This window comes from Janthinobacterium sp. 17J80-10 (assembly GCF_004114795.1).
Lineage (GTDB): Bacteria > Pseudomonadota > Gammaproteobacteria > Burkholderiales > Burkholderiaceae_D > Paucimonas.
Map to the genome: position 1 here is coordinate 1652458 of NZ_CP035311.1, position 113733 is coordinate 1766190.

Sequence of the window (113733 nt, forward strand, 5' to 3'; positions counted from 1 at the left end):
GGCGTTGCTCCCACCATTGTAGAACCAGCATGCCGGACAAGTGTCGAAGTTCGAACGAGGACGTGTTTTGTCAGGAGACGAGTCGGGGCATTAAGCAGTTTTCCTTCCGCCGTTTCTTCAATGAAATTTTCCGGGTGGCGCCACATGATGAGTTTATTTTCCGACCGTCTGCAAGCGGGGCAACAACTGTCGGGTAGTCTTAAGGAGTATGCCGGCCGGCATGACATTATCGTGCTGGCCTTGCCGCGTGGCGGCGTGCCAGTCGCGTATTCCATCGCCAAAACGCTGCACGCCGCCCTGGATGTTTTTTTGGTCGGCAAGCTGGGAGTGCCTGGCCATGAAGACCTCGCTCTTGGCGCAATCAGTAGCAGGGGCGTATGTGTGCTTCGGCCAGAGACCATCGCTTTGATGGACATTCCCGTGGATGCCATTGATGCCATCGCGCATAAGGAACTGCGAGAAATTAAGCGTCGTGAACGTGCCTATCACGGGATCCGGCCATCGCTTGATATCGAGGGTCGAGTTGTCATTGTGGTGGATGACGGACTTGTGACCGGAGCGACCATGCTGGCTGCGGTACGGGCGCTGCGCCACGAGCATCCGGGCCAAATCATTGTTGCCGTGCCTGTGGCAACGGCAGAGTCCATTGCCGAACTTGAGGCGGAAGTGGATGCCTTATTCTGTCTTCAGGTGCCGGAGTGGATTGCTTCAGTCGGGCAATGCTATGACGAGCCTGGGTCGCCCGACGATGCCCAAGTCATCCAGTACCTCCAGAACGCTTCCGATTGGCTCAGCGAAGGCGAACAGGAGGTGGCAAGCGGCAGACTGCCTTATGCACCCGTGAATGCCCCGGCGGTTGGCCCTTCGCCCGGCGTGTGAACAGCATGTTGCGCAAAAAGAGTTCGCTACAGTTTTTTTCAGGAGGGATTCGTCATGAAATCATGTAGCACAGTGCTGGTTGCGCTGGGCATGCTTTCCTCAACGGCCTTGGCGCAAACGACCCGGCCAGAGCCACTGCCACTGCCAGAATCGTCTCGCATGCCCATGCCTGGCATGCGAAGTGACACGGTGCCTGCGACGCGCGTCACGCCGGCGACATCCTTTCCGCAGCAGCCTGCTGAAATGTCTTCAGGAAGTTCTGCCAATGAAGCCGGGGCTTCCCAAAGCACCGGGCAACTGATTACTCCTGCGATTGTCCAGTCTCGGCCAAATGCTGCCGGTGACGTTGGCATCAAGCCACAGACAAAAAATGGTGTGAGATATCTGTGCGGGGGCGTCAGTGAAGATGAGTCAGCGTACATGAAAAAAATTGCTGCCAAGGACTACGACTTGATGATGACATTTGCCGAGAAGAGCGGTAATTATGTCGCAGATGTCGCGGTGGCAATCAAGGATGCGCGTGGCAAAACCTTGCTGGAGGCGACTTGCGATGGGCCAATCATGCTTGTGGATTTGCCCGCAGCAGGCGGCTACCGCATCCATGCTGAAACCGCCGGAAAAGCGATCGATCGCACTGTTCTGGTAAAGGGTGACAAAGGCCATTTACGACAACTTACCTTCGCATGGCCGAGCACTGGTGAGCGTTCCGCTACGGCAGAAAAGCGTTATGACGCTGGCCGGCGAAGTGCCGGCGGTGATGCAGACACCGGAAAGTAAGGGGGAGGGTAACGCGTGCCCTCTGAATAGACGAATAGACGCGCCTTGAAGATTGCAGCATGCCATGCTGCTCATGGCATGCCAGTACTATTTTTTCACGTCGTCACTACCTTTTTGGATGGTTTCGCCACCGCGTTCAACGTCTTTGCCAAAGCCCTTGACAGTGTTGCAGGCGCTCAGACTCGTCAGGATTACCATAGTGCTCAAGAACAGCATTAGCGTTTTTTTCATTTTATCCTCGTGGCAAGTGGGGTGCTGGCTTCAGACTGCGGGCCAGCCTATCAAGTTACATAAAGTACTGCGTCATCGTATGCGGCGCTGTGCAATTGCGCGGGCCAGCATGGCGGCAATGCCAATGGCGGATCGGATCGCCTGATGGTTGCGCGAAAATGCCAGCGCCGCGCCGCTGCCCCTGTGTACCAGGGAACGGGCAGCCTGGCGCGGCCCGGGGCGCGTCGCCAGCACTGCACCCGTCAGCCCTAGAAGTGTCAGGTAAGGGTGGTCCCGAATCCATCGCATGGTTTTACTCCTCGGGAAGACATTATTTGTTGCGAGAGTCTCTGCAAGCGGCAATTCTTTTTCATCCTGGCCCAGCAGCATGCGTTGATAGGCAGTGCGACTCGCCTGCATCCGCTCCAGCAACGCTTGTTTTTCATCGGTCAGGGAATGGTGGGAACTCACAAGCTCTCCTTGAGGACGTTGTAATCGCGCTGCAATTCACTTTTAAGCGTTGTGAGAGCAGATTCAGCATGATAGTGACGAACAAAGTACAGGGATGCCGCGGCCAGTAAAAAGTACAGCGCAACCACCAGCCAGGCTGCCTCACTGCGGTAGGGTGTATCCCACGCGGTGACGATGACTGCTACGCCGATGAAGGTGATGGCAAGCAAAGCCAGAAGGCCGGTCAAAACATAGGCGGCAACCTGTACGCCGACGCCTCGTCCCTGCAATTGCATTTCAATGCGCAACAGTTCCTTGTAATCATGCAGCCGATGCAACGCGATCGCATACAGCTTCCTGGATTTGCGCAGGGTGCTCAACATGGCCATTCCCGGCATTAGCGACGATGGAGCAGCATGCCAAGCACCATTCCCACTCCCGTTGCCACGGCGACCGACTGCAACGGCTTTTCACGCACATAGCCGGAGGTCGCGTCCATGCCGCGGTTGAGCTGCTGGCCGGCCTGGGTTGCCACGCCCTTGGCGGCGGCGCGCAACGAACTGAATTTGGACATCAGGCGCGAATATTCCTGGCGCAACTCGGCATCGGACAGGTTGGTGGCACGACCCAGCAAGGTGTCCAGGTCGCTTTTGAGGTTGCCCAGCTCGGTTCGCAGCGAGGCGCCGGCGCGTTTGATGCCGCTTTTTCCGGAGACGCTTTCATCGTAATCCGGCTGGGACAAGTCGTCCGCGTTACTGCCGAAATAGGGCGAATTCAAATCTGACGAAGTCGTCGAGGAAGAAGGGTACTCTGGATTCATGGAGATGCTCCTTGAGTCTGTCTGGTGGAAAAAATCGGCGAACGATTAAAACTGGCAGGTGATTTTCTGGCGCAACAGCTACCGTGCTCACACACATCATTACAACTGGTTTTCCCGGCGTTGCCTTGCGCTCGATCAGGGTGGGGTGGATTGCGCATTGCCTGGCTGTGGCGCCGGACCGCCGGTCTGTGCGTCGGCGTAAGGCAGCGGCTTGCCATCCAGTGCATCCTGCAGTGTGGCTTCGGCTTGCGCGGTCAGCGAAGTGCGCAACAAGGTGCCGCCAAACTGCGACAGCTCGTGTATCACCTTGTCAGGCGTATAGCGGCGCGCGAGGATGAACAGGGCCGAGCTGTCCGGACGCAACTCTGCTGCCAGATTCTTCATGAATTCATCATTGATCCCATAGTCTGCAATGGCACCTGTCAGGGCACCGCTGCCGGCGCCGATGGCAGCGCCGAGCAGAGGATTCAGGAAAATCATGCCGATCAGGGCGCCCCAGAAAGTACCGGAGACTGCCCCAATCACCGGAATATTGACGGACTGGTGCAGGCGGATCCTGCCTTCTCGATCCTTGGTGACATAGGCGGCATCTTCCAGGTCGATCAGATATTCGTTTTGCAGGCGCTGCATGGCATTGAGTACCTCGGCTGCCTTGCAGGCATCTCGATAGGCGACAGAAATGAGCTCGGACATGCGCAGGACTCCTCTGGAAATCATCTTGGGCGGCACGGCCTTCGGGCCGGGCAATGCAGAACATGCCTTTATTTTGCGGCATTTATTTTGCTTTTATACGACCTGACGCAAGCAATAGAGCTATTGGGCCGAACAATCCGGCAACACGTCGGTCGATTATGACGAAACGATGACAAGCTGCGCCGTTGTGTATGCACGGCACGAAGATCGTCATCTCCTACGTGCTGGCGATTAAGGGAAATAATTGCCAATTCCCCTGTTGATCTGTTCCGCTCGTTTTTGGAAAAGCCTTTAAGGAGGGACAAACTTAATGGCGCAAATTGACGTGCAATTTCGCAATGAAGTGTTGCGGAACTCGCAGAATTCAGCGCTGGTTCCTGTGCGCCGCAGCCGGTACGCCATGCGAACGATTCAGAACCATTTTTTTACGATCACTGCGCTCGCCGCGTCCTTGCTGATTGCAATTGCTTTTTTTCTTCAGGGGTTCCTGTCGTATCTATACCGGCTTAACCACGGCGAGGAAATCATTCATGTTATTAACAAAGTGGACCAGGTCGGCTTTTTGCTGCTCCTGGGCCTGGTCCTGCTCATGGTGGTCAGCGCGCTGGGATTTCACCGGCTTGAGCGTAGCAAGTCATTGCTTACGTTTTTTCTGCTTGCCTTCATCCTGACTGTGGTGGCGAAAGGAAAATTCGATAACATGGGTTCCGATTCGATGGCGGAAATCATGCATGCCAATTCCCAGGAGGGGGGCGATTTCATCGAATCCTACCTTTCGTTCGTAAAGCTTTCGGTCAAGGAATGCATTGTCCTGTTTGGGCCCCTGTTATTGATTCCCGTATATGCTCTGTTAGTGCGGAAAAGTGGCGGCACGGCAGGATTGCGAGACATCCGATTGGCCCTCAAGATCATTGCCCTCGTATATCTCCTGACAATTGCCCATTTTTTTTATCAGATGGCAGTAAATTATCATTCAATCGATTACTTCCGCGAACGCCTGGAGTCATCAACTGCCCGCGCCGTCGGAGCACTGGGCCGCACGCGAGAAGCGCCCAATGTGGTCGTCTACATTGGCGAATCGACGTCGCGCGAGAATTTCCCCCTTTACATGCCTGCTTATGCGCAAGCTGATCCACTTCAGGAAATTCGCGACGAGCTGATCGTTTTCTCGGATGTGGTGACATCCTTTTCGCATACGTTTCCATCCCTGTATCGCGCGTTCACCATGAGTAAGGATCCTTACCTCGATCAATTCTTGCTGATCAAGGATTTGCGCCGCCCCAACACACTGGCTGTCCTGGAGAAAGGGGGGATGGAGACGCACTGGATTTCCAATCAAAATCTGGTCGGGCGCTGGGACTGGAATTCCGAATTGTTCGGCCGACACAGCCAGCATCTGAAAGTGCTCAATGGGGCCGAACGGATGTACTTCAATGGCGTAAGAAAAACCGACCGTGCCCTGGTCGCGGCGTATCTGGAGGAGGCATCGCACCTGGAGCGTTCGCGACAAATGATGTTTTTGCATTCCTATGCCGGCCATGCCGATTACTGTAAGAATATTCCGCGCGAAGAACACACAGTTTCAGGGAGATTTCTGCCAACCCTGTCGCAACATGCCCTGTTTGGCGACATGTATGTTGGCGACCTGAACGAGCGCATGGAATCGATCGACTGTTATGGCTCGGTGATGTCCTTCGTTTCCAAAAACCTGCGCGCAGTGATTGATGATATTGCGCAGCGCACGTTGCCCGTAGTCTTTTTGTATTTTGCCGACCATGGTGAGGAAATCTACGAAGGCACCGGCCATGACTCCCGGCGAAACAGTTATCGCCATATTGAAATCCCTTTTTTCATTTACTTTAATTCGGCGGCCAGGGAGGCCTATCCAGACCTGTATCGCGCCGCACAGGAAAATCGCACCAAGCCCTACAGCATTGAGTGGCTGAGCGATACCCTCATTGACCTCGCCGGCATCGATTACAAGGAGCGGCAATTATTATCGGTATTCAGGCCGGACATGCAGGCGCCAAAGCGTTACGCCTTGCGTCGAACAGATATTCGCGGCAACCAGTTCATCCTTGCCGTGGACGATGAAGATGCTTCGCAGCGCCATGACTTGCTTAACCACGGGCATGACTACTTTCGCAAGCGGCGCCTCTACAATGCCTTTCCCGGGCCGGAAAAAAACAAGCTTTGCTCGTCTCGCACCAACAGCCTGTTGAAATTTCGCGAAGCCGCGAGCATATTCCAATGCGTTGAGATCGATATCACCATCGATGCCGAAGCCGACAAGCTGTATGTGTATCGACCGCCGCAGGCCAACAATCATTTGCAACTGAAGGATTTGATTGCCTTCGGCCCACCTCTGGAAGGGCACATGTTGCTGGCGATTCGCAATCCGGACAGCCGCAATCTGGCCGTATTGCAGGCACAACTCGACCGCCTGTTTTTGCCCGACCAGCGTCACCGGATAGTGATTGAAATCCCGCATTTTGACGGGGTGGACAGGCAGGGATTGCAGCGCCTGGCCAAGGCTGGCTATGAATTGTTTTACGCGCTGCCAGCGGATCTGGGCGCCGGATGCGCGCGCGATACCCTGCAGGCGGTTTGCCAGCGTTTCGCACGCGAGATCCTGCCTGTCATCGAGCAGGCGGGCGTGCAGGGGATTGCTTTTGACATCGAGGCCGTTCCCTTTGTAAGAAGCTTGCATGCGGCAACCCGGCTGCAGTACAGCATCAAGGACATGTCTGCGGGTGGCGGGAAGGATATCGATCGCGCCATTCTTGCGCGCAGCAATACCTACAGCATTCCCTATCGGAGCGCGTTTGATTATTGATGCATTGGGATTGACGCTTGGAGGACTATGGGGGAGGCTGGTGCCCATGGGCAGGATTGAACTGCCGACCTCTCCCTTACCAAGGGAGTGCTCTGCCACTGAGCTACATGGGCCAAACTTCAGAAAACAAAAAGCCCATCAATGAAGATGGGCTGTTTGCTCGAATTCTGTGGGGCGACCGACGGGGCTCGAACCCGCGACAACAGGAATCACAATCCTGGACTCTACCAACTGAGCTACAGCCGCCACTGAAAAAGCAGTGCCGCGATAACTAGTATCCCGGCAGCCCATCATTATACAAAATTTGTCGGCTGCTGGCAAATTGTCTGTGCGATTTCCTCGGTCGGCACGCGCAACCCCAAATTTACGGGGTTCAGACACCTTCCGGAGACTGGATTGCCAGTACTTCCGGACGCAGGTGCAGAAGCGTTTCGAATGCCTGGGCCAGCGTGGTCTGGCTACCGGTGGTATAGGCGTGCAATGTTCCCGTAGCCGCATCCTGGCGCCGCAGGCCATGCTGGTTCAGCAGCCGGCCCAGTTGGCGTGCCACCGCCGCGCCGGTGTCGATGATCTCGACCGGCCCCGGCGAGACTTGCTTTATCAGGCTTTCGATGGCGGGACGGACGAAGGGGTAGTGGGTGCAACCAAGTACCAGGGTGTCGGCGCCTTGCTGCAGCAGCGGCGTGACATACTGGTTCAGCAGGGCCATCGTCGCTGGGGAATGCAACTCGCCTTTTTCGACCTGGTCGGCCAGGCCCTTGCAAGCCTGGGACAGGAATTGCACATCGGTGGCGGCGCTGGTGTATTCACGCAATTGGCGGAATTTTTCACTGGCCAGCGTGCGCTCGGTTGCCAATACGCCAATCTTTCGACTCTTGCTGATGGCAGCGGCAGGTTTCAATCCCGGCTCGACGCCTACGACCGCCAGCGTGGGATAGCGCTCGCGCAGCGCCTTGATCGAGGCGGCCGTGGCGGTATTGCAGGCTACCACCAGCGCCTTGGCGCCTTGTTCCAGCAGGAAGGCGGCGATGCCCAGAGAACGCGCCACAATCACTTCTTCCGGCTTGCCACCATAGGGAGCAAAGCCGGAGTCGGCGAAATACAGCAGGTTTTCTTCGGGCAGATGCGCGCAGATATGGCGCAACACCGACAGGCCGCCGATGCCGGAATCGAAAACGCCGATTGGGGCAAGCATAGGGGTTTCGGGCTGCATGCAGCCTGCCTATGCGGCGGTACGGGCTTGCAAGCCCGTACTCCTGTCTTTATCCATCGGCGCTGGCAGGCTCATGTCGGCTCGTGCGGTGGGAATGGCTTAGGCCGGGATCACGGGGATGTCGATGAGCTTGGCGGAGGCTATGCGCTCCTGCCATTCCTTCGGCCCGGTGTTGTGCACCGAGATGCCGTTGGAGTCGACGGCAACCGTCACCGGCATGTCCTTGACCTCGAACTCGTAGATCGCTTCCATGCCCAGGTCCGCAAAGCCGACGACCTTGGCGCTCTTAATGGCCTTGGAGACCAGGTAGGCCGAGCCGCCGACTGCCATCAGGTAGGCTGACTTGTGGTTCTTGATCGATTCGATGGCGACCGGGCCGCGCTCGGCCTTGCCGATCATCGAGATCAGGCCGGTTTTTTCCAGCATCATGTCGGTGAACTTGTCCATGCGGGTGGCCGTGGTCGGACCCGCCGGGCCCACCACTTCGTCGCGCACCGGATCGACCGGGCCGACGTAGTAGATCACGCGGTTGGTGAAGTCCACCGGCAGGGATTCGCCCTTGGCCAGCATGTCGGCAATGCGCTTGTGGGCGGCGTCGCGGCCGGTCAGCATCTTGCCGTTCAAGAGCAGGGTCTGGCCGGGCTTCCACGAAGCGACTTCTTCGCGGGTCAGGGTGTCGAGGTCGATGCGCTTGGACTTTTCGGTGTCCGGCAGCCATTGCACATCCGGCCAGTCGGACAGCGACGGCGGATCGATATAGGCGGGGCCGGAGCCATCGAGCACGAAGTGGGCGTGGCGGGTCGCCGCGCAGTTCGGAATCATGGCGACCGGCTTGGACGCCGCATGGGTCGGGTACATGTTGATCTTGATGTCCAGCACGGTGGTCAGGCCACCCAGGCCCTGAGCGCCAATACCCAGTGCATTGACCTTTTCATACAGCTCGATGCGCAATTCCTCGAGCTTGTTTTGCGGGCCGCGCTGCAGCAGCTCATACATGTCGATGTGGTCCATCAGCGATTCCTTGGCCATCAGCATGGCCTTTTCGGCGGTGCCGCCGATGCCGATGCCCAGCATGCCGGGCGGGCACCAGCCGGCGCCCATGGTTGGCACGGTCTTCAGGACCCAGTCGACCACGGAGTCGGAGGGGTTCAGCATGACGAACTTGGATTTGTTTTCCGAACCGCCGCCCTTGGCGGCAACTTGCACGTCGACGGTGTTGCCCGGCACGACTTCCATGTGGATCACGGCCGGCGTGTTGTCCTTGGTATTTTTGCGGTCGAACAGGGGGTCGGCCACGACGGAAGCGCGCAGCACATTGTCCGAGTTGGCATAGCCGCGGCGCACGCCTTCATTGACGGCATCGGTGATCGAGCCCTTGAAGCCTTCGAAACGCACTTCCATGCCGATCTTCAGGAAGACATTGACGATGCCGGTATCCTGGCAAATTGGTCGGTGGCCTTCGGCGCACATTTTCGAGTTGGTGAGAATTTGTGCGATCGCATCCTTTGCGGCAGGGCTTTGCTCGCTCTGGTAGGCGCGTGCCAGATGCTGGATGTAGTCGGCAGGGTGGTAGTAGCTGATGTACTGCAGGGCAGCGGCAACCGATTCGATGAGGTCTTCTTGCTTGATGATAGTCATGAGCGTGCTTTCAAAGAATTAATGTTCAGAATTCGGTGCGTGGGTGCCCGAGATCAGGCGGTCGCAATAGGCAATCGCCAGCGCAGATACCAGGAATGTCAGGTGGATGCCGGTTTGCGCCAGCAGCACCTTGTCGCTATAGGCGCCGGCGTTGATGAAGGTTTTCAGCAAGTGGATCGAGGAAATGCCGATGATGGCGGTGGCCAGCTTGACCTTCAGCACCGAGGCATTCACGTGCGAGAGCCACTCCGGCTGGTCCGGATGGCTTTCCAGGTGCATGCGCGAGACAAAAGTTTCATAGCCGCCGACGATCACCATGATCAGCAGGTTGGAAATCATGACCACGTCGATCAGGCCCAGCACGACCAGCATGATGGTGCTTTCGGTCAGCTTGGTGCCTCGGGGCGTGCCGTCGACCGAAACCGCAGTAAGAATGTGTTCAAGCGAAGTGGCATTGCCGAACACGGCACCGATCAGGTCGGTCAGCTCGACCCAGAAATGGAATACATACACGACTTGCGCAAGGATCAAGCCAAGATAGAGCGGCAGCTGCAGCCAGCGGCTCATGAAAATCAGGTTGGCCAAGGGGCGGATCGGACGGCTGGCCCGAATTTCGGGATCTTCCTTCAATGACATGCTTTCTTTCCGAAATGATGCTAGGAGACAAAAAATGAATCCCGACATTTTACACGGCGCTGGCCTGGCCTTGCACGCAGTTATGCCGGGATAGGCCGTCGAATGGCCGAATAGAATTATTGAAGAACAATACTCCTTCGGATAGCCGCGCAAATCAAATGACAAGAGATACAATAATAGGAAATAAATAATGTAATTTTGTCCACAACAACAGCTTGCAGGAGATGACGATGGCCGAGATTGAAAATGCCAAACAGGAAAGCCGGGTGTTCAACCCGCCGGCGGCGCTGGTAAAAGATGCCGCGATATCCGGCATGGACGCGTACCGCGCCCTGTGCGCCGAGGCCGAGCAGGACTATGCCGGTTTCTGGGGCCGGCTCGCCCGCGAAAACCTCGACTGGCACAAGCCTTTCACGCAAACCCTGGATGAATCGGCTGCGCCGTTCTACAAGTGGTTCGGCGATGGCGAACTCAACGTTTCGTACAATTGCCTCGACCGCAACCTGGCCAATGGCAATGCCGACAAGACCGCGGTGATCTTCGAAGCCGATGGCGGCGACGTCACCCGGGTGACGTACCGCGAATTGCACCAGCGCGTCTGCAAGCTTGCCAATGGCTTGAAATCGCTGGGCATCCGGAAGGGCGACCGCGTCGTCATCTACATGCCCATGTCGGTCGAAGGCATTGCCGCCATGCAGGCGTGCGCGCGCATCGGCGCCACCCACTCGGTGGTGTTCGGCGGCTTTTCCGCCAAGTCCCTGCAGGAACGCATCATCGATGCCGGCGCGGTGGCCGTGATCACCGCCGACGAGCAGCTGCGCGGCGGCAAGCAACTGCCGCTGAAAGCCATCGTCGATGAAGCGCTGGGCCTGGGCGGTTGCGACTCCATCAAAAATGTCATCGTCTATCGCCGCACCGGCGGCAATATTGCCGTCAACGCTGGGCGCGACCTGTGGCTGCACGAGCTGGTGGCCGACCAGGCCGAGGCGTGCGAGCCGGAATGGGTCGATGCCGAGCATCCGCTGTTCATCCTCTATACGTCCGGCTCCACCGGCAAGCCCAAGGGCGTGCAGCATTCTTCCGGCGGCTACCTGCTGTGGGCCGCCTTGTCGATGAAATGGACCTTCGACATCAAGCCGGCCGACATCTTCTGGTGCACCGCCGACATCGGCTGGGTCACCGGCCACACCTACATCACCTATGGGCCCCTGGCCGTGGGCGCCACGCAAGTGGTCTTCGAAGGCGTGCCGACCTTCCCGAACGCCGGGCGTTTCTGGGACATGATCGCGCGCCACAAGGTGAGCATTTTCTATACCGCGCCCACGGCCATCCGCTCGCTGATCAAGGCGGCCGATGCCGACGCCGCTATCCATCCGTCGAAGTACGACTTGTCTTCCCTGCGCATCCTGGGCTCGGTGGGCGAGCCCATCAACCCGGAAGCATGGATGTGGTACTACAAGCACATCGGCCGCGAGCAATGCCCGATCGTCGACACGTTCTGGCAAACCGAGACTGGCGGCCACATGATTTCGCCGCTGCCGGGAGCCACGCCCATGGTGCCGGGGTCGTGCACGCTGCCCTTGCCGGGGATCATGGCGGCCATCGTCGACGAGACCGGCAATGAGTTGCCCAATGGCCAGGGCGGCATCCTGGTGGTCAAGCGGCCCTGGCCCTCGATGATCCGCACGATCTGGAATGACCCGGAGCGCTTCAAGAAGAGTTATTTCCCGGAAGAGTTTGCCGGCAAGCTGTACCTGGCAGGCGACGGGGCGATCCGCAACAAGGACACGGGGTATTTCACCATCACCGGGCGCATCGACGATGTGCTGAATGTCTCGGGTCACCGCATGGGGACCATGGAAATCGAATCGGCCCTGGTGGCGCATCCGCTGGTGGCCGAAGCCGCCGTGGTGGGCAAGCCGGATGAAACCACGGGCGAGGCGATCTGCGCCTTCGTGGTGCTGAAGCGCAGTCGCCCGACCGGTGAAGAGGCCAGGCAGATTGCCAAGGAATTGCGCGACTGGGTGGGCAAGGAAATCGGCCCGATCGCCAAGCCCAAGGAACTGCGTTTTGGCGACAACCTGCCCAAGACGCGCTCGGGCAAGATCATGCGGCGGCTGTTGCGCGTCCTGGCCAAGGGCGAGGATATCACCCAGGATATCTCGACCCTGGAGAACCCGGCCATCCTCGATCAATTGAAGCAGGCCCAGTAAATTTTTGGCAGTCAGCCAGGCCGGCGCGGCACATGCCGCGCCGGCCTTTTTCATGTGTTGCTGTCAATTTTCTCAAGCACCAGGCGTCAGCCTGGCGTGCTGCGGGCCCAGCGTACGATGTCAGCCACGCCCATGGCGCCGGGTTGACGGCGGATTTCCCGGCCCTGATGAAAGATGGCCAGGGTCGGGATGCTACGGATGGCATAGCGCGCCGCAAGCGCCTGTTCTTCCTCGGTGTTGACCTTGAGCAGTCGAAAATGCGGCTCCAACTGGGTTGCGGCCTGTTCGAACGCTGGCGCCATCATGCGGCAAGGGCCGCACCAGGGAGCCCAGAAATCCACCAGCAGGGGCAGGTCACTCTTTTGCAGTTGCCTGTCGAACTCAGCAGTCGCCAGCGATAGTGGCTGTCCGGAAAACAAAGGTCGATGGCAGCGGCCGCAATCCGGCGCTTCGGACAGGCGCTCCTGTGGCACGCGATTAACAGCCTGGCAGGCAGGGCAAACGAGGTGCAGTGACATGGCAAGCCTTGTATTGGTTTGGCGGTGCCGGCCTTGCCCGGCATCCTGTGACTGAACATGATGGCATGGAATGTAAATTCAAGATGTCGCTCATCACGCTTGATGCAGATGAATGCCCGCCAGCGCCTGCGGCGTCATCATGCTCAGTATCCCACCACATTGCCGAATCAAGGAGCCAGCATGTCCATGCGCCCGGGTTTTCCTGCAAGCTGCGCGGCAGCGGCCATGGCGATGGCGCTCCTTGGATGTTCTCCGGAACCCACGCCCGCACCACCCCCCGTGTCCGAGCCCGCCGGCAAGGCAGCGCCGATCGTCGTGCCTGCACCTGGCCTGGCCTTGCCAAATTTTGTCGAGCTGGTCAAACGGGAGGGGCCGGCAGTCGTCAACATCAGTACTTTGCGCGGCGGCAATGGAGCTGTAGCCGGCTTGCGCGAGGGCGACCCCTTTTATGAGTTTTTCCGGCGTTTTGGCGGCTTGCCGCAAATGGGCGAAGCTCCCCAGGTAGGCCTGGGTTCGGGCTTCATTATCAGCCAGGATGGTTATGTGCTGACCAATGCCCATGTGATCGCCGATACCGATGAGGTCATGGTCAAGCTGACCGACAAGCGCGAATTCCAGGCCAAGGTCATCGGCTATGACCGCTATACGGATGTCGCCCTGATCAAGATTGATGCAACCAGTTTGCCCGTAGTAACCATGGGGGATCCGAATCGCCTCGAAGCCGGCGAATGGGTAGCGGCCATTGGCGCCCCCTTCGGCTTTGAAAACAGCGTGACGGTGGGTGTCGTCAGCGCCAAGGGAAGGCTGTTGCCCAACGGCAGCTATGTCCCATTTATTCAGACCGACGTGGCCGTCAATCCCGGCAATTCCGGTGGGCCGCTATTCAGTACCCGTGGAGATGTCATTGGCATCAATTCGCAGATATACAGCCAGACGGGCGGTTACATGGGCATCTCGTTTGCCATTCCGATCGACATTGCACTGGATATTTCCCGTCAATTACGCGAGACCGGCAAGGTGACGCGCGGGCGAATCGGCGTGCAGTCGCAGGAATTGACGCAGGATATCGCTGCCGCCTTGGGCCTGAAGCAGCCTCAGGGTGTGTTGGTGGCGGCTGTACAGCGAGGCGGTCCAGCCGACCGTGCCGGCATCGTGCCGGGTGACGTGGTGTTACGCTACGATGGCAAGGAAGTGCGCAATCCTGCCGACCTGGCCCGGCTGGTGGGCGCAAGCCGGCCGGGGACGACGGTGGGTGCCGAGGTGTGGCGCAAGGATAAAACCATCCCTTTGAAAATCAAGGTGGACGAATTGCAAGGCTAAGTGGTGGGGCACCTGCCTCCGCCTTACGGCTGCAATACGTATTTTCCAGGTGCGTTATAGAGAATCTTGTCAAAGGGCGGCGGGGAAATCCGCCTGGACGAGTGCCGGCGCAGCCAGCGCTCCCACTCTGGCCACCAGGATCCTTCATGGCGTGGAGTGCGGGATTGCCAGATATCCGGGTCGATATAGGGATCCTGATGGTGACTGGTCGCCACCTGGTAGCTGCGGCGCGGTTGTCCCGGTGGCGAGACTACGCCGGCGTTGTGGCCGCCTGTGGTCAGCAGGAAGGTGACTTCGGTATCTGCCAATAAATGGATCTTGAAGGCTGAGCGCCATGGTGCGACGTGATCGGTCAGTGTGCCGACGGAAAAGATCGGCGCACGGATATCGGTCAGCGCAATTGGCTGGTCATCCACGCAATAGCTGCCTTCGGCCAGTTCATTGTCGAGGAAGAGCTTGCGAAGGTATTCCGAATGCATGCGGAACGGCATGCGGGTGGCATCGCCATTCCACGCCATCAAGTCGTTCTCCGGTTCCGAGCGACCCAGCAGATACTGGTTCAGCCTGCGCGACCAGATCAGGTCGTTCGAGCGCATCAGCTGAAAGGCACCCGCCATCTGCTTGGTGTCCAGGTAACCCTGGTCCCACATGATCGCTTCCAGCAGGGTGATCTGGCTTTCATCAATGAACAGCGACAGTTCGCCAGGTTCCTTGAAATCCACTTGCGAGGCAAACAGCGTAATGCTGGCGAGGCGGCGGTCATGGTGGCGTGCCATTGCCGCAGCGGCAATCGATAAAAGTGTGCCGCCCAGGCAATAGCCGACGGCGTTGATGTGCGGCGCACCAGTCTGTTCAAGCGCCGCTTCCAGCGCATCCATCACGCCCAACTTGCGGTAATCCTCCAGCGACATGTCGCGATCCGAAGCCAGAGGATTTTTCCAGGAAATCATGAAGACCGTGTAGCCCTGGTCCAGCAGGTACTTGACCAGGGAATTTTTGGGCGACAGATCGAGAATGTAGTATTTCATGATCCACGCCGGCACGAACAGGATGGGCGTTTCATGCACTGTCTCGGTGGTCGGTTCGTAGCGGATCAGCTCGATCAAACGGTTGCGGAACACGACCTTGCCCGGCGTGACGGCAAGGTTCTGACCTACCTTGAAGCTTGACCTGGCTTGCGGATGCGTATCGTTGACGGTGTGTTCGATATCCTTCAGTGCATTCTGCAATCCCGCTACCAGGTTGCGTCCACCAGTATGCAAGGTTTCCTGCAGCACGACAGGATTGGTGAGAAGGAAGTTCGAAGGCGAATACATATCGAGAATCTGCCGCACCACGAAGTTGACGACTTCTTCGTGGTGCAGCGATACGCCTGAAACATCGGTGGTTGCGCGATGCCACCATTGCTGCGTCAGCAGAAATCCCTGAGAAATGACATTGAAGGGCCAGCGCCGCCATGCGGGATCCGCAAATCGCTTGTCTTGGGGCAGGGGCACGACCGAGGTTTGCGCGGCATGGGGATCGTCTTGCACAATTTCCAGTTCATATTCATTCCAGCGCCAGATTTTTCGGGCTGCTTCCGTCAGCAATTCCTGTTGCTTGGACGGTGAATACTGGACATGCATCAGCCAGTCGACATACGCCATCCAGATCGACATCGGCGAGATATTGGCCGTCAGCTTGCCGATTCCCGCCTTCAGAATGCGGTCAAGATTGGCAGACGGTGCCTGGTTGTACGGCTCATGGTAAAAGGGAAAGTCGCGGTGCAGGGTCCCCAGCCACTGGCTGGCCATGCGCTCGACCCCTTCTGGAACGGTTGCGTGCTGGTCCATGGCGGTCGGTCTTTCCAAAAGTGATTGATTACACCTTAGTCAAGACTCAAATGGCCGTGTTTGAGCTTTGTCATCCATCCGCACAGGCGCTGCCTGCTTGCCGGATTTTGCGGATTATTGCATGAGGGAAATAAAGATCAATCCGGATCGTTCCAGGCTTCGCGGGGGGCCTGGGCGATATATGCCTGATCATGACAATAGACATTATCGAGATCTTTATTTGTTACGCCATTCTCGGAGGCCGACCAGACGAGATAGAAGCTGGCCAGGGCAAGCATCAGGATGACCATGACTGTCACGACAAAAAGCATTTGTTTTCCATCGTTATTGCGATAGGCGATTGTAGATCGAAATTTATTCTCAGTGGAATGATTTTTTAAAAGAAGCTTTCCTTACTGCAATTTAATGGAACCAAGGTTTATTTTCATTGGATCGATCGCTTCATGAGGGGCATCAACCCGCTTGTCACCATCCTGCTCCTAAGATGAATTTTTGTGCATGCGCTGCCTTGCGTGCCAGTTTTGCGCAAGGCAACGTGCTCCTCTTGCCCATGTCTTCCTTTCGTCATCCTGTGTCGTTGATGAAATCGGGATGGCGGTTTGCCTGTCGAATGCTGCTGGCTGCCGTCTTTTTCGCTTTGTTGCCTGGATTGCCAGGCTGCGGCGGGGGGGCGTCAACTGCCCCGGTGCCACTTGCCGCACTGGATGGCACGGCGGCGGCGAATCCAGTTGCCACGACGACCACGGCCGCGACGACCACGACCACGATCACTACAACGGCCACGACCACGACGCTGCCCGTCGCATTCGGCGAAGGGACACGGCAAACCTGGGAAAGCGCCTGGGTTTTCTTCCCTGGCATGGCGACGCGCATCCGCCTGCGCGATATACCGAACGGCCAGACTTACCCGGTGCTGATCTTCATGCATGGGTGCGCAGGCATGGCATCGCAGGAACATACAAACTGGGGCAGCCTGTTGGCCTCACTGGGCATGGTGGTCGTGATGCCAGACAGCTTTGCCAGGTCCGGACGCCCGGTCAACTGCGACGATTTGACGGAAGGCGGCGGTCCTTATCCGCAGGTGCATGAGATGCGTCTTGAGGAAATCGCCTATGCCAGTCAACAGATCCGGATGCAAACCTGGTATGACGGCAAACATCTCCTGCTGATGGGCTATAGCGAGGGTGCCATCGCAGCGGTGCGCACCCCTCTGGCCGGATTTCGCGGGGTCATTGCAACCTCCTGGACTTGTACGCACTGGAACGTGCCCGCGTTGCATGGCATTTACCTGCCGCTCGACACGCCCATACTGACACTTCGCCATGAGGACGACTCCTGGTTTCCCAGCGCTGCCCTTGATGGCAATTGTGCAGATCACATGGCCGGCCGGCCGGATGCAACCAGCCTTGTCGTGCCTGGTTTGGGGCATGGCACGTTCCATGATGCCTCGGCGCGGGAGGCCGTTATCGCCTTCGTGCAGCACTTGCTGGATATTCCTTGAGCATTCTTTCGCGGCGCTTGCCAGTACCGGGAGTAATCATTGATCAGCCGCAACGATGGATTAGCGCTCGCTTTTATTCTTTCCCTGTGTAGTTCGATGTAAAACTCGGGAGGATAGCGATGCTGAACGATCATGTAAGCAATGAACTTGGCCTTGAAGGCGTGGCGTTTACGGTTGCAGAAGGTTTTTCCCGGCGCAAGTGCATCGTTCTTCGGCAGGCGTTGTATCTATTGTCTGAAGATGCCGATCCTCAGGACCTGGCGGCAATTTACAGGCGCCACGAGTATCGCATCCAGCAGGTCGCCCGACGCTTGCTCAACTCTGGCCAGGCCGACAAGCCGCTGGTCATCGGTCCCTGGTCGTTCCGGCCGCACGCCGCGTGATTCCACAGCAAAAGCGTATTGCAATTTTGCCAGCAAGGCGTTGATCCTTTACACTGTGCTCCGGATCTGGGGGTGCTTTCGTGCCCCTTGCTTGCAATGCCAGGGAGCTTCGACGCAATATGCCTGCCGTACAATTTATTACCCGCAAGCGGCTCTTTTGGGCTTGCGTCATGCTTCTGACCTTGCTGGTGCTGGCATTGGCGGTAGTCCTAAATCACCTGGAAGTTGCCCCGCGCAGCCTGGGGCCCTATCTGGAGCGGCGTTCGCTTGGCCACAATCCCCTTATTGAGGATTTCGGCAGTTGGAGCAAGCGCGCACTGGTGTCGCTTGATCGCGGCGAGCAGCTCCCATTCGCGCTGCCACCGCTCAAACTTGGCGCGCAAGCTGTGCCAGCGCAAACCGGTAACGCCCGTTTGCCGCGGGATGGTGCAGCAGGCCAGGTAGTATTCGTCGATTCGGCCGTCGCCGCGCGCAATGCCATTCAGGCAGCAAGTCCCGGTGATGTCATTACCTTCCTGCCCGGCAGATATTTTTTCAATGGCCGTTCCGTTGACGCGACCCGGCCCGGCAACGCTACCGGCGCAATTACAGTCCGCGCGCAGCAGCCCGGCACTGTCACCCTGCTGTTCGACCTTACCGAAGGGTTCCGGGTATCGGCGCCATACTGGATATTTGAGAATCTGGCGATCAAGGGCGTTTGCCCTGAGCATACCAATTGCGAACATGCTTTCCATGTCACGACACAGGCGGCATATTTCATGGCGCGCAACAATGTCATCACCGATTTCAATGCGCATTTCAAGGTCAATGGCGATGGCACGCATTATCCCGACCACGGCATTATTGAAGCCAACACCCTGAGCAATACCAGCGTGCGTCAGACCGCCAATCCAGTGACACCGATCGATATTGTTGGCGCCAATGACTGGATCATCCGCGGGAATCTGATTAGCGACTTCGTCAAGGGAGATGGCAATCGCGTCAGCTACGGCGCCTTTGCCAAGGGAGCCGGCCGCGGCAATCGCTTCGAGCGCAATATCGTCTTGTGCGAACGGGCGCTGCGCGGCGCTCCAGGGCAGCGCGTCGGCTTGTCGCTCGGCGGCGGCGGCACCGGCAGCATGTACTGCCGCGACCGCAAGTGCCTGACCGAGCAGGACGGTGGCAGCATCGAGGCCAACCTGATTGCTTTCTGTTCGGACGATGGCATTTATCTCAACCGCGCTGCGGCCAGCCGGGTGGCACACAATACGCTGATCGATACTGCAGGCATTACCGTAGGGTTTGCCGTCAGTAGCGCCGATATCGAGGGAAACCTGCTTGATAGCATTATCCGCAGCCGCGATGATGGGGTCATACGCGCTACCGACAATGTAACATCCGCATTGTTGCGCAACTATGCCGGTTGGCACGCAGTACGCGACCTTTTCGTGCAGCCTGCAATGTTCGACTTTGCTTGGCGCGCAGCGCCACCCCTGCGAAAAGCGGGCAGTGTTCCGCCACTTGGCTTATGCGGGGATTTGCGGAATACGCCATCAGTGTACGGCGCATTCGACGATTTTTCCGCGTGTCTGGCAATTCCTGGCCCTGCCGGCAGCCATCCGGTTGCGGTGGCAGGGCCGCGCTGACTTGTGCACACAAACAGTGAACAAGTCTGTGGATAAGCGGGTAGAAAATTTCTTAAGTGAATGATTCTAAAGGTTTATTTCCCGCTGGTAAAAAACAGGGCGAGCTTAACGTAGTCTCTGGAGCAAGACCTGCGTTTGCAGTTCGCTGATGGCAAAACAGGCCTGTTGCCAGGAAAGGCGCAATTCCTGCAATGAATCGGCCATCATTTCGAATGCCTGGATGGCGGCCTGTTGAGGCGTGGCACGAGAACGCGCTGCCTCAATGCGGCCAAGGAGCCTTTCCAGGCTGTTGCGCCTTTCCGGCGGTGCCGCGTCGACGGCGTTTTGTAACAAGCGGGTACGCAGGGCTTCGAAGGCCTCCGGGTCGTCCTGATGCAACTTCAGCAACATGTCGAAGTCCGGGATAGGAAAGGAAAATGGCATGGCGCTTCCTGATCGGCGTTGTGAGTCCTTTGACAATAAAGCCTCGACCGGTGTGCCACTTGTAATTTATCAACGGAATTGCATGCCCTCGCAGGGGTTCCGCAAACAAATTGTTTGAGTGCTTTCCTTTTCAGATTTTCGGTTGCTTGCAAGCCCTTGTGCAAATGAAATTTAACATTGGCAACCAAAAATCAAGCGGCGCTCCCTGGCACGCTCGTTGTCTTCAAACATTGCTTCCCTGCATTCCGTGCTGCAATACGTGCGGTGGGATTGCAGCGGCTTATTGCAATACCAGCAATGCGATTTTGCTGTGTTTTCACTCTTGCCTGCCTGGGTAAACACGTAACGTTCAGAACCGCTAGGAGTGGATGAGCTAACGACATGCATTTTTGTCTCCTTAATTTTAATCAGTACACAACTTGTAATTGGTTGATCAAGATTAATTCTCCGGCGACAGAAGACTGTGAGAAAAATCAAAGGAACAAAGGGCAGATTATTGCTGAAGAGTTATTTTTTGGCGGAAACAGGACTAAATTCAAGAAAGGGCAGAAACAATGGTGCAAACATGCGAAAAGATGTTGCAATTAAACATTAGTTTGCTAAATATTAATGTTTTTAGTCTGGTTACGACCTACAATAAATCTACAAACTTAATTGCTGGAGGCAGCATGGATACAATTCAACAGGCGGATGAGCCGCGCTGGCGCAAGCTGGAGGCTGCAAAAAGCCATACCCGAAAAGTGGCATTTACGATAATGGGACTTGCCTTGACGTCTCTGTTCGTTGCAATTACGGCGTCGGCTGCCTGAGCCAACCTGGAATACGCAATCGGGTGAGAGTGCTGGAGAGGGGATTGGTTACGGCTTTTCTGCTTCTTTTGCAGACGGACGGCTGTTCAGCTCAGCACGGATGAGTTGTGCTTCCTTGCCGGCTTTTTCAAGCTGTTCGATCAATTGCGGGATATCGTCAGGATGGACCGTAATGATCGCGACTTCCTGATTGTAATTTTCCTGCTTCATGCGAACGTGTCCCAGGCGTCCGGTAGAAACGTCGACAGAATCTCTTAATTCAAAAATGGTGTTGCTCATGATACGTATCGGGCGGCAATGGTGATTACACCTATTCTACTGTAAATTCCGACAGTAAATCGTTGTAATCGGGATGTTGCGAATTTCCACAAAATATGAACCATCCCGGCTGTTTGTGCAAGCCGGAGCTGCACTGCCTGATTTTTCATCGCCGCCTAAATATCCTTTTAAAACAAAAGCTTAACGCCTGTCTCCGGTACTTGTCCACAGTATTGTCCACGCTTAGTGTGGGTAATCCACAGGCCGGAACCAGCTGACTTGCCTCTTTATACGGCCACCGGGGCCTTGATCCCCGGATGCGACTGGTACCCGACAATGTCAAAATCCTCGAAACGGTAGTCAAAGATCGATTCTGGCTTGCGTGCAATGCGCAATGTTGGCAGCGGGAAGCTCGTTCGCGAAAGCTGTTCAGCCACCTGGTCCATGTGGTTGGAATACAAGTGGCAGTCGCCGCCGGTCCAGATGAAGTCGCCTACCTCCAGGCCAGCCTGCTGCGCCATCATGTGGGTCAAGAGGGCGTAGGAGGCGATGTTGAAAGGCACGCCCAGGAAGATGTCGGCACTACGCTGGTACAGCTGGCATGACAGCTTGCCGTCGGCGACATAGAACTGGAAGAAGGCATGGCAGGGCGGCAGTTTCATCTGTGGGATGTCGGCCACGTTCCAGGCCGAGACAATCATGCGGCGCGAATCCGGGTTGTTCTTGATCTGTTCAAGCACCTGGGCGATCTGGTCGATGTGCTGGCCGTTCGGCGCCGGCCAGGAGCGCCACTGGTAGCCGTAGATCGGCCCGAGGTTGCCTTCGGCATCGGCCCACTCATCCCAGATCGAGACGCCATTATCCTTCAGGTACCTGGTGTTGGTGGAGCCGGCGAGGAACCAGATCAGCTCGTGGATGATCGACTTCAGGTGCAGCTTCTTGGTCGTCACCAGCGGGAAGCCTTCCTGCAAATTGAAACGCATCTGGTAACCGAACACCGAACGGGTCCCGGTGCCGGTGCGGTCGGTTTTTACGGTGCCATGTTGCTGCACATGGCGCATGAAGTCGAGGTATTGGCGCATGGATGAATCTCGGTTGGCATTTTAGCTGGCGGACTTGGCCCGCTATATTGCCTGCCATTGTAGCGTAACTGCGATGACGCCCGCCGTTCAGGCCTGGCCGAACTGCAGCGCCGCCAGGCTGGCGTACAGGCCACCTTGCGCCACCAGTTGCGCATGCGTGCCGGTTTCGACAATCCTGCCGTGTTCCATGACGACGATCCGGTCGGCGCGCTGCACCGTCGCCAGGCGGTGGGCAATGACAAGCGTGGTACGGCCTTCCATCGCCGCCTCCAGCGCGCCCTGGACCAGGCGTTCGGACTCCGCATCCAGCGCGCTGGTGGCTTCGTCGAGCAACAGCAATGGCGGGTTTTTCAGGAGCGCGCGGGCAATGGCAATGCGCTGGCGCTGGCCGCCGGAGAGACGCACGCCGCGTTCGCCGAGGAAGGTGCGATAGCCTTCCGGCAGCCGCTCGATGAATTCGTGCGCCGCCGCCATTTTTGCGGCGGCGGCCACTTCCTCGTCACTGGCGCCGGGACGGCCGTAGCGGATGTTTTCCATCGCATCGGCAGAAAAAATCACGGTATCCTGCGGCACGATGCCGATAGCGCCGCGCAATGCCTGCAGGTCGAGCCGACGTATATCCATGCCATCGAGCGCGATCTGTCCCTGCTGCGGATCGTAAAAGCGCAGCAGCAACTGGAACAGCGTGGTTTTTCCCGCGCCGGAGGGACCGACGATGGCCACCGTCTCGCCCGGTGCGATGGATAGCGTGAGGTGCGACAGGGCCAGTGTTTGCGGGCGTGAAGGATAGCTGAAGCCGACATCGGACAACGTCAGCGCGGCGCCGCTTTGGGCCAGTTGCGGCAGGGCGTGCGGATGCGCCGGGGTTTGCACCGGCGAGCTGAGCGCCAGCAGTTCCAGCAGGCGCTCGGTGGCGCCGGCGGCACGCTGCGCTTCGCCCAATACTTCCGAAAGCGCGCCGATGGCACCGGCAACGATGACGGCGTAGAGGATGAACTGCCCCAGTTCGCCTGCTGTCATGCTGCCGTCGAGCACGGCTTTCGCGCCCAGCCAGAGCACGAATACGATAGCGCCGAACACCAGCAGGATCGCCAGCGCCGTCAGTTGCGAACGGGCGCGGATACGGGCGGTGGCCGTCATGAAAGCGCGTTCGACCGTGACGCCGAAGCGTTGCGACTCGCGTCCTTCCTGCGTGTAGGCCTGCACCGTCGGCATGGCGTTAAGGATTTCACCGGCCAGCGCCGAGGCATCGGCGATGCGGTCTTGCGAATCGCGCGAGAGCTTGCGCACGCGCCGGCCGAACAGGATGATGGGCACGACCACCAGTGCCAGCAATACGACAATCAGGGCAGACAATTTGACGCTGGTGAAGAACAGCATGGCCATGCCGCCGACGAAGAGGAGGGCATTGCGCAAGGCCATCGAGATGCTGGTGCCCACCAGCGCCTGGATCAGGGTGGTATCCGTGGTCAGGCGAGAGAGCACCTCGCCGGTCTTTGCGGTTTCGAAAAATTGCGGACTCTGGTTGACGACATGCTGGTAGACGGCGCTGCGCAAGTCGGCGGTGACGCGCTCGCCCAGCCACGACACCATGTAAAAACGTGCCGCCGTGGCCAGCGCGAGGATGCCGGCGACGCCGAACAGCGCGAGGAAATAACGATCGATATGGGCAGTGCTGGCAATGCCCGCGCCGCTGGCGGCGCCAAAACCGAGGTCGACCATTTGCCGGAACGCGTAAGGTATGGCAAGGGTAGCGCCGGCCGCAACCAGCAAGGCGATGCCGGCCAGGATGAAACGGCGCAGGTAGGGACGCAGGAAGGGCAGCAGTGCAGCCAGCGTGGCAAGGCTGCCTTTGGCACGGGGATCGGGTGATGTCATAATTTCAGTGGCTTTACATAGCCGGTCAGTTCGAGGTAACCGCGGCCGGCAGGCTTGCCGTCGCGGCGCAGGGTAACGGCGCCTTCCCAGTAGACTGCGCCGGTGGACTGGCGCGAATCGAGTTCCTGGTCATTTTGCAGGGGCGAGATTTCCCACGCGAGGGGGCCAGCCGCGAGGGTTTGCGCCACCGGGTAGCGGGCATCGGTGCGCGGCGAACGCCAGTGGCGCACCGCATTGAAACTAACCTGGTCGGGCGCGTATTGCGTGACGCGTCCGCCGGCATCGCGCAGAGCAGCATGCGCCCACAATTTCTTGCCATCCTTGCCGCGAATCTGGAAAGCCATCAGGGCACTGCCGTCGTCGAGGTTGGCGCCCAGCCAGTCCCATCCGGCGGCATTTTCATCGAGCACGCTGGTGGACCACTCATGGTCGAGCCACGCCGTGCCGCTGACGGATTGCGCCTGGCCGCCTCGCATCACGCTGCCGCTGACCTGCAACTGCGGCTGGCTGTAATAATAACTGGCCTGTTCCGGGCGCGGCCCCTTGCGCGAAAAGCCGCCTTCGCCTTGAAGCATCGGCGGCTGGCTGGGCGAAAGTTCAAGCGTGAGGGAAAAGTCGCGCGCGGCGATGTCGGCATGGTAGCGCCCGTCGGCGGCGCGGCGCAGCCGCCAGCTGTCGAGCTTGACGTCGGTGTCGTCCTGCTTGGCGTAAGCCAGGCCAAAGCCTTCGCGGGCGCTCTTCTGGTCATGCAGGAGCTTGTCCTGTCCGGGGTCGGACAGGGCAGCATGGGCAATGATCAGTTGCTGCGGCGCGAAGCGGCTGGGGTTGGCGCGGTCATGGTCGGTAGCGGAACGGAAGAACGTGATCTGGAAGCCGAGGGGCTTCCCCTGCGGCGTCTGCAGCCAGCCCGTGACGTACCACCACTCGGTGCGAAACCCGGGATGGGCGCCGTGGTCGCGCGGGAAGGCAAAGGGTTTGCCCGGCACGACGCTGGCCGGCACAGGTCGTGCGGCAAATGCCGCGCCGGTGCTGACGGCCAGCGCCAGCCAGGCCAGGATGCCGATGATCTTTTTCATTACCAGTCCTCCCGTACTGCACGCACCGCATTGCCCGATACCGCGTGGCGCCCGGCCACTACTGCCGTCAGCGTGGCCGAAACGAGCAGGACCAAAGCGACGCTGGCCAGCAATCCCCAAGGCAGATGCAGCTGCATGCTCCAGTGGAACGATTGCGGATTGACGACGTAGACCAGGATGAGGCTGATGGCAAAGCCCAGCGCAAATCCGGCGGCGATGCCGATGGACGTCAACAGCAAGCCTTCGATGGCGAGGATGCGCAAAACCTGGCTGCGGGTGACGCCGATGTGGCGCAGCATGCCGAATTCGCGCGCGCGCGCGATGGTCTGGGCGGAAAAGGTGGTAGCCACGCCGAACAGGCCGATCAGTACGGCGACGGCTTCCAGGAGATAGGTCACGGCGAAGCTGCGGTCGAAGATTTTCAGGCTGGCGGCGCGGATTTCACCGGGTTGGGAAAATTCCAGCGCTGGGCCGAAGGGCAGGCGTTGCAATGCCGTGATCGTTTGCTCGGGTGTATTGCCGGGGGCAAGCCACAGGCCGGCATTTTCAGCCTGCATGTCGCCGCTCAGGCGCCGGTAGTCTTGCGCGCGCATCTGGATGGCGCCGAACTGGCGCACGTAGTCGCGCCAGATCCCGGCGACGATGACTTCCTGTAGTCGGCCACCGAGCGGCAATTGCAGGCGGCTGCCAGGACGGTAGCCGTACAGGTCGACCATCGCTTCCGACACCCACACGGGAACGGCACCCCGGGGAATGGCTTGCAGCGGCGCGGGATCGTCCATGAGGGCGAGTGACTTGCCCGGATCCTGCAGGTCGATATTGCGCGCGATCAAGGCTACGTCCGGGCGGGTCGGGTCGAGCGTCAGTTGCGTCATGCGCAGGAAGTCGGTGCGGGCGACGCCGGGTACCGTGGCGATAGCGGCCTGTTCAGTCAGGTCGAAGCCGGCGGTATCACCGCTGCCGGCGGCCTGCACGTACAGGTCGGCGGGCAATACCCGCGCCAGCCAGTCGTCCACCGAGATCCGAAAACTTGCCACCATGATTCCCATCGCCACCATCAGGCTGAAGCTCGACAGCACGCCGCCCAGGGCGATTGATGCGTGGCCGGGGGCGTTGGCCAGGCGCGCCAGGCCCAGCGTGGCCGCTGCGCCCGCGCCGAGCTTCGTTGCCCGACGCGCCAGCCAGCCGAAGGCCACAGCTGCCAGACGCGGCATGAGGGCGATGCCGCCGACCAGCAGGAGCGCCACTGCAAGATAGCCGAATACCGGCAAGCCCGCCAGTGGCGGCAAGCGGGCAAAGAGAATGCCGATAACCAGGCAAGCCAGCGCCGGCCACGGCGTTGCCAGGCGCGACAGGGCGCCTTCCTCGCTGCCGGCCTTCAGTGCCGGCGCCGGCTTCGCGCGCGCCGCTTCCCAGGCAGGGACAGCGCTGCCGAGTATCGCAATGCCGGTGCCAAGCAGGAAAAACAGCAGGGCGGCGCCCGGGGCGAAGGCGACGCTGGGTTGCACGCCGGGAAAGTAGCCGCCGCCCAGGTCGGCGCCGAAGTAGCGCAGGGCCGCAGCTGCAGCGGCAAAGCCGCCGAGCAGGCCCAGCTGGGAACCTGCCGTCCCCAGCAAGGCGCCCTCGGCCAGCAGTTGCAGCAGCAACTGGCGCCGTGTCAGGCCGAGCACGCGCAGCAGCGCCAGCTGGCTGCGGCGGCGGATCACCGCCTGTGCCTGGCTGGAAAACACCAGGAATGCACCCGTGAACAAGGCCACTAGTGCCAGTACATTCAGATTGACGCGATAGGCACGCGACATGCTGGCGGTGCGTGTCTGCTGTTCCTGCGGCAGGCTGACGAGTGCCTGTCCGGCCCACTGCTGCTGCAATTGCCGCTGCACGGCGGCACGGTCGGCGCCTGCCTGCAATTTGAGGTCGATGCGCGAGAGTTGCCCGAGGCGATGCAGTCTCCACTGCAGCGCGCCAATATCCATGACGGCGAGGCGCTGGCCGGGGCGCGCGCCGGTGAGCGTGCCAGCCACGAGCAGGGTGAGCGTGCCGGTGCCGGCACGCACCTGGATTGGCTGGCCCGGCTGCACCTGCAGCCATTGCAGCGCCGCGGGCGACAGGAAGATGGAGTCGTCGGCGAGCGTGTCGTTGCGGTTGCCTGCGAGGACGGTGCCGATCAGTTCTGGCGTCACCGCTGCGGCACGGAAGACGTCGACACCGATGATCTTCAGCGGCCTGTTCTGGCCGGGAAGGGCCGCGTCGAGTTCCAGGACCGGGCTTGCTGCCGCAACGCCAGGGTGCTGCGCGAGGGCTGGATAGAGCGCTTCGTCGAACCACTCCTGCCTGCCGCGGACCTGCAAGTCGGCCTGGCCGGACAGCGTTTGCACTGCGGCGGAAAATTCATGCAGGGCGGCGCTGTTGATGAGGTGGATGGCAAAGCCGAGCGCCACGCCGACGGCGATGGCGAAAATGGCGACTGCGCTGCGCAGCGGATGGGCGCGCCATTCGCCGGCGAGCAGCCAGCCCATCAGGCGCCGAAGGGAGTTGCTGCGGGAACGGGGGCGCATGTCAGGCCGGGCGCAAGCCATCCCGGCCCAGCACCAGCACGCGGTCCGCGCTGGCCGCTGCTGCTGGCGAATGGGTCACCAGGATGGCGGTGGCGCCGCTGGCCTTAATTTCTTCGCGCAGCAATTGCTGGACGCCATGCGCGGTTTCGGGGTCGAGATTGCCGGTTGGCTCGTCGGCCAGCAGCAGGCGGGGGCGGTGGACCAGCGCGCGGGCAATCGCCACGCGCTGCAACTCACCGCCGGACAGCTGTCGCGGAAAATCCGTGCCGCGTCCATCCAGCCCGACTGCCGCCAGCATTTGTCCCGCGCGCTCCTGCGGCAAGCTGTTGAGCAGCAGCGGCAAGCCGATGTTTTGCAACAGGTTCAGGTGGGGCAGGATATGGAATGCCTGGAAGATGAAACCGAACTTTTCGCCACGCAGGCGCGTCGCGGCATCATCATCGAGCGCGGAAATCGTCACGCCGTCGACGACTACTTCGCCGGAATCAGGCGTATCCAGGCCGGCGATGATGTTGAGAAGGGTCGATTTGCCAACGCCCGATTCACCCATGATGGCGACATATTCGCCTGGTGCAAATTGCCACGACAGGTTCGACAATACCTGGCGCCCGTTGGTATAGGCCTTGCAGAGATGGCGCAATTCCAGCATGGTGCTCCTAGCGGGTCATGCCGCGACGCAGGGCGAAGCTTGCGGCATCGACTGCGGCCACCAGCAGCAGCATGGCAACGATGACACTGGCGGCTTGCTGCATCTGAAACAGCGAAAGATGGTATTTGAGCATCTGGCCGAGTCCGCCGGCACCCACTACGCCCAGCACGGCGGCAGCGCGGATATTGTTTTCCCAGCGGTACAGCGTGTAAGACATGATCTGCGGCATGGCCTGTGGCAGGGTGGCGTACAGGAAGGCGGCCGCTGGCCTGGCGCCATTGATGCGCAAGGTTTCTTCTGGTTGCGGCGGCAGGTTTTCCATGGCGTCGGCAAACAGCCGCCCCAACACGCCAGCGGTATGGGCTGCCAGGGCGACGGTGCCGGCGAAGGGTCCCAGTCCGGCCGCAATCAGCAGGATCGACGCCCATACCAGTTCCGGCACGGAGCGCAAGACATTGAGCAGCATGCGCGTGGCCGCGCGCGGCCACGCGCCGAAACGCCCGGCCGCAGGCAGCGCCAGCGCCAGCCCCGCGATCGCCGCCAGCAGGGTGCCCAACGCCGACATGGCCAGCGTTTCGAAGGTGGCGCCGGCGACCTTGCGCAGGAATGCAGGCGCCAATTCCGGCGGGGCGAAGCCGTGCAGGAATTCTGCGGTGGTTTGCAGCGCACTGGTACTGAACAGGTCGCGCCATTTCAGGGGCAGGGTGAAGAAGCTGGCGACAGTCAGCAAGAGAATTGCCGCCAGCAAAAGCAGCGTCTGCCAGTCGCGCGGGGGCGGCGCCGGCGGCACCAGTTTCAGCGGCTCGCTGCTCATCCCAGCCTCCGCCGCAGCAGCTTGCTGACGCCATCGGCGCACGCCACCAGCAGGATAAATACCAGCAGCATGGTCGACACTTCGCCGCCGGCCAGCATTTTCGTGGATTCATCCATCCTTTGGCCGAGTCCGCCTGCGCCGACGAAGCCCATGATGATCGAGCCGCGCACGGCGCACTCCCAGCGATAAACAGTGTAGGACACGAGCTCCGAGGCCGCTTGCGGCAGCGTGCCGTACAGTAGCGCCGACACGCGGGAACTGCCGCCTTTCAGGAGGGCTTGCGTGGCATGGGCATCCGTGGATTCGAGGATTTCGGCATACACCTTGCCGAGCATGCCGCAATAGGTCAGGGCGATTGCCAGAACGCCGGCGGTCGGGCCGAGACCGACGATGCGCACGAACAGCAGCGCCCATACCAGTTCGGGAACGCTTCGCAGTCCGACCAGCAGCCAGCGCACGGCTTGCCGCAACAGCCATGCCGGCAGCCTCATGCGGCCGCCGCCGATGCGTGAAATGGAAAGCTGTTCATTGACGACGAACGTGAGCGGAATGGCGCCGGCGATCGCCAGCGCCAGGCCGGCAGTCGCCATGGCGACCGTCTCCCAGGTCGCGGTGGCGACCATGGCAAGGAATTCAGCCGAGTGCGCCGGCGGGAAGAAATCGGACAGAAACCGTCCGGTCGCCCTGAGGCTTTGCGTGTCGAGCAGGATCCAGGGCTTGAATTCGCTGGCGACCAGCATTGGCCACAGCAGCAGGATGCCGATGGCGACAATGGCCAGCCGCCAGCGCCAGGCTGGATCGGCGTATGGCGCAGAGGTGTATTGCGAAGTTGCTGCGGAAGACATCAGAAGCAGCGGGTGATGGTGGGGGCTTGCTGCAGCTGGCTGTCGCTGTCGTCGTCGGCTGCGTGCAGGGGGGTGCTGGCGTGGCGATACAGCGCGGCAATCATGGCATCGGTGACGTCGTCGCGGGCGGCATCGAAAACGATGCGGCCGTCGCGCAGGCCGATGATGCGGGGGAAGTGCCGGCGCGCCAATTCGACCTGATGCAGGCTACAAATCATTGCAGCCTTGCGCGATTGCGCTTCCTGCTGCAGCACTGTGAGCGTCTGCAGCGCCAGCGTCGGATCGAGTGCCGACAGCGGCTCGTCGACGAGCAGCGCCTCGGCGCCCGAAACCAGCAGGCGCGCCATGCCGCAGCGCTGGCGCTCGCCGCCGGACAGGCGGTCGACGCGGGAATACAGCTTGTCCTGCAGGTGAAAGTGGGCCAGCGCCTCATAAGCCAATTGCGGCTCGGCCGGCTTGAACAGCGAGCTGACGGCCCGGGCCAGGCTCCAGTGCGGCAGCCGGCCGGCCAGCACGGCGGTGACTACGCGCTGGCGCGGTGGCAGCGGCGGCGTCTGCGGCGCCAAAAATAGCCGCCGGCGCAGAGCGTGCCGCTGCGCATTGGAAAGCGCCCAGGGCGATGTGCCGAATACTTCCAGCGTGCCGGCATCGGGCCGGTGGGCGCAGGCAAGGGTATGCAGCAAGGTTGTCTTGCCGGCACCGGAAGGGCCGATCAGGGCGATCTGCTCGCCGGGTGCGACGGACAGGTTCAATTCGTGCAGGGCATGCGCAGCACCGGCGCCATGATGGCGCACCGACAGGTTGTTCAGAGAGAAAACAGTCATGCTGGCGTCAAGCCCTGTGCGAATGGCGTGCTTACTTCAGGAGGCCGGCGTTTTTTGCTGCATCTTCGATGGCCTTGTAGTTCTCGGCTTTGGTCGGGATGAAGCGGGTGGCGCGTTGCAGTTCGAGGATTTCCTTACCCTGTGCGGTGTCCTTGGTCAGCGCGAGGAAGGCGTCGGTGAGCTTCTTGCGCAGTGCCGGGTCCATGTCGGCACGCACGGTCCAGTTGTAGTCGTAATAGCCTGGCGTGGTGTAGAACACCCGTACTTCCTTCGGGTCCACCTTGTTTTGCGCGACCAGCTTTTCCCAGACCGAGATATTCAGCGCACCGGCATCGACCTTGCCGCCCGAGACGGCCGCGACGGTGGCGTCATGCGCGCCAGAAAAGGCGATGCGCTTCAAGTCGGTATCCGGGTTGATCTTTGCGCCCAGAAGGAAGGAGCGGGGCATCAGGTGGCCGGAGGTCGAGGATTCGGAGCCGAAGGAAAAAGTCTTGCCCTTGAGGTCTTCCAGCTTGTTGATATCCTTGTGCGTGGTGATGAATACGGATTTGAATCGCTCGTCTTCCTCGCGCTGCACGATCGGTACTACCTGCCCCTTGCTGCGCACGTTCGCTTGCACGAAAGTGAAACCGCCGAACCAGACCATGTCCAGTTTTTTATTCAGCAAACCCTCGACCGAGGCGGCATAGTCGGTAACGGGTGTAAACTCGACCTTCATGCCGGTTTTCTGTTCAAGATACTCCCCCAGCGGCTTGAACTTGCGCTGCAACTCGGTCGGCGCCTCATCGGGGATGGCCGATACGCGCAAGACTTGTTGTGCGTGTGCAAGGTTGCCGGCAGATGCACCAATGGCCAGGGCAAGAGTCAGCATCATTTTTTTGCAGGGGGAAGCGAGAAGCTTGAGCATGAATGGCTTTCTTGTCAGGTTAATGTGAAAGGAGTGGCTGAGGCAGGGCCAGGCTTTTGTGTCGTCTCAACCGGTAGAAATGAATAAACCGCTATGATAGCCAAAAGTACCACCTATTGCTGAGTTTGCACGTTAATTGCTCCCGCAGTGTCAACCGGATCGAACGCCATGCCGAGACCCGCTGAAAATTTGCTGACCGGATTCATCCAGGCATTTCACAGGGATGATGCTGCCATTCGTGCCGAACTGGTTGCCGGCTTGCTCGCCGAGCATGCGGCCGTACACCCCAAGTTTCTCTATGATCCGCTGGGTTCGAAACTGTTCGAGGCCATTTGCGAATTGCCGGAATATTACCCAACGCGCATGGAAGCAGCGATATTTGCCCGGCACTTGCCTGCCCTCGCCGACGTGGTCGGGGCGGGCATTACCCTGATCGACCTGGGGGCAGGCAATTGCGCCAAGGCAGCCCGGCTGTTCGATGCCCTGATGCCCCGCCAGTATGTGCCGGTGGATATTTCTGTCGAGTTCCTGCGCGAGGCGGTGGCGCAGATCAGGCAGCGCCATCCGGAACTTCCCGTGACCGGCGTAGGGCTGGATTTTTCACAATCGCTGGAGTTGCCCGATGCGGTCGGGCGCACGCGGCGGCTGTTTTTCTACCCGGGTTCGTCGATCGGCAACTTCACGCCCGGGCAGGCACTGGCGTTCCTGCGCCGCATGTGCGCCGCCTGCCATGACGAGGGAGGCGAGGGTGGCGGTCTGTTGATCGGCGTTGACCTGGTCAAGGAAAAGCGCGTGCTGGATGCCGCCTACGACGATGCCCTGGGGGTGACCGCTGCCTTCAACCTGAACCTGTTGCAGCACCTGAATACCTTGCTTGGCGCGGATTTCGATTTGCGCGACTGGCGCCACCGGGGCTTTTTCAATGCTGCCGAAAGCTGCGTTGAAATGCACCTGGAAGCCCGGCGCGATGTCGAAGTCGCCTGGCTCGACGGCCGCCGCCGCTTTGCCGAGGGCGAGCGCATCCATACCGAAAGCAGCTACAAGTACACGCGCGATGGCTTCCTGCGGATGCTGGAAGAAGCCGGTTTCGTTGCACCGCGGACCTGGACCGACGAGCGCGGCTGGTTCATGGTGTGTCACGCGCGTGCGTCGCATTGACAGAGCAGGGTGCATACACCATGAACATGCAAGCCGAGGCGCATTTCTTTCATGGTGCCGAAGCGCTGGCCCAGCATTACCTCAGCGTGCGCGCACGTTCGATGATGCTGTGCGAGCCGCTATCGAACGAGGATTGCTGTGCGCAGTCGATGCCGGATGCCAGCCCCGTCAAGTGGCACCTGGCGCATACCACCTGGTTCTTCGAGACCTTCATCCTGGAGCGCTTCGAACCCGGCTTCCGCCCGTTCCATCCGCAGTTCCGGCTGCTGTTCAACTCCTATTACAACGATGTCGGACCCCGGCATCCGCGTCCGCAGCGCGGCTTGCTGACGCGGCCATCCCTGTCCGAGGTTATGGATTACCGCCGTCACGTCGATGCCCGCATGCTGACCTTGCTGTCCGAGGAGACTGCCGCGCAGATGGTGTCGCAGCTGGCTGAACTGGGATTGCACCACGAGCAGCAGCACCAGGAACTGATGCTGACGGACCTCAAGCACCTTTTGGCGCAGAACCCGTTGATGCCGGCTTACGCATCCCGGCTCGTTGTCGAGCCGCCGCAATCCGTGCCGCTGGCATGGCGCACCTGCGAGGCCGGCATTGTCGAGATCGGCCATGCTGGCGGCGGTTTTTGTTTTGACAATGAGTTGCCGCGGCACCGGCAGTTCGTCGAACCTTTCCAGTTCGCGTCGCGCCTGGTAAGTAATGGCGAATACCTCGCCTTCGTGACTGGCGGAGGCTATGCCAATCCGGCCCTGTGGCTCTCGGAAGGCTGGGACTGGCTCCAGGCCAGCCGCATCGCGCATCCCCTGTACTGGCATGCGCCGCAAACGAGCGCAGCAGGGGAGGCACGAGAACATTCCGGGTACTCCGGCTGGCAGGAATTCACCCTGCATGGCTTGCACCCCCTGGACTTGCATGCCCCGGTCAGCCACCTGTCCTATTTCGAGGCAGATGCCTATGCGCGCTGGGCCGGAGCGCGGCTGCCCACAGAAGCCGAGTGGGAAGTCGCCGCCGGCGGCGGCCTCGCGCTGGCGGCAGACGCCCTGCACCCGCAGGCGGCGCGCCAGGAGGGTTTGTCGCAACTGTTCGGCGCCTGCTGGCAGTGGACCTCCAGCAGCTATGCGCCCTATCCGGGTTATGCGCCTGCTGCCGGCGCCCTGGGCGAATACAATGGCAAGTTCATGGTGAACCAGTATGTGCTGCGTGGCTCTTCCTGCGCCACGCCGGCCGGGCATGCCCGCACAACTTACCGCAACTTTTTCCCCGCGAGTGCGCGCTGGCAGTTTTCCGGCATCCGCCTGGCCCGTTCCTGAGACCGCGCGCCAGCATCGCGGCCCGCGTTTTGGTAATTTTTCACATTACTGCGGTGCAATATCTTACAGAGAGTTTTTTTGTCAAACTGTAATATTTCCCCTAGTTAAAAAATTAACTTGCCAGGGGAAAAAAATGGATCAAGCATTTGCCGATGTCAGCTTTGTGGTGGAGCGCAGCTCGGAAGACCGTCGCGTTGCGCAGCACATGGCGCCGCCCTATCTGACAGATGAAGGCTTCATTCTGTATGACCGCCGCGAAGGCGGTGAGCGCCGGGGCTGCAGCCAGCCGGCCGATGCCGCCGAATCGAGGCCGTCAGCATCGCCGGACCTGGTGAGCCAGCGCATGGAACACCTGGCTGCGCTATATGGCTATGCATCCGCCCAGGCGCAGGCGCAAGCCGAAGTGGCCAGGCAAGTCGGCAGCGACTGGTATCGCCCCCTTACCAGGAAGTCGGCAAACGGCGTTTGATGACGATGCGCTTGCGGGAAATATCGAGGTAGGCGCCGGCCGCAAGGTCCTTCATGATCTTGCTGACCATCTCGCGCGAGCAGCCGATCCGATTGGCGATTTCCTGCTGGGTCAGAGGTGCGGCAATCACTTGTTCGCCGTCGACGCTTTCGGCCAGGTCGTTAAGCAGTTGCACTAGCCGCCCATAGACGTCCAGCAGCGCCATGCTCTTGAGGTTGCGGTTCAGGGCGCGCGTGCGACGGATCAATTTGCCCAGCAGGGAAAAGATGAAATCCGGATGCGAGCGCAGGAATGCGCGAAAATCGTCCAGGGACACAATCGCCAGGCGTACCGGCTCCATCGCCATGACGGATGCACTGCGTGAGCCGGGTTCCAGCGCCATTTCCCCAAAATATTCGCCCATGCCCATGTTGGCGATCACGACTTCATTGCCCTCGTCATCCGAGAGGAAGACCTTGACCGAGCCCGACGCGATGAAATAGACACCGTTGGTATCGTCGCCTTCATTGATGATGATGGCATGCCGCGGAAATGCCCGCATGACGGCGTGTTCCAGCAAATCCTTGACATCCTCCGGCGGCAGGTCCGGGACGGCGAGAGTCGATTTCACGAGGTTTCCTTGTATCGATGGCAGCGCTGGCCGCGCGGCGTAAGGCAAGGCCACAGACTACCTGAAAAATTGCTGATGATAAATATCGACGCAAGTAATTGATGCCGATACCACGGTCTTCGCGGCGATTGGCGATAATGGCTCAATCGGTTTGCGGGAGAGGGCGATGACTTACGAACTGTATTATTGGCCGGACATCCAGGGGCGCGGCGAATTCGTGCGCCTGGCGCTGGAAGCGGCCGGCGCCGATTACCTTGATATGGCGCGCCTGCCGGCGAAGCAAGGTGGTGGGGTGGCGGCCATGATGCGCCTGCTGGAGCCTGGCGTGACCGGGCGATTTTCCTTTGCGCCGCCATTTCTGAAGACGGGCGAACTGATCATCGGCCAAACCGCCAATATATTGCTGTATCTGGGCGGCGCGCTCGGACTGGCTCCAAAGGCGGAAGCCGGTCGCCTGTGGACGCACCAGTTGCAACTGACGGTCGCCGACCTCGTCACTGAAGTGCACGATACCCACCATCCTTTGTCGGTCAATCTTTACTACGAAGAGCAGAAAAAAGAGGCGAAACGGCGCGCGGCGGACTTTACGCAAAGCCGCCTGCCGAAATTCCTCGGCTATTTCGAGCAGGTCCTGGCAAGCAACCCGCGCCGCAGCGGTTATCTTGTCGGCGCCAGGCTAACCTATGCCGACCTGTCGATGTTCCAGATCGTCGAGGGCTTGCGCTATGCGTTCCCGCGCGCGATGGCAAGCGTGGAGTCGGCCTGCCCGCTGCTGATCGAACTGCATGACCGCGTAGCGCAGCGTCCGAAAATCCGGGCCTACCTGGCTTCGGAGCGGCGCCTGCCATTTTCCGAAGCAGGCATTTTCAGGCGTTATCCTGAACTGGAGCGCTAGACTGGCGGCCCGGAGCGGGGCGTGGCAAATACCAGGTTCCCATTCAAATCGCAGACCCATACATGCAGCGGGCAGTGCAGGGAAGTACATTCCGATGCAGCGTGGTGGGGGCCTTCGCAAGGCGCGAATCCAGCCGGGATATCGCCACGGGAACTTCCCTTCACACCATTTGCAGTATCCACAACGCGTCCTTTCGATGAATTGATGCGAAATGAGTAGTGCAATAAGCATGCCGGCAATGGACCCTGCACTGCGCGCCTTGCTGGTGCTTGGCCATGAATCTGTCAGCGTCACATTGAATTTCCATGCAATCTGGCTCCGATTTGGTGCGTCGCCTCTCCAATGCCCTTGTTTCTGGTGCAATTGCATACAAGATTGAAACTCTCCTCTGCCACGTCTGCGGTGCGCCTGGCGCGCCTGAAAAAAAGCAATTCATCAAACAAGCCAGTTAAAACAGCAGGTTAAAAAAAACAATCCGCTTTTTATTGTTCGCTGGCACGCTCCATGCAATGTGAACCGTGTTTTACTCACATGGAGAATTACATGCAACCCCTTAGCAAGAAGTTGACTGGCTGTCTGATTGCACTGCCGTTTGCATTCAGTTTGCATACAAGTTTGCACGCCGAGACTGTGGCCCGTTACGGCATATCCATGGCGGACATTCCATTGACGACCGGGCAACCGGACCGCGGCGCCGGCGCATATCAGTTTACAGGTCACACGCTTTACGATCCGCTGATCGCCTGGGAAGCGAATATCGGCAATCGCCCTGGCAAGCTGGTGCCGGGCCTGGCGACGGCGTGGAAAGCCGATCCCAAGGATGCAAAAAAATGGCTTTTCACCCTGCGCAAGGGCGTGAAGTTCCATGACGGTTCCGATTTGAGCGCGGATGCCGTGGTCTGGAACCTTAACAAGGTATTGAATGACAAGGCGCCCCAGTTCGATGCCAAGCAAAGCGCCCAGGTGCGTCCGCGCATCCCGTCGATTGCCACTTACCGCAAGGTCGATGAGAGCACGGTGGAGATCGTTACCAAGGATGTCGATGCGCTGTTTCCCTATCAATTGCCATGGTTCCTGATTTCCAGCCCGGCGCAATGGGAAAAGCTTGGCCGCGACTGGAACAAGTTCGCATCCCAGCCCTCGGGCACAGGACCCTTCAAGCTGGACAAGCTGGTGCCGCGCGAGCGCGCCGACCTGGTCAAGTACACCGGCTACTGGGACAAGACGCGCATGGCTAAGACCGACCGCATCGTGCTGGTGCCGATTCCCGATGCGTTGACGCGCGCGAATGCCCTGATGAACGGCCAGGTCGATATCATCGAGACGCCGCCGCCAGATGTCCTGCCGCAGTTGCAGCGTTCCGGGTACAAGCTGGTCAAGAATGTCACGCCGCACGTCTGGCCTTACCACTTCAGCACCCAGCCCGGTTCGCCATGGACCGATATCCGGGTGCGCAAGGCAGCCAATCTGGCCATCGACCGCGATGCCATTGTCAAGCTGTTGAATGGCCTGGCGACACCGGCCAAGGGCCAGCTTGACCCCACCAGTCCATGGTTCGGCAAGCCCGGCTTCCAGATCAAATACGATCTGCCGGCAGCCAGGGCGCTGATGGCCCAGGCAGGCTACAGCGCGAGCAAACCGCTCAAGGCCAAGATCATCATTGCCCAGGGCGGCACTGGGCAGATGCTGTCACTGCCGATGAATGAATTCATCCAGCAGAGCCTGGCGGAAGTCGGCATCCAGCTTGAATTCGAAGTGGTCGAACTGGAAAACCTCTATCTGCACTGGAGGAGCGGCGCCAAGGCTGACATGAACGCCGGCAAGGGCATCACCGGCATCAACCTGGGCTATGTGACCGCCGACCCGTTCTATGCGCTTACCCGCTTTGCCTATGGCCGATACCAGGCGCCGAATGGCGTGAACTGGGGCGGCTACGTCAATCCGAAGGTCGATGCCGACATTGACAAGATCCGGGTGAGCTTCGATACCAAGGTCCAGGACGGCTTGCTGGCCAGCGTGCACCAGGCCATGGTCGACGATGCGCTGATGCTGTGGGTGGTGCATGACGTCAACCCGCATGCGATTTCGCCGAAGGTCAAGGAATTCGTGCAGGCCCAGCACTGGTTCCAGGATCTCACCACGATCCGCATGTAATGTGAAGCGCGACGGTCGGGGCTCGTCCCGACTCCCGACCGTACTTCTGAAAGACGACGATGCTGTTTTATATCCTGAAGCGTTTTATCTACGCAATCCCGATCGCGCTGGGGGTGACCCTGGTGTCGTTCATGCTGGTGTACCTGGCGCCCGGCGACCCCTTGAATGCCATCGCGCCGGCTGATGCGCCGGCCGAGGTTATCGACGCGCTCAAGAGCGCGTATGGCCTCGATCGTCCCGTACCGGTGCAATATGGCGTCTGGCTGTGGCGCGCCGTGCAGGGCGACCTCGGCACCTCGATTGCGTCCGGGCGCGCGGTCGGCGCCGAGGTCATGAGCGCGGTCAGCAATACCCTGCTGCTTGCCGGCATGGCTGGCCTGGCAGGCGTTTTGGCCGGTTGCGTGCTTGGCGCGCTGGCCGGCTACAAGAGCGGCAGCTGGATTGACCGCATCGCCACGCTGCTGTCGGTTGTTGGCGTCAGCATTCCCCACTACTGGCTGGGCCTTGTGCTGACCATCGTTTTTTCCATTACGCTGGACTGGTTCCCGGCCATGGGCGCCGGACCTGGCGGCTCTTCCGAATGGCAGTGGGACCTGGAACACATGCGCCACCTGGTGCTGCCCGCGCTGACGCTGTCGGTCATCCCGATGGGTATCATCACCCGCACGGTGCGTGCGCTGGTGGCCGACATGCTGCAGCAGGAATTCGTCACTTCCCTGCGGGCGCGCGGCCTCAGCGGCATCCAGGTATTTCGCCACGTCGCCAAGAACACCGCGCCGACCGTGCTGGCGGTAGCCGGCTTGCAGATCGGCTACCTGATGGGCGGCTCGATCCTGGTGGAAACCGTCTTTGCCTGGCCGGGTACTGGATTTTTGCTCAACACGGCGATCTTCCAGCGCGACATCCCGTTGCTGCAGGGGACGATCCTGGTGCTTTGCATGTTTTTTGTCGCGCTCAACCTGATCGTCGATATTTTGCAACCGCTGCTCGACCCGCGCATGGGCCGCAGCTGAAAGGAAACATCCATGTCTGCAACCATCGATATCGCATTGCCGCTCAAGGCGCCGGCCGCTGCGCCGGCCAGCCGCAGTTACTGGACCGTGGTGGCGCGGCAATTCTGCCGCGAGCGGGTGGCGCTGGCCAGCGCCGTGGTGCTCCTGCTGATTTTCGCCGCCGCCGTTTTTGCGCCGTGGCTGGCACCGGCCGATCCCTACAAGGCCAGCATGCTGAACCGCCTGCTGCCGGTCGGCAGCGAAGGCTATCTGCTCGGCACCGACGAGCTCGGCCGCGACCTGGTGTCGCGCCTGATGTACGGTGGCCGCCTGTCGCTGCTGATGGGCGTGGTACCGGTGCTGGCCGCTTTCGCCATCGGCACCTCCCTGGGCGTGATGGCCGGCTACGTCGGCGGCCGCCTGAACATGATCGTCATGCGCGTGCTTGACATTTTCTATGCGTTTCCCTCGGTGCTGCTGGCCGTGGCCATCTCCGGCGCGCTCGGGCCGGGCATGAGCAACAGCCTGATTGCCCTCACCCTGGTATTCGTGCCCCAGGTCGTGCGCATCGCCGAGAGCGTCACCACCCAGGTGCGCCGGCTCGACTACATCGAAGCGGCGCGCATGAGCGGCGCCAGCGCGTTTTCCATCATTCGCGTGCATGTGCTGGGCAACGTGCTGGGGCCGGTATTCGTGTATGCCACGGGCCTGCTCAGCGTGAGCATGATCCTCGGTTCCGGGCTGTCCTTTCTCGGCCTGGGCGTCAAGCCGCCGGAACCGGAGTGGGGCCTGATGCTCAACACCCTGCGCTCGGCCATCTACAGCAACCCGGTGGTCGCCGCCATACCCGGCATGCTGATCTTTGTCACTTCCATTGCCTTCAACCTGCTGGCCGACGGACTCCGCTCTGCCATGGACATTCGCAAATGAACATCATGAAACAGCCAAACCTGACCCATGAAGACCGCGGCGGCCCGGCCCAGCCGCTGCTGGTGGTGCGTGACCTGAAAAAACGTTTCGCCGTGCGCGGCAGCGTCTTCGAGCGCGAGCGCAAGTACGTGCATGCCGTCGATGGCGTGAGCTTTTCGGTGGCGAAGGGAAAAACCCTCGGCATCGTCGGCGAATCCGGCTGCGGCAAATCGACCACGGCGCGCCTGATCGCGCGTCTGATGGCGCCCGACAGCGGCACCATGATTTTTGACGGCGATGGGGTCAACGAATACGGCGGCATGGAACTCAAGGAATTCCGCCGCAACCTGCAGATGGTGTTCCAGGATTCCTTTGCGTCACTTAATCCGCGCCTGACCATTGGTGAAACCATCGCCTATGGTCCCAGGGTGCATGGCGTTCCCGCTGACGAGGCCAGTGCACGGGCGCGCGGCTTGCTGGCGCGGGTCGGGCTGGAACCCGACCAGTTCGCCTCGCGCTATCCGCATGAACTGTCAGGCGGCCAGCGGCAACGGGTCAACATCGCCCGCGCGCTGGCGTTCGGTCCGCGCCTGGTCGTGCTGGACGAGGCCGTCGCGGCCCTGGACAAGTCGGTGCAGGCGCAGGTGCTCAACCTGCTGCAGGAACTCAAGGCGGAACGTTCGCTGACTTACCTCTTCATCTCCCACGACCTGCACGTGGTGCACTACATCAGCGACGAAGTGATGGTGATGTACCTGGGTCAGGTGGTGGAAAAAGGGCCGGTGGACCTGATCTACGGCAGTGCCGCGCACCCCTATACGCGCGCGCTGCTGTCGGCCGTGCCGTCGATGGACCCGGCCCGTCGCACCGAGCGCTCGCCCCTGAGCGGCGATCCGCCGAATCCGATCAATCCCCCGAGCGGCTGCCGATTCCGCGACCGCTGCCAGTTTGCCCAGGGCGCATGCGCCGAACGCATGCCGGCGCTGGCGGAAACGGCGCCCGGCAACGGCCACTGGGTGGCTTGCCACATGAACGACCCGCAGTCCGGGTATGACACGGCCAAGATGGAGATGACAGCATGAGCGCCCCCCTGGTATCCGTACGCGATCTGAACGTGAATTTCCATGGCGCGCGCAAGGCGAGCGCGCTCAACCAGGTCAGTTTCGAACTCGAGGCCGGCCAGGTACTGGGCCTGCTCGGCGAGTCCGGCTCGGGCAAGAGCGTGACGCTGCGCACCATGCTGCGCCTGCACCCGGCCGCCACCACCCGGGTCGACGGCAGCATCCTGGTGGATGGCCAGGATGTCCTGGCCTTGCAGGGCAGGGCGCTGGACCACTACCGTGGCGGCACCGTCTCGATGGTATTCCAGGAGCCGGGCCTGGCGTTCGACCCGGTCTACACGATCGGCCAGCAGATCGCCGAATGCATCCGCGCGCACGCCGCCGTCGATCGCGCCGCCGCCAATGCCGAAGCCCTGCGCATGCTCGAACGCGTGCAGATACCGCAGGCGCGCCGCCGCCTGGATGCCTATCCCCATGAGCTTTCCGGCGGCATGCGCCAGCGCGCCATGATCGCCCTGGCGCTGGCCTGCAAGCCGAAGCTGCTGCTGGCGGACGAGCCGACCACGGCGCTGGATGCCACGGTGCAGATCCAGATCCTGCTGCTGCTGCGGGAGTTGCAGAAAGAGACAGGCATGTCGGTGATCTTCGTGACACATGATATTGGCGCGGCGGTGGAAGTCGCCGACAGGATTGCGGTCATGTATGCCGGCCGCATCGTCGAAGAAGGCGCCGTGCAGGATATCGTCCAGACGCCCCGCCACCCCTACACCGCCGGATTGCTGGCGGCCACCGTCAGCGCGGAGAACCGCGGCAAGCCGCTGGCGGCGGTGCCTGGTTCGCCGCCGGACCTGGCAAACCTTCCCGGCGGCTGCAGTTTCGCGCCGCGCTGCGGCAATGCGGACGCCCGCTGCCGTGCACAAGCTCCGGCCATGTGCAATGACGCCGGCACGCGCCTGGCATGCTGGCATCCGGTTGACATGATGACGGAGGCCGCATGAGCGATATCGTCGAGATCGATACTGTACGCGTCCGCTCGCGCGGTGGGCTGGCCGATGAAGTGTGCCGCAAGATCGCCGACGAGATCGTGCTTGGCCACTTCCGGCCGAATGCGCGCCTCGATGAAACCACGCTGGCGGAAAAGTTCGGCGTCTCCCGCACGCCCGTGCGCGAGGCGCTCAAGCAGCTGGCCATCATGGGGCTGGTGGAGTACCGGCCGAACCGCGGCATGATCGTCGCCGAAATGACGGCGGAGCAACTGGACCAGATGTTCGAGGCGATCGGCGAACTGGAAGCGGCCTGCGCGCGCCATGCCGCGCTGCGCATGACTGAAGCGGACCGCGCCCGCTTGTGCGAACTGCATGCGCGCGGGCGCGAGGCAATGCGTGCGGGCGACATGGATAGTTACGATGCGCTCAACCGCGAATTGCATGCGGCCATCATCAGCGGTGCCCGCAACCCGGTGCTCAGCGACATGGCGGCGCGCCTGCGGCACCGCGCCGCGCCGTTTCGCCGCAGCCAGTTCCACAATATCGAGCGCATCGGCGCATCGTTTGAAGAGCATACGCACATCGTCGAGGCGATTCTCGCGCATGACGCCGCAATGGCTTACCGGCAGATGCGCGCGCACCTGCTGTCGGCGCGCAGCGCCACCTCGCGACTGTCGCCGGCATGGGCCAGCCCGGCAGATGCCGCGCCGTCGGCCGATCCGGGCGCCGCAGCCGCAAAACCTGTTTCCAGTCAATGACACTTCCAAGATGATCACCCGACCCCGCTTCCTGCCAGACAATTACGTCCTCGCCCTGGCTGGCATGGTTGTTCTCGCCAGTTTCCTGCCTGTCCGCGGCCAGCTAGCCCAAGCCTTCGACGGCGTCACCGCGGTCGCCGTCGGCCTGCTGTTTTTCCTGCATGGCGCGAAGCTGTCGCGGGAATCGATTGTCGCCGGCATCACGCACTGGCGCCTGCACCTGGCCGTGCTGGCCTCGACCTTCCTGCTGATCCCGTTGCTCGGCATTGCCTTGGGGCCGCTGTTGACCCGCCTGGTGGGGCCGGACCTGTATCTGGGTATCCTGTTCCTGTGCGTGCTGCCCTCGACCGTGCAATCGTCGATCGCCCTGACGTCTGTTGCGCGCGGCAATGTGCCGGCGGCGGTCTGCAGCGCATCGGCATCCAACTTCCTCGGCATTTTCCTCACGCCCGTGCTGGCCGGCCTGGTGCTCTCGCTGCATGGCGAGGGCCAGTCGTCGCTCGACTCGGTTTTCAAGATCGTGGTGCAGCTCCTGCTGCCGTTTGTCGCCGGCCATCTGGCGCGTCGCTGGATCGGCGCCTGGGTCGCGCGCCGCAAGTCCTTGCTGAAGTATGTCGACCAGGGATCGATCCTGCTGGTGGTGTACACCGCCTTCAGCGAAGCAGTGGTGCAGGGGCTGTGGCAGCAATTGCCGGCAGGCGCGCTGGCCGGCTTGCTGGTCGCTAACGCCCTCTTGCTGGGCCTGGCCATCGGCATCACCACCTGGGTCAGCCGGCGCCTGGGTTTCAGCCGAGAGGATGAAGTCGTCATGGTGTTTTGCGGTTCCAAGAAGAGCCTTGCCAGCGGCGTGCCGATTGCCAAGGTGCTGTTTGCAGGCAATGTGGTGGGCGTGATGGTGTTGCCGCTCATGCTGTTCCACCAGATGCAACTGATGCTGTGCGCGGTGCTGGCCAACCGTTACGCACGCCGCGCAGCAGCTGCAGAAGCAAAAGCGCAGATCGCCGCCGATCCGGCGCTGCCCGCCAAGTAAAAATTCAACTCCTGGAGCAAGCATGAATCAGCACATCAATCCCTCGCGCGGCACGCGCGGCATGGCTGTCGCGCCGCATTCCCTGGCGTCGCAGAGCGCGCTGGCAGTCCTGCGCGAGGGCGGCAATGCAGTCGAGGCGATGATCGCGGCCGCTTCAACCATCGCGGTGGTCTATCCCCACATGAACAGCATCGGCGGCGACGGCTTCTGGCTGATTTCGCGCCCCGGCCACGCGCCGATGGGACTGGAAGCCTGCGGCGCCGCTGCCGGCGCGGCGAGTATCGACATGTACCGTGCCCGGGGCCTCGCGGCCATTCCTTTTCGCGGCGGCATGGCGGCCAATACCGTCGCGGGCACGGTGTCCGGCTGGGACGCCGCCCATACCTGGTCGCGCGAAGCGCTCGGCGGCAGGCTGCCGCTTTCGCGCCTGCTGGGCGACGCCTTCCACTATGCGAAAGACGGCATTCCCGTCACGCGCAGCCAGTCGGCATGCATCGCCGCCAAGCGCGACGAACTGCAGAACATTGCCGGCTTTGCCAGCACCTTCCTGGTGGACGGTGCAGCGCCGGCAGCCGGCGCGCGCTTCACCCAGCCGCGCCTGGCGACGACGCTGGAGCAGCTGGCGCAGAATGGCCTCGACGATTTCTATCGCGGCGACCTGGCGCGCAGCATGGCCCGCGACCTGGCCGAAGCCGGCAGCCCGCTGACCCTGGCCGACCTCGAATCACATCGCGCCGCATGGAAGACGCCGCTGGCGCTGCAGCATTCCCTGGGCACGGTCTACAACATGCCGCCGCCGACGCAAGGCCTGGTTTCGCTGCTGATCCTTGGGCAGCTCGACCACATGCTCAAGGCCGGCATGGAGCCGCTGGGGGCGGATTATGTGCATGCCTGCGTGGAAGCGACCAAGCGCGCCTTCGCTATCCGCGACCGCCACATCACCGATCCGCGCTTCATGGACGTCGAGGCGCACGAGTTGCTCGATCCGGCCCGCATTGCCGACATGGCAGGCGGGATTTCAATGGAACGCGCCGCGCCCTGGGGCCGGGGGCTCGGGCCGGCGGACACGGTCTGGATGGGCGTAGTGGACGGCGACGGCGTTGCCGTCAGCTTCATCCAGAGCATCTACCACGAGTTCGGCAGCGGCATCGTGCTGGATCACAGTGGCGTGAACTGGCAGAATCGCGGCTGCAGCTTTTCGCTGGATGCTGCCGCGCGCAACCCGCTTATGCCCGGGCGCAAGCCTTTCCATACGCTGAACCCGCCGCTGGCGCGCTTCAGTGACGGCCGCATCCTCGTGTACGGCAACATGGGCGGCGATGGCCAGCCGCAAAGCCAGTCGGCGGTATTCACGCGCATTGCCAACTTCAACATGAATCCGCAGGCGGCGATCGACGCGCCGCGCTGGCTGCTGGGCCGCACTTGGGGGCAATCGAGCGATTCGCTCAAGCTGGAAGCGCGCTTTGCCGATGCGGTCAGCGCGCGTTTGCGCGACATGGGCCACGAGGTGGAAATCATGGCAGCGTATGATGAAACCATGGGGCATGCGGGCGCGATCGTGCGCCATGCCAACGGCTTGTACGAAGGCGGCACCGATCCGCGCAGCGACGGTGGCGTCAGCGCCTGGTGAGGCGAAGGCTTATGCCTGTTCCCGCAGCTTGCGCCACAGCGTGGTGCGGCTGATGCCCAGGTATCTGGCTGCCGCTTCGCGGTTGCCGCCGAAGCGTGCCAGCACTTCGGCAAGGCTTTCCTGACTGGCGACGGCGCCGGGCAGGGCGCCTGGCTGGAGGGCAGCCTGCGCCGCCCCCGGCTGGCGCGCCAGTTCAGGCGCTACGCCCGCCACGAAGGTGGGCGTCAGGGCCTGCAGCGGCTGTGCCGCCAGGAACAGTGCCAGCCGTTCCATCAGGTTGCGCAGTTCGCGCACATTGCCAGGCCAGGCGTAGCTGGCCAGCAGCGGCGCGCAAGCCAGCACCTCGGCATGCAGGTTGGCGTGCGGGCGCACGTTCATCGCCGCCAGGGCATTCTTCAGGCACCATTCGGCCAGCACCACCAGGTCGTCGGGCCGTTCGCGCAGCGGCGGCAGCGTCACGCGCAAGACGCCTAGCCGGTAGAACAGGTCGGCGCGAAAGCGCCCGTCATGGATGCGGGCATCGAGGTCGCAATGGGTGGCCGAGACGATGCGCACATCCACGGGAACAGGTCGCGTGCCGCCGACCCGGACCACTTCGCGCTCTTCCAGCACGCGTAACAGGCGCGTCTGCAGTTGCGGCGGCATTTCGCCGATCTCGTCGAGGAACAGCGTGCCCCGGTTCGCCGCTTCGAAGAGGCCGGCGTGGCCACCGCGGCGCGAGCCGGTAAACGCGCCTTCTTCGTAGCCGAACAGTTCGGACTCCAGCAGCGATTCCGCCACCGCGCCGCAATTGATGGCGACGAAGGGATGGCGCGCGCGCGGGCTTTCGCGGTGGATGGCTTGCGCCACCAGTTCCTTGCCGGTGCCGGTCTCGCCCTGGATCAGGACTGTGGCGGGCGAGCGCGCAAACAGCGCAATCGACTGGCGCACGCCCTGCATGGCGGCGGAGTCGCCGCGCAAGTCGTTCAAGCCATGGCGCGCTTTCAGCGATTCCGCCTGGGGATGCAGGCGGCCGCGCGAGGACTCCAGCTGCGTGAAACGGGCGATTTCCAGCGCATCCTCGAAGGCCTGGCGGATGGTGGCGGCGGAATACAGGAACACCCCGGTCAGGCCGGCTTCCTCGGCCAGGTCGGTAATCAAGCCGGGGCCGACCACCGCCTTGATGCCGGCGGCCTTCAATTCATTGATCTGGGTACGGGCGTCTTCTTCGGTTGCATAGGTGCGCTGGCTCAGGCGCAGGCCGAAGGTGTCGACGAAATCGGCCAGCGCCGGCATGGTTTCCTGGTAGGTGACCAGGCCGATTTCGGTCGTCAGCTTGCGGGCGCGCGCCAGCGCCTGCATGGCATCGAAGCCGCTGGCCTTGGCGATCACGACAGGCACCGCCGAGATGCGGCTTTTCAGATAGGCGGCGTTGGAGCCGGCGGCGATGATGGCGTCGCAGCGTTCGGTCGCCATGCGCTCGCGGATGTGCTGCACGGCGTCTTCAAAGCCGAGGTGGATGGGTTCAATGTCTGCCCGGTCATCGAACTCGACCATGATGTCGCGAAACAGGTCGAATAAGCGCGAAATCGACACGGTCCAGATGACGGGTTTGTCGGTGCCTTCGCGTAGCGGAAAATTGGAACGTGACATGTTTCAATGAATGTTTCAGATGTTTCAAGTGTAACATTAAATGAAACATTGCGGCAATCAGCCAACGCGTTGCCAGGGTTGGCCTTTTTTTCCAAGTTGTTGATTTTTCGATGAAATGCTGCGGACGAGCTGGCCCCATCCGGGGTCGGGCAGCTGGTTGGCACAGGCATTGCAAACAGGCAGGCCATCGCAACATTCCCTTCACCACGAAAAGGTGCATACATGACCCAGTTCTCAGCAGGCGCCGCCTTCCGCAAGGCGGTACAGGAAGAATCTCCCTTGCAAGTCGTCGGCGCCATCAACGCCAATCATGCGCTGCTGGCCAAGCGCGCCGGCTTCAAGGCCATCTACCTGTCCGGTGGCGGCGTCGCAGCCGGCTCGCTCGGCCTGCCGGACCTGGGCATTTCCAACCTCGACGACGTGCTGACCGATGTGCGCCGCATCACCGATGTCTGCGACCTGCCGCTGCTGGTGGACGTGGATACCGGCTTCGGCTCCTCCGCCTTCAATGTCGCGCGCACCGTCAAGTCGATGATCAAGTTTGGCGCTGCCGCCATCCATATCGAAGACCAGGTCGGCGCCAAGCGCTGCGGCCACCGTCCCAACAAAGAAATCGTCACCAAGCAGGAAATGGTCGACCGCATCAAGGCCGCCGTCGACGCCCGCACCGATGAAAACTTCGTCATCATGGCGCGCACCGATGCGCTGGCCGTCGAAGGCCTCGAAGCCGCGCTCGACCGCGCCCTGGCTTGCGTCGAAGCCGGCGCCGACATGGTGTTCCCGGAAGCGATCACCGAACTGTCCATGTACAAGACCTTTGCCGACGCCCTGAAAGTGCCGGTGCTGGCCAACATCACCGAATTCGGCGCCACGCCGCTGTACACCGTCGAGGAACTGAAGTCGGTGGACGTGGGCCTGGTGCTGTACCCGCTGTCGGCCTTCCGCGCCATGAACAAGGCGGCCGAGAACGTCTATACGGCGATCCGCCGCGATGGCAGCCAAAAGAATGTGGTCGATACCATGCAGACCCGCATGGAGCTGTACGAACGCATCAACTACCACGATTTCGAGCAAAAGCTGGACGCACTGTTCGCCCAGCAAAAAGCCAAGTAAGTCACGATTAGCCAAAACATACACTCGATAGACCTGAATCAGGAGAAGACAATGAGCGAGCAACAAGCAGCCGGTTTCCAGCCGAAAAAATCCGTGGCCCTGTCTGGCGTTACCGCCGGCAATACCGCACTTTGCACCGTCGGCAAGACCGGCAATGACTTGCACTATCGCGGTTACGACATCCTGGATGTGGCCGATGCCTGCGAATTCGAGGAAATCGCCCACCTGCTGGTGCATGGCAAGCTGCCGACCGCTGCCGAACTGACGGGCTACAAGGCCAAGCTGAAAGCCCTGCGCGGCTTGCCCGCCGGCGTCAAGGCCGTGCTGGAGGCGCTGCCGGCATCGAGCCACCCGATGGATGTGATGCGCAGCGGCGTCTCCGCCCTGGGTTGCGTGCTGCCGGAAAAGGATGACCACAATACACCAGGCGCGCGCGACATCGCCGACCGCCTGATGGCGTCGCTCGGTTCCATGCTGCTGTACTGGTACCACTACAGCAACAACGGCCGCCGCATCGAAGTGGAAACCGACGACGAATCGATCGGCGGCCACTTCCTGCACCTGCTGCATGGCCAAAAGCCTTCCGCACAGTGGGAAAAAGCCATGCACACCTCGCTGATCCTGTACGCAGAACATGAATTCAATGCCTCGACCTTCACCGGCCGCGTCATCGCCGGCACGGGTTCGGACATGCACTCGGCCATTACCGGCGCCATCGGCGCCTTGCGCGGCCCCAAGCATGGCGGCGCCAATGAAGTCGCCTTCGAAATCCAGAAGCGCTACGACAACCCGGACGAAGCCGAAGCCGATATCAAGAAGCGCGTCGAGAACAAGGAAGTCGTGATCGGTTTCGGCCATCCGGTCTATACCATTTCCGACCCACGCAACAATGTCATCAAGGAAGTCGCGCGCAACCTGTCGGCTGAAGCCGGATCGATGAAGATGTTCGACATCGCCGAGCGCCTGGAAACCGTCATGTGGGACATCAAGAAAATGTTCCCCAACCTCGACTGGTTTTCGGCAGTGTCGTACCACATGATGGGCGTGCCGACCGCGATGTTCACGCCGCTGTTCGTGATCGCGCGCACGTCCGGCTGGGCTGCCCACATCATCGAGCAGCGCATCGACAACAAGATCATCCGCCCGAGCGCGAACTATGTGGGTCCGGAAGATCTGAAATTTGTCCCCATTAAAGACCGCAAGTAATTAGTCCGGCCGCGAGCTGCCCTGTTTTCAGGGCAGCTCGCTTCTCTGTCTACCGTTTTTTCAGGGCTGATTCATGAACACTTCCTACCGCAAGAACCTTCCCGGCACCAAACTTGACTACTTCGATGCGCGCGCCGCCGTCGAGGCGATCCAGCCCGGCGCCTGGGAAAAGCTGCCGTACACCTCGCGCGTGCATGCCGAAAACCTGGTGCGCAAATGCGACCCCGCCATTCTCACCGAATGCCTGAAGCAAATCATCGAAGTCAAGCGCGAGCGCGACTTCCCGTGGTTTCCGGCGCGCGTGGTTTGCCACGACATCCTGGGCCAGACCGCGCTGGTCGACTTGGCCGGCCTGCGTGACGCCATAGCCGACCAGGGCGGAGACCCGGCCAAAGTCAACCCGGTTGTGCCGGTGCAGCTGATCGTCGACCATTCGCTCGCAGTCGAGTGCGGCGGCTTCGATCCGGATGCATTCGCCAAGAACCGTGCGATCGAAGATCGCCGCAACGAAGACCGTTTTCACTTCATCGAGTGGACCAAGGAAGCGTTCAAGAACGTCGACGTGATCCCGGCCGGTAACGGCATCATGCACCAGATCAATCTGGAAAAGATGTCGCCAGTGATCCACGCGATTGATGGCGTGGCTTTTCCCGATACTTGCGTCGGTACCGACAGCCACACTCCGCACGTGGATGCACTGGGCGTGATTGCCGTTGGCGTCGGCGGCCTCGAGGCCGAGAACGTCATGCTGGGCCGCGCTTCCTGGATGCGCCTGCCGGAAATCGTCGGAGTCGAGCTCTCGGGCAAGCGCCAGCCGGGCATTACCGCCACCGACATCGTGCTGGCGCTGACCGAATTCCTGCGCAAGTCGAAAGTGGTCGGTTCCTACCTCGAGTTCTACGGCGAAGGCGCAAGCTCGCTGACGCTGGGCGACCGCGCAACCATTTCCAACATGGCGCCGGAATACGGCGCGACTGCCGCGATGTTTTCCATCGACCAGCAGACGCTCGAATACCTGAAGCTGACCGGCCGCACCGAAGAACAGGTGAAGCTGGTCGAGACCTATGCCAGGGAAGCAGGCCTGTGGTCCGATTCTCTCAAGAATGCGCAGTACGAGCGCGTGCTGAAGTTCGACCTGTCGAGCGTGGTACGCAACATGGCAGGCCCTTCCAACCCGCACGCGCGCGTGGCAACCGCCGACCTGGCCGCCAAGGGCATCGCCGGCAAGTGGGAAGAAACCCCGGGCCAGATGCCGGACGGCGCCGTGATCATTGCCGCGATCACCAGCTGCACCAACACCTCCAATCCGCGTAACGTGATTGCCGCCGCGCTCCTGGCGCGCAATGCCAACAAGCTCGGCCTGACCCGCAAGCCATGGGTGAAATCGTCGCTCGCGCCCGGCTCGAAGGCAGTCGAGCTGTACCTGGATGAAGCCGGCCTGACGGAAGACCTGGAAAAGCTCGGCTTCGGTATCGTCGCGTTTGCCTGCACTACCTGTAACGGCATGTCCGGCGCGCTGGACCCGAAGATCCAGCAAGAGATCATCGACCGCGACCTGTACGCTACCGCCGTGTTGTCGGGCAACCGCAACTTCGACGGCCGCATCCACCCGTACGCGAAACAGGCATTCCTGGCTTCGCCGCCGCTGGTCGTGGCTTACGCGCTGGCCGGCACCATCCGTTTCGATATCGAGCGCGATTCCTTCGGCACCGATGCCGCTGGCCGCCCGATCCTGCTGAAGGATTTGTGGCCCACCGATGAAGAGATCGACGCCATCGTCAAGGCCAGCGTGAAGCCGGAGCAGTTCAACAAGGTCTACATCCCGATGTTCGAGCAGCGCGCTGCTTCCGGCGAGAAGATTACGCCCTTGTACAACTGGCGCCCGCAGTCGACCTACATCCGCCGTCCGCCGTACTGGGAAGGCGCGCTGGCAGGTGAGCGCACCTTGAAGGGCATGCGCCCGCTGGCAGTGCTGCCGGATAACATCACCACCGATCACCTGTCGCCATCCAACGCGATTTTGCTCGACAGCGCGGCCGGTGAGTATCTGCACAAGATGGGCTTGCCGGAGGAGGATTTCAATTCCTACGCCACCCATCGCGGCGACCATTTGACGGCGCAGCGAGCCACTTTCGCCAACCCGCAGCTGGTCAACGAGATGGCTGTGGTCGACGGCAAGGTCAAGAAGGGTTCGCTGGCCCGCGTCGAGCCGGAAGGCAAGGTCATGCGCATGTGGGAAGCAATCGAGACCTACATGGAGCGCAAGCAGCCGCTGATCATCGTCGCCGGCGCCGACTATGGTCAGGGTTCGTCGCGCGACTGGGCTGCCAAGGGCGTGCGCCTCGCCGGGGTGGAAGTCATCGCGGCCGAAGGCTTCGAGCGTATCCACCGCACCAACCTGATCGGCATGGGCGTCTTGCCGCTGGAGTTCAAGTCGGGCACCACCCGCCTGACGCTGAACATCGACGGCACCGAGACCTATGACGTGACCGGCCAGCTCAAGCCGCGCGCGGACCTGACGCTTGTGATCACCCGCAAGAACGGCGAACGCGTGGAAGTGCCGATGACTTGCCGTCTCGATACCGCCGAAGAAGTCTCTGTGTATGAAGCTGGCGGCGTGCTGCAGCGCTTCGCCCAGGATTTCCTGGCATCGTCAAAAGCGGCATAAACGGCAATAACGAGGGCGGTGCGCGCAACGTACCGCCCGGTTTTTATCAGGACTCAGTTCATGGCTCACGTACCCCAAATCAAGATTCCCGCCACCTATATCCGCGGCGGCACCAGCAAGGGCGTGTTTTTCCGCCTGCAGGATTTGCCCGCCGCCGCGCAGGTGCCGGGTGCTGCGCGTGATGCGCTGCTGCTGCGCGTGATCGGCAGCCCCGACCCTTACGGCAAGCAGATCGACGGCATGGGCGGGGCGACTTCGAGCACCAGCAAGACGGTCATCCTCTCCAAGAGCGGCAAGGCCGACCACGACGTTGATTACCTCTTCGGCCAGGTTTCCATCGACAAGCCCTTTGTCGACTGGAGCGGCAACTGCGGCAATCTTTCCGCCGCAGTCGGCTCGTTTGCCATCAGCAGCGGGCTGGTCGATGCCGGCAAGATCCCGCAGGCTGGCGTGGCGACCGTGCGCATCTGGCAAGCCAATATCGGCAAGACTATCATCGCCCACGTGCCGATCACCAATGGCCAGGTGCAGGAAACCGGCGACTTCGAGCTCGATGGCGTAACGTTTCCTGCCGCCGAAGTGCAGCTGGAGTTCCTTGATCCGGCTGATGAAGGCGAAGGCGAGGGCGGTGGCGCGATGTTCCCGACCGGTAACCTGGTCGATGACCTGGAAGTGCCGGGCGTTGGCACGCTGAAGGCCACCATGATCAATGCCGGGATTCCGACCATTTTCATCAACGCGGAAGCGATCGGATACAGCGGCACGGAATTGCAGGAAGCAATCAACAGCGATGCCAAGGCACTCGCGAAATTCGAGACCATCCGCGCCCATGGCGCAGTACGCATGGGCCTGATCAAGCATGTCGATGAAGCCGCCACGCGCCAGCACACGCCGAAGGTGGCATTTGTCGCGAAGCCGGCCGGTTACGTTTCCTCCAGCGGCAAGCAGGTCGCAGGCGGCGACATCGACCTGCTGGTGCGCGCGCTGTCCATGGGCAAGCTCCATCACGCCATGATGGGCACGGCCGCCGTTGCCATCGGCACGGCAGCCGCCATTCCCGGCACGCTGGTCAACCTGGCCGCCGGCGGCGGTGCGCGCACGGCGGTGCGCTTCGGCCATCCCTCGGGCACCCTGCGGGTGGGGGCGGAAGCCGTCCAGGCCGATGGCGAATGGCGCGTGAGCAAGGCCATCATGAGCCGCAGTGCGCGCATCCTGATGGAAGGATGGGTGCGCGTGCCCGGTGATGCCTTCTGATTAGCGGGGCACCAGGACAAGCAAGGCAATATCAAGACGCAACGATCCCAACATCGTTGCGTTTTTTTTGGGACGAATACAGGACCATGTCCTGGCAATACACGGAGACAAAATGAACTACGATCAATTCCATCGACAATCCATCGCCGAGCCGGAGGCATTCTGGAAGGAAGAGGCAAAGCGCATCGACTGGCAGCAGCCGTTCAGCCAGGTGCTGGACCATTCCAGGCCGCCGTTTGCGAAATGGTTCGTCGGCGGCCAGACCAACCTGTGCCATAACGCGCTCGACCGCTGGCTCGACCGGCAAGGCGATGCGGCGGCGCTGATCGCCATCTCTACCGAAACGGAGACGGAAAAAACTTATTCCTTCCGCGAACTGCATGCCGAAGTCAACCGGATGGCGGCCATCATGCTGTCGCTCGGCGTGACCCGGGGAGACCGGGTGCTGATCTACATGCCGATGATCGCTGAAGCCCTGTTCGCCATGCTGGCATGCGCACGCATCGGCGCGATCCATTCGGTGGTGTTCGGCGGCTTTGCTTCGAGCAGCCTGGCCACCCGCATCGATGACGCCGCACCGAAACTGATCGTTTCAGCCGATGCCGGCTCACGCGGCGGCCGGGCTATCGCCTACAAGCCGCTGCTTGACGAAGCCATCGAGCTTGCCGGCCACAAGCCGCAGCGCGTGCTGCTGGTCGATCGCAAGCTCGTGCCGATGAGCCTGGTTGCCGGGCGTGACGCCGACTATGCGAGCGAACGCGAACGGCACATCAACGCGCAGGTGCCGGTCGCCTGGCTGGAATCAAACGAGCCCGCTTATATCCTGTATACCTCCGGCACGACCGGCAAGCCCAAGGGCGTGCAGCGCGATGTCGGCGGTTATGCCGTGGCGCTGGCCGCATCGATGCAGCACATCTATTGTGGCAAGCCCGGTGAAACCTATTTCTGCACGTCCGACATCGGCTGGGTGGTCGGCCATTCTTATATCGTCTATGGGCCGCTGATTGCCGGCATGGCCACGATCATGTATGAAGGCCTGCCGACGCGCCCCGACGGCGGCGTCTGGTGGAGCATCGTCGAAAAATACAAGGTGACCCGGATGTTTTCATCGCCGACAGCCATTCGTGTGCTCAAGAAGCAGCCGCCGGAACTCATGCAAAAACATGACCTGTCGTCGCTGCAGGCGCTGTATCTGGCAGGCGAGCCGCTCGACGAACCGACTTCGGCCTGGATTTCCAACGCGCTGGGCGTGCCGATCATCGACAATTACTGGCAAACCGAGACTGGCTGGCCGATCCTGTCGATCGCCCGCGGCCTCGACCAGCGCGCCACCCGCCTGGGCAGCCCGGGCGTGCCTATGTATGGCTACAACGTCAAGATCATCGACGAAGCCAGCGGCGAAGAGTGCGGGCCGAACCAGAAAGGCGTGGTCGCGATCCAGGGACCGCTGCCGCCCGGTTGCATGCAAACCGTGTATGGCGATGACGCCCGTTTCGTCCAGACCTACTGGAGCAACTTCCCGCTGGGGCAGGCGTATTCGACCTTTGACTGGGGCATTCGCGATGCAGACGGTTACTATTTCATCCTCGGCCGCACGGATGACGTCATCAATGTTGCCGGCCATCGGCTCGGCACGCGCGAAATCGAGGAAAGCATCGCCAGCCATCCCAATGTCGCCGAGGTCGCGGTCGTCGGCATTGCGGATCAGTTGAAAGGGCAGGTCGCGGTGGCTTTTGCGATCCTGAAAAACGCCGATGCAGCCGCTACGGCGGAAGGTCGCAAGGCGCAGGAAACCGAACTGATGGCAACCGTCGATCACCAGCTGGGCGCGGTGGCGCGGCCGGCGCGGGTGTATTTTGTCGGGCAATTGCCCAAGACGCGCTCCGGCAAGCTGCTGCGGCGCTCGATCCAGGCCTTGTGCGAAGGGCGCGATGCGGGCGACCTGACTACCATCGAGGATCCGTTGTCGCTGCAGCAGATACGCGAGGCGCTTGCCGGGTAAGGGCATGAGCAAAGCCCCTGTAACAGGGGCATCAAGGCTGGACCAGGCGCAATGGCAGAAATGCCGTTGCGTTTTTTTGTGATGCGGATACGACAATTTTGCTGCTGATGGCAGGATTTATTTTGCTTCTAACAAGAATTAACGACTTTACTTCCTGATCTGTCTTAACCGGCCAGAAAGAATCGGTTAAATTATGTCAGTGGACTGACAAAATTCGCAGAAAACAGGCACATCCGCTTCTACAATATGCTTATCCGGCCGAGGTTCGGAAGGCTTTAACTTAAGCTACATTACCAGGGGAGAATACATGCGACTCGCTAACAAGGTATCCATCATTACCGGTGCGGCCCAAGGCATTGGCCAGGCCACTGCGCTGAAATTCGCCCAGGAAGGCGCCAAGGTCGTGGTGTGCGACATGAACCAGGCCGGCGTCGACAACGTGGTCAACCTGATCCGCGAAGCCGGCGGCGAAGCCATCGGTTTTACGGTCAATGTCACCAAAAAGGATACCATCGCCGCCATGGTCCAGGGCACGATGGCCAAGTACGGCCGCATCGACAGCCTGATCAACAATGCCGGCATCGTGATGGATTCGACCCTGAAAAAAATGACCGAAGAGCAATTCGACAGGGTCATCGATGTCAATCTCAAGGGCGTCTACAACTGCACCAAGGCCGTGGTCGATATCATGCTGGAACAAAAATCCGGCGCCATCGTCAACGCTTCCTCGATCGTCGGCCTGTTTGGCAATTTTGGCCAGACCAACTATGCCGCCGCCAAGTTCGGCGTCATCGGCATGGCCAAGACCTGGACCCGCGAACTGGGCCGCAAGGGCATTCGGGTCAATTCCGTGTGCCCCGGCTTCATCGCCACGCCCATCCTGAAAGACATGCCGGCCGATGTCATCAAGTCGATGGAAGACCGCGTGCCGATGGGACGCCTGGGCAAGCCGGAAGAAATCGCCAACACCTTTGCCTTCCTTGCTTCCGATGAAGCCAGCTACATCAATGGCGCCGTCATCGAAGTGACCGGCGGCCTGACCCTGTAAGCGTTCCAGCCTCCCAATGAAGCGCGAGCCTGCCTCGCGCTTTTTTATTTCCCCTTCTTGGCGCGCGCCGCCGCTGTCGCAGGAACTTCATTGTTGCCACCTTATCAAATAAAAACAACAAGTTGGGCAACGCCAATGGAATTGGCTGCATGTGCAAGCCCACATCGCGGAAATGGACAACATTTATCGCGGGATTTTTATCCCAGATGTTTTTGAACAGGAGTGTGATCATGATGCAAGCCAGTGAAATCCAGCAGCGCTTCAATCGTATCGAGCAGACTGTCGATCAAGCCAGCCAGGCGTGCAGCAACTCGCCGGGCATACCGTCCGATCTTAAACAATGCATCACTGAACTGAACCAGCAAACGAGCCAGGCGCGGCAAGTCCTGCAGTCGCAAGATGAAAGCCAGATTATTGCCTGTGTGGATGACCTGGAAGAGTTGGGGGACCGTGCCAAATTTGCATGTGAACAATCAAGTGGCATCAACCAGAATTTGCGCGATGCCGTGATGCAGGCGCATCAAGAGTTGTCTGATTTAAAACATCAACTGCATTGAGCTGAGATTGCTCCGGCCAGAAGTAAAACGGCCCTGGTGTCATCGAGACGCCAGGGCCGTTTGCTTGTTTGAATGAGCGTTGCTGCTTATTCAGGCGGTATGCGTTTTGACATCGCCACGGCGGCGTTGCACAAATTCCTCGACCTGGCGGGTCATGGCATCGAAACTGTCACGCACTGCCACATAGGCATCTTCATTCGACGTGCGCGAACCATCGACCACCAGTTCGGTGCCGGGTGCCGTCACATCGACGCGGACCCGGAAAAGCTTGCCTTGCGTCTTGTGGTTCGCTTCGGATTCCACCGAGACCTGGCAACTCATCAGGTCGCCGCACAATTTTTCCAGCTTGGCGACGCGCTTGCGAATTTCTGCATCGATGGCTTCGGAGGAGGGAATGTCGCGGAAGAGGATTTGTAAGGAATTTTGCATGGTGCCTGAAATGGAATAGGTGACTGAAAGGACTGCCGTACGAGCCCGACTGCATGTAAATCTTACACCAGAATCCGCCATGCCGGAATGGGCATTTGCCTCGCTGGCATCGTTGCAGGGTCGACAATAGCCCCGGGGGCACGCAGTACTGCATCCTTGTGCGTAATCATGAGAAAATGATGCTTGTCTCTTATAAATTTTATCCGGCCCATCGCCGGGCAGACTATGCTGCATTGGCTGACATCGCTGGTTGGCGCAGATCGGGCCGGACAAAAGGCGGGCTCGGAAAAATTACCCTGTTTTCATTGTGGCGACCTGGTCAGGCGCCGGCGTGCCGTGCATGCACAGTTCGATGGCGCCGAGCGCCTCCTGTGCTGCCATGGCTGTGCTGCCATCCTGAAAACAGTCGAGCAAATGGGCATGGTGCAGCAATACCGCGAACAAAAAAGGCAGGCAGGCGTAGCAGATGACAAGTGAAACATCCGTAATGCCTGGCCTGCAGCAAGCGAGCGGGGAAGCTGTCGCACATGAGAAACTTGCCATTGGTGGCATGCGTTGCGCAGCCTGTTCGCAAATCATCGAATACCGGGTGCGGCACCTGGCGGGCGTGGCGGACTTCCGCATCAATGCCGCCAGCCAGCGCGCCGAGCTGCGCTGGGATCCGCGCCGCATCGGCTTGCGCGAGATTGTCGAGGCGATCGCCGCACTGGGCTACAGTGCCTTGCCGGCCGGCGAAAAGGATAGCCGCGCCGAGCAAAAGAAAAAAATGATCTGGTGGCGGCTGTTCGTTGCCGCCTTTGCCATGATGCAGGTAATGATGTATGCCTTTCCGGCTTACCTGCAGCCAGTCCCGCAGGTCGACGGCGACCTCACTCCCGACATCGACCGCCTGCTGAAAATTGCCAGCATGGTATTGACCGTGCCGGTGGTGTTCTTTTCTTCCGCGCCTTTCTTCAGTTCCGCGTGGCGTTCGCTGCGCAACCGCCACGTCGGCATGGACGTGCCGGTCTCCGTGGGCATCCTCGTCACATTCGGCGCCAGCGTCTGGGCCACTTACCGCGGCGGCCCGGTCTATTACGATTCCCTGATCATGTTCGTGACGTTGCTGCTGCTGGCGCGCATGCTGCAGGACCGCGTGCAGGGCAAGAGCATGGCCGCACTGCAGGCCCTGACCGAACTGGTGCCGCTGACGGCGCGGCGCCTGATCGACTATCCCGCCAGCCGCCGTACCGACGAGGTGGAGGCCGGCAGCCTGCATGAAGGCGATCTGCTGCTGGTGGCCCCCGGCGCGCAGATCCCCGCCGACGGCGTCGTGCTGGAAGGGCAGAGCGAATGCGATGAAGCCCTGATGACGGGCGAATCGCAAGCCGTGCCAAAGGACGTCGGCGCCCAACTGGTAGGGGGGGCGCTCAATCTTTCCGGCCAACTGGTCATGCGCGCCGAACGGGTGGGCGACGCCACCCAGCTGTCGGTGCTGGTGCAGAAAATGGAAGCGGCTGCCAATGAAAAGCCGCCGCTGGTCGAGCTGGCCGACCGTCACGCCCACTGGTTCATGTCGGCCATCCTGGTGGTGGCGGCGCTGGCGGCGGCAGTCTGGTCGCAGATCGATGCCAGCCGGGCGCTGTGGATTGCCGTGACCGTGCTGGTGGTGACCTGTCCCTGTGCCTTGTCGCTGGCCGCGCCCAGTGTCATGGCCGGCGCCATCGGCCGCCTGGCGCGCGGCGGGGTGCTGGTGGCACGCGGGCGCGCGATCGAGACGCTGGCACGCGCCACGCATTTTGTTTTTGACAAGACCGGCACGCTGACCGAAGGCCGGCTGCAACTGGCTGCCGTGCATGCGATGCGCCAGGGGCTCGGCCGCGCAGAATTGCTGCGCATGGCCGCGCCGATTGCCGCCGCGTCGACCCATCCGGTATCGCAGGCGGTGGCCAAGGCGGCTGCGGCTGCCGGCATTTTCGGCCATGGCATGGAAACCTCGCGGGTGCGCGAAGTCGCCGGGCAGGGCGTCGAGGCGGAAGCGGCAAGCCGCCGTTATCGACTCGGCAATGTTTCTTTTGTGCAGGAATTGCATGGCCAGGCGTTGTCGCTGCCGCCGGAGTTCGCCGGCAAGATAGTCTCGGCGCTGGGCGACGACGCCGGCTGGATTGCCCTGTTCGCGCTGCAGGATGAAATCCGTCCGGACGCTGCTGCCTGTATCGCTTTCTTGCGCGCGCAGGGAAAGCACGTCTGGCTGCTGTCAGGCGACAAGCGCGACGTGGTTGCCAAAGTGGCAGGTGAGCTTGGTGTCGACATCGCCCATGGCGAATTGCACCCTGAACAAAAGCATGACATGGTGGCAGCACTCCAGCGCCAGGGTGCCGTGGTGGCGATGGTGGGCGACGGCATGAACGACGGCCCGGTCCTGTCGCTGGCCGATGTCTCCGTGGCGATGGGCCAGGGGGCGCCGATTGCCCAGGTGCGCAGCGACCTGGTATTGATGTCCAATCGTCTGCAAGACATGGAGGCGGCGGTAAAGACCACTGCTCGCGCCCTGGCGCTGATCCGGCAAAACCTCGGCTGGGCCCTCCTGTACAATCTGGTGGCGGTTCCGGCTGCCGTGTCCGGCCTGTTACAGCCCTGGCATGCCGCCATCGGCATGGCGCTCAGTTCACTGATCGTGGTGGGAAATTCGTTGCGGATATTTACAGGGGGCGCGCCAGCGCGCGAGACCACCATGCCGGAATCCCCCGCTGGCAAGGACGCTGCGGGCGTGGCGTGACAGAGCAAAACATTTAACAGTGCAGCATGAAAATGCGCAATTCTGGCTTGTCAATCTGATATGGATGTTCTTTATTTACTTGTGCCGCTAAGCGTGATCCTGGTGTTTGCCGTGGGTGCCGTATTCTGGTGGGCCTTGAACAACAGGCAATTCGACGATCTGGACGAGGCCAGCGAGCGGCTCCTTGCCGATGACGATGCCCCCGGTATCAAGGAAAACGACAGGGCTGGAGAAAACACTAGTCAAGCTGCCAATAGGCCGCCTTCCTGATAACATGCTTTCACATGAAAAAACGCGGTTGATCTATATCAACCGAATTGCCACTACCCTCAAGTACAGTTTCGATAGGAAACTTTCAAAATGAGCGCACACATGAACCAAGCCCTTGCATCGCAATACAACTACAAGGTCGTTCGCCAGCTCACCATCATGTCCGTTGTCTGGGGCGTAGTGGGGATGCTGGTGGGCGTTTTCATTGCCGCCCAGCTGGCATGGCCGGAACTGGCAATGAATATCCCCTGGCTGAGTTATGGCCGCTTGCGGCCGCTGCACACCAATGCCGTCATTTTTGCGTTCGGCGGCACCGCGCTGTTCGCAACCTCGTTCTACATCGTGCAGCGCACCTGCGGGGTACGCCTGTTTTCGGACAAGCTGGCCGCCTTCGTGTTCTGGGGCTGGCAAGCGGTAATCGTCGCTGCGGCGATTTCACTGCCGCTGGGTTTCACCCAGGGCAAGGAATACGCCGAGCTTGAATGGCCCATCGACATCCTGATCACCCTGGTCTGGGTTGCCTACGCCATCGTGTTCTTCGGCACGCTCTACAAGCGCAAGGTCTCGCATATTTATGTGGCGAACTGGTTCTTCGGCAGCTTCATCCTGACCATCGCCTTGCTGCACATCGTAAACAACATCTCGATCCCGGTGGATTACATGAAGTCCTACTCGGCCTATGCCGGCGTGCAGGATGCCATGATCCAGTGGTGGTACGGCCATAACGCCGTGGGCTTCTTCCTGACCACCAGCTTCCTGGGCATGATGTATTACTTCATCCCCAAGCAGGCCGGCCGCCCGATCTATTCCTACCGCCTGTCGATCGTGCACTTCTGGGCACTGATCTTCACCTACATGTGGGCGGGCCCGCACCATTTGCACTACACCGCCTTGCCTGACTGGGCACAATCGGTCGGCATGGTGTTCTCGCTGATTCTGCTGGCACCCTCCTGGGGCGGCATGATCAACGGCATGATGACCCTGTCGGGCGCCTGGCACAAGCTGCGTTCGGATCCGATCCTGCGCTTCCTGATCGTTGCGCTGTCGTTCTACGGCATGGCGACCTTCGAAGGTCCGATGATGTCCATCAAGACCGTCAACGCCTTGTCGCACTATACCGACTGGACCGTGGGCCACGTGCACGCCGGTGCCCTAGGCTGGGTCGGCTTCATCACCATGGGCAGCCTGTATTACCTGATCCCGCGCCTGTTCGGCAAGACCGAGATGCATAGCAAGAGCCTGATCGAAGTGCACTTCTGGACTGCCACCATCGGCGTCGTCCTGTACATCTCGTCGATGTGGATCGCCGGCGTGATGCAGGGTCTGATGTGGCGTGCAGTGAATGCCGACGGCACCCTGACTTACACCTTCGTGGAAAGCGTCAAGGCCACCTATCCGTACTACGTCATCCGTTTCTCCGGCGGCCTGTTGTACCTGTTCGGCATGCTTTGCATGACCTACAACATGTTCAAGACCATTGCCGGCGCGACCGCGGTCAATCCGCAGATCCCCGTGCAAAGCCATACCACCGGCCATGCGGCAGCCTGAACCGGCCCGCGCCAAGAGGAGAAATTAGATGCGTAAATTTACACATGAACTGATTGAAAAGAACGTCACCCTGCTGATCGTGCTGTCGGTGCTGGTGGTCAGCATCGGCGGCCTGGTGGAAATCGTGCCGCTGTTCTTCCAGAAGTCGACCACCCAGCCGGTGGACGGCTGGAAGCCGTACACTGCCCTGCAACTGGCCGGCCGTGACGTCTACCTGCGCGAAGGTTGCTATAACTGTCATTCGCAGATGATCCGTCCGTTCCGTGCCGAAACCGAGCGTTACGGTCATTACTCTGTCGCCGGTGAATCGGTGTATGACCACCCGTTCCAGTGGGGCAGCAAGCGCACCGGGCCTGACCTGGCACGCGTCGGCGCCCGTTACAGCGACGAATGGCATCGCATTCACCTGCGCAACCCGCGCGATGTCGTGCCGGAATCGAACATGCCGGCCTATAGCTGGCTGGAAAAGGCAACGCTCGACCCAAGCAAAATGGCGCGCAAGCTTTCGGCAATGCGCACCGTTGGGGTGCCGTACACCGACGAGCAAATCGCCAAGGCGGCCGATGAGGTCAAGGGCAAGACCGAGGAAGACGCACTGATCGCCTACCTGCAAGTGCTGGGCACTGCGGTGAAGAACAAGTACTGATCCTGACGGGGGAGCCCCATCATGTCAACGACACTGAACATCATTTTTACGATACTGAGCCTGTTGGTCTTTCTGGGCATCACGTTCTGGGCATACAGCCGCCACAACAAGGAACGTTATGAAGAGATGGGCCGCATGCCGTTCGATCAAGATAACGAAACAACAGGAAACTGATCATGGCAGATTTCTTTCATAACGGATGGAGCATTTTCATCGCAGTCGTCACCCTGGCGGGCATCCTTGCCTGCGGCCTGCTGCTCTGGTCGCAGTCCAAGGTCAAGGTCAAGGTCGGTCCCGACGGCAATCCGCTGCCGGTGGAGACCACCGGCCACGTATGGGACGGCGACCTGGTGGAGAACAACAACCCCTTGCCGCGCTGGTGGAGCATCATGTTCTACCTCACCATCGTCTTCGGCATCGCGTACCTGGTCCTGTTCCCTGGCCTTGGCGCCATGCAGGGCACGCTGGGCTGGAGTCAGGTGGGCAAGTACGAGCAGGAAATGAAGGCCGGCGAAGAGCAGTACGGCCCGATCTTTGCAAAATACCAGGCCATGCCGATTCAGGCGGTGGCGCAAGATCCGCAGGCCCGTGCCATCGGCGAGCGCCTGTTCCTGAACTCGTGCGCACAGTGCCATGGCTCGGACGCGCAGGGCAGCAAGGGCTTTCCTAACCTGACCGACAATGACTGGCTGTACGGCGGCGCGCCGGAAACGGTGCTGGCCTCGATCCGCGAAGGCCGTCATGGCCAGATGCCTTCCATGGCGGCAGCCGTCGGTGGCGATGCGGACGTGCGCAATGTCGCCAACTATGTGCTGAGCCTGTCCGGTTCCAGCCATGACCCGATCAAGGCCGTCATGGGCAAGACCAAGTTCGGCGCCTGCGCCGCCTGCCATAGCGCCGACGGCAAGGGCAACCAGGCACTGGGCGCGCCCAACCTGACCGACAAGACCTGGCTCTATGGCGGCGGCATCAACAACGTGATGGAAGCCATCAACAAGGGTCGCGGCAACCAGATGCCGGCACACAAAGGCATCTTGTCCGAAGCTAAGGTACACTTGCTGGCAGCGTACGTCTGGGGCTTGTCCAACAAGCAAAACGCCGTGGCCGGCATCTCCGCCAGCGATGCCAAGACAATGGGTTCACTGACCGGTACTGGCGCAGCACCGGCCAAGCAGTAAGTTCGGAACTGGCAGTTCCGACGGCCGCCCGACCCGGGCGGCCGTCGTATTGTAGGAAAGAAGATGGAAACCTCACCGCTCAAGCAGTATTCCCAGCAAGAAATCGAGCAAAGCCTGTATGAAGTCCGCAAGAAGATTTATCCGCGGGCACTGACGGGCTGGTTTGCAACCTGGCGCTGGGTACTGGTGTGGTTTACCCAAATTATCTTCTATGGCGGCCCCTGGCTGACCTGGAACGATCGTCAGGCCGTATTGTTCGACCTGGCTTCCCGTAAGTTCTATATCTTCGGCCTGGTGCTGTGGCCGCAAGATTTCATTTATCTTGCTGTCCTGCTGGTCATTTCGGCGCTGGCGCTGTTCCTGTTTACCGCAGTGGGCGGCCGGCTGTTCTGCGGCTATGCCTGTCCGCAAACGGTGTATACCGAAATCTTCATGTGGGTCGAGCGCAAGATCGAGGGCGAGCGCAGCGCCCGCATCCGGCTCGACCGCGAGCCGCTTTCGGCGCGTAAAGTCACCCTCAAGGGCGCCAAGCACCTCGTGTGGGGCGCCATCGCACTCTGGACCGGCTTTACCTTCGTCGGCTACTTCACGCCGATCCACCTCCTGGCCCAGGAACTCATGCAATTTGCGCTCGGCCCGTGGGAAACTTTCTGGATCCTGTTCTACGGCTTTGCCACTTACGGCAACGCCGGCTGGATGCGCGAGCAGGTGTGCAAATACATGTGCCCGTACGCGCGTTTCCAGAGCGCAATGTTCGACAAGGATACCCTGACGGTTACCTACGACGTCACCCGCGGCGAGCCGCGCGGCCCGCGCAGCAAGCAGGTCAAGCCTGCTGAAGTGGGCCTGGGCGACTGCATCGACTGCGGCATCTGCGTGCAGGTCTGCCCGACCGGCATCGACATCCGCGAAGGCTTGCAGTATGAATGCATCGGCTGCGCAGCCTGTATCGATGGCTGCGACCAGGTGATGGAAAAAATGAACTATCCGAAAGGATTGATCCGTTACACCACCGAGCATGCAATGACCAACCAGCTCGGCAAGCGCGACATCTGGCGCCGCGTTTTCCGCACGCGCACCCTGGTGTACTTCAGCATTCTCGGCGCGATCGTGCTCACGGCAGCGACGTCGCTGGCCTTGCGCCAGCCGCTCAAGGTCGACGTCATCCGCGACCGCGGCATGCCGCGCGTAACCGACGACGGCTCGGTCGATAACGTCTACCGCCTTCAGATGATGAATGCCGAGGAAAACCCGAACCGTTATGTGATCACGGTGCAGGGCATCGATGGCGCGACCATCATCTCGGATTCGCAGATTGACGTGGCCGCAGCTTCTACACGGGCGGTTCCGGTGCGGGTGCGGGTGCCATCAGGCGCAGCGCAGCCTGGCTCGAACCGTATCAAGTTCATCATCCAGGACACGGACAACGCAAGCGTGAAAATCACGGAAAAAGCGGTATTCCTGGTGCCGCGCTAGGAGAAAAGCATGGAAGCCATATTCACGACCGAAAAGCCCAAGGGTACGCGCTGGTACAAGGAGCCCTGGATGCTGCTGGTGCTTGGCGGCCCTGCCATCGTCATCATCGCCAGCCTCTACATGGCTTTTTTAGCGTACAGCGGCGCCGACAGCGTCATCGCTCCCGACTATTACAAACGTGGCCTGGCAATCAACCAGGATATCCGGGCCGATCTGGCGGCGCGCGAGCGCAATCTGGAAGCCGGACTGAAAATTGATGAATCCACCCGCGCCGTGACGCTGCGGCTGACAGGGAAGGGCGAGCTGCCGCCGACAGTGGAGCTGCGGCTGGCTCGCGCCGCTGGCAAGGGCAACGAGGAAATCGTCTTCAAGGTGAACCTGGTGCAGTCTGCCGCCGGCGTCTACATCGGCAAGCTCGACTGGCCGGGCGAGCTGGATGCAAACGCCGCCGCCATGTGGCAGGTAAACCTCAAAGGCAGCGAATGGCGCCTCGCATCCGCCTGGTACGGACCGATCCATACGGCAGTCTCGATCAAGCCTGCAGCTTGATCAATGTTGCGAACAATGCATACAATGCATTGTTAAGTGCAAACTATTCGTGAAACGGGGAGGTGAACGTGAACACCAGTCAGACAGTCGTACCTACTGACAAGACAGGACGCCTGCCGCGCATCGTCATGTCAGTCCTGTGGCCTTCCTTCCTCATGGCATGCGTTTCCAGCGGCGTGCTGTTCAGCCTGGTGGACCCGGTCGAGCTGGTGCTGCTTGACAGCCAGGTGCACCTGAGCCAACTGGGTACCTATACCGTCGGCTTCTTTTTGTTCTGGTTCCTCGGGGCGATTTCCAGCAGCCTCACTGCCTTGCTGCTGGGCTGCCCGGATCCAAAGTAAGTTTTTTCACGCCTTGTACGCCGGCGTCCCCCTCCCATCATGCTGAACATTCCCCTGATTAGCGCAGTTGCCACCGCCGGGCTGCTTGGCGGCTTGCACTGCGCCGGCATGTGCGGCGGCATGGCAACCTTGCTGGGATCGGCGGGGCGCCGCCAGGACGGCAGCCGCACCATACCGATCGTGCCGGCTCCTGCCGGCGCGACTTCACAGGCAAGGCCTTCGGCATGTGCTTCGCAACCGGCGGCTGCCGGCTGGCGCCATACCGCCTGGCTGCATGCGGGCCGGATTTCTACCTACGGACTCATGGGTGCGGTGGTAGGACTGCTCGGTGCAGCAGGATTGATGTTAAAGCCCATCATGCCGGTGCATACCGTCCTGTTCGTTTTTGGCAACCTGGCACTGATCTGGCTGGGGTTGCGCCTGGCAGGCTATGCGCCGCTGGAGGGAACGCTGTCCGGGATGGGCGGCAGGCTGGCGGCACTGGTGCCGGCGCGCTTCTCGCCAGTGGCGCAGGCCGGCCGGCATCCTTTTTTGAGCGGCATGGCCTGGGGTTGCCTGCCTTGCGGGCTGGTGTATGGCGTGCTGCCGTTTGCGCTGCTGTCAGGCGACGCCTGGTCGGGCGCGGTGCTGATGGTGGTGTTCGGCCTGGCGGCCTTGCCGCATCTGCTGCTTGCGCAGGGCGCAGCGCAGTGGCTGCATGGGCGGCGTGTGCCGTTGGCAGCAAAAGTAGTCGGGGCGCTGGCCCTGATCGGCTTAGGTGTGTATGGCCTGCTTCACCTTTCTGATCCTTCCGCGATTTCTCCGCTGTTTTGCATCACCCCGGCGCATTGATTCCCTAAGCGGCCCCGTATTCGCCGCCGGGTCGGCTTGCACGATTTTTGAATGGTGCTTCACCTGGATGGAACCTCACTATGTCTATCGTCGCTAATGTCGTGGTCGCAATCGTCGCAGCCTTGCACGTCTACTTCCTCGTGTTGGAGATGTTCCTTTGGGATAAGCCGGTTGGCTTGAAGGCATTCGGCCAATCACTCGAAAAGGCCCGGGAATCGAAAGTACTCGCCGCTAACCAGGGTCTCTACAATGGCTTTCTTGCTGCAGGCCTTGTCTGGGGTCTGTTTCTTGGCGCCGAGGGTACGGGCATCAAGGTGTTCTTTCTATCCTGCGTCTTGATAGCCGGATTGTATGGTGCTGCCACGGCGAGCCGAAAGATCCTTTTCGTACAAGCAATCCCGGCGGCAATTGGCTTGGCGCTTGTTCTGCTGACCTGACATCGGTGGCGTACGGATAAAGATCTCGGTTTGGCGGATTCATGAAAACTGAAAAAGAAAAGATGCTCGCCGGCGAGCTTTACGATGCATCGGATCCACAGCTCGGCGCGGAGCGCGAGCGTTGCCGGGATCTTTGCCTGGAGTTCAATGGAACGCGCGAAGCCGAAACAGACAATCGCCGGCGCATCTTGAGCGCACTCTTCGGCAAGGAGGCCGATGTATGGATTCAGCCGCCGTTTTTTTGCGACTATGGCGCAAACATTGTCTTGGGCGATAAAGTCTTTTTCAACTTCAATTGTGTCGTTCTCGATGTTGCCCAGGTTATCATCGGCAATAACGTGCTTTTCGGGCCCGCCGTGCAGATTTATACGGCAACGCATCCGATGGATCATGTCACCCGCGCCGCCGGACTGGAATCCGGCATGCCGGTGACGATCGGCTCCGATGTGTGGGTTGGCGGCGGTGCTATCATCTGCCCGGGCATCAATATCGGCGACAGGTCCGTCATCGGCGCCGGCAGTGTCGTCGTACATGACGTTCCTGCGGATACTTTTGTCGCAGGTAATCCTGCGCGTGTCATCAGACATTTGAACAACTACGAAATTTAATGGCAGGTTCATCTCGAACCTGCAAATTGCATGGATAAGTCGATGTCTTTTTTTCAGGGTTGCATTTTGCCTGACGGCCAAACCTTTGATGCCGAGGCTGACCAAAGCTTGCTCAAGTCGATGGAACAGGGAAGCATTTCCTGGCCCATGTCATGTCAGGCAGGCACGTGCCGCACTTGCATCGGGCAGTTGCTGGAGGGCGAAGTACGCTACGAAATGGAGTGGCCCGGACTCAGCGCCGAAGAAAAGCGGGAAGGCTGGATCCTTCCCTGTGTGGCCTACCCAGTGGGCAATGTCGTATTGAAAGACCCATTGGCCGACTGATGCGCCTAGGCGGCACTGAGCCGCAGGCTGCCCGCACTGCGCGCCAATTTCATCTGGCGCGAGTCGGATGACGGTACTGCGGCAGCATAGGCCCTGGTCGTCACTGCCACAGGCGCAAGCAGAGCAGCCTGGTCGAACTTGAATACCGACACGGCCTGCGCCAGGTTGCGCGCCTCCTCCTTGAGCGATTCGGCGGCGGCGGCAGATTCCTCGACCAGTGCCGAGTTTTGCTGCGTGACCTGATCCATCTGGCTGATCGCCCGGCTGATCTGGCCAATCCCGCTGGTTTGCTCAACGCTTGCAGATGCAATTTCACCCATGATGTCGGTGACATGGCGGATGCTGACAAGGATTTCATCCATAGTGCTGCCGGCTTGCCCGACCAGCTGGCAGCCAGCATCGACTCTCTCCATGGATTCGCCGATCAGTCCCTTGATTTCCCTGGCGGCGGTCGCCGAGCGCTGCGCCAGGCTGCGTACCTCGGTTGCAACCACGGCAAAGCCGCGCCCCTGTTCACCAGCCCTGGCCGCTTCCACTGCGGCGTTCAGCGCCAGGATATTGGTCTGGAACGCGATGCCGTCGATGACGCCGATAATGTCGGCAATTTTTCTCGAAGACTGGTTGATCATGTCCATGGTGGCGACGACTTCTGCCACGACTTTGCCGCCTTTGCGCGCGACTTCGCAAGCTGATGATGCCAGCGTATTGGCCTGGGTCGCGTTATCGGCGTTCTGTTTCACCGTCGAGGTCAGTTCTTCCATGGCGGCTGCGGTCTCTTCCAGCGAGCCGGCCTGCGCTTCCGTGCGGGAAGACAAGTCCAGTGTCCCTGCTGCGATCTGTGCGGATGCGGTGGAAACCGTATCGGTGCCGCTGCGCACATGGCCGACAATTGTCGCCAGGCTGTCGTTCATCGATTTGAGCGCGCCGAGAAGCTGGCCGGTTTCGTCAGTCGATGTCACTTCGATGTGCCGGCACAGGTCGCCTGCGGCAACCGCGCTTGCCGCGTTGACGGCGGCGTGGATGGGGCGCGTGATGGACCGGGTGATCAGCCACGCCAGCACCACGGCAAGCAGCAGTGCGCCGCCGCCCAGTGAAACCACCAGGATCGTCGCGCGCTCTACCAGTTGCGACACATCGTTGGCCCGGCTTTCCGCCAGCTGTTTCTGGAAACCTGCCAGGTCATTGACGGCCGCCTGCAGTGTCTCGAGCGCCGGCAGCGTTTCCGCAGTCAAAAGGTCCTGGGCCTCGGTCTTCCGGTCATCCTCGATCAGCCGGTCAACCCGGGTAAACGAAGCGACGAACTGCCCGCGTTGCTGCTTTATCCGGGTAAGCATTTCCTGGCCTTTGGGCAAGATCACCAGCTTGTCCAGCGTGCCTAGGGCCTCGGCAATGGCTTTCTTGTTGCCTTCAATTTTTTCGCGGCGATTGTCGCGCTGCGTCCGACTGCTGGAAAAAAATAATTCCATGGTCAGGTTTGCGTTCGCCCGCGTGTAGACATTGATCATATTTGCCGCTTCAACCTTTACCCATTCCTTGTCGAGCAGGTCTCGGGTGGATTTTTCCAGTACCGATGCGCCGGTGACCGCTATTGCAACCAGTGCCAGCATCAATGCCAATACCAGGGTAAAACCCAGCCCCAGGCGTGTGCCGATTTTCCAGTTTGCCAATTTCATGATTTTTCCTGTAAAACTGCGACGTTTTACACCCGCCGGGTGCAGGCGTCTTCGTGTCGTCATTATTTCCAAATGGAAACAATGACGACACTTTCATTCAATTCCAGGAAATCACAAATGATGCGGATCAAGAATTTATTGCGCGGGCCTACTCGTCAAACGGATTGCGAACCTTTTCTGATGGCCTGGTGGTGATTCGCTCTGGCAGGGTTTCTCCCTCGAGCGCACGCACGGTCGCATCCAGCACGCGCTTCAATTCCCGCGCCAGTTCCAGCCCCGGCTTGTCGCGGGTAACCTGCAAACTGCCATAGATCTCGATCCGCTCCAGGCGGTTTTCCACCGTCAGTCCGTCCAGCGTGAGCACGGTTGCGTCATCCTTGAAGGGTTCAAAACTGGCCATGCTCTTACCTCATGATCGGATGATTGCCCGAGCTGGGCATCGTCTTGCCCTGGCTGCGGTATTTGTAGGGTTGGGGTCGCGGCAGCGCCATGGCGACGGTCTTGATATCGCTGCGCAATTGCGGAAACAGCGTGATGCCGAGGCGTCTTTCCAGTGCGTCGATGCTGACCACCTCGTAATTCAATCCTGCCGCATTGGCGGCGACATACGCGCCGGCTTGGCCCCCGGCTGGATCATATATTGCCTTGAAAACATGAGATGGCACAAGCACCCGGCCATTGATCCGTTCCAGCATTTCGCCCTCGAAGATCGGGCCGGTAACAACATAGAGTGCGCCGCGCTCGAAGACCAGTTCGCGCGTGCTGTGTTCGATGCCTTCCCACAGGACCTGGTTGTTCCTGGGGTGTTGCGGAATGATGTTTGCCAGGGAAAAGCTTTCATACTGCTCCTGGTCGGTCGTCATGTTCCCGGAAGGGCTCAGATGCCCACGGTCAAACCCCGAGCGGGTATAGTCGTCCAGCTCGGCGCGTTGCCAAAAGGGCAGGCGAGCTTCCTCATGATAGGCATTTTTGCGCTTCAGCATGCGCGCCTGGCCAAGGCGCGGCGCCGTAAGAAATTCCGCCGACCACAGGGGCGTGCGCGATACGCCTGAATGCAGGACCGCAAAACCTTCGAAACACAGCAGACGGGTTTTGTCGCGCAGAGTCTCTTTTGCCAGCTCTGGCGCAACGCCACTGGCGAAATGGGCCGCGCACTCCGGCGCGATCGGACCGGCGACCGCCTGGCTGGCAGCGAGCAGCAGGCCCAATAAAATAATTCCAGACTTCAACATTGCGATATTTAAATTTTAAACGTAGGAAATTTGCGTAATCGCAAATACTTGCCTTGCGATTGCAATAACATTGCATCTGATCCTTCAATACACTCCCCCTGGAGTTGTTTTTAGCCCGCATTGCGCAAGCACTGCGGGTTTTTTTTATGCTGAAAGGAAAAAGTGGAAATAGGGCGGACAGATACAAATTGTTTCAAAACTTACCGTGCACGGACTGGTTGTCCGAGGGCATGTGCAGTTAAATACAGTGTATCGCAATCACTGAAACTTCCGCTTCCAAGGAGCCTGACATGAAGAAATTATTTTCCCTGATTACTGGCACAGCCCTGCTGGGTGCTGGCCTCATGGCCATCGCTCCAGCTGCCAGCGCACGCGACAATGTCGACTGGTCTGTTTCCGTCGGCTCTGGCGGCGGCTATGGCTACCCGGCTCCGGTGGTCGTGCAGCCGCCGATCGTGGTGCACAATCCACCCGTGGTAATCCAGCGTCCGGTCCCGGTGGTGGGGTATGGCGCATATTACGGCGCACCTGCACCGGCCTATGTGTATGGTCCGGGTTGGCGTCATCAGCACGGGCATCGTCATCACCACCGTGGTTATGACCGCCATGACCGCCATGACGGCCATGGTGGCCATGGCGGTCACGGTCACCACGGCCGTTGAGCGCAGGACGGCAGAGGAAAAATTCCCTTTGCCGTCAAGGCATTAGACACCGCGCCCAAGAGCCGGTAGACTTGTGGGTTTTGCGCATTACCCTCCCATGTCTACCGATTCCGATCTGCCGGGCCAGGACGTCCCCGAGCTTGCCCCGGCCCTGGCCGAAACAACCCGCACCGTCAGTGCTGTCGAAATTGCGCGTGAAGTCAAGCGCCGCCGCACTTTTGGCATTATTGCCCACCCGGACGCCGGCAAGACGACGTTGACGGAAAAGCTGCTGCTGTTCTCCGGCGCGATCCAGCTGGCCGGCACTGTCAAGGGCAGGAAGAGCGGTCGCCATGCGACCTCGGACTGGATGGATATCGAAAAGCAGCGCGGTATCTCCGTTGCCAGTTCGGTCATGCAGTTCGAGTATCGCAATCATGTGGTCAACCTGCTCGACACGCCAGGCCACCAGGATTTCTCCGAGGATACCTACCGCGTGCTCACGGCAGTGGATTCGGCGCTGATGGCCATCGATGCCGCCAAGGGCGTGGAAGAGCAAACCATCAAGTTGCTGAACGTTTGCCGCATGCGCAATACGCCCATCCTGACATTCATGAACAAGATGGACCGCGAAACCCGCGATCCGCTGGAGCTGCTCGATGAAGTCGAGTCGGTGTTAAAGATCGAATGCGCGCCGATCACCTGGCCGATCGGCATGGGCAAGACATTTCGCGGCGTTTATCACTTGATGCGCGATGAAATTCTGCTGTTTGCGGCAGGCAGTGAACGTGCCGACCAGACGTTCGAGGTGATCAAGGGGATCAATAACCCGCGCCTGGCGGAGATGTTCCCGCTGGAAATCGAGCAGTTGAAGATGGAAGTCGAACTGGTGCATGGGGCTTCGCATCCGTTCGACCTGGAGGCCTATTTGTCAGGCAAGCAAACGCCGGTATTTTTCGGTTCGGCGGTCAATAATTTCGGTGTGCGTGAAATTCTTGATGCCTTGCTGGAATGGGCGCCGCCGCCACGTTCGCGCGACGCCACCGTACGCACCGTCGCACCGGACGAGGTGCCGTTTTCCGGCTTCGTCTTCAAGATCCAGGCCAATATGGATTCGGCGCACCGCGACCGCATCGCCTTCCTGCGCGTGTGCTCGGGGCACTTCGAGCGCGGCATGAAGATCAAGCACTTGCGCATCAATCGCGAAATCCGCGTGTCCAACGTGGTGACCTTCATGGCGTCGAGCCGGGAACAGGTGGAAGAAGCCTATGCGGGTGACATCATCGGCTTGCCCAACCACGGCAACATGCAGATCGGCGACAGCTTTTCCGAAGGCGAATTGCTGCAGTTCACTGGCATTCCCTACTTTGCACCGGATTTCTTCCGCAGCGTGCGCATCCGCAACCCGCTGAAGATCAAGCAATTGCACAAGGGCTTGCAGCAGCTGGGGGAGGAGGGCGCGGTGCAGGTCTTCAAGCCCGTCCATGGCGGCGACCTGATCCTGGGCGCAGTCGGCGTGCTGCAGTTTGAAGTGGTGGCCAGCCGCCTGATGAACGAATACGGGGTGGATGCCGTCTTTGAAGGCACCAGCATCAGCAGCGCGCGCTGGATTACCAGTGACGACAAAAAAGCCCTTGCTGAATTTGAGAAATCTGTTGCCGGGAATAACATTGCCTTTGATGCTGCTGGCAACATGGCCTATCTGGCGACATCTGGCGTTAATTTGCGTCATACTCAAGAGCGTTGGCCGCAACTGACTTTCCATGCGACACGCGAGCACGCTGTCAAGCTCGAGTAATTTCTTTTTGCCCGATGTCTGACTTATCTGTCAGACATCGGGAACTCACCCCGCCTTGTCCTGCCTAACCGTGGCGCATGTTGTTAATGCGTCATGGTTGGGCTTTGTTTTTTTAATTCAAAATTTACATTTGATTTTAGTCAAGTTGATGGAGAGAACTTTTTTCTATACTGCTTGCCTGACTTGACATGATGTTGTTGACGTTCAAAAGTCGGTGCTTCGATAAAAAAGATGCATAAAAAACGTACAAAGAGACAAACGTTAGCGAGCTGGACACTTGAAACCAAGTGCCAGTAATCAAGAGCGCGGAAAAAGGAGCTTGTTTGATATGTTGACCGCCACTTATTCTTTGGTAGCATTGTCTGCCGAACAAAAAAATGCCCGCAACATGCTGTCCCGGCTGCATGGCCAGATCCAGGACATCCTGCACGATTTGCAATACATTAATCAGGCATGCGTGGAAAATGCCCTGTGTCGCCTGGAGCAATTCGAGGAGTATTGCCACAAGCGCAAAGTCGAGGCTTATGTCATCCCGGCGATTCGCAAGAGCACCCGCAAGGCCGATCCGATACTGGCCGAGCTTGAGTCCCTGAGTTCGCGCAGCATGCGTATCCTGCGCTCCTTGCACGAACAATTGCGCAGTGCCTTCGAACGCGGCATGGGCGATGTCCGGAAGGTCTGTGCCGACATGGACCTGTATTGCACTAATTTGCGCGAGCGCTTCCTCAAGGAAGAAGAGGAGCTCCTTCCCATTGTCCGGGCCTTGCTGCCGATCGAGGATTGGTTCACCCTTGCTGCCAAATTCCTGTCCGAGGATGAAAAACACCGCCATCCTGCACCAACTCCAGGCGTCAGCCGCTCGCGTGCCAGCCAGACTGGCCGAACTGCAGCCTGACGGAGTGCAGGCTTGAATAAAAAGAGCGACCTGGTCGCTCTTTTTTTATAGCTGCCGTCACATGCGCCCCTTGCAGGGAAGGGCGTTTCTTGGCATCGTGTCAGCACTTCTTGAAATTCCCTGTCATGCCGAAAATCTTTTCTTCCTTTACCCGTTTTTCCCTGCGCGACCTGATCGTGACGGCCGGACCCGTAACACTGCTGGTCGTCGGCTTATGCATCGTTGCCTACCGCCTGGTGGATCCGTCGCCGCCAAAAAATGTCGTCATGTCTACTGGCCAGGAAAACAGTGCCTATGAAGCCTTCGGCAAGAAATACGCGGCAGTGCTGGCGCAGCAGGGCATTCACGTCGACTTGCGCGATTCGCCGGGGTCGCAGGAAAACCTGCAGCGCCTGCGCAACCCGGAGTCCGGGGTCGATATCGCCTTCGTGCAAAGCGGCTCGACCGAGCAGGCCGAAGCCGAGCGGCAGGGGCTGGTGTCACTGGGGAGCTTGTTTACCGAGCCTGTGTGGATTTTCATACGCGGCAAAAAACCAGTGACGGAACTGGGCCAGCTGCGTGGCCTGAAGATCAATGTGGGGCCGGACGGCACAGGCGTGCCGCAGCTTTTCAAAAGTCTGCTGGACGTGAATAACATCGAGGCGGCAGAAGTCAGGCTCGGTACCCTGGAGAACACGCCTGCCACTGTTAAATTGCTAGCCGGACGGATTGATGGGGTGGTGTTCAGTTCAGCCCCGGATGCGCCGCTGATCCAGATGCTCTTGCAAACGCCAGGCATCCAGCTGGTGGATTTTCCGCAAGCCGAAGCCTATACGCGGCGGTTTCCATTCCTGTCGCATGTGGTGCTGCCCCGCGGGATCGCCGATCTCGGCAAGAACCTGCCGGCGCGCAATTACCACCTGATTGCGCCGACCGCGACCCTGGTAGCGCGCGAAGACTTGCACCCGGCCCTGGTGGACCTGTTCGTGCGGGCGGCGGCGGGTATCCATGGCGGCGCGGGCTGGTTCAATGCACAGCGGGCTTTTCCGACGGCCAGCTATACCGAGATCCCGGTGGCGCGCGATGCCGAACGCTATTACAAGAGTGGGCCGACTTTTTTCGATCGTTACCTGCCGTTCTGGCTGGCGAATTTCTTTAGCCGCATGTGGGTGGTGATCATTGCTCTGGGCGCCCTGGCGTTGCCCTTGTCGCGGATCGTGCCGCCGCTGTATGTCTGGAAGGTACGCTCGCGCGTCTATCGCTGGTACGGCAAGCTGCGCGCGGTGGAGCAGGCAATCGAGGGCGTGCCGGCGGAACAGCGTGCCGAGGTGTATCAGGCGCAATTGCAGCGCTTGGGCGAAATCGAGGAAAAGGCCAACCATATCTCGATTCCGCTATCCTATGCAGAGGAGCTCTACGGCTTGCGCAGCCATATCAATTTCGTGCGCAAGCGCATCATGTGGCTGATGCAGGAACACGGCGGCAACGGCGCCGGCCTCATTCAGGAGCCCCCCGGCGGCGCCTGATCAGGCGCCGATCCAGGGCAGGCTGGCCTTGCACCAGCCCGAGACGGCCTTGCGATGGCCCTGTTCATTCTTGTCGCCCTCAAAGCCTTCGAGGATGTCATAGCAATGCTTGTATCCCTGTTCGGTTGCCAGCTTGGCGGCGTGGCGCGAACGCACGCCCGAACGGCACAGGAATAACAGGGTGTCGCCCTTGCCGGCGAATTCGGCGAGTTGCGCGAGGAAATCCGGATTGTGCACGCCCTCCGGATACAGGTTCCATTGCACGGCATGGTGCTGTGCCGCAGGCAAGGCCACACGGCCAACCCAGTCGCGTTCGGCGGCGGTACGCACATCCACCAGCTTGACTGCGGGATCGGCTTGCAAAAGGTCGTAGGCTTGCTGGGGAGTGACTGCGCCGGCATAGGGCAGGCTGGCGTCCTGCGCGCGTTTGTGTGCAGAAATGAGAATGTCAGCAGCTGTCGTCATGGCAAGTTGTGCTCAGAATATACGCAAAAGTATCATTATAGTGGCCTTGTTGCATCCTCATGAATGGCATGAAAATTCACTTGTGATCGCGTCGCACTAAAATGGTGCGAAGAAATTTATTTCAGTACGGAAATCACTCTAATGGTGCAATTTATTTGACGCGCATTAAATTGGTGCAAACTGTTCCCGGGTGATTTGCGCGAACCCTGGCGAATGGGCTCACAATTGCGGGAGTTCGCTGCAAATACTCAAGGCAGGATTTGCTCGTATGGTGGCATAGATCCTGCTATCATTCCGGGTTGAATTTTTGATTTTGCTTAAGCCCGCTGATGCCTTGTTGTTCTGCGCATGGCCAATTCAAATTCAGTTCAAGTTTTTCATATCATTTCCGCTTACATTTAGGAGATTCGCATGGCAAGAACGGCCGCAGAGGTCTTGAAGATGGTGAAAGACAACGAAGTCAAATTCGTTGATTTCCGTTTTGCTGACACACGGGGCAAGGAACAGCACGTTACCGTGCCTGTTTCCCACTTCGACATCGACAAGTTCGAATCCGGCCATGCCTTCGACGGTTCGTCGATCGCCGGCTGGAAGGGTATCGAAGCCTCCGACATGCTCCTGATCCCCGATCCGAACACGGCCAATATCGATCCGTTCATGGAAGAAACCACGCTGTTCATGCAGTGTGACGTGATCGAACCGTCCGATGGCAAAGGCTACGACCGCGACCCGCGCTCGATCGCCAAGCGCGCAGAAGCCTACCTGAAATCCTCCGGCCTGGGCGACACCGCCTACTTCGGCCCGGAACCGGAATTCTTCATCTTTGACAGCGTGCGCTGGAAGTCCGACATGTCCGGCTGCTTCGTCAAGATCGATTCCGAAGAAGCATCGTGGACCACCGGCGAGAAGCTCGAAGGCGGCAACAGCGGCCATCGTCCGACCGTCAAGGGTGGCTATTTCCCGGTGCCCCCGGTCGACAGCTTCCAGGACATGCGCTCGGAAATGAGCCTGATCCTCGAATCGCTGGGCATCCCGGTTGAAGTGCACCACCACGAAGTGGCCGGCGCTGGCCAGAATGAACTCGGCACCAAGTTTTCCACCCTGGTGGAACGCGCTGACTGGACCCAGAACCTGAAGTACGTGGTCTGGAACGTTGCCCACACCTATGGCAAGACTGCAACCTTCATGCCGAAGCCGATCGTTGGCGACAATGGCTCGGGCATGCACGTGCACCAGTCGGTCTGGAAAGATGGCAAGAACCTGTTCGCCGGCGACGGCTATGCCGGTCTGTCCGATTTCGCCCTGTACTACATCGGTGGCATCATCAAGCACGCCCGTGCACTGAACGCGATCACCAATCCTGGCACCAACTCGTACAAGCGCCTGGTGCCTGGCTATGAAGCACCGGTCAAGCTGGCTTACTCGGCCAAGAACCGTTCGGCTTCGATCCGCATTCCGCACGTGGCCAACCCGAAGGGCCGCCGCGTCGAAGCGCGCTTCCCGGATCCGCTGGCCAATCCGTACCTGTGTTTTGCCGCATTGCTGATGGCAGGCCTGGACGGCGTGCAGAACAAGATCCATCCTGGCGAAGCAGCCTCGAAGGACCTGTACCACCTGCCGCCGGAAGAAGATGCACTGATCCCGACCGTGTGCTCGTCGCTCGAGCAAGCGCTGGAAGCCCTCGACAAGGACCGCGAGTTCCTGACCCGTGGCGGCGTCTTCAGCGACAGCATGATCGACGCTTACCTGGAACTGAAGATGGGCGAAGTCCAGCGCATGCGCATGACCCCGCATCCGGTTGAATTCGACATGTATTATTCGTCGTAATCCAGCTGCGTTAAGCACTTCTAAAAGGGCGGGTTTCCCGCCCTTTTATTTTGTGCGTTGTAATATTAGAAAAAGTGTTAAGCAGCAATTGTAAATAATTGATTCTTATCCTAAACTGGCATTCCGTAATGTTGGTTTCTCATAAGTAAAATTATGAAATTTGCAATAATCTCAGCGTTCCTGCTGGCCGGATTTTATTCCTCCTCGGTGCTTGCGCAGTCGGAGGTTTTCCTCTGCGTCGACGAGCGCGGCAACAAGGAATACAAGAATACCGGCGGCACCAAGGGGTGCAAGCGGGTCGAGCTTCCCGGCATTACGACCATCGAGGCGCCGCGTGCGCGCCAGGTTGCGGCGTCGGGTAACGCCGCGCCCAAGGTGCCGGCGCCAACCGATTTCCCCAAGGCCGATGGCAATGCACAAAAGGCGCGCGATAGCGACCGCCGCCAGATTCTCTCGGACGAGTTGAAAAACGAAGAGCAAAAGCTGGCGAACCTGAAAAAGGAATTCAACAATGGCGAGCCCGAACGCCAGGGCGGCGAGCGCAACTACGCCAAGTACCAGGAGCGCGCCGCGTCGATGAAGCAAGACGTGGAGCGCAGCGAAAAGAATGTCGAGGCGCTCAAGCGGGAAATCGCCAACCTGAAGTAGGTATGGCAATTGCTTAATAGAGGCCGCGCTATGCGGCTTTTTTTATTTTTAAGACTATCTTGAACGCGAATATACCTCTGCTGCCCGAATTGAATGGCCTCGATATGCTGGCATCGGCCGTGCTCATCCTGGACGACGACAACCGGATTGTCTACGCCAACCCGGCTGCCGAGCATTTGCTGGAAAGTTCATTCAAGGCCTTGTCGCATCATCGCTTCACGGAACTGTTCCAGAATGGCGAGCCGCTTGGCGCCTTGTTCCGTCAGGCCAGCGAGAACCAGTTCGCCGACTGGCGCCAGGACCTGACTCTGGAGCGCGTCGGCCGCGACGCATTGCATGTGCATTGCATCATCAGCGCACTGCACCGCCCGGGCATGGCGATCCTGATCGAGTTGCGCGAAAACGTCCAGCAGTTGAAGCTCGACCGCGAGGAGCGCCTGCTCGACCAGAGCCAGGCCAACAAGGAACTGATCCGTAACCTCGCCCATGAAATCAAGAATCCGCTGGGCGGCATTCGCGGCGCGGCCCAGTTGCTGGAGCTGGAATTGCCGGAGCGCCACCTGAAGGAGCTGCGCGAATACACGCAAGTCATCGTCAAGGAAGCCGACCGGCTGCAAACGCTGGTCGACCGCCTGCTGGCGCCGCACCGGCGCCCGCATATCGTTGGCGACGTCAATATCCACGAGGTCTTCGAGCGTGTGCGCAGCCTGATCCTGGCGGAATTCCCCAACGGGCTGACGATCAGGCGCGATTACGACTTGTCCATACCGGAGTTCAGGGGCGACAACGAGCAGCTCATCCAGGCCGTGCTGAACATTGCCCACAATGCTGCCCAGGCGCTGGCGCCGCGCATTGCGGCAGGCGATGCCGAGCTGGTTTTCCTGACCCGCATTGCGCGCCAGGTGACCCTGGCGAAGGTTCGTTATCGATTGGCATTAGATTTGCATATCATCGACAATGGACCTGGCATCCCGACAGAAATTCAGGACCGCATCTTCTATCCCCTGGTATCGGGAAGGGAGGGCGGCAGTGGCCTGGGACTGACGCTGGCGCAGACGTTCGTGCAGCAGCACATGGGCGTGATCGAATGCGCAAGCAAGCCGGGATGCACCGATTTCAGGATTTTGATACCGCTGCCCTGACAGGCATGACTGACGAGAAAATATGAAACCAATCTGGATAGTCGACGACGATGAATCGATCCGCTGGGTGCTTGAAAAGGCCCTGGCGCGCGAAAACCTGGCGACGCGCAGCTTTGCCAACGCCCGCGACGCCATGGATGCGCTCAAGACCAGTACCCCGCAGGTGCTGGTTTCGGATATCCGCATGCCCGGCGAGACCGGGCTCGAGCTGCTGCAAACGGTCAAGGCTACCCATCCCGGCTTGCCGGTGATTATCATCACGGCCTTTTCCGACCTGGATTCCGCCGTGGCGGCATTCCAGGGCGGCGCCTTCGAATACCTGGCCAAGCCCTTCGATGTCGACAAGGCGGTCGAGCTGATCCGGCGCGCGCTCGAGGAAAGCCTGCGCGAAGCCAATGTCGAGCAAGTCTCGGCGGAGACGCCGGAAATCCTCGGCCAGGCGCCGGCCATGCAGGATGTGTTCCGCGCCATCGGCCGGCTGTCGCAATCCAATGTCACGGTGCTGATCACGGGCGAGTCCGGCAGCGGCAAGGAACTCGTGGCGCGCGCCCTGCACAAGCACAGCCCGCGCGCCGCGCAGCCCTTCATTGCGCTCAATACCGCGGCGATTCCGAAAGACTTGCTGGAGTCGGAGCTGTTCGGCCATGAGCGCGGCGCCTTTACCGGCGCGCAGGTGACGCGGCGCGGCCGTTTCGAGCAGGCCGAGGGCGGCACGCTGTTCCTCGATGAAATCGGCGACATGCCTTTCGACTTGCAGACGCGCCTCTTGCGGGTGCTCTCGGATGGCCACTTCTACCGCGTCGGCGGCCACCAGCCGCTCAAGGCTAATGTGCGCGTGATTGCCGCCACCCACCAGAACCTGGAGAGCCGCGTCAAGGATGGCCTGTTTCGCGAAGACTTGTTCCATCGCCTGAACGTCATCCGCCTGCGCCTGCCCAGCCTGCGCGAGCGCCACGAAGACATTCCGCTTTTGACCCGGCACTTCCTGGCGCAAAGCGCCAAGCAGCTCGGCGTCGAAGCCAAGCGCATGTCCGAAAGCGCCATGCAATTCCTCGCCACGCGCGAGTTGCCGGGCAACGTGCGCCAGCTGGAAAATCTCTGCAACTGGATCACCGTCATGGCGCCTGGCCAGACGGTCGAGATCAAGGATCTGCCGCAGGATCTCATCGAAGAAAAGGGTGTCGAGCCAATCGGGCCGGTCGCTTCTGCGATGGCCTTGCCTGTCCAGGCTGGTGCGTTTTCGGCGGGCGATGCACCGGTGGGGGGCATTCCCCTTAACGGTGCTTCCCATGTCGCCCCGGCTGGCATGCCGCCTTACCTGAACGGTGGCGAGAGCTGGATATCGCTGCTGGAATCGGAAGCCGCACAGATGCTGTCCGCGGGACAGCCCGAAGTGATGGAAGCCCTCGGGCGCCAATTCGAGTCGGCCCTGATCAAGGTGGCGTTGAAGCATACCCATGGCCGCAAGAACGATGCCGCGGTCCGCCTGGGCATCGGGCGCAATACCATCACCCGCAAGATCCAGGAACTGGGCATTTCCGGCGCCAAGGACGACTAGGCCTTAATTTCCCGATCCTGCGGCCGCAGCGCCGGACTCCGGTCCCGCGCTGATTTCGTTTCTGTTCGGCGTCAATGGGTCGCTCGCTTCGTGGGCCACCGCTGGCGTGGCGACTTCGTTCTCCATGGCCTGCATGCCGCGCGCGTCGCCGACCAGCGTGCGTCCGCCCTGGCGCCGCACGATAATGCCTTGTCCCGGCGGCGGCCCTGCCCGCGGCAGTCCATCCGGCCCTTCTGCGTCTGGGCTTGCCGCTGAAACCTCATACGTGTCCGACGATGCGCCGTCGCGCTCCTGCGGTGCGCGCCGTGCCAGCAGGGTGGGGCGCAGCGGCCGCGGAAATTGCGCAGCCAGGTCGATGCGTTTCTCGCGCAGGGTATTGCGGAAAAAGTCCCCCACCACGAGGATCGCATTGTGGCCGCCCTGGCCCCAGTAGCTGCTGCGCATGGTCACTCGCTGGTCGTTGAAGCCGATCCAGGCGCCAGCGACCAGTTCGGGATGCATCAGGATGAACCAGCCATCGGTATTGTTCTGGGTGGTGCCGGTCTTGCCGGCGATGTCGGCATCGATGCCGAACTGGCGCTTGACGACTTTGCCGGTGCCCTGGTCCACGGCACCGCGCAGCATGTCGATCAGCTCGGTCGACACTTCCTCGGAAAGGACGCGTTCGCCGACCTGCGTACCGAATTCGGCCACCAGGCCGCCGTAACGGTCGACGATGCGCTTGACCGATACCGGCGGGCGGTATTCGCCTGCGCGGGCGATGGTGGCATAGGACGAGACCATTTCCAGCAAGGTGACCGGGCTGGTGCCAAGGGCAATCGAGATCACCGGGTCGAGGCGGCTCTGGCGCACGCCCATTGCCTGGGCGAGATCGACCACGGGATCGATGCCAACGTCTTGCATGACCTGCGCGGTAATGGTGTTTTTCGAATACACCAGGCCTTCGCGCAAGCTCATGGGGCGGTTTGCGACATCCATGTCGGTCGGACGCCATTTGCGGCCGTCGGCCATGGTAATTTCGACCGGGCCAGCCCGGTAAGAATGGCGCGGACTGATGCCTTGCTCAAGCGCCGCGGCGTACACGAAGGGCTTGAAGGTAGAGCCAGGCTGGCGCACCGCTTGCGCGACATGGTCGAACTGGTCGATATTGAAATCACGGCTGCCGACCCAGGCCTTGATTTCGCCGCTGGCAGGATCCATCGCCAGGAAGCCGGCTTCCAGGCGAGATTTTCTTTCAAGTAATTGCCGCATGAATTTGCGGTCCGCCTTCATCTGCGCCAATGCACCCACCGGACCGGCCCCGCCGGCAGCGTATTTCCGGTAATCGCCTGATTCACGAATGAAGGACTCGACCAGTTCCGGGCGCGACTTCCAGAGGTGGCTGAAGGGCGTAATTTCATCGTGCATGCGGGCATAAAAATCGGCATGCAGGGAAGCGCGCAGGCGGCTCGATCCCCACTCGACATCGGCGATGCGCTGCAGCGCCAGTGCCTGGTGCTCGACTGCGCGTTCGGCGACCGCCTGCATCTCGGGTTCGAGGGTGGTGTGTATCACCATCCCGTCAGACTGCAGGTCGTGGCCCTCGCGCTCGGCCCATTCGGCCAGCCACTTGCGCACGTGGGCGGTGAAATGCGGGGCGGTGCCGCCCACGGCCGGGATGCGGTGCAGCGCAGCGCCCAGCGGCTGCCCGATGACCGCGTCAAATTCCGGCTGGGTCAGCAAGCCCTGGCGCAGCAGCTGGCCAAGCACCACATTGCGCCGCTTCAGCGCCCGCTCTGGGTTCTTGACGGGGTTGTAATACTGGGTGCCTTTGAGCATGCCGACCAGGGTGGCGCTTTCGGCCACGCTCAGTTGCGCCGCCGGCTTGCCGAAATACGTGCGCGCGCCCATCTCGATGCCGTAGGCGTTGTACAGGAATGGCACTGTGTTGAGATAGATTTCAAGGATTTCCTGCTTGTCGTATGCACGTTCGATCTTCAGCGCAGTCAGCATTTCACGCGCCTTGCGGTGCACGCTGCGGGTGCGGCCGATCTCTTCGGGAAAGAGGTTGCGCGCCAGTTGCTGGGTAATGGTCGAGCCGCCCTGGTCGCGCCCGCTCAGGGTGTGCGCCACTGCCAGCGCAGTGCGGCGCAGGTCGACGCCGCTGTGTTCAAAGAAGCGCTGGTCTTCGGTCGCGATCAGCGCGCGCAACACATGGGGCGCTACCTGCTTCAGCGCAATCTGTTCCTGCTGCTTCTGGCGGAATTCTCCCAGCACGCTGCCATCGGCGGCCAGGATGATGCTTGGCCGGGCATGGCGGACTTTTTCCACGATGTCCAGTTCGGGCACGCTGGGCAATAGCCAGGCGAGGTAAGTCAGGCCGGAAAGCAGGGCGACACTGATGCACACGCCGATTGCCGTGGCGAACCCGCGCAACAGCCGGCGCCAGAATCGTTTGCCGGAAACGGCGGCAATGTCGGAATTGTTTTTGTTGAGCAAAGCCGTATCTCCCATGCAATCATCGCGCATTGGCCTGCGCGTATGGCATGTATGGGAGGTTAACCTTGCAAGGGAAGACGGCGAAAAAAATCAGGCCGCCAAAGTGACCTGGTTCACATTGAAATTACCAGCAGGAATAATTAATTCTCGCAGTATTGTTTTACAACAAAATCAGCCGGTGACTTGTACCCTGGCGGCACCATCCGTCATTTCGCCGATGACAGCCGCATCCGCAAAGCCTTCGCGATGGAAAATTTCTAGTACCTGGTCGACGGCATCGGCAGCGCACGATACCAGCAAGCCGCCGGAAGTCTGCGGGTCGGTCAGCAAGGCTTGCTGCACCGGTGTGATGCCGGCGGCCAGGTCGACATCGTGACCATAGCCTGCCCAGTTGCGCCCCGATGCTCCGGTAATGAAGCCGCCCTCGGCCAGTTGTGCGACGCCCGGCAGCAACGGCACTTGCGCCATGTCGAGGCGCACGGTGAGCCCGGCGCCGCGCGCCAGCTCCAGCGCATGGCCCAGCAGGCCGAAGCCGGTGACATCGGTCAGGGCATGCACGCCCGGCAGCTCCGACAGCGCCTTGCCGGGCTTGTTGAGCTTGGTGGTATTGGCAATCATGGCGGCATAGCCCGCGGCATCCAGGGCATTCTTTTTCAATGCAGCGGACAGTACGCCCACGCCGAGCGGCTTGCCGAGGATGAGCTTGTCGCCGGCGCGGGCATCGGCATTGCGCTTGATCTTCGAGGGATGCACGATGCCCATCACGACCAGGCCATAGATCGGTTCGACCGAATCAATGGTATGGCCACCGGCGATCGGGATGCCGGCTTCGGCGCAGGCCGCTTCGCCGCCCTGGATGATCTTGCCGATGATATCGATGGGCAACTGGTTGACCGGCATGGCCACCAGCGCCAGCGCCATGATTGGCGTGCCGCCCATGGCATACACGTCGGAAATCGCATTGGTGGCTGCGATGCGGCCAAAGTCGAAGGGATCGTCGACGATGGGCATGAAAAAATCGGTGGTGGCGATCAGCGCCTGCTCATCGTTCAATTTGTAGACGGCGGCGTCATCCGCCGTCTCTATGCCAACCAGTAATTCCTTTGGCACCGGGAAGCCGCTGGATTTTTTCAGGATTTCGGACAGGATGCCGGGTGCGATCTTGCAGCCGCAACCGCCGCCGTGTGAAAACGAAGTGAGCCGGATGCCGGGTTCGATGGGTGCATTCATGGGGAAGTAGTCCTGTGTGTGTCCTTGCTGTGAAGCATATTATCCACCAACTCCAGCAGGGTCGCCTGCTCGCGCTGCGGCGCGAACAAAGGTGTGCGCGCCTGGCATTGCTGAAGAAGCCGGGCATAAAATTCCGTGTCTGTGGCGGCGCGCTCGATGGCTTGCGCCAGTGCGGCACTGTCACCCGGCGCAAAATAGCCGGCATAATCGTCACCAAGCATGCCGCGGTTGCCGGGAATATCCGATGCCAGCACCGGCACGCCGGAGGTGAGCGCCTCGATGATGACATTGGCGCCGCCTTCCATGCGCGAAGTAATTACCATCAGATGGCTGCGTCTCAGGCGGCGGCGCGTTTCGCCATGGGGCAGCGCATTCAGCCAGTGGTAATTGTGCAGGCACTTTGCTGTAGTTTCGGCTTGCACCGCCAGGCCCGCATCCAGCGCGCCGCCGATGTGCCGCAGGCGGATGCGTGGCAGCGAGAGCAGGGCGGCTGCGCGCATGAACGTGGCTGGATCCTTTTCTTCGCGCAAGTGGCCGATCATGCAGACATCGAAGTGCCGCATCCGGCGCTTGACCTCGGCGCTGATGGATTTGAGCGCGGGCGCAGACTGGTAGACGACACTGGCCCTGGTGCGCACTTCCGGCGGAAGTGCCTGCAAGCCGGCCTGTTGCAGCACCACCAGGCGGTCGGCGCGCATCAGGCTCCGGGCCGCGGCGGCATCGGTATGGATATCGCGATACAGGTCGGTGCCGGTCAGCACCAGCAGCACCGGTATGCCCGGGTAGTGTTTTTCCAGCGAGACCAGGGCCGCTGCGGAGCGGCGCGCATGCAGGGCAATCACGAGTTCGGGGGCGCGCGGCAAAGGCGGTAGCGGCAATGTCGTGCCGTCACCGCTGTGCAAAATCGTGACCGCATATTGCTCGCCCAGCATGTGTGCCCAGCGCCTGGCGGTTTGCCAGTTGCCGTTATTGGCATTTGCCAGGGCAGGGCTGATCATGACAATATGTGATTTCAACCGCATGGTTTCCCAATAAATGACGCCATCCCCGTTATCCGTGAATGTCTCGTTCCGTCAGGCATCGCCGCCTGAACTGGCGCTTGCCTTGCGCGATGCGCGTGATTATACGTTGCTCCTGTTCGAGCGATTTCTCGAGGCCGGGCTGGATGCGCCGGCACGCGTGCCGCGCCTGGCGATCGTCAATCCGCCGCTGTGGGAACTGGGTCATATCGCCTGGTTTGCCGAGTGGTATATCCTGCGCGAGGCGCAATCCAGTCATCCGGCGGCAGCCGAACACCCCTCCATGCTGCGTTATGGCGATGACTGGTTCGATTCCAATACGGTGCCGCACGATGCCCGCTGGACGCTCGGCCTGCCTAGCGCCGGCCCCCTGAAAACCTATTGCCGCGAAGTGCTGGACCGGGTGCTGGACAAGCTCGCGCGCACACCCGCGCGCGAAGACAAACTTTATCCTTACCGTTTGGCGCTGGCGCACGAAGACATGCATGGCGAAGCCTTTGCCTATACCTTGCAGACGCTGGGCCTGGCCGCGCCCGCGCAGCCAGGCCGGCAGCAGGCGAGCGCCGGGCCATCGCGCGAAATCCGTTTTGCCGGCGGCAGCTTCCTGCGCGGCAGCGCTCCCGATAACGGCTTTGTCTTTGACAATGAGAAATGGGCCCATGCCTGCTACGTGCCGCCGTTTGCGATGGATGCGGCACTGGTATCCAATGCGCAATACGGCGAATTCGTGGCAGACGGCGGCTACGATAATCCACGCTTCTGGACACCGGCCGCACGGGCCTGGCTGCTGCGGCAGGAACGTTCGGCGCCACAGGGATGGCAGCGCGAGGGAAAAGGCTGGCTGACCCAGCGCTTCGGCCGCCCGATGATGCTGGCGCCGCAGGAGCCGGTGCGCCATGTCAGCCTGTATGAAGCGCAGGCCTATTGCGCCTGGGCCGGCAGGCGCCTGCCGGGTGAAGCCGAATGGGAGTATGCCGCGCTGGACGGACATCCGCAGTTTCGCTGGGGGGAGCTGTGGGAATGGACGGCTTCGCCGTTCGAACCGTATCCCGGCTTTACCGCGGATGCCTACCGCGAGTACTCGGCGCCGTGGTTCGGCTCGCACCAGGCGGTGCGCGGCGCCTCGTTTGCCACGCAACCGCGCCTGCGTTCGGCGAAGTACCGCAATTTCTATCTGCCGGAGCGCGCGGATATCTTTGTCGGCTTTCGCACTTGCGCGCAATAGCCTGACGGCACAACTGAAAACGGCCGCCGGATTTGCATCCGGCGGCCGTCCTTATTGCGGACTATTTATGCGGATCAGCGATCGCCATACGAACGGCGCGGGCTGTCGCCCTTGTAGCCGCCTTCCTTGCGCGGCGCCGAAGGCTTGCTGAAAGTACGCTGGCCCGGCTTGGCACTGTTGCCGGCATTGCCGCCAGCACTGCGGCCTGCGCCCGGCTTCCAGCCGCCCGGCTTGCGCGCGGAACGTGGCGCCGATGCCGTCTTTTTCGGCTCGAAGCCTTCGATCACGTCGACCGGAATCGTTTGCTTGGTGAAGCGTTCGATGCGCTTGACGTTCATGCCTTCCGCATGGTTTACCAGCGAAATCGCCAGGCCATTGCGGCCGGCGCGGCCGGTACGGCCGATGCGGTGCACGTAATCTTCCGGGAATTTCGGCAAGTCATAGTTGAACACGTGGGTGATCGCCGGCACGTCGATGCCGCGGGCGGCAACGTCGGTTGCGACCAGCACGCGGACCTGGCCATTGCGCATGGCGTTCAGGGTGCGGTTGCGGGCGCCCTGGTGCATGTCGCCATGCAGCGCGGCAGCAGCGAAGCCGGCGATGTTCAGGCGGTCGGCCAGCGTATCGGCGTCGCGCTTGGTGGCGGTAAACACCACTGCCTGATCCATGGTGGTATCGGTCAGCAAGTGGTCGAGCATGCGGTTCTTGTGCGACAGGTCATCGACGAAATGCACGCGCTGCTGGATGTTTTCATGCTTGTTGCCGGCGCTGGCGATCTGGATCACCTGCGGCTCGCGGGTGATGCGACGGGCCATCGAGCCAACCACGCCATCCAGCGTGGCCGAGAACAGCATGGTCTGGCGGGTTGCCGGGGTGGCAGCGACGATTTTTTCGATATCTTCGATAAAGCCCATGTCGAGCATGCGGTCGGCTTCATCCAGCACCAGGATTTCCAGTTGCGAAAAGTCGATCTTGCCCGAATCCATATGGTCGATCAGGCGGCCAGGCGTTGCCACCAGAATTTCAGGATTGCGCGACAGCAATTGCATTTGTTTCGGGTAAGGCATGCCGCCCAGGATCGACACGGCCTTGACGCGGCGCATATGGATGCCGTACTTGTCGGTGGCGGTGGTCACTTGCAGGGCCAGTTCGCGGGTCGGTGTCAGCACCAGCATTTTCGGCTGGGCCGGCTGGAAGCGGGGACGGTCGCCACGTGCGCGCGCTGACTGGCGTTCCTGGTTCGCGGTCTTGCCGGCCTGCTCGGCTTCGGCATTGGCGAATTTGTGCAGCGACGGCAGCATGAAAGCGGCAGTCTTGCCGGAGCCGGTTTGCGAGGACACCAGCAGGTCGCGGCCTTCGATGGCTGCGGGAACGGCTTGCTGTTGCACTGCGGTCGGCTCGGTATAGCCGGCATCGGTCAGTGCCTTGAGAATGGACGCGTGCAAGCCTAATGCTTCAAAAGTCATTATTTTCTTTCGTAAAGATCAGCGCCGCGCACCATGAAAGATGCACGCGCGCAAAAAATGCAACGCCAACCAACGAAACGACTGAAAACTCGAAAAGATTCGTAGATTGTCAGATTTCGGCACAGAAAGCTTTGCGCCGGGACGGTGTTCAACTATAGACACCAGGGGCGGGAGGGCTTTGACGTGAAGCGAAGGGTTCGCGATGCGACAAGGTGATGCTTAAGCAGCGCATGTTGCACTGCAAGGTCGTTATTCTACAGGGGAAATCAACTTTGCGCAGGTTTCTTTTCGGCTAAAGGCGTTGCGGGGCGGGGCAGACAGCAAAAAGGCGGCTTGCGCCGCCTTGTCTTGCCTGCCTTGCCAATTGCTCTGGATCAGGCGTAGTCAGCCTGGTTCAGGCCCATGCCATGCGAAAATCCGCAGTCGACATAGGTGATTTCGCCGGTAATGCCGGAAGCCAGGTCCGACAGCAGGAAGGCGGCCGTATTGCCGACGTCATCGATGGTGACATTGCGGCGCAGCGGCGCGTGCGAAGCGACGAAGCCGAGCAGCTTGCCGAAGTCCTGGATGCCGCTGGCGGCCAGGGTCTTGATCGGGCCGGCGGAAATGCCGTTGACGCGCACGCCTTGCGGCCCGAGCGATTCTGCGGTGTAGCGCACGCTGGCTTCCAGCGACGCCTTGGCCAGACCCATGGTGTTGTAGTTCGGAATGGCACGCATGGCGCCCAGGTAGCTCAGGGTCAGCAGGGCTGCCTTGTCGCTCAGCATCGGGCGTGCGGCCTTGGCCATGGCCGGGAAGCTGTAGGCGGATATGTCATGGGCGATGCGGAAGCCTTCGCGCGACAGGCCATCGAGGAAGTCTCCGGCGATGGCTTCGCGCGGGGCAAAGCCGATGGCGTGCACCAGGCCATCGAGCTTGTCCCAGGATTTGCCGAGGTCGGCGAAGAGGGCATTGATCTGCTCGTCGCTGCCGACGTCGCAGTCAAAAATCAGGTCGCTGCCGAATTCCTTGGCAAAATCGGTGATGCGGTCCTTGAAACGCTCGCCAACATAGGTGAAGGCCAGCTCGGCGCCTTCGCGCTTGCAGGCCGTGGCAATGCCGTAGGCGATGGAGCGGTTCGACAACAGGCCCGTGATCAGGATTTTTTTGCCTTGCAAGAATGCCATGAGATACTCCGAATGTACTGATATAGTGATGCAAACCGAGCGAGATTGTAAGAGTTATGGGCTGCAACGGCAAATTTTTACGCATGCTTGATAAAAACTTGAAAAAACTGAGAACCCTGACCTTGCTGCTGGCGACCCTCGCCAGCCATAGCGGCGGCGCCTGGGCGGCGCATGCTTTTTCCCTATACGACACGCCGAAATACCCGGCGAACTTCACCCATTTCGGCTATGTCAATCCGGATGCGCCCCGGGGGGGGCGCTGTATCTGGCCAACCCGGACCGGCGCACCAGCTTCGACAAGTTCAACCCGTTTTCGCTCAAGGGTGTCGCCGCGGCCGGTGTTTCCGACCTCATGTTCGAGTCGCTGGCAGTAAGCTCCGCGGACGAAGTTGCGACCATGTACGGCTTGCTGGCGGACGACATGGTGCTGGCGCCGGACCGCATGTCGATGACGTTCCGGCTCAATCCCAAGGCCCGCTTCAACAATGGCGACCCGGTGCTTGCGGCGGACGTCAAGCATTCCTTCGATACCCTGATGAGCAAGGGGGCGCCGCAATTCAAGACGATTTTTGCCGATGTGAAGCAATGCGTGGTGTTGAACGAGCGCACCGTACGCTTCGATTTCAAGACGCAAAACCATGAATTGCCCCTGATTGTCGGCGGTGTGCCGGTATTTTCGCGCAAATGGGGCGCCAATACCCTGTTCGACAAAATCCAGCTGGAAGCGCCCATTGCCACTGGCCCCTACCTGATCGAGCGCTTCGATGTCGGCCGCAACATCACCTACAAGCGCAACCCCGATTACTGGGGCAGCGATGTGCCGGCGCGGCGCGGCACGTTCAACTTCGAGCGCATCGTCTACCGTTTTTACAAGGATGACGTGGCGCGCCTGGAAGCCTTCAAGGCAGGCGAGTTCGACGTCGTGGTCGAGTACAGCGCGAAGAACTGGGCGCGCAGCTACAAGGGGCCGAAATTTTCCAGCGGCGAAATCATCAAGCGCGAACTGACTCATTCCAACGGCGCCGGCATGCAGGGTTTCGTGATGAACCTGCGCCGCCCGCAATTCAAGGATGCGCGGGTGCGCCAGGCACTGGGCCTGGCACTGGATTATGAATGGATGAACCGGCAGCTGTTCTATGGCCAGTACAAGCGCATCTACTCGTTTTTCAACAACAGCGAGATGGCCGCCACCGGCCTGCCCTCGGCGGATGAATTGCGCCTGCTGGAGCCGCTGCGCGACAAGCTCGATCCGGCCGTATTCGGCCAGGCGCCGGTGCCGCCGGTGACCGATGCGCCATCCTCGCTGCGCGCCAACCTGCTGGCCGCGCGCGACTTGCTGGCACAGGCCGGCTGGACGTACCGCGACGGCGCCCTGCGCAATGCCAAGGGCGAGCCATTCACCTTTGAGATCATCGATGACCAGGGCGCCTTGTCGCGCGTCGTCAGCGTCTACGTGCGCAACCTGCAAAAACTCGGCATCCAGGTCAGCCAGCGCACCGCCGACTACGCGCTGGTGCAAAAGCGCATGGAAGAATTCGATTTCGACATGACCTCCATCCGCTTTCCCGACGTGACCAGCCCCGGCAATGAAATGTTCGACATGTTTGGCTCCAAAGCGGCCGACCAGAATGGCTCCAACAACGCCTGGGGGCTGAAGGACCCGGCAGTGGACCGCCTGGTGGAAGCGCTGGTCAAGGCGGAAACGCGCCGCGAACTGGTCGCCGCCGCGCGCGCGCTGGACCGCGTGCTGCTGCACAAGTACATTGTGGTGCCGCACTGGTATTCCTCGACCCACCGCGTGGCCTACCGCAACCGCTTCGGCATCCCGGCGGTCGCACCCCTGTATTACCAGGCCAACCCCTACGTGGTGTCGAGCTGGTGGGAACAGAAGCCGAGATAAGAAGAGGATAACGACGCGATGAATATCTGGACGTATATCGCCAAGCGGCTGTTGCTGATGTTGCCGACCCTGTTCGGCGTGGTCGCCATTACCTTCGCGGTGATCCAGTTCGTGCCCGGCGGGCCGGTGGAGCAGGCGCTGATGGAACTGAAAGGGCAGGTCGGCGCCGGCGAAGCCAGCGGTGGCGGCGCTTCGCAATACCGCGGCCGCCAGGGCATCGATGCCGAGCGCGTGGCCGAAATCAAGGCCTTGTACGGCTTCGACAAGCCGCCGGCAGAGCGCTTCTGGCAAATGTTGAAGGGTTTTGCCACCTTCGACCTGGGGCAAAGCTTTTACCATCACAAGGATGTGTGGGAACTGGTCAAGTCCAAGCTGCCGGTATCGATCACGATCGGCATGTGGACTTTTTTCCTGACGTACTTCATCTCGTTGCCGCTGGGGATCGCCAAGGCGGTGCGCGAAGGGAGCCGTTTCGACGCTATTTCCAGCATGGCAGTGCTCGTCGGCTATTCCATTCCCGGCTTCGTGCTGGGCGTATTCCTGCTGGTGCTGTTTGGCGGCGGCAGCTTCGTGCAGTGGTTCCCCTTGCGCGGCCTGACCTCGGATGACTGGGAAACGCTGTCCTGGTTCGGCAAGGTCAGGGATTACCTCTGGCACATCACGCTGCCGGTGACGGCCTCGGTGGCCGGATCGTTTGCCGTCATGACCATGCTGACCAAGAACACCTTTCTGGAAGAAATCCGCAAGCAATACGTGCTGACCGCGCGCGCCAAGGGATTGGCCGAAAATACCGTGCTTTACAAGCATGTCTTCCGCAATGCACTGATCCCGCTGGTGACCGGCTTTCCGGCCGCCTTCATCGGCGCCTTCTTCGCCGGCAGCCTCCTGATCGAAACCCTGTTTTCGCTCGATGGCCTGGGGCTGTTGTCGTATGAATCGGTGATCCGGCGCGACTATCCGGTGGTGATGGGCACGCTGTACCTGTTTACCCTGATCGGCCTGGTGGTCAAGCTGATCGGCGACCTGTGCTATGTGTGGGCTGACCCGCGCGTCCAGTTTGAAAGTCTTGCCCGATGACTCTTACGCCTGTTCCGACCGTCGCAACAGAGCCGGGGCATGCGCCTGCTCCGGACACTGTCGCTTTCACCGCGATGGCGGCCGCACCATCGGTTTCGCCCGGTCGCCGCATCTGGCTGCGCTTCAGGCAAAACCGCCGCGGCTACTGGAGCCTGGTGATTTTTTGCGTGCTGTTTGCCCTCAGCCTGATGGCCGAAGTCATTTCCAACGACAAGCCGCTGGTGGCGCGCTACAACGGCCAGTTGCTGTTCCCGATCGCCACGGACTATTCCGAAAAAGCCTTTGGTGGCGATTTCGCCTCGCCGGCCGATTACCTCGATCCCTTCATCCAGGATCAATTGAAGAAGCCAGGCAACTGGGCCATCTATCCGATCAATCATTACCGTTTCGATACCCTGAATTATTTTGCCAAGTCGCCCAACCCGGCGCCGCCTTCCCGGGAAAACTGGCTCGGCACCGATGACCGCGGGCGGGATGTGGTGGCACGCCTCCTGTACGGTTTCCGCATCTCGATCCTGTTTGGCCTGGCGCTGACCATCACCGGCGTGGCGCTCGGCCTCATCACCGGCGCCATCCAGGGGTACTTTGCCGGCCGCATCGACCTGGTGTTCCAGCGTTTCATGGAAATCTGGGGTTCCATGCCCGAGCTTTACCTGCTCATCATTTTTTCCTCGATCTTCGAGCCCAGCATCGGCCTCTTGCTGATCCTGTTGTCGCTGTTCGGCTGGATGGGCTTGTCCGATTACGTGCGCGCCGACTTCCTGCGCAACCGCAACCTCGAATACGTGCAGGCTGCCCGCGCGCTGGGTTTGTCGAATGGCCAGATCATCTGGCGCCATGTCTTGCCCAATAGCCTTACGCCGGTGGTGACCTTCCTGCCATTTCGCATGAGCGCGGCCATCCTGGCGCTGACCAGCCTGGATTTCCTAGGCCTGGGCGTGCCGCCATCGACGCCCAGCCTGGGCGAGTTGCTGGCGCAAGGCAAGAACAACCTGGACGCGTGGTGGATCGCGCTGTCGACTTTTGTGGTGCTGACCGTGACCTTGCTGCTCTTGACGAATATTGGCGATGCCTTGCGCAATGCCCTGGATGTGCGGAGGAAGGCATGAGCCTCTTGCAGATCCAGAATCTTTCCGTCGCCTTTGGCGACACGACCGTGGTGGACGATGTCAGCTTCGACATCGCACCGGGCCAAAAGCTGGCGCTGGTGGGGGAATCCGGCTCCGGTAAGACGGTGACTGCCTTGTCGGTCCTGCGCCTGAACCAGGATGCGCGCTACAGCGGACGGATTCTCTTCGCAGGCCAGGACTTGCTGCAAAAGCCGGAATCCGCCATGCGCGCCGTGCGCGGCAAGGAAGTGGCGATGATTTTCCAGGAGCCGATGACGGCCCTGAACCCGCTTTTCAGCATTGGCAACCAGATTGCCGAGGTGTTGATGCTGCATGAAGGCCTGAACGCCAGGCAGGCTGCGCTGCAGGCGGTCGCCTTGCTGGAAAAGACCGGCATTCCCGAGCCTGCCCGGCGCGCCTTGTCGTATCCGCACCAGCTGTCCGGCGGACAGCGCCAGCGCGCCATGATTGCCATGGCGCTGGCGTGCAAGCCCAAGCTTTTGATCGCCGACGAGCCCACCACGGCGCTGGACGTGACAATCCAGGTGCAGATCCTGGAATTGCTCAACCAGTTGCAGCGCGAAGAAAACATGGCCGTGCTGATGATCTCGCACGACCTGAACCTCGTGCGCCACTTTGCCGACCGTGTCGGCGTGATGGAAAAGGGCCGGCTGGTGGAAATTGCGGACAGTGCCGAACTGTTTGCCAACCCGCGCGAAGCCTATACCAGGAAGCTCCTGAACAGCCATCCGCAGCGCATGGTGCAGCCGGTGCCAGCCGATGGCGCCGAGTTGCTCAAGGCGCAGGGCGTGAGGTGCGTGTTCGAGATCCCGCGCGGCTGGTTCCGCACAACCCCCTTCGTTGCCGTCGACGCGGTCGATGTCGCCCTGCGGCCGCATGAAACGCTCGGCATCGTCGGCGAGTCCGGTTCCGGCAAATCCACCCTGGGCATGGCGCTGTTGCGATTGTCTGCCGCCAGGGTCGACGGCAAGATTGCATTCTCCGGCCAGCCAGTCAGCGAAATGGATGCCGGCCAGGTCCGGCCCTTGCGCGCCAGGATGCAGGTGGTGTTCCAGGACCCGTTCGCCTCGCTGTCGCCGCGCCGCACGGTCGAGCAGATTGTCGGCGAGGGCCTTGAATTGCACCAGCCGCACCTGACGCGGGAACAGTTGCGGCAGTCGGTCGGTGTTGCGCTGGAAGAAGTGGGCTTGCAGGCGGCAATGATGTCACGCTACCCGCATGAGTTCTCCGGCGGGCAGCGGCAGCGCATCGCCATTGCCCGCGCACTGGTGCTCAAGCCCGATCTGCTGCTGCTGGACGAGCCCACTTCGGCGCTGGATGTGTCGGTGCAGCAGCAGGTGCTGCAATTGCTGGCGGGGCTGCAGCGCAAGTACGGCATGGCCTACATCTTCATCAGCCATGACCTTGCCGTCATCCGTGCCATGGCGCACCGGGTGCTGGTGATGAAGGATGGCAAGGTCGTCGAGAGCGGCACCGCCGAAGAAGTGCTGGGGAGCCCGCGCGAACAGTACACGCAGCGGCTGCTGGCAGCCGCCGAGTATGCGGCGTTGACGCCCGCCTGAAACTAGCCTTTCTGGCTGCGGCTGCTCTTGCGGGCAGTGGTGGTCGACGATTTTTTCGACGCCACCGCGCGCGGCTTGGCGGCGGGCGCCGCCTTGCGGTGGGATGCCGTCTTGGCTGCTGTGGTGCGTTCGCCACGCACCGCCTTGCGCGTTGCGACGGTTTCGCTGCGCGCGGCGACGCGATTAGGCACGTGCAATTCGAGGCGCTTGCCAGTGGCGACCTTGTCACTGTTCAAATCATTCCAGTCGCGAATTTGCGCCACGCTGACCTTGTGGCGACTTGCAATCGAAGCCAGGTTGTCGCGCTTGCCCACCTTGACGTAAATGCGCCGGGTTTCCGGCACGTCCGGCACCACCAGCATGGTGGCATTGTCGGCCACTTCGGCGCTGATATCCTTTTGCGAAGTCAGTTCGGTCTTGGGAATCAGGATGGTCGAGCCCGCCTTCAGCGCCATCTTTGGCGGGATATTGTTGACTTCGCGGATCACCTGCGGCGTGGTGCCGAAGCGGGAAGCGATTGCCTCGATGCGTTCGCGCGCGCCGGTCACCTTGTGTGCAGTCCACGATGACAGGTTCTTGCCCCAGTTCGCCAGGTTTTCCTTGAATTTCGCCGCATTATTCTTGGGCAGCAGGATATGCGTGTCGGTGCTGCCGATGATGATAGGGCGGTTGTACTGCGGATTCAGGGCCTTGAATTCTTCCAGCGACAATTCGGCCAGCTGCGCCGCCAGCTTGATGTCGATGTCGCGCGTCTTGCCGATGGTGACGAAGTAGGGCTGGTTGTCCACGCGCGGCAGCGTGATGCCGTACTGGTCCGGCGCGGCGATGATGTTCTTCACCGCCTGCAGCTTGGGCACGTAATTCTGCGTTTCGGCCGGCATGATGCGCGACAGGCTGTTGAAGTCGGTCGGCAGGCCGGCTGCCGTGTTCTTCTTGATGGCGCGCTGCACCGAGCCTTCGCCCCAGTTGTACGCCGCCAGCGCCAGCTGCCAGTCGCCGAACATGCCGTACAGGCGCTGCAGGTACGTCAGCGCTGCCTCGGTCGAGGCCAGCACGTCGCGCCGTTCATCCTTGAAGACGCTTTGCTTGAGGTCGAAGTCGCGCCCCGTCGACGGGATGAACTGCCACATGCCGGCCGCCTTGGCGGTCGAATAGGCTTGCGGGTTGAAGGCTGACTCGATGAAGGGCAACAGCGCCAGTTCGGTCGGCATGTTGCGCTTTTCCAGTTCTTCGACCACGTGGTAAAGGTAGCGCGACGCACGCGTGGTGGTGCGCTGGATGTAATCGGGGCGGGCGCTGTACCAGTTGGTTTGCGACACCACCAGCGGGTTGTCGAGGTCGGGAATGGCGAAACCCTTGCGGATGCGTTCCCACACATCCATCTCTTGCATGATCAGTGATTGCGATTGCGGCGGATAGTCGCGATTTTCATCGCCATGGAGGTACAGGGTGATGTCGGCAGCCTGCGCCGCCAGGGGGAACTGGCTGGCAATCAGCGCGGTGGCAAGAAAAAGGGATTTGAATGTTGGATGCATGGGTTGCTTGTCAAGGACCGACCCTGCATCAGTCGGCAGAGCATTAATTCCACAGTGTAAGTAAGGGGCTTTTCTTGCGTCAAGGAATTTTACAGTTTCAAGGGAGATGCATTTGCAATCAGCCAATTTAATAGTTCCTTAGCGGAAATTAACCGCTTGATGCCGGCATTGCTTGCTTATTTTCAATTCGTGCACTTGCTACAGATCAATATTTTCCGATTTGGTTCCTGGCGCCGGATTTCCACCCGGTGAGGGGCATTGCCGTCCAGATTACGCTGCGCCATTGTTTTCGCCATGGGAATTGCCGAAACGGTCGCCGGATTGTCTTGATCCATATCAAGTGAATCCGCGAACCGCTTTGCTATCGTCAGCCATCGTATGCCCCGCAGAAGGATTTTCATGTTGACCACTGACTTACCGTATTTCAAGTTTCGCAATAAAACCCTGTTGCCCATCGTGCAGGGCGGCATGGGGGTCGGCATTTCGGCGCATCGCCTGGCCGGCGCCGTGGCAAAGCAGAATGCGGTAGGCACCATTTCCAGTGTCGACCTGCGCCGCCATCATCCGGATCTGATGGCGCAAACCGGCAAGAGCCGCGACAAGGCGGCGATCGACCATGCCAACCTGGTGGCGCTGGACCGTGAAATCCGCGCCGCCAAGGAGATCGCCTGCGGCAACGGCCTGGTCACCGTCAATATCATGCGTGCCGTCTCCGAGTACGCCAACTATGTGCGCCAATCCTGCGAAAGCGGGGCGGATGCCGTGGTGGTCGGCGCCGGACTGCCGCTGGACTTGCCCGAACTGACGGCCGATTTCCCGGAAGTCGCGCTGATCCCGATCTTGTCGGATTCACGCGGGATTGCCCTGGTCCTGAAAAAATGGATGCGCAAGAACCGCTTGCCGGATGCCATCGTGATCGAAAACCCGCGCTTTGCCGCTGGCCACCTGGGCGCCGCCAAGCCGGAAGATGTCACCGACGCGCGCTTCGAGATGCCGCGCGTGTTTGAAGAAACCTTTGCGCTGTTCAAGGAACTCGGTATCGAGCGCGAAAAAATCCCCCTGATTGCTGCCGGCGGCATCAACAGCCATGAGCAAATCCGCACATTGCTGTCGCTAGGCGCCAGCGCGGTGCAACTCGGCACACCGTTTGCGGTGACCGAGGAGGGCGATGCCCATATCAATTTCAAGAAAGTGCTGACCCAGGCAAAGCGCGAGGATATCGTGACCTTCATGAGCGTGGCCGGCTTGCCCGCGCGCGCCGTGCGCACGCCCTGGCTGGAAACTTATCTCGAGAAGGAAGCCAAGCTGCAGTCCAAGGCCAAGCCCAAGGAATGCCTGATGGCGTTTGACTGCCTGCAGCAGTGCGGATTGCGCGATGGGATCGCCAAGGCAGGGCAATTCTGCATCGATACCCAGCTGGCGTTTGCCATGAAGGGTGACGTCAAGCGCGGCCTGTTCTTCCGCGGCAGTGAGCCTTTGCCGCTGGGTTCCGAAATCCGCCCCGTGAAGGATCTGCTGGAATTTTTGCTGACCGGCGTATTGAACGGCAAGCTGGCCGATGAGCAGGTCGAAGCACTCGCTTGCCTGCAGCCGGCCTGATCAGGCACTCATTTAAAGACGTTTTTCCATTCCCGCAGGGCGGTAAATACCGCCAGTGGCGTTTCTTCCTGCAGGCGCCCGGCCTGGCGCAGGCTTTCCCGGATTTCCATTTCGTCGCAGCGCAGGAAGGGGTTGGTCGCCTTTTCCAGGCTGATGGTGGAAGGCACGGTCGGCACGCCGGCTTCGCGCCGGGCCGTGTCGGCTGCGATGCGTTCGGCCAGGGCGGCATTGCCGGGCTCCACCGCATGCGCAAAGCGCAGGTTGGAGAGGGTATATTCGTGCGCGCAATACACTTGCGTGGCATCCGGCAAAGCCGCGAGTTTTGCCAGCGAGGCCGCCATCTGCGCCGGGGTCCCCTCGAAGATGCGTCCGCACCCTGCGCCAAAGAGCGTATCACCGCAAAAGAGCCAGCCTTGCCTGGCAGCGTAGTAGGCGATGTGCCCGCGCGTATGGCCCGGCACGCCGATCACGGCCAGATCCAGCCCCGGTAACGGCGCCTGCACGCGATCGCCATCCTCCACCGGATGCGTGATGCAGGCGATATCGTCATGCCGAGGCCCATACACGGGAACTTGCCAATGATGCAATAATTCCGGAACGCCGCCGACATGGTCAGCGTGGCGATGAGTCAGTAAAATAGCGCACAAGGTCAAGCCGTGCGCCGCCAAAGCGCTTATGATGGGAACGGCATCGCCTGGATCGACGGCAACCGCATGGCGGCCGTCGTGCGCCAGCCAGAGATAATTATCGTTAAACGCCGGAACTGCCAATACAGTCAGCATACCAATGCCACGCCTATCGCCGCAAAAGCCCATTATAACGCTCGCCTCATGGCTGCAAACGCCAATGGGCCGCTATGTGCGCGAATGGGAACAGGCGCGGCTGGATGAGATCACGGCGGATATCTTTGGCTTCAACGCCTTGCAGATCGGCTTTCCGGAAGTCGATGCCTTGCGTGCCAACCGCATGCCCAACAAGTGGCTGTCCGATATTGCCGTGCCGGCGCCAGTCGAGGGCGCCAGGCCGCCGGTCGTGGCGGTGCACGATTTTGCCGAGCTGCCGTTTGCCTCGCAAAGCCTGGACCTGGTGGTCTTGCCGCATGTGCTCGAGTTTGCCGCCGAGCCCCACCAGGTGCTGCGCGAAGTCGAGCGGGTGCTGATACCGGAAGGGCAGGTCATCATCTGCGGTTTCAACCCGGCCAGCCTGTGGCGGGTGCGGCAAGCCGCAGGGCGCCTGTCGGGAGCGCATTTTCTGCCGCAACATGCCGACTTCATCAGCATGCCGCGTATCAAGGACTGGATGAAACTCCTGAATCTCGATGACAGTCGCGGCTATTTCGGCTGTTATGCGCCGCCGTTTCGCAATGAAAAGTGGCTCAACCGCTTTGCTTTCATGGAGTCCGCGGGCGAGCGCTGGTGGCCTTACGTCGGCGCCGTGTACATGGTGCAGGCCATCAAACGGGTCAAGGGCATGCGCCTGATCGGCCCGGCCTGGACCCGCCAGACTGCCCAGGTCCCGCAAGGTATGCCGGCAACGAATAAAATACGCAGAATCAAATAAACGAATTGAATAACGTGGAAAAAGTCGAAATCTATACTGATGGCGCCTGCAAGGGCAATCCGGGCCGGGGTGGCTGGGGTGCGTGGCTGCTGGCCGATGGCCATGAAAAGGAATTGTTTGGCGGTGAACCCAATACCACCAACAACCGCATGGAGCTGCGCGCCGTGATCGAGGCGCTGTCGATCCTGAAGCGTCCCTGCGATGTGATCGTGCATACCGACAGCGAATACGTGCAAAAGGGGATCAGCGAGTGGATCCATGGCTGGAAGGCGCGCGGCTGGAAAACCGCTGCCCGCGCACCGGTCAAGAATGTCGACCTGTGGCAGGCGTTGGACGCCGCCCAGGCCCAGCACCGCATCGAATGGCGCTGGATCAAGGGCCATGCCGGCCACGAAGGCAACGAGCGTGCCGATGCGCTTGCCAACCGCGGCGTCGAATCGCTGGCCTGACAGGAGTTCACCAATGCGTCAAATCATTCTGGATACCGAAACCACGGGCCTGAGCCCTGCCGCCGGCAACCGCATTATCGAGATCGGTTGCGTCGAGATGCTCAATCGCCGCCTCACCGGTAATAATTTTCATCGCTACATCAACCCCGAGCGCGATTCGGAAGAGGGCGCGCTGGCGGTGCACGGCCTGACGCGCGACTTCCTGGCCGACAAGCCAAAGTTCGCTGAAATCAGCCAGGAATTTCTCGAATACGTCGCCGGTGCGGAAATCATCATCCACAACGCGCCCTTCGACCTGGCCTTCCTGGATGCGGAATTGGAGCGCCTGGGCATGCCGCGGTTTGTCGGGCACGTCGGCGAGATCATCGATACGCTGGTGCAAGCCAAGCAACTGCATCCTGGCAAGCGCAACTCGCTCGATTCCCTGTGCGACCGCTACGAAGTCTCCAATGCCCACCGTACCTTGCACGGCGCCTTGCTGGATGCCGAATTGCTGGCCGAAGTTTATCTGGCGATGACGCGGGGGCAGGAAAGCTTTTCCATCGACCTCGGCGAGTCCGGCAGCGGTGCGGGTGGCGGTGGCGTGGAGTACGCAGCCCTGGAAACGATCATCGTGCTGCCTGCCAGCGCGGATGAACTGGCCCTGCACGAAGCCACGCTGGACAAGGTTGCCAAGGAGTCCAAGGGGGCCTGTATCTGGCGTGCTGAAAAGACGAATTGATCCGCCGCTGCATTTGTGTCATAATGCCGGCTTCGTTGGGCGGTTAGCTCAGTGGTAGAGCACTGCCTTCACACGGCAGGGGTCGCAGGTTCAAACCCTGCACCGCCCACCACACGAATGCAATGAAAACAAGGACTTACGCTAAAACGTAGGTCCTTTTTTCTTTCTGGTACGGAAAAAGTACGGAAAATTACTGGCCGGAGAACTAAATCCCCTGCAGCTTGGGCAGCTACTTCCCTCCAGTTAGGACGTCGTTGGGACCTCCATTTCCGCGCCGGCTTTGACCGACAACGGCGATGCCGGCGGGGCCTGAGATTCTTTACAGTGCCTCGAGCGCCAAAGCTATTCCCTGTCCTCCGCCAATACACAAGGTTACGATTCCACGCTTGTTTCCGTTTCGCCGCATTGCATGCAGCAGTCGCGCAGTAAGTACTGCCCCGGTTGCGCCAATGGCATGACCGTGAGCGATGGCCCCGCCATCCGTATTGACGATTTCTTCCGGAATGCCGAGTTCGCGCATTACAGCAAGCGGCACTGCTGCGAAGGCCTCATTGATTTCCATCTGCTGAACGTCTTTAAGCGTCCAGCCTGCTCGGGTGAGCGCTTGCCGTATCGCGCCGACAGGCCCCAGACCGAACAAACCTGGCTCAACCGCCGCGATTCCATAACTAACAATCTTTGCCATCGGCTCCAGCTGGTGATGATCGGCAAAACGTCGATCTGAAACGATCATGGCCGCCGCTCCACTATTGAGGCCCGGTGCGTTGCCGGCAGTGATGGAGCCGGTTTTACGAAATGCCGGCTTCAGCCTCGCAAGTGCGTCCAGCGTCGAGTCCGGTCGATTCGCTTCATCCGTATCGAACACCTTTGCACCGTTTCGACCGTTGATCTCGATACCTGCAATTTGCGTTGCAAAATAGCCGGCGGCCTGGGCGCTTGCAAAGCGCTGCTGTGAGCGATGAGCCCATCGATCCTGGTCTTCCCTTGAAATTTTATAGAGTTCTACCAGATCCTCTGTGTGCCAGCCAGAGTGCTCGCCAGAGAACGCATCGACCAGCCCGTCCCTTAACATGCTGTCGTATATCTGTGCATCGCCCATGCGCGACCCCCAGCGTCCGTTCGGCAGAAGATAGGGCGCCTGGTCCATGTTTTCCATGCCGCCGGCAATGGCACTGTCTATGTGGCCAAGTTGTATCTCCTGAGCGGCGGATATGATCGCTTGCAGTCCCGAACCGCAGACGCGGTTAACCGTCATTGCGGGCACATTTGCCGGAACCCCGCTGTTCAGTGCGGCTTGTCTTGCAGGGTTCATGCGATTACCAGCCTGGATGACATTTCCCATGATCACGCTGCCTAACGTGTTCGGTTCGATTCCCGCGCGCCGGATGGTTTCACGTACGACTATCGCGCCCAACTCGGTTGCCGGCACGTCTTTCAATGTGCCGTTATAAGCACCGATTGCCGTTCGCACTGGCGAGCACAGCACAATTTCTTGTTCTTTCATTTTTACTCCTTACAGGTGATTCATTCAGGGAAAAGATCGACACGCTATGAAGCGCTGCGTGCTTGCGGTCGCGTATTGACCACTAGGCAGAGCAATCCGGTTATCAAGGAAAGGACCACGTGCAAGCCGTACAGCGGACCAAAATCTGCCTTGGTCACACTGGCATGCCCGACGAAGAACACCGTGAGCGCCACGCCAAGGATGGAACCCACCTGGCGAACCGCTTGATTAACCGCACTGCCGACGGCATAGTGAGTTGCAGGCAGCCCTGCAACGGCTGCTCCAGACAGGGACGGCAATACCATTCCTACCCCGATGCCGCTCAGGAACAGACCAGGCAGCCAGTGCGTCAGATAAGATGGTTCGGCGCCGGGAACCAGTAACAGCCAAAGCCCGCTGGACGCATAGATCAAGGACCCGATGACAAGAAAAGGGCGATGTCCAAGTCGGCCGGCGAGACGCCCGGTAATGATTGCGGTTGGAATAACCAGCAACGGCCCCGGCGTGATTGCAAGCCCTGCCAGCGGAAGACTGTAGTGCCATATGCGGGTCATATATTCGAAGAAGGCGAAGAACATCATCGCAAATGCAGTGCCGAATGCCAGCGTTGCCAGATTGACTGCGCTATAGGTGTGGTCTCGAAACAAGGCGAGGTCAACGAGCGGATAGCGCGCAGTACGAGCCCATGCTACGAATGCTGCCAGCATGATGACCGAGGTTGCCGCCGCCGCGAGCAATTCCGTACGGCGCCATTGCGGCGAGTCGGCCTGCGTAATTGTCATCGCAGCAGCGCCGACGGAAATGATCAGAAGCGTCATGCCGACCCAGTCCACGCGGTGCATTTTTGATGCGCCTTTCAGCTCACGCAACTTGGCGGCTCCGCGCCAGAGTGAAATCGCGCCGAGCGGCAAGTTTACATAGAACGCCCAAGGCCAGCCCATCTGGTCCACGAGGTATGCCCCCAGACTCGGGCCTATTGCGGCGGCGAGCGCGCCGACTGCACCCCAAAGGCTTACGGCGACGGCACGTTGCTCTTTCGGGAAGGCATCCAACACAATGGACAGCGACGCCGGCGTGAGCAGCGCCGCGCCGATTGCCTGAATCACGCGGGCTGCAATGAGGAATTCAACGGAACTGGAAATTCCGCAGGCGACCGATGCGACCAGGAAAAGTGCGACGCCAATGAGAAAAACGCGTTTGCGCCCGTGGATGTCGGCCAGTCCCCCGGCCGGTATGAGCATCGCGGCAAATACAACGGTATAGGCATTGAGCACCCAAGACAGGTCGGCCGCCGTCGCTTCAGGAAACGCACGGCGCAATGTTCCGAATGCAGCGAATAGCACAGTGCTGTCCATCGATACCAGGAAAACTGCGATGCTGGCGATCCAGAAGATTGGCCATGGTGAAGCGGGCAGGGCGTGTGATGCGGGTGCACTCAATACATGCGTGGTCGAGGACATAAGGTCTCCTTGAATGGGTTGGAGCTATGCGGCCAGATTCTGGATATAAATGGCAGGCTCCGCAGCTAGCCCTTGCTTGACCTTGCGTGTGATGTCATCCACGAGCGCTTCGCTGTCGCCGCGTTCCAGTGCGTCGTAACCATAGGCAGCGACAAGCTCGGGCGATACCTTGGGCGCATCGATGTCTCGTGTGAGATCGGTATCGATGAATCCGACATGCAATCCGAGGACTTGTGTGTTTTGCGCTTGCAGTTCGTGCCTCAAGCCGTTGGTCAGGCTCCAGGCGGCTGACTTGGACGCTCCGTATGCGGCCAGTTCTGGTCTGCTGATCCAGCTGGCGACGGAAAGCACGTTCAGCAGCGCACCACCGCCGTTTCTCTTCAGGATGGGGGCGAACGCTCGACTTACGTTGAGCACCCCAAAAAAATTGGTTTCCAAATGTCTGCGTGCGGCATCGACGCTGTCGGGCGCAAGAAATCCACCGAAATTAGCGATGCCCGCGTTATTAATGACCAGAGTGACGTCAGTGCACTGCAACGCTGCAGCCTCGACTTCTTGTTCGTTGGTGACGTCCAGCTTGATCGGAACAACACCAGGAAGACTGACTTGCGACGGATCGCGTGCTGCGGCATATACCTTGCGAGCGCCGCGTGCAAGCGCCATGCGTGCGAAGGCGAGTCCGAGCCCTCGGTTTGAACCTGTAATGAAGATGGTGGCATTGGTAAGCTTCATGGCATTTTCCTTATTAAATTGAAATAATCCGTATCGTTGAACGGCTCAGCATTCATATGATGGTCATCATATTTGTAGCGAAAATAAAACCGCCCGAAACAGCGGCTTTCTAAAAGTCAGGTTTTTGCGACGCTATTGCAATCAGTGTCGTACTGCTCAATCAAGGCTTTCCGGCTGGCCGCCAGCAACGCCTTTCCGTGTGCATTGTTGCCAAGAGTGCGAGCCAACTGCAATGCCCCTACCATGGTGCTTGCAATAGCCATTGCACTTTCAGGCGCAACTCCTGCCGGCAATGCGTCCTTTACCGTGTTCAAAAGTCTTACAACACTGCGACAAGATGCGTCGCGCAATTCTGAAGCCTGGCGCGACATTTCGGATGCTAGGGCAGAGACAGGGCAGCCGGTTTCCGACGAGACCAGATGCCTCTCGGACAGGTAGAGCTCCACCAGAGCGCAGAATGGGCTCTCGTCCCGTGTCCGCGCGGCCGCTATATTCCGATTCAGTACCTCGGCAGAGGTTTCCCCCGCACGTTCAAGTGCTTTTGCCAGCATCGCCTCACGCGATGGAAAATGCGCGTAGAAGCCGCCATGAGTCAACCCCGCCGCCTTCATGACATCGGCGACAGCCACACCGGCGTAGCCATCGCGGCGAATAGCTTTCGAGGCCACGTCAAGAATACGGTCGTAAGAGATTTCTTTACGGGTGGATCGGATGTTCATGGAAGAACGGTCGTGAATTTAATATGATGATCATCATATTAGGTGGGGAAATATAGGTTGTCAAGCGACGCTTTTAAGCGTCGCGAAATTTTCAGCATTGCTTCTATCGTGGTTTTCTCGTAATCAACCCAGTCTCTGGGGCGGCGGCCTTGATCATGGCGTATTCGCCGCTTGCCTTATAAACAAGTGACGTCATCTTGAATTCGTCATTTGCCGAAGCGACGAGGCTCATTCATTTGGACGAAAGGTTCAGGGAGATACTTTGTTCCGGAATGCCTTCCAAGTAGTCATGTCCCTGGTTGATTAACCGCCAAACGCCATTTTTTGATTCTTGCACCAATCCTCTGTCTTGAAGAAGATTAAGATGATGGTGAACAACTGGTAGCTCCACGTTCAATCGCTGAACAATACTACTGGTTCCAATCAATGGATCAGGAGATTGTAGAAGCTGGCCCAAAATAGCTTCCATCAACATATGGTCTCGCTTCATGACTTCCTCAATAGCAAAAAATACTATCTTAGCTGAATTCAAATTGCGCGCCGGGGGAAAACTGCTCGCTTGAGAAGCGTAAGGGCAGCAGTACGTAGACTAGCCCTGCGCGTATAGCCCAAGTCTCTGCGTTCGTATATTTGCCGGATCAAAGTGTGCTCCTACTTGGCACCACCCTGACCAACGACGATTACAGCAGCGCCAAAAAGGGCGAAGCCTACTCCGACGAGATCGCTGGTGGTCGGTGTAACACCATCAACCAGCCAAAGCCAGAGCAGCGCTGCGGCAATGTAGACAGCACCATAAGTGGCGTAGATCCTTCCGCTTGCTGCCGGATGCAGTGTCAACAGCCAGACAAACGCGGCAAGGCTAAGAATTGCAGGCGCGAGTAGCCAGATGCTGCCTTTCCCAGTGATCCAAAGCAGCGGAAGGTAACAGCCGAGCAGCTCGGCAACAGCGGTCAAGAAGAACAGTCCGAAGGTGCGCGGTACGGTAGTCATGTCAATCATCAAACCTCTCCCCTTTTTGCACTGCCACCCGGTTTCCGCTTTGCAGGTTCTGCAGGAGCGCAGCAGCTACCGGCCTTGCCGTCCAAGTCCAGCGCAGACAGGTCTTCAATGATTGCGCAGTTGCGGGTAAGGCCGCCAATACAGGCAGCGTCGCAACTGCTGACAAACGCCATGAGGCTTGATTCCAGTTCCCGCATCTCATCCAGCTTAACTCTCACAGCATCCAGGTGACGTTGCGCCATGTCGCGCACATCAACGCATGCGCGGTCGCCATCTTCAAAGAGGTGAGCCAGCTCCCGGACCTGCTCGATGGGAAAACCGAAGTCTCTGCACCGCTTGATGAACGTTAGCCGCTTCAGGTCTTCCGCCCGGTAGTAACGATGGCCATTGGCAGCGCGTTGCGCTGGCGGTAGTAGGCCTATCTCCTCGTAGTATCGGATGGTCGGGATGTTGCAACTGGTCTGGGCGGCGAGTGCGCCGATGGTCAACCTGTCGGCATTCATGATGATTCCTTCAAAAAGCCCTTGCACCTCAAGTTACTTGAGGTCCTATTCTACAACGGTGTAATGCCGCTCATTGTCAAAGAGGAAAAAATCATGATTGAAGAAGCAAGCAAAAAGGGAAGATTCGCCAGCCGCGCTGGCGTAATCGCTGCTATCACGGCAGGTGTGGTGGCATGCGCCGGGTGCTGCGCCCCTCTGATCGCGCCACTGGTGGCGTGGCTGGGCATCTCGGCGTTGGGTGCAGCGGCAACTGGCTGGTATCTCGGTATAGCGGGACTGTTTGCCTTGGGTGTGTCAGCCATCCTTTGGCTGCGACATCGGCGTAAGTCACTTTCCATCATGTCGGACGATGCTTGCTGTAACAGACCAAGCTGCAAGATTTAACATGTTGAAAGGATAGCGTTGAGGCGGCGTGGCACTGTGCGTGCGACAGGCTATGGATAAGTTTCAAGCCTCCGGCCAGTAATGTGCTAGGTCTTTGCCAGGTAGGGGAGGGGGCTATTGCTGCTTCGGCCAGCATCGAGCAAAGCGGCGGTGAGAAATTTTCTCAAAATCAACATACTAGGAAGCGATAATCTGCAGTTCTCCGGTTCCTGTTTGCACATTGGAAGCCAAGTCAATGGCTGGGGCTACAACCAGAGCAGCCATTGCGCACTATACTTGCATGATCACTACTTTGTTTCAAAGCAAAGATTTAACGTGAAAGTAACCGGTACCCAAGAGGATCCATCATCGGGGCAGGACACCTTTGAGCGTCAGCGTTGACAGGCATATTAGCTCCGGAGTGCATGAGTTATGTGTTTAACGCAAGAATGTTGAAAAAGACTTGGAGCAAAACGCATTGTGTGTCCGTTTACGTGCTTGCGGGACGTGAAAAACTGATCGAGATCCTTCTGGGTTACCTGAGCGTCACACCTCACCTGCCAGTCACCTTCAAAAACCACCGCAATTAAAAAATCAAAGTTGCCCTGTTCGTAGTTCCGAATCGCGCCAAGAAGCGGTGAATTGCTTCCGGTAGTAACGCGCCGGCCCTTAATTTGATATTTACGCCCGCGCTTGTCTATTGCGTCATACCCCTTCAACGAATTGGGCAGCAAAGTCAGCCCAAGCTTCTCAGAGGCTAGCCATTCCGCATAGTCTCCGGTGGCAGGTCACAACTATTATTGTTCATAGGTTAAGTAGGCTTATGTCTATTAGGCAATATGGTGTCCCCAATCGTGTGAAAAATGCCATCCCATAAATATGGGAGTCGGGACTGCTTGATATAAAATCTTCTCAAGTTGACCAAGCAGGATTTCATTATTGAAACAGGTGTTAATGCCAGCAAATTCTTGCTTTATTTTTTATCAATAAAATCAACAGCTTGCTATCAGTGTCGATAATTTCATTCGGTGGCACGGAGTTTGCCAAAAGAACACCATCGTTTGAAGAAAATCCTCACTGGAGAAGTACATGGCTACATCATTGCAGGCGCCCCCGATTCGGCCGGAAGCGCATTTCGACGAGCGCATGCTGCAATGCTATGCGGATCGCCACCACAGCCTGTATGCAATGTTCGAAGAGGCGGTACGGTCCCATCCCGCGCGCGAGGCGCTGGTCTGCGGGGTTGCCCGACTGACCTGGCGCGACTTGCAGGGACGGGTGGAACGGATTTCCGCTGGTCTTGCGCAGGCGGGTATCTGCCAGGGCGACCGGGTCGCAATCCTCCTGAACAATCAAATCGAGTTTGTCGAAGCGACCCTTGCCATCAGCCGGCTGGGTGCCATCGTCGTGCCGATCAGCACGCGCGACCAAACGCCCGGCATTGCGCATATCCTGAATGATTGCGGCGCTGCTCTCCTGATCCATGATGTGACGGTGACGCTACGGTTGCCTGCCATGCACGAGGTGCCAGAATTGCGCGCCTGTATCCCGGCAAGCATGGAGGATGCAGCAGGAACGTTCGCCGCTTTGCGCCGAACCAGTGGCGACGTGCCGGTGGCACGCGTGGATGAGGACGACACCGCAGCCATCCTGTACACCTCGGGGACCACCGGCAAGCCCAAGGGGGCGATGCTGGCGCACTTGAATATCGTGCATTCGGCCATGCACTATGGGCTGACGCTGGACTTGACCGAGCACGATCGCCTGATTGCCGCCGTGCCGCTCAGTCATGTCACCGGACTGGTGGCCCTGATGGCGACCGCCATTCGCTGCGCCGGCACGCTGGTGATCCTGCCCGCCTTCAGGGCCGCAGAATTCCTGGCGCTGGCTGCGCGCGAACGGATGACCTATACGCTGATGGTGCCTGCCATGTACAACCTGTGCCTGATCCAGGATGACTGCAGCCGTTACGATCTTGCCAGCTGGCGCATCGGCGCCTTTGGCGGCGCCATCATGCCGCAGGCCACCATCGAGGCGGTGGCGAAATTTCTGCCGGGGCTCACGCTGGTCAATGTCTACGGCGCGACGGAAACGACTTCGCCGGCCACCATCATGCCGCCGGGTGCCGGCGCGACTTATCTCGACAGCGTCGGCCGCGTTGTGCCGTGTGGCGAGATCGTGATGATGGATGATGCCGGCCGCCAGGTGCCGCCAAGGGCTGCGGGTGAATTATGGATCCGGGGCCCTATGGTGGTACGGGGCTACTGGAACAATCCGGCGGCGACTGCGGAAAGTTTCGATTCGGGCTTCTGGAAATCAGGCGACATCGGTTCGATCGACGATAACGGCTTCGTCTCGGTATTCGATCGCAAGAAAGACATGATCAACCGTGGCGGCTTCAAGATTTATTCCAGTGAAGTTGAAAACGTCCTGTGCCAGCATCCCGGCGTGTTCGAGGCGGCTGTGGTTGGCAAGCCGTGCCCGGTGCTGGGCGAACGAGTGCATGCATTCGTGGTGCTGAAGGATGTGTCGGTGACGGATCTGGCGCTCAAGGCCTTTTGCGCCGAACGGCTGACCGATTACCAGGTTCCGGAAAGTTTTAGCTTGGGGGCGACGCCGCTGCCGCGCAATGCCAATGGCAAGATGCTCAAGCGCGAATTGCGGCTGGAAAAGGCGTGATGCTGCTGAAATGTCCGTTTCTTTTTGAAACGCGGTTGATTCATAAATGAATGAATTCAGTTCCAGCAAGCAGGCGGCTTGCTATAGGGTTTAAAAAAATTCAATGAATTCAAGCGCTTGGCGCTTGCTCGCAGCATGGCCGGAAGATGGCACAGTCTTTGCGAAGTATGAAGTGCATCTATCGTTACGGAGAATAAAGTGGATTTTCAGCTCACCCCGGAAGTTAAGGATTATCAGCAGCGCATTCGCGCCTTCGTCAGGAAGCACGTGGTACCGCTGGAAGCACAAGCCAGCTCTTACGACGAGCATGAAAACATTCGCACGGATTTGCTGAACGACTACCGCAGCAAGGCCAAGGCAGAAGGTCTGTGGGCGCTGCAAATGCCCAAGGAGCGCGGCGGCCAGGGCTTGTCCGTCACCGGCATGGCAGCCTGCTATGAAGAGATGAACTGGTCGATTTTCGGCCCGGCAGTGTTCAATTCCGCCGCGCCCGACGACGGCAACATGATCCTGCTTAACAAGGTGGGAACCGAAGCGCAAAAGGAACGCTGGCTGCAGCCGATCATCGATGGCCAGGTGCGTTCGGCATTCGTGATGACCGAGCCCATGCCGGGCGCCGGCTCCGATCCTGCGATGATGCAGACGACCGCGACGCTGCGTGACGGCAAATGGATCATCAACGGCCGCAAGTGGTTCATTACCGGCGCGGACGCCGCCCAGCATTTCATCCTGATCGCCCGCACCTCGGACGACGAGCGCAAGGGGTTGACGGCTTTCCTGTTCGACCGCTCGCAGCCTGGCTGGCGCATCGAGCGGCGCATTCCGATCATGGGACCGGAAGAGCATGGCGGCCATTGCGAGCTGGTGTTCGAGGGTCTGGAAATCCCCGATGAAAACCGCCTGATGAATGTCGGCGATGGCCTGAAAGCCACGCAGATCCGCCTGGGTACGGCGCGCCTGACGCATTGCATGCGCTGGCTGGGCTTGTCCAAGCGCTCGCTCGACATCGCCACCGACTACGTGCTCGAACGTACTTCGCAAGGCGTCAAGCTGGCCGAACGCGAAGGCGTGCAAGCCATGCTGGGCGATGTCGCGATGCAGATTGAAATCGGCCGCCTGCTGACCATGCGCGCCGCCTGGAAACTCGATCAGGGCGATTTCGCCCGCAAGGAAGTGTCGATGGCGAAAGTCGTGGTGGCCGACACGCTGCAGAAGTCCGTGGATACCGCCATCCAGCTGTGCGGCGCGCGCGGCTATTCGAAAGATACCATTCTCGAATGGGTGTACCGCTATGCGCGCCAGGCGCGGCTGGTCGATGGCGCTTCCGAAGTGCACAAGATGGTCATGGCGCGCTATCTCATGAATGAGCGCACGGAGTTCTGGTCATGGGGATAAGCGCAATGGCACAGGCAGCGCCCGAAAACGCCAGCGTCGCCGGCATGGATCTGGACAGCCCGGCAGTCCATGATAGCCTGCAGCGCTATCTGCTGGCGCAGGCTGGCGCTGCGCAAGTGGCAATCACGAAAATGGCACGCCTGTCCGGCGGCGCCATCCAGGAAAACTGGGCGCTCGATGTCACGGTCGAGGGCGGTCCGTATCAGGGAAAACAGACCTGGGTGCTGCGTACCGATGCGCCGTCGGCGGTGGCTGTGAGCCTCACCCGTCCGCAGGAGTTTGCCGTGTTGAGCGTTGCGTATCAAGCCGGCGTGACCGTGCCGCGGCCGCTGTGGCTATGCCGCGACCCCGATGTGGCCGGGCGGGACTTCTTTGTCATGGAACGCATTGCCGGCGTCGCCGCCGGCCATCGGCTGGTGCGCGAAGCCGAGCTGGTGCCGAACCGGGCGATGCTGGGCGAGGAACTGGGCGCCAATCTTGCGCAATTGCACACGGTCGTGCCGCCGCAGCCCTCGCTGGACTTTCTGCCGGCGCCGTATGCCAACCATGCGCTGGAGACGATTGCCGAATACCGTCGCCATCTCGATCATATCGATGTTGCTTCGCCGGCACTGGAGTGGGGCTTGCGCTGGTGCGAACTGCATGCGCCGGCCAGCGTTCCGGCCTGCCTGATCCATCGTGATTACCGCACCGGCAATTACATGGTCGACCAGGGCAAGCTGAGCGGCGTGCTGGACTGGGAATTCGCCGGCTGGGGTGATCCGCGCGAAGACATCGGCTGGCTCATGGCCAGGTGCTGGCGTTTCAGTGCCAACGAGCGCGAGGCCGGCGGCGTATCCCATGCCGAGGATTTCCTGCGCGGCTACCAGCGCATCTCGGGCCGCAGCTTCACGCGCGCCGAACTGCGTTACTGGCAGGTGATGGCGCATCTGCGTTGGGCCGTGATTGCGTTGCAGCAGGCGCAGCGCCATCTGTCCGGCAAGCAGCCGTCTCTGGAACTGGCCCTGACGGGCCGCCTGGTGGCCGAGCTCGAATATGAAATCATCAACCTGACTGCGGAGGGATCCGATGAGTGACCGGCCAGATGGGCAAGACTTGCTGCGGACTGCCCGCGAAGAATTGATGAAGCGCCTGCTGCCTGCATTGCCGGCGGACTTGCGCTACCAGGCGCTAATGATTGCCAATGCCATGGCGATCGCGGCACGCGAACTCGATGCCGGCGCCGCCGGTCAATTGCAGGAACTGGCCGGACAGCGAGCGCTTCTGCAAGATGCAGAGAGCGAGGCGCCAGGCAACCCGGAGCAGTTGCGGCAGTCTCTGACGTCGGGCCGCAAGAGGCTGGGCGCGGCAATCCGCCTCGGTGAATTCGACGCG

General features: G+C 60.3%; 105 protein-coding genes, 3 tRNA genes and 2 pseudogenes (1 of these 110 only partly in view). 65 read left to right on the plus strand and 45 right to left on the minus strand.

Translation table 11 applies throughout. The annotated features are described in order from the left end of the window. Window positions 1–144: 144 nt before the first annotated feature. On the plus strand, window positions 145–879 hold the full coding sequence (locus EKL02_RS07470; RefSeq protein WP_164931979.1) for a phosphoribosyltransferase family protein: 735 nt from the start codon (window positions 145–147) through the stop codon (window positions 877–879). A gap of 54 nt (window positions 880–933) precedes the next feature. Beyond that, window positions 934–1656 (plus strand): hypothetical protein, encoded by a 723-nt coding sequence (locus tag EKL02_RS07475; RefSeq protein ID WP_128901470.1) that lies wholly within the window; start codon window positions 934–936, stop codon window positions 1654–1656. An 87-nt stretch (window positions 1657–1743) separates the two neighbouring features. Here the strand turns inward: EKL02_RS07475 and EKL02_RS07480 are convergent, their stop codons facing one another. From EKL02_RS07480 to EKL02_RS07500, 5 genes are all read right to left on the minus strand, one after another. Then, window positions 1744–1887, minus strand: a complete 144-nt coding sequence (locus tag EKL02_RS07480; RefSeq protein WP_128901471.1) for an entericidin A/B family lipoprotein — start codon at window positions 1885–1887, stop codon at window positions 1744–1746. A 72-nt stretch (window positions 1888–1959) separates the two neighbouring features. After that, a complete protein-coding gene (locus EKL02_RS07485) occupies window positions 1960–2337 on the minus strand; it encodes a hypothetical protein (protein WP_128901472.1) in 378 nt (125 codons plus the stop codon). Then, window positions 2334–2696, minus strand: coding sequence for a phage holin family protein (locus EKL02_RS07490; protein ID WP_164931980.1), 363 nt, complete (start codon window positions 2694–2696; stop codon window positions 2334–2336). The genes EKL02_RS07485 and EKL02_RS07490 overlap by 4 nt, the downstream gene beginning before the upstream one ends. Before the next feature lie 17 nt (window positions 2697–2713). Beyond that, the gene (locus EKL02_RS07495; protein WP_128901474.1) at window positions 2714–3136 is read right to left on the minus strand and encodes a DUF883 family protein; all 423 of its coding nucleotides are present in this window, start codon (window positions 3134–3136) and stop codon (window positions 2714–2716) included. A 135-nt stretch (window positions 3137–3271) separates the two neighbouring features. Next, entirely contained in the window at window positions 3272–3829 is a 558-nt protein-coding gene (locus EKL02_RS07500; RefSeq protein ID WP_128901475.1) for a DUF1269 domain-containing protein, read from the minus strand. A 400-nt stretch (window positions 3830–4229) separates the two neighbouring features. On the opposite strand from EKL02_RS07500, the gene EKL02_RS07505 reads away from it, so the two are divergent. Continuing rightward, the gene (locus EKL02_RS07505; protein ID WP_164931981.1) at window positions 4230–6665 is read left to right on the plus strand and encodes a sulfatase-like hydrolase/transferase; all 2436 of its coding nucleotides are present in this window, start codon (window positions 4230–4232) and stop codon (window positions 6663–6665) included. Between the two features lie 38 nt (window positions 6666–6703). On the opposite strand, the gene EKL02_RS07510 is transcribed toward EKL02_RS07505, so the two are convergent. From EKL02_RS07510 to EKL02_RS07530, 5 genes are all read right to left on the minus strand, one after another. Beyond that, window positions 6704–6778, minus strand: a tRNA-Thr gene (locus tag EKL02_RS07510). 57 nt (window positions 6779–6835) lie between these two features. Next, window positions 6836–6911 (minus strand) — tRNA-His (locus EKL02_RS07515). 127 nt (window positions 6912–7038) lie between these two features. Then, window positions 7039–7860 carry a glutamate racemase gene (gene murI, locus EKL02_RS07520; RefSeq protein WP_241687818.1) on the minus strand — a complete coding sequence of 274 codons (822 nt, stop codon included), beginning with the start codon at window positions 7858–7860 and terminating at the stop codon, window positions 7039–7041. A gap of 117 nt (window positions 7861–7977) precedes the next feature. Continuing rightward, window positions 7978–9516 carry a fumarate hydratase gene (locus EKL02_RS07525; protein WP_128901478.1) on the minus strand — a complete coding sequence of 513 codons (1539 nt, stop codon included), beginning with the start codon at window positions 9514–9516 and terminating at the stop codon, window positions 7978–7980. A gap of 18 nt (window positions 9517–9534) precedes the next feature. Then, complete coding sequence (locus EKL02_RS07530) at window positions 9535–10152, minus strand: YqhA family protein (protein ID WP_128901479.1); 618 nt, start codon at window positions 10150–10152, stop codon at window positions 9535–9537. Between the two features lie 230 nt (window positions 10153–10382). Between EKL02_RS07530 and acs the strand changes: the two genes are divergently transcribed. Beyond that, window positions 10383–12365, plus strand: coding sequence for an acetate--CoA ligase (gene acs, locus EKL02_RS07535; protein ID WP_128901480.1), 1983 nt, complete (start codon window positions 10383–10385; stop codon window positions 12363–12365). Between the two features lie 86 nt (window positions 12366–12451). On the opposite strand, the gene trxC is transcribed toward acs, so the two are convergent. Next, window positions 12452–12883, minus strand: coding sequence for a thioredoxin TrxC (gene trxC, locus EKL02_RS07540; protein ID WP_128901481.1), 432 nt, complete (start codon window positions 12881–12883; stop codon window positions 12452–12454). Between the two features lie 336 nt (window positions 12884–13219). Here trxC and EKL02_RS07545 point away from each other — a divergent pair. Continuing rightward, window positions 13220–14125: pseudogene (locus EKL02_RS07545) on the plus strand (trypsin-like peptidase domain-containing protein); the annotation flags it as partial. A gap of 101 nt (window positions 14126–14226) precedes the next feature. Here the strand turns inward: EKL02_RS07545 and EKL02_RS07550 are convergent. Together EKL02_RS07550 and EKL02_RS18155 are read right to left on the minus strand one after the other, a co-directional pair. After that, window positions 14227–16035: an alpha/beta fold hydrolase gene (locus EKL02_RS07550; RefSeq protein ID WP_241687820.1), complete on the minus strand. Its 1809-nt coding sequence runs from the start codon at window positions 16033–16035 to the stop codon at window positions 14227–14229. A gap of 137 nt (window positions 16036–16172) precedes the next feature. Then, complete coding sequence (locus EKL02_RS18155; RefSeq protein ID WP_164931982.1) at window positions 16173–16346, minus strand: hypothetical protein; 174 nt, start codon at window positions 16344–16346, stop codon at window positions 16173–16175. A 173-nt stretch (window positions 16347–16519) separates the two neighbouring features. Here EKL02_RS18155 and EKL02_RS18160 point away from each other — a divergent pair, with 173 nt between their 5' ends. The 3 genes from EKL02_RS18160 to EKL02_RS07570 all read left to right on the plus strand — a co-directional run bounded on the left by EKL02_RS18160 (window position 16520) and on the right by EKL02_RS07570 (window position 19544). Then, window positions 16520–17536, plus strand: a complete 1017-nt coding sequence (locus tag EKL02_RS18160; protein ID WP_164931983.1) for a hypothetical protein — start codon at window positions 16520–16522, stop codon at window positions 17534–17536. Window positions 17537–17655: 119 nt separating this feature from the next. Continuing rightward, entirely contained in the window at window positions 17656–17919 is a 264-nt protein-coding gene (locus EKL02_RS07565; protein ID WP_128901483.1) for a DUF1488 family protein, read from the plus strand. Window positions 17920–18089: 170 nt separating this feature from the next. Continuing rightward, on the plus strand, window positions 18090–19544 hold the full coding sequence (locus EKL02_RS07570; protein ID WP_241687821.1) for a right-handed parallel beta-helix repeat-containing protein: 1455 nt from the start codon (window positions 18090–18092) through the stop codon (window positions 19542–19544). A 105-nt stretch (window positions 19545–19649) separates the two neighbouring features. Here the strand turns inward: EKL02_RS07570 and EKL02_RS07575 are convergent, their stop codons facing one another. Continuing rightward, entirely contained in the window at window positions 19650–19967 is a 318-nt protein-coding gene (locus EKL02_RS07575) for a DUF3135 domain-containing protein (protein ID WP_128901485.1), read from the minus strand. A 575-nt stretch (window positions 19968–20542) separates the two neighbouring features. Between EKL02_RS07575 and EKL02_RS07585 the strand changes: the two genes are divergently transcribed. Continuing rightward, window positions 20543–20776 (plus strand): hypothetical protein, encoded by a 234-nt coding sequence (locus EKL02_RS07585; protein WP_128901487.1) that lies wholly within the window; start codon window positions 20543–20545, stop codon window positions 20774–20776. A gap of 48 nt (window positions 20777–20824) precedes the next feature. Here the strand turns inward: EKL02_RS07585 and EKL02_RS07590 are convergent, their stop codons facing one another. The 10 genes from EKL02_RS07590 to EKL02_RS07635 all read right to left on the minus strand — a co-directional run bounded on the left by EKL02_RS07590 (window position 20825) and on the right by EKL02_RS07635 (window position 31628). Beyond that, on the minus strand, window positions 20825–21055 hold the full coding sequence (locus EKL02_RS07590; RefSeq protein WP_128901488.1) for a hypothetical protein: 231 nt from the start codon (window positions 21053–21055) through the stop codon (window positions 20825–20827). A 266-nt stretch (window positions 21056–21321) separates the two neighbouring features. Then, window positions 21322–22116 carry a thymidylate synthase gene (locus tag EKL02_RS07595; RefSeq protein WP_128901489.1) on the minus strand — a complete coding sequence of 265 codons (795 nt, stop codon included), beginning with the start codon at window positions 22114–22116 and terminating at the stop codon, window positions 21322–21324. Between the two features lie 87 nt (window positions 22117–22203). Next, the gene (locus EKL02_RS07600) at window positions 22204–23994 is read right to left on the minus strand and encodes an ABC transporter transmembrane domain-containing protein (protein WP_128901490.1); all 1791 of its coding nucleotides are present in this window, start codon (window positions 23992–23994) and stop codon (window positions 22204–22206) included. Further along, entirely contained in the window at window positions 23991–25070 is a 1080-nt protein-coding gene (locus tag EKL02_RS07605; protein WP_128901491.1) for a carotenoid 1,2-hydratase, read from the minus strand. Before EKL02_RS07605 ends, EKL02_RS07600 begins: the two co-directional genes overlap by 4 nt. Continuing rightward, a complete protein-coding gene (locus EKL02_RS07610; RefSeq protein WP_128901492.1) occupies window positions 25070–27625 on the minus strand; it encodes an FtsX-like permease family protein in 2556 nt (851 codons plus the stop codon). The genes EKL02_RS07605 and EKL02_RS07610 overlap by 1 nt, the downstream gene beginning before the upstream one ends. A gap of 1 nt (window position 27626) precedes the next feature. Further along, the gene (locus EKL02_RS07615; RefSeq protein ID WP_128901493.1) at window positions 27627–28274 is read right to left on the minus strand and encodes an ABC transporter ATP-binding protein; all 648 of its coding nucleotides are present in this window, start codon (window positions 28272–28274) and stop codon (window positions 27627–27629) included. 7 nt (window positions 28275–28281) lie between these two features. Continuing rightward, window positions 28282–29088, minus strand: coding sequence for a phosphonate ABC transporter, permease protein PhnE (gene phnE, locus EKL02_RS07620; RefSeq protein ID WP_128901494.1), 807 nt, complete (start codon window positions 29086–29088; stop codon window positions 28282–28284). After that, window positions 29085–29933 carry an ABC transporter permease gene (locus tag EKL02_RS07625; protein ID WP_128901495.1) on the minus strand — a complete coding sequence of 283 codons (849 nt, stop codon included), beginning with the start codon at window positions 29931–29933 and terminating at the stop codon, window positions 29085–29087. The genes phnE and EKL02_RS07625 overlap by 4 nt, the downstream gene beginning before the upstream one ends. Next, window positions 29933–30757, minus strand: coding sequence for an ATP-binding cassette domain-containing protein (locus EKL02_RS07630; protein ID WP_128901496.1), 825 nt, complete (start codon window positions 30755–30757; stop codon window positions 29933–29935). The genes EKL02_RS07625 and EKL02_RS07630 overlap by 1 nt, the downstream gene beginning before the upstream one ends. Window positions 30758–30788: 31 nt before the next feature. Further along, window positions 30789–31628, minus strand: coding sequence for a putative selenate ABC transporter substrate-binding protein (locus tag EKL02_RS07635; RefSeq protein WP_241687853.1), 840 nt, complete (start codon window positions 31626–31628; stop codon window positions 30789–30791). A gap of 204 nt (window positions 31629–31832) precedes the next feature. Between EKL02_RS07635 and egtD the strand changes: the two genes are divergently transcribed. From egtD to EKL02_RS07650, 3 genes are all read left to right on the plus strand, one after another. Beyond that, window positions 31833–32822 (plus strand): L-histidine N(alpha)-methyltransferase, encoded by a 990-nt coding sequence (gene egtD / locus EKL02_RS07640; protein WP_128901498.1) that lies wholly within the window; start codon window positions 31833–31835, stop codon window positions 32820–32822. A 26-nt stretch (window positions 32823–32848) separates the two neighbouring features. Next, complete coding sequence (gene egtB / locus EKL02_RS07645) at window positions 32849–34135, plus strand: ergothioneine biosynthesis protein EgtB (protein WP_128903421.1); 1287 nt, start codon at window positions 32849–32851, stop codon at window positions 34133–34135. A 133-nt stretch (window positions 34136–34268) separates the two neighbouring features. Next, on the plus strand, window positions 34269–34604 hold the full coding sequence (locus EKL02_RS07650) for a hypothetical protein (RefSeq protein WP_128901499.1): 336 nt from the start codon (window positions 34269–34271) through the stop codon (window positions 34602–34604). On the opposite strand, the gene EKL02_RS07655 is transcribed toward EKL02_RS07650, so the two are convergent. Continuing rightward, window positions 34576–35214 carry a cyclic nucleotide-binding domain-containing protein gene (locus EKL02_RS07655; protein WP_128901500.1) on the minus strand — a complete coding sequence of 213 codons (639 nt, stop codon included), beginning with the start codon at window positions 35212–35214 and terminating at the stop codon, window positions 34576–34578. The two genes, EKL02_RS07650 and EKL02_RS07655, sit on opposite strands and share 29 nt — an antisense overlap. Before the next feature lie 166 nt (window positions 35215–35380). Between EKL02_RS07655 and EKL02_RS07660 the strand changes: the two genes are divergently transcribed. From EKL02_RS07660 to EKL02_RS07700, 9 genes are all read left to right on the plus strand, one after another. Next, window positions 35381–36109 (plus strand): glutathione S-transferase, encoded by a 729-nt coding sequence (locus EKL02_RS07660; RefSeq protein ID WP_128901501.1) that lies wholly within the window; start codon window positions 35381–35383, stop codon window positions 36107–36109. A 651-nt stretch (window positions 36110–36760) separates the two neighbouring features. Then, entirely contained in the window at window positions 36761–38263 is a 1503-nt protein-coding gene (locus EKL02_RS07665) for an ABC transporter substrate-binding protein (RefSeq protein ID WP_241687822.1), read from the plus strand. 59 nt (window positions 38264–38322) lie between these two features. Further along, window positions 38323–39276: an ABC transporter permease gene (locus EKL02_RS07670; protein WP_128901503.1), complete on the plus strand. Its 954-nt coding sequence runs from the start codon at window positions 38323–38325 to the stop codon at window positions 39274–39276. Between the two features lie 12 nt (window positions 39277–39288). Next, window positions 39289–40185: an ABC transporter permease gene (locus tag EKL02_RS07675; RefSeq protein WP_128901504.1), complete on the plus strand. Its 897-nt coding sequence runs from the start codon at window positions 39289–39291 to the stop codon at window positions 40183–40185. Window positions 40186–40190: 5 nt separating this feature from the next. Further along, window positions 40191–41246, plus strand: a complete 1056-nt coding sequence (locus EKL02_RS07680; RefSeq protein ID WP_128901505.1) for an oligopeptide/dipeptide ABC transporter ATP-binding protein — start codon at window positions 40191–40193, stop codon at window positions 41244–41246. Beyond that, window positions 41243–42223: an ABC transporter ATP-binding protein gene (locus EKL02_RS07685; protein ID WP_128901506.1), complete on the plus strand. Its 981-nt coding sequence runs from the start codon at window positions 41243–41245 to the stop codon at window positions 42221–42223. Before EKL02_RS07680 ends, EKL02_RS07685 begins: the two co-directional genes overlap by 4 nt. Next, the gene (locus EKL02_RS07690; protein WP_128901507.1) at window positions 42220–42969 is read left to right on the plus strand and encodes a GntR family transcriptional regulator; all 750 of its coding nucleotides are present in this window, start codon (window positions 42220–42222) and stop codon (window positions 42967–42969) included. Before EKL02_RS07685 ends, EKL02_RS07690 begins: the two co-directional genes overlap by 4 nt. 13 nt (window positions 42970–42982) lie before the next feature. Next, window positions 42983–43999 carry a bile acid:sodium symporter family protein gene (locus EKL02_RS07695; protein WP_128903422.1) on the plus strand — a complete coding sequence of 339 codons (1017 nt, stop codon included), beginning with the start codon at window positions 42983–42985 and terminating at the stop codon, window positions 43997–43999. Window positions 44000–44021: 22 nt separating this feature from the next. After that, the gene (locus tag EKL02_RS07700; protein WP_241687823.1) at window positions 44022–45629 is read left to right on the plus strand and encodes a gamma-glutamyltransferase family protein; all 1608 of its coding nucleotides are present in this window, start codon (window positions 44022–44024) and stop codon (window positions 45627–45629) included. Between the two features lie 9 nt (window positions 45630–45638). Here the strand turns inward: EKL02_RS07700 and prpR are convergent, their stop codons facing one another. Then, window positions 45639–47261: a propionate catabolism operon regulatory protein PrpR gene (prpR, locus tag EKL02_RS07705; RefSeq protein WP_128901508.1), complete on the minus strand. Its 1623-nt coding sequence runs from the start codon at window positions 47259–47261 to the stop codon at window positions 45639–45641. Window positions 47262–47483: 222 nt separating this feature from the next. Here prpR and prpB point away from each other — a divergent pair, with 222 nt between their 5' ends. From prpB to EKL02_RS07740, 7 genes are all read left to right on the plus strand, one after another. Continuing rightward, window positions 47484–48374 carry a methylisocitrate lyase gene (prpB, locus tag EKL02_RS07710; RefSeq protein ID WP_128901509.1) on the plus strand — a complete coding sequence of 297 codons (891 nt, stop codon included), beginning with the start codon at window positions 47484–47486 and terminating at the stop codon, window positions 48372–48374. Between the two features lie 51 nt (window positions 48375–48425). Further along, window positions 48426–49580 (plus strand): 2-methylcitrate synthase, encoded by a 1155-nt coding sequence (prpC, locus tag EKL02_RS07715; RefSeq protein ID WP_128901510.1) that lies wholly within the window; start codon window positions 48426–48428, stop codon window positions 49578–49580. A 73-nt stretch (window positions 49581–49653) separates the two neighbouring features. Beyond that, window positions 49654–52248, plus strand: a complete 2595-nt coding sequence (gene acnD / locus EKL02_RS07720; RefSeq protein WP_128901511.1) for a Fe/S-dependent 2-methylisocitrate dehydratase AcnD — start codon at window positions 49654–49656, stop codon at window positions 52246–52248. Window positions 52249–52308: 60 nt separating this feature from the next. Further along, window positions 52309–53502: a 2-methylaconitate cis-trans isomerase PrpF gene (gene prpF, locus EKL02_RS07725; protein WP_128901512.1), complete on the plus strand. Its 1194-nt coding sequence runs from the start codon at window positions 52309–52311 to the stop codon at window positions 53500–53502. 112 nt (window positions 53503–53614) lie between these two features. After that, complete coding sequence (locus EKL02_RS07730) at window positions 53615–55504, plus strand: propionate--CoA ligase (RefSeq protein ID WP_128901513.1); 1890 nt, start codon at window positions 53615–53617, stop codon at window positions 55502–55504. A 307-nt stretch (window positions 55505–55811) separates the two neighbouring features. Beyond that, complete coding sequence (fabG, locus tag EKL02_RS07735; protein WP_128901514.1) at window positions 55812–56552, plus strand: 3-oxoacyl-ACP reductase FabG; 741 nt, start codon at window positions 55812–55814, stop codon at window positions 56550–56552. 149 nt (window positions 56553–56701) lie between these two features. Next, the gene (locus EKL02_RS07740; RefSeq protein ID WP_241687824.1) at window positions 56702–57109 is read left to right on the plus strand and encodes a hypothetical protein; all 408 of its coding nucleotides are present in this window, start codon (window positions 56702–56704) and stop codon (window positions 57107–57109) included. A gap of 90 nt (window positions 57110–57199) precedes the next feature. Here the strand turns inward: EKL02_RS07740 and EKL02_RS07745 are convergent, their stop codons facing one another. Continuing rightward, entirely contained in the window at window positions 57200–57538 is a 339-nt protein-coding gene (locus EKL02_RS07745; protein ID WP_128901515.1) for an HPF/RaiA family ribosome-associated protein, read from the minus strand. A gap of 225 nt (window positions 57539–57763) precedes the next feature. Here EKL02_RS07745 and EKL02_RS07750 point away from each other — a divergent pair, with 225 nt between their 5' ends. The 14 genes from EKL02_RS07750 to EKL02_RS07815 all read left to right on the plus strand — a co-directional run bounded on the left by EKL02_RS07750 (window position 57764) and on the right by EKL02_RS07815 (window position 68504). Then, window positions 57764–58015, plus strand: coding sequence for a heavy metal translocating P-type ATPase metal-binding domain-containing protein (locus EKL02_RS07750; RefSeq protein WP_128901516.1), 252 nt, complete (start codon window positions 57764–57766; stop codon window positions 58013–58015). Continuing rightward, entirely contained in the window at window positions 58005–60296 is a 2292-nt protein-coding gene (locus EKL02_RS07755) for a cation-translocating P-type ATPase (RefSeq protein ID WP_128901517.1), read from the plus strand. Before EKL02_RS07750 ends, EKL02_RS07755 begins: the two co-directional genes overlap by 11 nt. A 60-nt stretch (window positions 60297–60356) precedes the next feature. Then, window positions 60357–60566, plus strand: coding sequence for a cbb3-type cytochrome oxidase assembly protein CcoS (ccoS, locus tag EKL02_RS07760; RefSeq protein ID WP_128901518.1), 210 nt, complete (start codon window positions 60357–60359; stop codon window positions 60564–60566). 102 nt (window positions 60567–60668) lie between these two features. Beyond that, window positions 60669–62114, plus strand: a complete 1446-nt coding sequence (ccoN, locus tag EKL02_RS07765; protein WP_128901519.1) for a cytochrome-c oxidase, cbb3-type subunit I — start codon at window positions 60669–60671, stop codon at window positions 62112–62114. Between the two features lie 28 nt (window positions 62115–62142). After that, complete coding sequence (ccoO, locus tag EKL02_RS07770) at window positions 62143–62760, plus strand: cytochrome-c oxidase, cbb3-type subunit II (protein WP_128901520.1); 618 nt, start codon at window positions 62143–62145, stop codon at window positions 62758–62760. 21 nt (window positions 62761–62781) lie between these two features. Further along, the gene (locus EKL02_RS07775; RefSeq protein WP_241687825.1) at window positions 62782–62934 is read left to right on the plus strand and encodes a cbb3-type cytochrome c oxidase subunit 3; all 153 of its coding nucleotides are present in this window, start codon (window positions 62782–62784) and stop codon (window positions 62932–62934) included. A 2-nt stretch (window positions 62935–62936) separates the two neighbouring features. After that, a complete protein-coding gene (gene ccoP, locus EKL02_RS07780; protein ID WP_128901522.1) occupies window positions 62937–63938 on the plus strand; it encodes a cytochrome-c oxidase, cbb3-type subunit III in 1002 nt (333 codons plus the stop codon). Between the two features lie 63 nt (window positions 63939–64001). Then, window positions 64002–65414, plus strand: coding sequence for a cytochrome c oxidase accessory protein CcoG (gene ccoG / locus EKL02_RS07785; RefSeq protein WP_128901523.1), 1413 nt, complete (start codon window positions 64002–64004; stop codon window positions 65412–65414). Between the two features lie 9 nt (window positions 65415–65423). After that, window positions 65424–65963 (plus strand): FixH family protein, encoded by a 540-nt coding sequence (locus EKL02_RS07790; protein WP_128901524.1) that lies wholly within the window; start codon window positions 65424–65426, stop codon window positions 65961–65963. A gap of 68 nt (window positions 65964–66031) precedes the next feature. Further along, complete coding sequence (locus EKL02_RS07795) at window positions 66032–66304, plus strand: hypothetical protein (RefSeq protein ID WP_206732468.1); 273 nt, start codon at window positions 66032–66034, stop codon at window positions 66302–66304. A gap of 39 nt (window positions 66305–66343) precedes the next feature. Continuing rightward, complete coding sequence (locus EKL02_RS07800) at window positions 66344–67135, plus strand: sulfite exporter TauE/SafE family protein (protein WP_128901525.1); 792 nt, start codon at window positions 66344–66346, stop codon at window positions 67133–67135. Window positions 67136–67215: 80 nt separating this feature from the next. After that, window positions 67216–67572 carry a DUF1304 domain-containing protein gene (locus EKL02_RS07805; RefSeq protein ID WP_128901526.1) on the plus strand — a complete coding sequence of 119 codons (357 nt, stop codon included), beginning with the start codon at window positions 67216–67218 and terminating at the stop codon, window positions 67570–67572. Window positions 67573–67613: 41 nt separating this feature from the next. Further along, window positions 67614–68180 (plus strand): sugar O-acetyltransferase, encoded by a 567-nt coding sequence (locus EKL02_RS07810; protein ID WP_128901527.1) that lies wholly within the window; start codon window positions 67614–67616, stop codon window positions 68178–68180. A gap of 42 nt (window positions 68181–68222) precedes the next feature. Then, the gene (locus EKL02_RS07815; RefSeq protein ID WP_241687826.1) at window positions 68223–68504 is read left to right on the plus strand and encodes a 2Fe-2S iron-sulfur cluster binding domain-containing protein; all 282 of its coding nucleotides are present in this window, start codon (window positions 68223–68225) and stop codon (window positions 68502–68504) included. Between the two features lie 5 nt (window positions 68505–68509). Here EKL02_RS07815 and EKL02_RS07820 read toward each other — a convergent pair whose 3' ends face one another. The 3 genes from EKL02_RS07820 to EKL02_RS07830 all read right to left on the minus strand — a co-directional run bounded on the left by EKL02_RS07820 (window position 68510) and on the right by EKL02_RS07830 (window position 71385). Continuing rightward, window positions 68510–70177, minus strand: a complete 1668-nt coding sequence (locus tag EKL02_RS07820; RefSeq protein WP_128901529.1) for a methyl-accepting chemotaxis protein — start codon at window positions 70175–70177, stop codon at window positions 68510–68512. 148 nt (window positions 70178–70325) lie between these two features. Further along, complete coding sequence (locus EKL02_RS07825) at window positions 70326–70577, minus strand: hypothetical protein (protein ID WP_128901530.1); 252 nt, start codon at window positions 70575–70577, stop codon at window positions 70326–70328. A 4-nt stretch (window positions 70578–70581) separates the two neighbouring features. Next, window positions 70582–71385 (minus strand): DNA/RNA non-specific endonuclease, encoded by an 804-nt coding sequence (locus tag EKL02_RS07830; RefSeq protein WP_241687827.1) that lies wholly within the window; start codon window positions 71383–71385, stop codon window positions 70582–70584. 314 nt (window positions 71386–71699) lie between these two features. On the opposite strand from EKL02_RS07830, the gene EKL02_RS07835 reads away from it, so the two are divergent. The 4 genes from EKL02_RS07835 (at window position 71700) to EKL02_RS07850 (ending at window position 76248) form a co-directional block, all read left to right on the plus strand. Further along, window positions 71700–72071: a hypothetical protein gene (locus tag EKL02_RS07835; RefSeq protein WP_128901532.1), complete on the plus strand. Its 372-nt coding sequence runs from the start codon at window positions 71700–71702 to the stop codon at window positions 72069–72071. A 97-nt stretch (window positions 72072–72168) separates the two neighbouring features. After that, the gene (locus EKL02_RS07840) at window positions 72169–73848 is read left to right on the plus strand and encodes a peptide chain release factor 3 (RefSeq protein ID WP_128901533.1); all 1680 of its coding nucleotides are present in this window, start codon (window positions 72169–72171) and stop codon (window positions 73846–73848) included. Between the two features lie 328 nt (window positions 73849–74176). Next, on the plus strand, window positions 74177–74743 hold the full coding sequence (locus EKL02_RS07845; RefSeq protein ID WP_128901534.1) for a hypothetical protein: 567 nt from the start codon (window positions 74177–74179) through the stop codon (window positions 74741–74743). Window positions 74744–74868: 125 nt separating this feature from the next. Then, a complete protein-coding gene (locus tag EKL02_RS07850; RefSeq protein ID WP_128901535.1) occupies window positions 74869–76248 on the plus strand; it encodes a TAXI family TRAP transporter solute-binding subunit in 1380 nt (459 codons plus the stop codon). On the opposite strand, the gene EKL02_RS07855 is transcribed toward EKL02_RS07850, so the two are convergent. Continuing rightward, entirely contained in the window at window positions 76249–76713 is a 465-nt protein-coding gene (locus EKL02_RS07855) for a rhodanese-like domain-containing protein (RefSeq protein ID WP_128901536.1), read from the minus strand. Between the two features lie 411 nt (window positions 76714–77124). Here EKL02_RS07855 and glnA point away from each other — a divergent pair, with 411 nt between their 5' ends. The 4 genes from glnA to ntrC all read left to right on the plus strand — a co-directional run bounded on the left by glnA (window position 77125) and on the right by ntrC (window position 81888). Continuing rightward, window positions 77125–78540, plus strand: a complete 1416-nt coding sequence (gene glnA / locus EKL02_RS07860) for a type I glutamate--ammonia ligase (RefSeq protein ID WP_128901537.1) — start codon at window positions 77125–77127, stop codon at window positions 78538–78540. A 153-nt stretch (window positions 78541–78693) separates the two neighbouring features. Continuing rightward, a complete protein-coding gene (locus tag EKL02_RS07865) occupies window positions 78694–79188 on the plus strand; it encodes a DUF4124 domain-containing protein (RefSeq protein ID WP_128901538.1) in 495 nt (164 codons plus the stop codon). Window positions 79189–79292: 104 nt separating this feature from the next. Beyond that, on the plus strand, window positions 79293–80330 hold the full coding sequence (gene glnL, locus EKL02_RS07870; RefSeq protein WP_128903426.1) for a nitrogen regulation protein NR(II): 1038 nt from the start codon (window positions 79293–79295) through the stop codon (window positions 80328–80330). Window positions 80331–80352: 22 nt separating this feature from the next. Continuing rightward, window positions 80353–81888 carry a nitrogen regulation protein NR(I) gene (gene ntrC / locus EKL02_RS07875; protein WP_128901539.1) on the plus strand — a complete coding sequence of 512 codons (1536 nt, stop codon included), beginning with the start codon at window positions 80353–80355 and terminating at the stop codon, window positions 81886–81888. 3 nt (window positions 81889–81891) lie between these two features. On the opposite strand, the gene EKL02_RS07880 is transcribed toward ntrC, so the two are convergent. The 3 genes from EKL02_RS07880 to senB form a co-directional block, all read right to left on the minus strand. Continuing rightward, window positions 81892–84366, minus strand: a complete 2475-nt coding sequence (locus EKL02_RS07880) for a transglycosylase domain-containing protein (protein ID WP_241687828.1) — start codon at window positions 84364–84366, stop codon at window positions 81892–81894. Window positions 84367–84537: 171 nt separating this feature from the next. Next, window positions 84538–85596, minus strand: coding sequence for a selenide, water dikinase SelD (gene selD / locus EKL02_RS07885; RefSeq protein ID WP_128901541.1), 1059 nt, complete (start codon window positions 85594–85596; stop codon window positions 84538–84540). Beyond that, window positions 85593–86594, minus strand: a complete 1002-nt coding sequence (gene senB / locus EKL02_RS07890) for a selenoneine biosynthesis selenosugar synthase SenB (protein ID WP_241687829.1) — start codon at window positions 86592–86594, stop codon at window positions 85593–85595. The genes selD and senB overlap by 4 nt, the downstream gene beginning before the upstream one ends. A 37-nt stretch (window positions 86595–86631) precedes the next feature. On the opposite strand from senB, the gene senA reads away from it, so the two are divergent. Beyond that, window positions 86632–87840 carry a selenoneine synthase SenA gene (gene senA, locus EKL02_RS07895; RefSeq protein WP_241687830.1) on the plus strand — a complete coding sequence of 403 codons (1209 nt, stop codon included), beginning with the start codon at window positions 86632–86634 and terminating at the stop codon, window positions 87838–87840. Window positions 87841–87914: 74 nt separating this feature from the next. Here senA and EKL02_RS07900 read toward each other — a convergent pair whose 3' ends face one another. Both EKL02_RS07900 and fabI read right to left on the minus strand, forming a co-directional pair. After that, on the minus strand, window positions 87915–89306 hold the full coding sequence (locus EKL02_RS07900) for a DEAD/DEAH box helicase (protein ID WP_128901543.1): 1392 nt from the start codon (window positions 89304–89306) through the stop codon (window positions 87915–87917). Between the two features lie 374 nt (window positions 89307–89680). Continuing rightward, a complete protein-coding gene (gene fabI / locus EKL02_RS07905; protein WP_128901544.1) occupies window positions 89681–90472 on the minus strand; it encodes an enoyl-ACP reductase FabI in 792 nt (263 codons plus the stop codon). An 83-nt stretch (window positions 90473–90555) separates the two neighbouring features. On the opposite strand from fabI, the pseudogene EKL02_RS07910 reads away from it, so the two are divergent. The 4 genes and pseudogenes from EKL02_RS07910 (at window position 90556) to EKL02_RS07925 (ending at window position 96141) form a co-directional block, all read left to right on the plus strand. Beyond that, window positions 90556–92372, plus strand: a pseudogene (locus tag EKL02_RS07910) (extracellular solute-binding protein). Window positions 92373–92390: 18 nt separating this feature from the next. Next, window positions 92391–93449 carry a microcin C ABC transporter permease YejB gene (gene yejB / locus EKL02_RS07915; protein WP_128901545.1) on the plus strand — a complete coding sequence of 353 codons (1059 nt, stop codon included), beginning with the start codon at window positions 92391–92393 and terminating at the stop codon, window positions 93447–93449. Between the two features lie 74 nt (window positions 93450–93523). Continuing rightward, on the plus strand, window positions 93524–94558 hold the full coding sequence (locus EKL02_RS07920; protein ID WP_206732492.1) for an ABC transporter permease: 1035 nt from the start codon (window positions 93524–93526) through the stop codon (window positions 94556–94558). Beyond that, on the plus strand, window positions 94555–96141 hold the full coding sequence (locus tag EKL02_RS07925; protein WP_128901547.1) for a dipeptide ABC transporter ATP-binding protein: 1587 nt from the start codon (window positions 94555–94557) through the stop codon (window positions 96139–96141). The genes EKL02_RS07920 and EKL02_RS07925 overlap by 4 nt, the downstream gene beginning before the upstream one ends. Before the next feature lie 2 nt (window positions 96142–96143). Here EKL02_RS07925 and EKL02_RS07930 read toward each other — a convergent pair whose 3' ends face one another. Further along, a complete protein-coding gene (locus EKL02_RS07930) occupies window positions 96144–97676 on the minus strand; it encodes a transglycosylase SLT domain-containing protein (RefSeq protein WP_128901548.1) in 1533 nt (510 codons plus the stop codon). Between the two features lie 399 nt (window positions 97677–98075). Here EKL02_RS07930 and EKL02_RS07935 point away from each other — a divergent pair, with 399 nt between their 5' ends. Next, window positions 98076–99275: a nitronate monooxygenase family protein gene (locus EKL02_RS07935; protein ID WP_128901549.1), complete on the plus strand. Its 1200-nt coding sequence runs from the start codon at window positions 98076–98078 to the stop codon at window positions 99273–99275. An 8-nt stretch (window positions 99276–99283) separates the two neighbouring features. Here EKL02_RS07935 and gloB read toward each other — a convergent pair whose 3' ends face one another. After that, entirely contained in the window at window positions 99284–100057 is a 774-nt protein-coding gene (gene gloB, locus EKL02_RS07940) for a hydroxyacylglutathione hydrolase (protein ID WP_128901550.1), read from the minus strand. Between the two features lie 4 nt (window positions 100058–100061). Here gloB and EKL02_RS07945 point away from each other — a divergent pair, with 4 nt between their 5' ends. The 4 genes from EKL02_RS07945 (at window position 100062) to EKL02_RS07960 (ending at window position 102117) form a co-directional block, all read left to right on the plus strand. Further along, window positions 100062–100835, plus strand: a complete 774-nt coding sequence (locus tag EKL02_RS07945) for a methyltransferase domain-containing protein (protein ID WP_128901551.1) — start codon at window positions 100062–100064, stop codon at window positions 100833–100835. A 14-nt stretch (window positions 100836–100849) separates the two neighbouring features. Beyond that, window positions 100850–101284 carry a ribonuclease HI gene (rnhA, locus tag EKL02_RS07950; RefSeq protein WP_128901552.1) on the plus strand — a complete coding sequence of 145 codons (435 nt, stop codon included), beginning with the start codon at window positions 100850–100852 and terminating at the stop codon, window positions 101282–101284. Window positions 101285–101297: 13 nt separating this feature from the next. Continuing rightward, the gene (dnaQ, locus tag EKL02_RS07955) at window positions 101298–102005 is read left to right on the plus strand and encodes a DNA polymerase III subunit epsilon (protein ID WP_128901553.1); all 708 of its coding nucleotides are present in this window, start codon (window positions 101298–101300) and stop codon (window positions 102003–102005) included. 37 nt (window positions 102006–102042) lie between these two features. Continuing rightward, a tRNA-Val gene (locus EKL02_RS07960) sits at window positions 102043–102117 on the plus strand. A 207-nt stretch (window positions 102118–102324) separates the two neighbouring features. Here EKL02_RS07960 and EKL02_RS07965 read toward each other — a convergent pair. The 7 genes from EKL02_RS07965 to EKL02_RS08000 all read right to left on the minus strand — a co-directional run bounded on the left by EKL02_RS07965 (window position 102325) and on the right by EKL02_RS08000 (window position 107922). After that, window positions 102325–103509, minus strand: coding sequence for a thiolase family protein (locus EKL02_RS07965; protein WP_128901554.1), 1185 nt, complete (start codon window positions 103507–103509; stop codon window positions 102325–102327). A gap of 44 nt (window positions 103510–103553) precedes the next feature. Next, entirely contained in the window at window positions 103554–104969 is a 1416-nt protein-coding gene (locus tag EKL02_RS07970) for an MFS transporter (protein ID WP_128901555.1), read from the minus strand. 24 nt (window positions 104970–104993) lie between these two features. Beyond that, entirely contained in the window at window positions 104994–105701 is a 708-nt protein-coding gene (locus EKL02_RS07975) for an SDR family oxidoreductase (protein ID WP_128901556.1), read from the minus strand. Between the two features lie 116 nt (window positions 105702–105817). After that, a complete protein-coding gene (locus EKL02_RS07980; RefSeq protein ID WP_128901557.1) occupies window positions 105818–106420 on the minus strand; it encodes a TetR/AcrR family transcriptional regulator in 603 nt (200 codons plus the stop codon). 232 nt (window positions 106421–106652) lie between these two features. Continuing rightward, window positions 106653–106910 (minus strand): hypothetical protein, encoded by a 258-nt coding sequence (locus EKL02_RS07990; protein ID WP_164931984.1) that lies wholly within the window; start codon window positions 106908–106910, stop codon window positions 106653–106655. 161 nt (window positions 106911–107071) lie between these two features. After that, entirely contained in the window at window positions 107072–107419 is a 348-nt protein-coding gene (locus EKL02_RS07995) for a YnfA family protein (protein WP_164931985.1), read from the minus strand. Continuing rightward, window positions 107419–107922 (minus strand): helix-turn-helix domain-containing protein, encoded by a 504-nt coding sequence (locus EKL02_RS08000; protein ID WP_128901560.1) that lies wholly within the window; start codon window positions 107920–107922, stop codon window positions 107419–107421. The genes EKL02_RS07995 and EKL02_RS08000 overlap by 1 nt, the downstream gene beginning before the upstream one ends. Before the next feature lie 63 nt (window positions 107923–107985). On the opposite strand from EKL02_RS08000, the gene EKL02_RS08005 reads away from it, so the two are divergent. The 5 genes from EKL02_RS08005 to EKL02_RS08025 all read left to right on the plus strand — a co-directional run. Beyond that, window positions 107986–108306 (plus strand): hypothetical protein, encoded by a 321-nt coding sequence (locus tag EKL02_RS08005; RefSeq protein ID WP_128901561.1) that lies wholly within the window; start codon window positions 107986–107988, stop codon window positions 108304–108306. Window positions 108307–109374: 1068 nt separating this feature from the next. Next, window positions 109375–110964 carry a class I adenylate-forming enzyme family protein gene (locus EKL02_RS08010; protein WP_128901562.1) on the plus strand — a complete coding sequence of 530 codons (1590 nt, stop codon included), beginning with the start codon at window positions 109375–109377 and terminating at the stop codon, window positions 110962–110964. 198 nt (window positions 110965–111162) lie between these two features. Beyond that, window positions 111163–112359 (plus strand): acyl-CoA dehydrogenase family protein, encoded by a 1197-nt coding sequence (locus EKL02_RS08015; RefSeq protein WP_128901563.1) that lies wholly within the window; start codon window positions 111163–111165, stop codon window positions 112357–112359. Between the two features lie 5 nt (window positions 112360–112364). Then, the gene (locus EKL02_RS08020) at window positions 112365–113435 is read left to right on the plus strand and encodes a phosphotransferase family protein (protein ID WP_241687831.1); all 1071 of its coding nucleotides are present in this window, start codon (window positions 112365–112367) and stop codon (window positions 113433–113435) included. Then, a protein-coding gene (locus EKL02_RS08025; RefSeq protein ID WP_128901565.1) for a DUF6285 domain-containing protein crosses the window boundary here: on the plus strand, window positions 113428–113733 show its 5' portion. 105 nt of this gene lie beyond the right edge of the window; only the first 306 of its 411 coding nucleotides appear in the window; it begins with the start codon at window positions 113428–113430; the stop codon falls past the right edge of the window. The genes EKL02_RS08020 and EKL02_RS08025 overlap by 8 nt, the downstream gene beginning before the upstream one ends.

Bases quoted from the DNA above. Each gene is read 5' to 3' on its own strand.
- EKL02_RS07470 (WP_164931979.1), top strand. From the start codon at position 145: ATGATGAGTTTATTTTCCGACCGTCTGCAAGCGGGGCAACAACTGTCG.
- EKL02_RS07475 (WP_128901470.1), top strand. From the start codon at position 934: ATGAAATCATGTAGCACAGTGCTGGTTGCGCTGGGCATGCTTTCCTCA.
- EKL02_RS07480 (WP_128901471.1), bottom strand. From the start codon at position 1,887: ATGAAAAAAACGCTAATGCTGTTCTTGAGCACTATGGTAATCCTGACG.
- EKL02_RS07495 (WP_128901474.1), bottom strand. From the start codon at position 3,136: ATGAATCCAGAGTACCCTTCTTCCTCGACGACTTCGTCAGATTTGAAT.
- EKL02_RS07500 (WP_128901475.1), bottom strand. From the start codon at position 3,829: ATGTCCGAGCTCATTTCTGTCGCCTATCGAGATGCCTGCAAGGCAGCC.
- EKL02_RS07505 (WP_164931981.1), top strand. From the start codon at position 4,230: ATGCGAACGATTCAGAACCATTTTTTTACGATCACTGCGCTCGCCGCG.
- murI (WP_241687818.1), bottom strand. From the start codon at position 7,860: ATGCTTGCCCCAATCGGCGTTTTCGATTCCGGCATCGGCGGCCTGTCG.
- EKL02_RS07525 (WP_128901478.1), bottom strand. From the start codon at position 9,516: ATGACTATCATCAAGCAAGAAGACCTCATCGAATCGGTTGCCGCTGCC.
- EKL02_RS07530 (WP_128901479.1), bottom strand. From the start codon at position 10,152: ATGTCATTGAAGGAAGATCCCGAAATTCGGGCCAGCCGTCCGATCCGC.
- acs (WP_128901480.1), top strand. From the start codon at position 10,383: ATGGCCGAGATTGAAAATGCCAAACAGGAAAGCCGGGTGTTCAACCCG.
- trxC (WP_128901481.1), bottom strand. From the start codon at position 12,883: ATGTCACTGCACCTCGTTTGCCCTGCCTGCCAGGCTGTTAATCGCGTG.
- EKL02_RS07550 (WP_241687820.1), bottom strand. From the start codon at position 16,035: ATGGACCAGCACGCAACCGTTCCAGAAGGGGTCGAGCGCATGGCCAGC.
- EKL02_RS18155 (WP_164931982.1), bottom strand. From the start codon at position 16,346: ATGCTTTTTGTCGTGACAGTCATGGTCATCCTGATGCTTGCCCTGGCC.
- EKL02_RS18160 (WP_164931983.1), top strand. From the start codon at position 16,520: ATGAATTTTTGTGCATGCGCTGCCTTGCGTGCCAGTTTTGCGCAAGGC.
- EKL02_RS07565 (WP_128901483.1), top strand. From the start codon at position 17,656: ATGCTGAACGATCATGTAAGCAATGAACTTGGCCTTGAAGGCGTGGCG.
- EKL02_RS07570 (WP_241687821.1), top strand. From the start codon at position 18,090: ATGCTTCTGACCTTGCTGGTGCTGGCATTGGCGGTAGTCCTAAATCAC.
- EKL02_RS07575 (WP_128901485.1), bottom strand. From the start codon at position 19,967: ATGCCATTTTCCTTTCCTATCCCGGACTTCGACATGTTGCTGAAGTTG.
- EKL02_RS07585 (WP_128901487.1), top strand. From the start codon at position 20,543: ATGTTGCAATTAAACATTAGTTTGCTAAATATTAATGTTTTTAGTCTG.
- EKL02_RS07590 (WP_128901488.1), bottom strand. From the start codon at position 21,055: ATGAGCAACACCATTTTTGAATTAAGAGATTCTGTCGACGTTTCTACC.
- EKL02_RS07595 (WP_128901489.1), bottom strand. From the start codon at position 22,116: ATGCGCCAATACCTCGACTTCATGCGCCATGTGCAGCAACATGGCACC.
- EKL02_RS07600 (WP_128901490.1), bottom strand. From the start codon at position 23,994: ATGACATCACCCGATCCCCGTGCCAAAGGCAGCCTTGCCACGCTGGCT.
- EKL02_RS07605 (WP_128901491.1), bottom strand. From the start codon at position 25,070: ATGAAAAAGATCATCGGCATCCTGGCCTGGCTGGCGCTGGCCGTCAGC.
- EKL02_RS07610 (WP_128901492.1), bottom strand. From the start codon at position 27,625: ATGCGCCCCCGTTCCCGCAGCAACTCCCTTCGGCGCCTGATGGGCTGG.
- EKL02_RS07615 (WP_128901493.1), bottom strand. From the start codon at position 28,274: ATGCTGGAATTGCGCCATCTCTGCAAGGCCTATACCAACGGGCGCCAG.
- phnE (WP_128901494.1), bottom strand. From the start codon at position 29,088: ATGAGCAGCGAGCCGCTGAAACTGGTGCCGCCGGCGCCGCCCCCGCGC.
- EKL02_RS07625 (WP_128901495.1), bottom strand. From the start codon at position 29,933: ATGTCTTCCGCAGCAACTTCGCAATACACCTCTGCGCCATACGCCGAT.
- EKL02_RS07630 (WP_128901496.1), bottom strand. From the start codon at position 30,757: ATGACTGTTTTCTCTCTGAACAACCTGTCGGTGCGCCATCATGGCGCC.
- EKL02_RS07635 (WP_241687853.1), bottom strand. From the start codon at position 31,628: ATGCTGACTCTTGCCCTGGCCATTGGTGCATCTGCCGGCAACCTTGCA.
- egtD (WP_128901498.1), top strand. From the start codon at position 31,833: ATGCCGAGACCCGCTGAAAATTTGCTGACCGGATTCATCCAGGCATTT.
- egtB (WP_128903421.1), top strand. From the start codon at position 32,849: ATGCAAGCCGAGGCGCATTTCTTTCATGGTGCCGAAGCGCTGGCCCAG.
- EKL02_RS07650 (WP_128901499.1), top strand. From the start codon at position 34,269: ATGGATCAAGCATTTGCCGATGTCAGCTTTGTGGTGGAGCGCAGCTCG.
- EKL02_RS07660 (WP_128901501.1), top strand. From the start codon at position 35,381: ATGACTTACGAACTGTATTATTGGCCGGACATCCAGGGGCGCGGCGAA.
- EKL02_RS07665 (WP_241687822.1), top strand. From the start codon at position 36,761: ATGGCGGACATTCCATTGACGACCGGGCAACCGGACCGCGGCGCCGGC.
- EKL02_RS07670 (WP_128901503.1), top strand. From the start codon at position 38,323: ATGCTGTTTTATATCCTGAAGCGTTTTATCTACGCAATCCCGATCGCG.
- EKL02_RS07675 (WP_128901504.1), top strand. From the start codon at position 39,289: ATGTCTGCAACCATCGATATCGCATTGCCGCTCAAGGCGCCGGCCGCT.
- EKL02_RS07680 (WP_128901505.1), top strand. From the start codon at position 40,191: ATGAAACAGCCAAACCTGACCCATGAAGACCGCGGCGGCCCGGCCCAG.
- EKL02_RS07685 (WP_128901506.1), top strand. From the start codon at position 41,243: ATGAGCGCCCCCCTGGTATCCGTACGCGATCTGAACGTGAATTTCCAT.
- EKL02_RS07690 (WP_128901507.1), top strand. From the start codon at position 42,220: ATGAGCGATATCGTCGAGATCGATACTGTACGCGTCCGCTCGCGCGGT.
- EKL02_RS07700 (WP_241687823.1), top strand. From the start codon at position 44,022: ATGAATCAGCACATCAATCCCTCGCGCGGCACGCGCGGCATGGCTGTC.
- prpR (WP_128901508.1), bottom strand. From the start codon at position 47,261: ATGTCACGTTCCAATTTTCCGCTACGCGAAGGCACCGACAAACCCGTC.
- prpB (WP_128901509.1), top strand. From the start codon at position 47,484: ATGACCCAGTTCTCAGCAGGCGCCGCCTTCCGCAAGGCGGTACAGGAA.
- prpC (WP_128901510.1), top strand. From the start codon at position 48,426: ATGAGCGAGCAACAAGCAGCCGGTTTCCAGCCGAAAAAATCCGTGGCC.
- acnD (WP_128901511.1), top strand. From the start codon at position 49,654: ATGAACACTTCCTACCGCAAGAACCTTCCCGGCACCAAACTTGACTAC.
- prpF (WP_128901512.1), top strand. From the start codon at position 52,309: ATGGCTCACGTACCCCAAATCAAGATTCCCGCCACCTATATCCGCGGC.
- EKL02_RS07730 (WP_128901513.1), top strand. From the start codon at position 53,615: ATGAACTACGATCAATTCCATCGACAATCCATCGCCGAGCCGGAGGCA.
- fabG (WP_128901514.1), top strand. From the start codon at position 55,812: ATGCGACTCGCTAACAAGGTATCCATCATTACCGGTGCGGCCCAAGGC.
- EKL02_RS07740 (WP_241687824.1), top strand. From the start codon at position 56,702: ATGTGCAAGCCCACATCGCGGAAATGGACAACATTTATCGCGGGATTT.
- EKL02_RS07745 (WP_128901515.1), bottom strand. From the start codon at position 57,538: ATGCAAAATTCCTTACAAATCCTCTTCCGCGACATTCCCTCCTCCGAA.
- EKL02_RS07750 (WP_128901516.1), top strand. From the start codon at position 57,764: ATGCTGCATTGGCTGACATCGCTGGTTGGCGCAGATCGGGCCGGACAA.
- EKL02_RS07755 (WP_128901517.1), top strand. From the start codon at position 58,005: ATGACAAGTGAAACATCCGTAATGCCTGGCCTGCAGCAAGCGAGCGGG.
- ccoS (WP_128901518.1), top strand. From the start codon at position 60,357: ATGGATGTTCTTTATTTACTTGTGCCGCTAAGCGTGATCCTGGTGTTT.
- ccoN (WP_128901519.1), top strand. From the start codon at position 60,669: ATGAACCAAGCCCTTGCATCGCAATACAACTACAAGGTCGTTCGCCAG.
- ccoO (WP_128901520.1), top strand. From the start codon at position 62,143: ATGCGTAAATTTACACATGAACTGATTGAAAAGAACGTCACCCTGCTG.
- EKL02_RS07775 (WP_241687825.1), top strand. From the start codon at position 62,782: ATGTCAACGACACTGAACATCATTTTTACGATACTGAGCCTGTTGGTC.
- ccoP (WP_128901522.1), top strand. From the start codon at position 62,937: ATGGCAGATTTCTTTCATAACGGATGGAGCATTTTCATCGCAGTCGTC.
- ccoG (WP_128901523.1), top strand. From the start codon at position 64,002: ATGGAAACCTCACCGCTCAAGCAGTATTCCCAGCAAGAAATCGAGCAA.
- EKL02_RS07790 (WP_128901524.1), top strand. From the start codon at position 65,424: ATGGAAGCCATATTCACGACCGAAAAGCCCAAGGGTACGCGCTGGTAC.
- EKL02_RS07800 (WP_128901525.1), top strand. From the start codon at position 66,344: ATGCTGAACATTCCCCTGATTAGCGCAGTTGCCACCGCCGGGCTGCTT.
- EKL02_RS07805 (WP_128901526.1), top strand. From the start codon at position 67,216: ATGTCTATCGTCGCTAATGTCGTGGTCGCAATCGTCGCAGCCTTGCAC.
- EKL02_RS07810 (WP_128901527.1), top strand. From the start codon at position 67,614: ATGAAAACTGAAAAAGAAAAGATGCTCGCCGGCGAGCTTTACGATGCA.
- EKL02_RS07815 (WP_241687826.1), top strand. From the start codon at position 68,223: ATGTCTTTTTTTCAGGGTTGCATTTTGCCTGACGGCCAAACCTTTGAT.
- EKL02_RS07820 (WP_128901529.1), bottom strand. From the start codon at position 70,177: ATGAAATTGGCAAACTGGAAAATCGGCACACGCCTGGGGCTGGGTTTT.
- EKL02_RS07825 (WP_128901530.1), bottom strand. From the start codon at position 70,577: ATGGCCAGTTTTGAACCCTTCAAGGATGACGCAACCGTGCTCACGCTG.
- EKL02_RS07835 (WP_128901532.1), top strand. From the start codon at position 71,700: ATGAAGAAATTATTTTCCCTGATTACTGGCACAGCCCTGCTGGGTGCT.
- EKL02_RS07840 (WP_128901533.1), top strand. From the start codon at position 72,169: ATGTCTACCGATTCCGATCTGCCGGGCCAGGACGTCCCCGAGCTTGCC.
- EKL02_RS07845 (WP_128901534.1), top strand. From the start codon at position 74,177: ATGTTGACCGCCACTTATTCTTTGGTAGCATTGTCTGCCGAACAAAAA.
- EKL02_RS07850 (WP_128901535.1), top strand. From the start codon at position 74,869: ATGCCGAAAATCTTTTCTTCCTTTACCCGTTTTTCCCTGCGCGACCTG.
- EKL02_RS07855 (WP_128901536.1), bottom strand. From the start codon at position 76,713: ATGACGACAGCTGCTGACATTCTCATTTCTGCACACAAACGCGCGCAG.
- glnA (WP_128901537.1), top strand. From the start codon at position 77,125: ATGGCAAGAACGGCCGCAGAGGTCTTGAAGATGGTGAAAGACAACGAA.
- EKL02_RS07865 (WP_128901538.1), top strand. From the start codon at position 78,694: ATGAAATTTGCAATAATCTCAGCGTTCCTGCTGGCCGGATTTTATTCC.
- glnL (WP_128903426.1), top strand. From the start codon at position 79,293: ATGCTGGCATCGGCCGTGCTCATCCTGGACGACGACAACCGGATTGTC.
- ntrC (WP_128901539.1), top strand. From the start codon at position 80,353: ATGAAACCAATCTGGATAGTCGACGACGATGAATCGATCCGCTGGGTG.
- selD (WP_128901541.1), bottom strand. From the start codon at position 85,596: ATGAATGCACCCATCGAACCCGGCATCCGGCTCACTTCGTTTTCACAC.
- senB (WP_241687829.1), bottom strand. From the start codon at position 86,594: ATGATCAGCCCTGCCCTGGCAAATGCCAATAACGGCAACTGGCAAACC.
- senA (WP_241687830.1), top strand. From the start codon at position 86,632: ATGACGCCATCCCCGTTATCCGTGAATGTCTCGTTCCGTCAGGCATCG.
- EKL02_RS07900 (WP_128901543.1), bottom strand. From the start codon at position 89,306: ATGACTTTTGAAGCATTAGGCTTGCACGCGTCCATTCTCAAGGCACTG.
- fabI (WP_128901544.1), bottom strand. From the start codon at position 90,472: ATGGCATTCTTGCAAGGCAAAAAAATCCTGATCACGGGCCTGTTGTCG.
- yejB (WP_128901545.1), top strand. From the start codon at position 92,391: ATGAATATCTGGACGTATATCGCCAAGCGGCTGTTGCTGATGTTGCCG.
- EKL02_RS07920 (WP_206732492.1), top strand. From the start codon at position 93,524: ATGGCGGCCGCACCATCGGTTTCGCCCGGTCGCCGCATCTGGCTGCGC.
- EKL02_RS07925 (WP_128901547.1), top strand. From the start codon at position 94,555: ATGAGCCTCTTGCAGATCCAGAATCTTTCCGTCGCCTTTGGCGACACG.
- EKL02_RS07930 (WP_128901548.1), bottom strand. From the start codon at position 97,676: ATGCATCCAACATTCAAATCCCTTTTTCTTGCCACCGCGCTGATTGCC.
- EKL02_RS07935 (WP_128901549.1), top strand. From the start codon at position 98,076: ATGTTGACCACTGACTTACCGTATTTCAAGTTTCGCAATAAAACCCTG.
- gloB (WP_128901550.1), bottom strand. From the start codon at position 100,057: ATGCTGACTGTATTGGCAGTTCCGGCGTTTAACGATAATTATCTCTGG.
- EKL02_RS07945 (WP_128901551.1), top strand. From the start codon at position 100,062: ATGCCACGCCTATCGCCGCAAAAGCCCATTATAACGCTCGCCTCATGG.
- dnaQ (WP_128901553.1), top strand. From the start codon at position 101,298: ATGCGTCAAATCATTCTGGATACCGAAACCACGGGCCTGAGCCCTGCC.
- EKL02_RS07965 (WP_128901554.1), bottom strand. From the start codon at position 103,509: ATGAAAGAACAAGAAATTGTGCTGTGCTCGCCAGTGCGAACGGCAATC.
- EKL02_RS07970 (WP_128901555.1), bottom strand. From the start codon at position 104,969: ATGTCCTCGACCACGCATGTATTGAGTGCACCCGCATCACACGCCCTG.
- EKL02_RS07975 (WP_128901556.1), bottom strand. From the start codon at position 105,701: ATGAAGCTTACCAATGCCACCATCTTCATTACAGGTTCAAACCGAGGG.
- EKL02_RS07980 (WP_128901557.1), bottom strand. From the start codon at position 106,420: ATGAACATCCGATCCACCCGTAAAGAAATCTCTTACGACCGTATTCTT.
- EKL02_RS07990 (WP_164931984.1), bottom strand. From the start codon at position 106,910: ATGAAGCGAGACCATATGTTGATGGAAGCTATTTTGGGCCAGCTTCTA.
- EKL02_RS07995 (WP_164931985.1), bottom strand. From the start codon at position 107,419: ATGATTGACATGACTACCGTACCGCGCACCTTCGGACTGTTCTTCTTG.
- EKL02_RS08000 (WP_128901560.1), bottom strand. From the start codon at position 107,922: ATGAATGCCGACAGGTTGACCATCGGCGCACTCGCCGCCCAGACCAGT.
- EKL02_RS08005 (WP_128901561.1), top strand. From the start codon at position 107,986: ATGCCGCTCATTGTCAAAGAGGAAAAAATCATGATTGAAGAAGCAAGC.
- EKL02_RS08010 (WP_128901562.1), top strand. From the start codon at position 109,375: ATGGCTACATCATTGCAGGCGCCCCCGATTCGGCCGGAAGCGCATTTC.
- EKL02_RS08020 (WP_241687831.1), top strand. From the start codon at position 112,365: ATGGCACAGGCAGCGCCCGAAAACGCCAGCGTCGCCGGCATGGATCTG.